This window comes from Leptospira tipperaryensis, assembly GCF_001729245.1.
GTDB classification, from domain to species: Bacteria; Spirochaetota; Leptospiria; order Leptospirales; family Leptospiraceae; genus Leptospira; species Leptospira tipperaryensis.
Window position 1 is genome coordinate 1,324,044 of the sequence record NZ_CP015217.1, and the last position, 115,343, is coordinate 1,439,386.

General features: G+C 43.1%; 99 protein-coding genes and 1 pseudogene (2 of these 100 cut by a window edge). 62 read left to right on the plus strand and 38 right to left on the minus strand.

Going from position 1 to position 115,343, the window contains the following annotated elements:
• The 9 genes in view from pyrH to trpA are tightly spaced (at most 46 nt apart) and all read left to right on the plus strand, a layout consistent with a single transcriptional unit that may run on beyond the window.
• On the plus strand, positions 1-664 hold the 3' portion of the coding sequence (pyrH, locus tag A0128_RS06365; protein ID WP_069606740.1) for a UMP kinase. The gene continues 83 nt to the left of window position 1, outside the view; only the last 664 of its 747 coding nucleotides appear in the window; its start codon lies beyond the left edge, outside the window; it ends in the stop codon at positions 662-664.
• A complete protein-coding gene (gene frr, locus A0128_RS06370) occupies positions 654-1,208 on the plus strand; it encodes a ribosome recycling factor (protein ID WP_069606741.1) in 555 nt (184 codons plus the stop codon). The genes pyrH and frr overlap by 11 nt, the downstream gene beginning before the upstream one ends.
• A gap of 46 nt (positions 1,209-1,254) precedes the next feature.
• Entirely contained in the window at positions 1,255-1,935 is a 681-nt protein-coding gene (locus A0128_RS06375) for an isoprenyl transferase (protein WP_069609162.1), read from the plus strand.
• On the plus strand, positions 1,928-2,842 hold the full coding sequence (locus tag A0128_RS06380) for a phosphatidate cytidylyltransferase (protein WP_069606742.1): 915 nt from the start codon (positions 1,928-1,930) through the stop codon (positions 2,840-2,842). Before A0128_RS06375 ends, A0128_RS06380 begins: the two co-directional genes overlap by 8 nt.
• Positions 2,843-2,848: 6 nt before the next feature.
• Positions 2,849-4,018, plus strand: a complete 1,170-nt coding sequence (gene dxr, locus A0128_RS06385; protein ID WP_069609163.1) for a 1-deoxy-D-xylulose-5-phosphate reductoisomerase — start codon at positions 2,849-2,851, stop codon at positions 4,016-4,018.
• Positions 4,012-5,739: a site-2 protease family protein gene (locus tag A0128_RS06390; protein WP_069606743.1), complete on the plus strand. Its 1,728-nt coding sequence runs from the start codon at positions 4,012-4,014 to the stop codon at positions 5,737-5,739. Before dxr ends, A0128_RS06390 begins: the two co-directional genes overlap by 7 nt.
• A 5-nt stretch (positions 5,740-5,744) precedes the next feature.
• Positions 5,745-7,475, plus strand: a complete 1,731-nt coding sequence (locus A0128_RS06395; RefSeq protein ID WP_069606744.1) for a proline--tRNA ligase — start codon at positions 5,745-5,747, stop codon at positions 7,473-7,475.
• 2 nt (positions 7,476-7,477) lie between these two features.
• Entirely contained in the window at positions 7,478-8,683 is a 1,206-nt protein-coding gene (gene trpB, locus A0128_RS06400) for a tryptophan synthase subunit beta (protein WP_069606745.1), read from the plus strand.
• Entirely contained in the window at positions 8,680-9,474 is a 795-nt protein-coding gene (gene trpA / locus A0128_RS06405; RefSeq protein WP_069606746.1) for a tryptophan synthase subunit alpha, read from the plus strand. Before trpB ends, trpA begins: the two co-directional genes overlap by 4 nt.
• Before the next feature lie 68 nt (positions 9,475-9,542).
• Here trpA and A0128_RS06410 read toward each other — a convergent pair whose 3' ends face one another.
• On the minus strand, positions 9,543-10,019 hold the full coding sequence (locus A0128_RS06410) for a DUF1564 family protein (protein WP_069609164.1): 477 nt from the start codon (positions 10,017-10,019) through the stop codon (positions 9,543-9,545).
• A gap of 204 nt (positions 10,020-10,223) precedes the next feature.
• On the opposite strand from A0128_RS06410, the gene A0128_RS06415 reads away from it, so the two are divergent.
• From A0128_RS06415 to A0128_RS06435, 4 genes are all read left to right on the plus strand, one after another.
• The gene (locus tag A0128_RS06415) at positions 10,224-12,536 is read left to right on the plus strand and encodes an adenylate/guanylate cyclase domain-containing protein (RefSeq protein ID WP_069606747.1); all 2,313 of its coding nucleotides are present in this window, start codon (positions 10,224-10,226) and stop codon (positions 12,534-12,536) included.
• Between the two features lie 31 nt (positions 12,537-12,567).
• Positions 12,568-14,472: a 1-deoxy-D-xylulose-5-phosphate synthase gene (dxs, locus tag A0128_RS06420; RefSeq protein ID WP_069606748.1), complete on the plus strand. Its 1,905-nt coding sequence runs from the start codon at positions 12,568-12,570 to the stop codon at positions 14,470-14,472.
• Between the two features lie 35 nt (positions 14,473-14,507).
• Positions 14,508-14,984 carry a tetratricopeptide repeat protein gene (locus tag A0128_RS06425; RefSeq protein ID WP_069606749.1) on the plus strand — a complete coding sequence of 159 codons (477 nt, stop codon included), beginning with the start codon at positions 14,508-14,510 and terminating at the stop codon, positions 14,982-14,984.
• 464 nt (positions 14,985-15,448) lie between these two features.
• Entirely contained in the window at positions 15,449-16,015 is a 567-nt protein-coding gene (locus A0128_RS06435; RefSeq protein ID WP_069606751.1) for a dihydrofolate reductase family protein, read from the plus strand.
• Positions 16,016-17,307: 1,292 nt separating this feature from the next.
• On the opposite strand, the gene A0128_RS06440 is transcribed toward A0128_RS06435, so the two are convergent.
• Both A0128_RS06440 and A0128_RS06445 read right to left on the minus strand, forming a co-directional pair.
• Positions 17,308-17,832: a hypothetical protein gene (locus A0128_RS06440; protein ID WP_069606752.1), complete on the minus strand. Its 525-nt coding sequence runs from the start codon at positions 17,830-17,832 to the stop codon at positions 17,308-17,310.
• Positions 17,833-17,840: 8 nt separating this feature from the next.
• A complete protein-coding gene (locus A0128_RS06445) occupies positions 17,841-18,308 on the minus strand; it encodes a hypothetical protein (protein WP_069606753.1) in 468 nt (155 codons plus the stop codon).
• 164 nt (positions 18,309-18,472) lie between these two features.
• Here A0128_RS06445 and A0128_RS06450 point away from each other — a divergent pair, with 164 nt between their 5' ends.
• The gene (locus tag A0128_RS06450; RefSeq protein ID WP_069606754.1) at positions 18,473-19,159 is read left to right on the plus strand and encodes a hypothetical protein; all 687 of its coding nucleotides are present in this window, start codon (positions 18,473-18,475) and stop codon (positions 19,157-19,159) included.
• A gap of 1,453 nt (positions 19,160-20,612) precedes the next feature.
• Here the strand turns inward: A0128_RS06450 and A0128_RS06455 are convergent.
• Positions 20,613-23,138, minus strand: coding sequence for a cyclic nucleotide-binding domain-containing protein (locus A0128_RS06455; RefSeq protein ID WP_069606755.1), 2,526 nt, complete (start codon positions 23,136-23,138; stop codon positions 20,613-20,615).
• 161 nt (positions 23,139-23,299) lie between these two features.
• On the opposite strand from A0128_RS06455, the gene A0128_RS06460 reads away from it, so the two are divergent.
• Positions 23,300-24,448 (plus strand): DUF1343 domain-containing protein, encoded by a 1,149-nt coding sequence (locus A0128_RS06460; protein WP_069606756.1) that lies wholly within the window; start codon positions 23,300-23,302, stop codon positions 24,446-24,448.
• Positions 24,449-24,915: 467 nt separating this feature from the next.
• Here the strand turns inward: A0128_RS06460 and A0128_RS06470 are convergent, their stop codons facing one another.
• The 6 genes from A0128_RS06470 to A0128_RS06500 form a co-directional block, all read right to left on the minus strand.
• The gene (locus A0128_RS06470) at positions 24,916-25,188 is read right to left on the minus strand and encodes an antitoxin (RefSeq protein ID WP_069606758.1); all 273 of its coding nucleotides are present in this window, start codon (positions 25,186-25,188) and stop codon (positions 24,916-24,918) included.
• An 884-nt stretch (positions 25,189-26,072) separates the two neighbouring features.
• On the minus strand, positions 26,073-26,456 hold the full coding sequence (locus tag A0128_RS06480) for a VOC family protein (protein WP_069606760.1): 384 nt from the start codon (positions 26,454-26,456) through the stop codon (positions 26,073-26,075).
• Between the two features lie 470 nt (positions 26,457-26,926).
• Positions 26,927-27,520 (minus strand): dihydrofolate reductase family protein, encoded by a 594-nt coding sequence (locus tag A0128_RS06485; RefSeq protein WP_069606761.1) that lies wholly within the window; start codon positions 27,518-27,520, stop codon positions 26,927-26,929.
• 699 nt (positions 27,521-28,219) lie between these two features.
• Positions 28,220-28,828, minus strand: a complete 609-nt coding sequence (locus A0128_RS06490; protein WP_069606762.1) for a hypothetical protein — start codon at positions 28,826-28,828, stop codon at positions 28,220-28,222.
• Positions 28,829-28,831: 3 nt separating this feature from the next.
• Positions 28,832-30,316, minus strand: a complete 1,485-nt coding sequence (locus A0128_RS06495; protein ID WP_069606763.1) for a bifunctional ADP-dependent NAD(P)H-hydrate dehydratase/NAD(P)H-hydrate epimerase — start codon at positions 30,314-30,316, stop codon at positions 28,832-28,834.
• A complete protein-coding gene (locus A0128_RS06500; protein ID WP_069606764.1) occupies positions 30,307-31,473 on the minus strand; it encodes an LIC_12708 family protein in 1,167 nt (388 codons plus the stop codon). The genes A0128_RS06495 and A0128_RS06500 overlap by 10 nt, the downstream gene beginning before the upstream one ends.
• A 199-nt stretch (positions 31,474-31,672) precedes the next feature.
• Between A0128_RS06500 and rimP the strand changes: the two genes are divergently transcribed.
• The 13 genes from rimP (at position 31,673) to A0128_RS06570 (ending at position 46,096) form a co-directional block, all read left to right on the plus strand.
• Positions 31,673-32,161 carry a ribosome maturation factor RimP gene (gene rimP / locus A0128_RS06505; RefSeq protein WP_083244074.1) on the plus strand — a complete coding sequence of 163 codons (489 nt, stop codon included), beginning with the start codon at positions 31,673-31,675 and terminating at the stop codon, positions 32,159-32,161.
• Position 32,162: 1 nt separating this feature from the next.
• The gene (nusA, locus tag A0128_RS06510) at positions 32,163-33,557 is read left to right on the plus strand and encodes a transcription termination factor NusA (RefSeq protein ID WP_069606766.1); all 1,395 of its coding nucleotides are present in this window, start codon (positions 32,163-32,165) and stop codon (positions 33,555-33,557) included.
• A 66-nt stretch (positions 33,558-33,623) separates the two neighbouring features.
• On the plus strand, positions 33,624-36,359 hold the full coding sequence (infB, locus tag A0128_RS06515) for a translation initiation factor IF-2 (RefSeq protein ID WP_069606767.1): 2,736 nt from the start codon (positions 33,624-33,626) through the stop codon (positions 36,357-36,359).
• A gap of 15 nt (positions 36,360-36,374) precedes the next feature.
• Positions 36,375-36,728 (plus strand): 30S ribosome-binding factor RbfA, encoded by a 354-nt coding sequence (rbfA, locus tag A0128_RS06520; protein ID WP_069606768.1) that lies wholly within the window; start codon positions 36,375-36,377, stop codon positions 36,726-36,728.
• Complete coding sequence (gene truB, locus A0128_RS06525; protein WP_069606769.1) at positions 36,685-37,614, plus strand: tRNA pseudouridine(55) synthase TruB; 930 nt, start codon at positions 36,685-36,687, stop codon at positions 37,612-37,614. Before rbfA ends, truB begins: the two co-directional genes overlap by 44 nt.
• Before the next feature lie 52 nt (positions 37,615-37,666).
• Complete coding sequence (rpsO, locus tag A0128_RS06530; RefSeq protein WP_069609165.1) at positions 37,667-37,933, plus strand: 30S ribosomal protein S15; 267 nt, start codon at positions 37,667-37,669, stop codon at positions 37,931-37,933.
• An 11-nt stretch (positions 37,934-37,944) separates the two neighbouring features.
• Positions 37,945-40,041: a polyribonucleotide nucleotidyltransferase gene (gene pnp, locus A0128_RS06535; RefSeq protein WP_069606770.1), complete on the plus strand. Its 2,097-nt coding sequence runs from the start codon at positions 37,945-37,947 to the stop codon at positions 40,039-40,041.
• Positions 40,042-40,057: 16 nt separating this feature from the next.
• Positions 40,058-41,344: a M16 family metallopeptidase gene (locus A0128_RS06540; RefSeq protein ID WP_069606771.1), complete on the plus strand. Its 1,287-nt coding sequence runs from the start codon at positions 40,058-40,060 to the stop codon at positions 41,342-41,344.
• Between the two features lie 609 nt (positions 41,345-41,953).
• Positions 41,954-42,391 (plus strand): dUTP diphosphatase, encoded by a 438-nt coding sequence (gene dut / locus A0128_RS06545; RefSeq protein WP_069606772.1) that lies wholly within the window; start codon positions 41,954-41,956, stop codon positions 42,389-42,391.
• A gap of 548 nt (positions 42,392-42,939) precedes the next feature.
• On the plus strand, positions 42,940-43,437 hold the full coding sequence (locus A0128_RS06555; RefSeq protein ID WP_069606774.1) for a hypothetical protein: 498 nt from the start codon (positions 42,940-42,942) through the stop codon (positions 43,435-43,437).
• A 132-nt stretch (positions 43,438-43,569) separates the two neighbouring features.
• Positions 43,570-44,364, plus strand: a complete 795-nt coding sequence (locus A0128_RS06560; protein ID WP_069606775.1) for an SDR family NAD(P)-dependent oxidoreductase — start codon at positions 43,570-43,572, stop codon at positions 44,362-44,364.
• 2 nt (positions 44,365-44,366) lie between these two features.
• Positions 44,367-45,380: an LLM class flavin-dependent oxidoreductase gene (locus A0128_RS06565; RefSeq protein WP_069606776.1), complete on the plus strand. Its 1,014-nt coding sequence runs from the start codon at positions 44,367-44,369 to the stop codon at positions 45,378-45,380.
• 128 nt (positions 45,381-45,508) lie between these two features.
• Positions 45,509-46,096 carry a DUF1349 domain-containing protein gene (locus tag A0128_RS06570; protein WP_069606777.1) on the plus strand — a complete coding sequence of 196 codons (588 nt, stop codon included), beginning with the start codon at positions 45,509-45,511 and terminating at the stop codon, positions 46,094-46,096.
• Between the two features lie 753 nt (positions 46,097-46,849).
• Here A0128_RS06570 and A0128_RS06580 read toward each other — a convergent pair.
• Positions 46,850-49,603 carry an FtsK/SpoIIIE family DNA translocase gene (locus A0128_RS06580; RefSeq protein WP_069606779.1) on the minus strand — a complete coding sequence of 918 codons (2,754 nt, stop codon included), beginning with the start codon at positions 49,601-49,603 and terminating at the stop codon, positions 46,850-46,852.
• Positions 49,604-49,882: 279 nt separating this feature from the next.
• Complete coding sequence (locus tag A0128_RS06590) at positions 49,883-50,404, minus strand: DUF1564 domain-containing protein (RefSeq protein ID WP_069606781.1); 522 nt, start codon at positions 50,402-50,404, stop codon at positions 49,883-49,885.
• A 346-nt stretch (positions 50,405-50,750) separates the two neighbouring features.
• Between A0128_RS06590 and A0128_RS06595 the strand changes: the two genes are divergently transcribed.
• The 12 genes from A0128_RS06595 to A0128_RS06650 all read left to right on the plus strand — a co-directional run bounded on the left by A0128_RS06595 (position 50,751) and on the right by A0128_RS06650 (position 62,874).
• Positions 50,751-51,461 carry a LolA family protein gene (locus tag A0128_RS06595; protein ID WP_245667206.1) on the plus strand — a complete coding sequence of 237 codons (711 nt, stop codon included), beginning with the start codon at positions 50,751-50,753 and terminating at the stop codon, positions 51,459-51,461.
• A gap of 27 nt (positions 51,462-51,488) precedes the next feature.
• Positions 51,489-52,598, plus strand: coding sequence for a helix-turn-helix domain-containing protein (locus A0128_RS06600; protein ID WP_069606782.1), 1,110 nt, complete (start codon positions 51,489-51,491; stop codon positions 52,596-52,598).
• 6 nt (positions 52,599-52,604) lie between these two features.
• On the plus strand, positions 52,605-53,921 hold the full coding sequence (gene rimO / locus A0128_RS06605) for a 30S ribosomal protein S12 methylthiotransferase RimO (RefSeq protein ID WP_069606783.1): 1,317 nt from the start codon (positions 52,605-52,607) through the stop codon (positions 53,919-53,921).
• Positions 53,922-54,668: a CDP-diacylglycerol--glycerol-3-phosphate 3-phosphatidyltransferase gene (gene pgsA, locus A0128_RS06610; protein WP_069606784.1), complete on the plus strand. Its 747-nt coding sequence runs from the start codon at positions 53,922-53,924 to the stop codon at positions 54,666-54,668.
• Positions 54,643-55,653 carry an anthranilate phosphoribosyltransferase gene (trpD, locus tag A0128_RS06615; RefSeq protein ID WP_069606785.1) on the plus strand — a complete coding sequence of 337 codons (1,011 nt, stop codon included), beginning with the start codon at positions 54,643-54,645 and terminating at the stop codon, positions 55,651-55,653. The genes pgsA and trpD overlap by 26 nt, the downstream gene beginning before the upstream one ends.
• A gap of 59 nt (positions 55,654-55,712) precedes the next feature.
• Complete coding sequence (gene yajC, locus A0128_RS06620; protein WP_173662785.1) at positions 55,713-56,036, plus strand: preprotein translocase subunit YajC; 324 nt, start codon at positions 55,713-55,715, stop codon at positions 56,034-56,036.
• Positions 56,033-56,815: an SRP-less Sec system protein gene (locus A0128_RS06625; protein WP_069606787.1), complete on the plus strand. Its 783-nt coding sequence runs from the start codon at positions 56,033-56,035 to the stop codon at positions 56,813-56,815. Before yajC ends, A0128_RS06625 begins: the two co-directional genes overlap by 4 nt.
• 10 nt (positions 56,816-56,825) lie before the next feature.
• The gene (secD, locus tag A0128_RS06630; protein WP_069606788.1) at positions 56,826-58,754 is read left to right on the plus strand and encodes a protein translocase subunit SecD; all 1,929 of its coding nucleotides are present in this window, start codon (positions 56,826-56,828) and stop codon (positions 58,752-58,754) included.
• 2 nt (positions 58,755-58,756) lie between these two features.
• Positions 58,757-59,695, plus strand: a complete 939-nt coding sequence (secF, locus tag A0128_RS06635) for a protein translocase subunit SecF (RefSeq protein ID WP_069606789.1) — start codon at positions 58,757-58,759, stop codon at positions 59,693-59,695.
• The gene (locus tag A0128_RS06640) at positions 59,695-60,981 is read left to right on the plus strand and encodes a bifunctional diaminohydroxyphosphoribosylaminopyrimidine deaminase/5-amino-6-(5-phosphoribosylamino)uracil reductase RibD (RefSeq protein WP_069606790.1); all 1,287 of its coding nucleotides are present in this window, start codon (positions 59,695-59,697) and stop codon (positions 60,979-60,981) included. The genes secF and A0128_RS06640 overlap by 1 nt, the downstream gene beginning before the upstream one ends.
• Entirely contained in the window at positions 60,963-61,565 is a 603-nt protein-coding gene (locus tag A0128_RS06645) for a riboflavin synthase (RefSeq protein ID WP_069606791.1), read from the plus strand. Before A0128_RS06640 ends, A0128_RS06645 begins: the two co-directional genes overlap by 19 nt.
• A gap of 103 nt (positions 61,566-61,668) precedes the next feature.
• A complete protein-coding gene (locus tag A0128_RS06650) occupies positions 61,669-62,874 on the plus strand; it encodes a bifunctional 3,4-dihydroxy-2-butanone-4-phosphate synthase/GTP cyclohydrolase II (RefSeq protein WP_069606792.1) in 1,206 nt (401 codons plus the stop codon).
• 511 nt (positions 62,875-63,385) lie between these two features.
• Here A0128_RS06650 and A0128_RS22035 read toward each other — a convergent pair.
• Entirely contained in the window at positions 63,386-63,544 is a 159-nt protein-coding gene (locus A0128_RS22035; RefSeq protein WP_175578016.1) for a hypothetical protein, read from the minus strand.
• A gap of 215 nt (positions 63,545-63,759) precedes the next feature.
• Here A0128_RS22035 and A0128_RS06655 point away from each other — a divergent pair, with 215 nt between their 5' ends.
• Positions 63,760-64,320 (plus strand): ankyrin repeat domain-containing protein, encoded by a 561-nt coding sequence (locus tag A0128_RS06655; protein WP_069606793.1) that lies wholly within the window; start codon positions 63,760-63,762, stop codon positions 64,318-64,320.
• 68 nt (positions 64,321-64,388) lie between these two features.
• Here A0128_RS06655 and A0128_RS06660 read toward each other — a convergent pair whose 3' ends face one another.
• The 5 genes from A0128_RS06660 to A0128_RS06680 form a co-directional block, all read right to left on the minus strand.
• Complete coding sequence (locus A0128_RS06660; RefSeq protein ID WP_069606794.1) at positions 64,389-65,312, minus strand: DUF4349 domain-containing protein; 924 nt, start codon at positions 65,310-65,312, stop codon at positions 64,389-64,391.
• Positions 65,313-65,478: 166 nt separating this feature from the next.
• Positions 65,479-66,123, minus strand: a complete 645-nt coding sequence (gene pdxH, locus A0128_RS06665) for a pyridoxamine 5'-phosphate oxidase (protein WP_069606795.1) — start codon at positions 66,121-66,123, stop codon at positions 65,479-65,481.
• 169 nt (positions 66,124-66,292) lie between these two features.
• Positions 66,293-71,584, minus strand: a complete 5,292-nt coding sequence (locus A0128_RS06670; RefSeq protein WP_069606796.1) for a trifunctional serine/threonine-protein kinase/ATP-binding protein/SpoIIE family protein phosphatase — start codon at positions 71,582-71,584, stop codon at positions 66,293-66,295.
• Between the two features lie 3 nt (positions 71,585-71,587).
• Positions 71,588-72,253, minus strand: coding sequence for a transmembrane-type terpene cyclase (locus A0128_RS06675; RefSeq protein ID WP_069606797.1), 666 nt, complete (start codon positions 72,251-72,253; stop codon positions 71,588-71,590).
• Positions 72,254-72,258: 5 nt separating this feature from the next.
• On the minus strand, positions 72,259-73,377 hold the full coding sequence (locus A0128_RS06680; protein WP_069606798.1) for an oxygenase MpaB family protein: 1,119 nt from the start codon (positions 73,375-73,377) through the stop codon (positions 72,259-72,261).
• Between the two features lie 97 nt (positions 73,378-73,474).
• Here A0128_RS06680 and A0128_RS06685 point away from each other — a divergent pair, with 97 nt between their 5' ends.
• From A0128_RS06685 to A0128_RS06700, 4 genes are all read left to right on the plus strand, one after another.
• Positions 73,475-74,884 (plus strand): OmpP1/FadL family transporter, encoded by a 1,410-nt coding sequence (locus tag A0128_RS06685; RefSeq protein ID WP_069606799.1) that lies wholly within the window; start codon positions 73,475-73,477, stop codon positions 74,882-74,884.
• A gap of 66 nt (positions 74,885-74,950) precedes the next feature.
• Positions 74,951-75,631, plus strand: coding sequence for a molybdate ABC transporter permease subunit (gene modB / locus A0128_RS06690; RefSeq protein WP_069606800.1), 681 nt, complete (start codon positions 74,951-74,953; stop codon positions 75,629-75,631).
• Between the two features lie 17 nt (positions 75,632-75,648).
• The gene (modA, locus tag A0128_RS06695) at positions 75,649-76,419 is read left to right on the plus strand and encodes a molybdate ABC transporter substrate-binding protein (RefSeq protein WP_069606801.1); all 771 of its coding nucleotides are present in this window, start codon (positions 75,649-75,651) and stop codon (positions 76,417-76,419) included.
• Between the two features lie 76 nt (positions 76,420-76,495).
• Positions 76,496-77,203, plus strand: coding sequence for an ATP-binding cassette domain-containing protein (locus A0128_RS06700; protein ID WP_069606802.1), 708 nt, complete (start codon positions 76,496-76,498; stop codon positions 77,201-77,203).
• Between the two features lie 191 nt (positions 77,204-77,394).
• Here A0128_RS06700 and A0128_RS06705 read toward each other — a convergent pair whose 3' ends face one another.
• The 6 genes from A0128_RS06705 to A0128_RS06730 all read right to left on the minus strand — a co-directional run bounded on the left by A0128_RS06705 (position 77,395) and on the right by A0128_RS06730 (position 84,267).
• On the minus strand, positions 77,395-78,465 hold the full coding sequence (locus A0128_RS06705; RefSeq protein ID WP_069606803.1) for a sulfate/molybdate ABC transporter ATP-binding protein: 1,071 nt from the start codon (positions 78,463-78,465) through the stop codon (positions 77,395-77,397).
• 2 nt (positions 78,466-78,467) lie between these two features.
• Positions 78,468-79,307, minus strand: coding sequence for a sulfate ABC transporter permease subunit CysW (gene cysW, locus A0128_RS06710; protein WP_069606804.1), 840 nt, complete (start codon positions 79,305-79,307; stop codon positions 78,468-78,470).
• Positions 79,304-80,140, minus strand: coding sequence for a sulfate ABC transporter permease subunit CysT (gene cysT / locus A0128_RS06715; RefSeq protein WP_069606805.1), 837 nt, complete (start codon positions 80,138-80,140; stop codon positions 79,304-79,306). Before cysT ends, cysW begins: the two co-directional genes overlap by 4 nt.
• 25 nt (positions 80,141-80,165) lie before the next feature.
• Positions 80,166-81,176: a sulfate ABC transporter substrate-binding protein gene (locus A0128_RS06720; RefSeq protein ID WP_069606806.1), complete on the minus strand. Its 1,011-nt coding sequence runs from the start codon at positions 81,174-81,176 to the stop codon at positions 80,166-80,168.
• Between the two features lie 240 nt (positions 81,177-81,416).
• Positions 81,417-82,421 (minus strand): sulfate ABC transporter substrate-binding protein, encoded by a 1,005-nt coding sequence (locus A0128_RS06725; protein WP_069606807.1) that lies wholly within the window; start codon positions 82,419-82,421, stop codon positions 81,417-81,419.
• A gap of 28 nt (positions 82,422-82,449) precedes the next feature.
• Entirely contained in the window at positions 82,450-84,267 is a 1,818-nt protein-coding gene (locus A0128_RS06730; protein WP_156781783.1) for an alginate export family protein, read from the minus strand.
• A gap of 640 nt (positions 84,268-84,907) precedes the next feature.
• Between A0128_RS06730 and A0128_RS06740 the strand changes: the two genes are divergently transcribed.
• The 6 genes from A0128_RS06740 to A0128_RS06760 all read left to right on the plus strand — a co-directional run bounded on the left by A0128_RS06740 (position 84,908) and on the right by A0128_RS06760 (position 90,450).
• A complete protein-coding gene (locus A0128_RS06740; RefSeq protein ID WP_069606810.1) occupies positions 84,908-85,129 on the plus strand; it encodes a hypothetical protein in 222 nt (73 codons plus the stop codon).
• Positions 85,110-85,751, plus strand: a complete 642-nt coding sequence (locus A0128_RS06745; protein ID WP_069606811.1) for a PP2C family protein-serine/threonine phosphatase — start codon at positions 85,110-85,112, stop codon at positions 85,749-85,751. Before A0128_RS06740 ends, A0128_RS06745 begins: the two co-directional genes overlap by 20 nt.
• 80 nt (positions 85,752-85,831) lie before the next feature.
• Positions 85,832-85,966: a hypothetical protein gene (locus A0128_RS22445; protein ID WP_118970409.1), complete on the plus strand. Its 135-nt coding sequence runs from the start codon at positions 85,832-85,834 to the stop codon at positions 85,964-85,966.
• A 93-nt stretch (positions 85,967-86,059) separates the two neighbouring features.
• Positions 86,060-88,414 (plus strand): hypothetical protein, encoded by a 2,355-nt coding sequence (locus A0128_RS06750; RefSeq protein WP_069606812.1) that lies wholly within the window; start codon positions 86,060-86,062, stop codon positions 88,412-88,414.
• Positions 88,414-89,559, plus strand: coding sequence for a DUF445 family protein (locus A0128_RS06755; RefSeq protein ID WP_427854344.1), 1,146 nt, complete (start codon positions 88,414-88,416; stop codon positions 89,557-89,559). Before A0128_RS06750 ends, A0128_RS06755 begins: the two co-directional genes overlap by 1 nt.
• A gap of 183 nt (positions 89,560-89,742) precedes the next feature.
• Positions 89,743-90,450, plus strand: a complete 708-nt coding sequence (locus tag A0128_RS06760) for a pirin family protein (RefSeq protein ID WP_069606814.1) — start codon at positions 89,743-89,745, stop codon at positions 90,448-90,450.
• 596 nt (positions 90,451-91,046) lie between these two features.
• On the opposite strand, the gene A0128_RS06765 is transcribed toward A0128_RS06760, so the two are convergent.
• Positions 91,047-92,036 carry a S1C family serine protease gene (locus A0128_RS06765; protein WP_069606815.1) on the minus strand — a complete coding sequence of 330 codons (990 nt, stop codon included), beginning with the start codon at positions 92,034-92,036 and terminating at the stop codon, positions 91,047-91,049.
• A gap of 94 nt (positions 92,037-92,130) precedes the next feature.
• Complete coding sequence (locus tag A0128_RS06770; protein ID WP_069606816.1) at positions 92,131-92,550, minus strand: Rrf2 family transcriptional regulator; 420 nt, start codon at positions 92,548-92,550, stop codon at positions 92,131-92,133.
• Positions 92,551-92,659: 109 nt separating this feature from the next.
• Here A0128_RS06770 and A0128_RS06775 point away from each other — a divergent pair.
• Positions 92,660-94,008 (plus strand): annotated as a pseudogene (locus tag A0128_RS06775) (adenylate/guanylate cyclase domain-containing protein).
• Here the strand turns inward: A0128_RS06775 and A0128_RS06780 are convergent.
• The gene (locus A0128_RS06780) at positions 93,917-94,222 is read right to left on the minus strand and encodes a putative quinol monooxygenase (RefSeq protein WP_069609167.1); all 306 of its coding nucleotides are present in this window, start codon (positions 94,220-94,222) and stop codon (positions 93,917-93,919) included. The pseudogene A0128_RS06775 and the gene A0128_RS06780 overlap by 92 nt on opposite strands.
• A gap of 83 nt (positions 94,223-94,305) precedes the next feature.
• Here A0128_RS06780 and A0128_RS06785 point away from each other — a divergent pair, with 83 nt between their 5' ends.
• Both A0128_RS06785 and A0128_RS06790 read left to right on the plus strand, forming a co-directional pair.
• A complete protein-coding gene (locus A0128_RS06785; protein WP_427854332.1) occupies positions 94,306-95,217 on the plus strand; it encodes an NAD(P)H-dependent flavin oxidoreductase in 912 nt (303 codons plus the stop codon).
• 73 nt (positions 95,218-95,290) lie between these two features.
• The gene (locus A0128_RS06790; RefSeq protein ID WP_069606818.1) at positions 95,291-97,150 is read left to right on the plus strand and encodes a hypothetical protein; all 1,860 of its coding nucleotides are present in this window, start codon (positions 95,291-95,293) and stop codon (positions 97,148-97,150) included.
• Positions 97,151-97,524: 374 nt separating this feature from the next.
• Here the strand turns inward: A0128_RS06790 and A0128_RS06800 are convergent, their stop codons facing one another.
• A complete protein-coding gene (locus A0128_RS06800) occupies positions 97,525-97,794 on the minus strand; it encodes a DUF1145 domain-containing protein (RefSeq protein WP_069606820.1) in 270 nt (89 codons plus the stop codon).
• A gap of 104 nt (positions 97,795-97,898) precedes the next feature.
• Here A0128_RS06800 and A0128_RS06805 point away from each other — a divergent pair, with 104 nt between their 5' ends.
• A complete protein-coding gene (locus A0128_RS06805) occupies positions 97,899-98,864 on the plus strand; it encodes an amidohydrolase family protein (RefSeq protein ID WP_069606821.1) in 966 nt (321 codons plus the stop codon).
• 102 nt (positions 98,865-98,966) lie between these two features.
• Positions 98,967-99,398 (plus strand): LA_2478/LA_2722/LA_4182 family protein, encoded by a 432-nt coding sequence (locus A0128_RS06810; protein WP_069606822.1) that lies wholly within the window; start codon positions 98,967-98,969, stop codon positions 99,396-99,398.
• A gap of 2 nt (positions 99,399-99,400) precedes the next feature.
• On the opposite strand, the gene A0128_RS06815 is transcribed toward A0128_RS06810, so the two are convergent.
• From A0128_RS06815 to A0128_RS06835, 5 genes are all read right to left on the minus strand, one after another.
• Positions 99,401-99,979 carry an MXAN_6521/LA_1396 family lipoprotein gene (locus tag A0128_RS06815; protein WP_069606823.1) on the minus strand — a complete coding sequence of 193 codons (579 nt, stop codon included), beginning with the start codon at positions 99,977-99,979 and terminating at the stop codon, positions 99,401-99,403.
• Between the two features lie 7 nt (positions 99,980-99,986).
• On the minus strand, positions 99,987-102,905 hold the full coding sequence (locus A0128_RS06820) for an efflux RND transporter permease subunit (protein ID WP_069606824.1): 2,919 nt from the start codon (positions 102,903-102,905) through the stop codon (positions 99,987-99,989).
• Between the two features lie 7 nt (positions 102,906-102,912).
• Positions 102,913-103,527 carry an ABC transporter substrate-binding protein gene (locus A0128_RS06825; RefSeq protein WP_069606825.1) on the minus strand — a complete coding sequence of 205 codons (615 nt, stop codon included), beginning with the start codon at positions 103,525-103,527 and terminating at the stop codon, positions 102,913-102,915.
• A 165-nt stretch (positions 103,528-103,692) separates the two neighbouring features.
• Positions 103,693-104,655, minus strand: coding sequence for a hypothetical protein (locus tag A0128_RS06830; protein WP_156781784.1), 963 nt, complete (start codon positions 104,653-104,655; stop codon positions 103,693-103,695).
• An 82-nt stretch (positions 104,656-104,737) separates the two neighbouring features.
• Positions 104,738-105,349 carry a TIGR04282 family arsenosugar biosynthesis glycosyltransferase gene (locus A0128_RS06835; RefSeq protein WP_069609168.1) on the minus strand — a complete coding sequence of 204 codons (612 nt, stop codon included), beginning with the start codon at positions 105,347-105,349 and terminating at the stop codon, positions 104,738-104,740.
• A gap of 182 nt (positions 105,350-105,531) precedes the next feature.
• Between A0128_RS06835 and A0128_RS06840 the strand changes: the two genes are divergently transcribed.
• From A0128_RS06840 to A0128_RS06850, 3 genes are all read left to right on the plus strand, one after another.
• Positions 105,532-105,732 (plus strand): LIC12338 family lipoprotein, encoded by a 201-nt coding sequence (locus A0128_RS06840; protein WP_069606827.1) that lies wholly within the window; start codon positions 105,532-105,534, stop codon positions 105,730-105,732.
• A 10-nt stretch (positions 105,733-105,742) separates the two neighbouring features.
• Positions 105,743-106,921 carry an LIC_12337 family protein gene (locus A0128_RS06845; protein ID WP_069606828.1) on the plus strand — a complete coding sequence of 393 codons (1,179 nt, stop codon included), beginning with the start codon at positions 105,743-105,745 and terminating at the stop codon, positions 106,919-106,921.
• 102 nt (positions 106,922-107,023) lie between these two features.
• Positions 107,024-107,782, plus strand: a complete 759-nt coding sequence (locus A0128_RS06850) for a hypothetical protein (protein ID WP_156781785.1) — start codon at positions 107,024-107,026, stop codon at positions 107,780-107,782.
• On the opposite strand, the gene A0128_RS06855 is transcribed toward A0128_RS06850, so the two are convergent.
• Together A0128_RS06855 and A0128_RS06865 are read right to left on the minus strand one after the other, a co-directional pair.
• Entirely contained in the window at positions 107,779-109,107 is a 1,329-nt protein-coding gene (locus A0128_RS06855) for a sterol desaturase family protein (protein ID WP_069606830.1), read from the minus strand. The two genes, A0128_RS06850 and A0128_RS06855, sit on opposite strands and share 4 nt — an antisense overlap.
• Before the next feature lie 318 nt (positions 109,108-109,425).
• Positions 109,426-109,986: a GNAT family N-acetyltransferase gene (locus A0128_RS06865; RefSeq protein WP_083244076.1), complete on the minus strand. Its 561-nt coding sequence runs from the start codon at positions 109,984-109,986 to the stop codon at positions 109,426-109,428.
• Positions 109,987-110,090: 104 nt separating this feature from the next.
• Between A0128_RS06865 and A0128_RS06870 the strand changes: the two genes are divergently transcribed.
• Complete coding sequence (locus A0128_RS06870; protein WP_069606832.1) at positions 110,091-111,152, plus strand: saccharopine dehydrogenase family protein; 1,062 nt, start codon at positions 110,091-110,093, stop codon at positions 111,150-111,152.
• A gap of 150 nt (positions 111,153-111,302) precedes the next feature.
• Here the strand turns inward: A0128_RS06870 and A0128_RS06875 are convergent, their stop codons facing one another.
• The 3 genes from A0128_RS06875 to A0128_RS06885 all read right to left on the minus strand — a co-directional run bounded on the left by A0128_RS06875 (position 111,303) and on the right by A0128_RS06885 (position 113,386).
• Positions 111,303-111,569 (minus strand): hypothetical protein, encoded by a 267-nt coding sequence (locus tag A0128_RS06875; RefSeq protein WP_069606833.1) that lies wholly within the window; start codon positions 111,567-111,569, stop codon positions 111,303-111,305.
• Positions 111,545-112,180, minus strand: coding sequence for a helix-turn-helix domain-containing protein (locus A0128_RS06880; protein WP_069606834.1), 636 nt, complete (start codon positions 112,178-112,180; stop codon positions 111,545-111,547). Before A0128_RS06880 ends, A0128_RS06875 begins: the two co-directional genes overlap by 25 nt.
• A 111-nt stretch (positions 112,181-112,291) precedes the next feature.
• Positions 112,292-113,386 carry a helix-turn-helix domain-containing protein gene (locus A0128_RS06885; protein ID WP_069606835.1) on the minus strand — a complete coding sequence of 365 codons (1,095 nt, stop codon included), beginning with the start codon at positions 113,384-113,386 and terminating at the stop codon, positions 112,292-112,294.
• A 296-nt stretch (positions 113,387-113,682) separates the two neighbouring features.
• On the opposite strand from A0128_RS06885, the gene A0128_RS06890 reads away from it, so the two are divergent.
• Positions 113,683-114,906, plus strand: coding sequence for an MFS transporter (locus A0128_RS06890; RefSeq protein ID WP_069609170.1), 1,224 nt, complete (start codon positions 113,683-113,685; stop codon positions 114,904-114,906).
• On the plus strand, positions 114,903-115,343 hold the 5' portion of the coding sequence (locus A0128_RS06895) for a hypothetical protein (protein WP_069606836.1). Its footprint extends 90 nt past the window's final position; only the first 441 of its 531 coding nucleotides appear in the window; it begins with the start codon at positions 114,903-114,905; its stop codon lies beyond the right edge, outside the window. Before A0128_RS06890 ends, A0128_RS06895 begins: the two co-directional genes overlap by 4 nt.

Genomic DNA, 115,343 nt, shown 5'->3' on the forward strand with positions numbered 1-115,343 from the left:
TACCAATAAGGCCCATTCTCTCGCAGAAGAAATCAAAGAAGTTCACGATCTCGGCGTCGAGATCGCTCTGGTTGTCGGCGGTGGAAACATCATCCGAGGAACCAATCTTGCCAAAGCGGGAATCGACCGAGCTACCGCGGATTATATGGGAATGCTCGCGACCATCCAGAACGCGCTCGCACTTCAAGACGCTTGTGAAAAAAAAGGACTCTATACAAGAGTTCAGTCCGCGATCGAAATCAATTCCATTGCAGAAAGTTATATTCGCCGTCGCGCGGTTCGTCACTTGGAAAAGTCAAGAATCGTAATCTTTGCGGGTGGAACCGGAAATCCTTATTTCACCACGGATACGACCGCGAGTCTTCGCGCTGTGGAAGTAGGCTGCGACGTGATTCTCAAGGCCACAAAAGTGGACGGAGTTTACACCGCGGATCCGAAAAAAGACAACACTGCAAAACGTTATTCTCAAATTTCCTTTATGGAATCGATCAATCGCCGATTGAAGGTGATGGATTCGACCGCTCTCAGTTTGTGTATGGAAAACAATATGTCCATTATCGTTTTCGATATTTTCAAAAGAGGGAATCTAAAAGACCTCGTCGTCGGATCGAACATCGGAACCCTGATCTCTAATTCGGAGGACATAAAAATCGATGGCCAGTGAAGAAATTATCGCAGGTATGAAAACGAAGATGGATAAAACCATAGACCTCGTAAAAAAGGACTTTGGTACCATCCGCACCGGAAGAGCGAACCCTTCTCTTGTGGAAGACATTCGAGTGGATTATTACGGAACTCAAACTCCGATCAATCAGCTCGGAAACATTTCAGTTCCGGAGCCGAGAACTCTCACGATCTCCCCTTACGATAAGGGAATCATGAAGGACATCGAAAAGGCGATTCAGACTTCAGGTCTGGGCTTACAACCTTCGAACGACGGAGTTGTGATTCGTATCATCATTCCCGAGTTGACCGGAGAAAGACGGAAAGAACTTGCAAAAGTTGTAAAGTCTAAGTCCGAAGAAAAAAAAGTCGCGATCCGCAATATCCGAAGAGATGCGATGGAAGATCTGAAAAAACATACCGAAGGCATGTCCCAGGACGAAGTCAAAACAGTTCAGGATCAGATTCAAAAAATCACCGATTCTTATATCGAAAAAATTTCCGCTCTGACCGTAGAGAAGGAAAAGGAAATCACGACGATCTAACGTGGGCTTCCTCAAGTCCAATCTCCCGAAACATATCGCCGTCATCATGGACGGCAACGGTCGCTGGGCCACGGCTCGGGGAAAGTCGAGGTCCGACGGTCATCGAGAAGGCGCTCAAGCGATCGATCGTCTTATGGACGCAAGTCTCGAACTCGGTCTTCAGAATATTTCTCTCTATGCGTTTTCCACTGAGAATTGGAAACGTCCGATCACGGAGATTCGTTCCATCTTCAATCTTCTCATCGAATTTATAGAAACCCGTCTGGATACAATCCACGCGCGAGGAATTCGGATCCATCATTCCGGGAGCAGAAAACGTCTGACTCGAGGGGTTTTGGACAAGATCGACTTCGCGATTGATAAAACAAAAAAGAATAAGAATCTCACAGTTAACTTTTGTTTGAATTACGGATCAAGGGATGAACTTTTAAGAGCTGCTCAAGAGGTTTTTTTAGAAAGAAAACGTTCGAAAGTCTCTTTTGAAAAGCCGTTGAAAGAAAAAGAACTCGAAAAATTTTTATATACGTCCACCCTTCCTCCCGTAGATTTACTGATCAGAACGGCCGGAGAACAAAGACTCTCTAATTTTCTACTTTGGCAGTCCGCCTATGCGGAACTGTATTTTACCGATACTCTCTGGCCCGACTTTGACAAAAATTCTCTGGTGGATTCCTTAAAATGGTATGAAACCAGAACCCGGAAATTCGGAGGACTGGAGAATGGGTGAAACTTCCAAAAGGATCGCGTCTGCCGCGGTATTAGTAGTATTTTATCTTTTTATGATATTCTATGCGGATTTTTATTATCTGCAGTCTTATTTGATTCTTCTTTTGGGCGGTTTTATAGGGATCAAAGAATTCTATAATTTGGCGGATCGAGGCGACGAGGGAAGGCCGTTTCGCGGAACGGGAACATTCTTTATGTTCGTCATTCTTACGTTTTATTATTTCCGTTTTATCGCTTCTCAGAACAAGTTCGATCCTCCTTTATTCTTTCTTCAATACATCAAATATTTTGTGCCTCCGTTTGATCCGGTTCCGGTCGCGTTTCTTCTTTTATTTATCATCATCTTTACTCTTCAGATCACCAGACGCCCGTTAGACGGAGCGATCTTTTCGGTTTCGTCCACGTTTCTCGGCGTGTTTTATACGGCAGTTCCTCTCGGACATCTTCTTCTTCTTTTGGGAATGGGGCAGGGGATCTACTACATCATCCTCGTTTCCGTCATCACGTTCTTGACCGATGCGGGAGCCTATTTCGGGGGAAGATGGTTTGGAAGACATCCGGCGGGCCTCGCGATCTCTCCTAAAAAAACTTGGGAAGGTTACGCGACTGGGATCGTTACCGCGATCGTTTCCGTTTTTATCTTCAACGCGATCTGGGAGAATTCCACCGGAACCCGATCCGCTATTAGCGGTGTGGAAGTGTTTTTGATTTCCGTGATCATTTCTCTCGTGAGCGTGATCGGGGACTTACTCGAGTCCGCGATGAAACGCGACGCGAAGATCAAGGATTCGGGTTCTTTGATTCCAGGGCACGGAGGAGTTTTGGATTTGGCAGACGCTCTTTTGATCACGATTCCGGTGTTATATTATTATCTCCAGATCAAGGGGAATCTTGGTTTCCAAGTCTAATTGGATATGGCAACCTCCGTCTGTCTTCTGGGCGCTTCGGGTTCGGTAGGAGAATCCACTCTCAAGGTTCTACGCACCTTTCCGGAAGAATTTAGACTTCATTCTTTCAGCGTTCATTCCAATCTCCAGAAAGCTCTGGAGATTCAGAAAGAATTTTCTCCTTCGTTTATCTGCGTAAGCTCGGAAAGCGCGGATCGATCCGTTCTTGGAAACAAAATCGGCAAGACTGAAATTCTGTATGGAGAATCCGCTCTCACCGATCTTGTCAAAGATTCTTCCATCGAAATCGTAATCACGGCCATCGTCGGTTCCGTTGGTTTGCGTCCTACGATCGCGGCGATCACATCCGGTAAAAGATTAGGAATCGCTAATAAAGAAACGTTAGTCACATCCGGTCCCCTGATCAATTCCCTGATTCGTAAACACAATACAAAAGTGGTTCCTGTAGATTCGGAACACAACGCACTCTTTCAGCTCCTCGAATCTCTAAAAACCGACGCAGTGGAAAAAATTATTCTTACCGCTTCGGGAGGATCGTTTCGGGATTTGCCCGTTGATCAGTTGCCCTTTGTTACAAAAGAACAGGCGCTTCATCATCCGACCTGGAGCATGGGCCCTAAGATTACGATCGATTCCAACGGGATGATCAACAAGGGACTCGAGGTCATAGAAGCTCATTTTCTTTTCGGATTTCCTTATGAAAAGATCGGGGTCGTCATTCATCCTCAGAGTATCGCCCACGGACTCGTTGAATTGAAAGACGGAGCTTCCTTTGTTTACGCTTCTTATCCCGATATGATCTTTCCGATCGCACATTCTCTCTTTCATCCGGAACCAGTGCCTAAGATTTTACGGTCTCATCCTGCGAAAGATTGGGGAAAACTGGAATTTAGGGAACCGGATCTGAAACGTTATCCAGGTTTGGCCCTCGCGTTCGAAGCCGGAAAGACAGGCGGAACGGCTCCTTCTATTTTTAACGCGGCCAACGAGGCGGCGGTAGAATTGTTTTTAAAAGACGAGATTCGTTTTGTGGATATTCCCCAATACATCTCCGCCGCGTTAGACGAAATTCCAATCACGTATCCTGACACCCTGGAAGGTTACGAAGACGCAGATCGTGTTGCCAGGGAGACCGTCAGAAATCTGAAATCAAGGAAGGCTTTATCCGCATGTTGATCATGGTATTAGGCGCCGTATTTATGTTGGCTATTTCTATTTTTATCCACGAGCTGGGACACCTTCTCTGTGGAATGCTCGTCGGTGTGAAGGCGAGAATCTTTTCGATCGGATATGGAAGAGGAATCTGGAAGAAGAAGATCGGAGAAACCACTTATCAGATCACCGCGATCCCGGTCGGAGGTTACGTTCTTTTTAAAGGCGACGACTACGGCGGAGAAATCAAAGGAGAACCCGGAGAACTATTATCCACTCCGCCTCTCAAAAGAATGATTCCCGTGCTCGGCGGTCCTCTTTTCAATTTGTTTCTCGGTTTTGGTTTATTACTGATTTTGAATTTTCTCGGACACAATCCTCCGGGAAACAGAATCTTTATCGATCCCGCAGATCAGGAATTCTCAGCCGCGTATCAATCCGGACTTAGGACGGGGGACCGGATTCTTAGCATCAATGGAAACAAAACCGAAAAGTTTGAAGACATCGTAACGGGCGTCGGACTTTCTTCGGGAGCTGCGTTGAAACTCGAAGGAGAAAGAGAAGGAAATAAGTTGGAATGGATCGTGACTCCTCGTATCGTCTACAATCCAAAACGAGCTTCCGGAATTCCCACGATCGGAGTCGAACCCTTCGGAGACAGAAGGGTCGTCGCGACATTCAGTTATTCCGAACAATTTCAACACTGGCTTACTTCCAAATTGGATAAAACCCACGAAGCGGAGAACTACTACCAAGAGCGTCTGAAAAAAGCGGTGGAAGGAAGAGACATTCCCGCCGAAGTTCTTTTGGAAAAGGAGAAAGAAGAAAAAGAAAGTCTTCTTCGTTCTCGCGCTTTGACGTATTTAAACGACGGCGACGTGATCCAGACTATCAACGGAAGAACCGTTTCTACCGTAGGCGAACTCCAGAAAATTCTGGGAGAATATCAGAATCAAACCGTAAAGATCGTAGTCGATCGTAAGACCTATCCGTTGGTCAATCCTTGGTCCACCGAAATTGCAAACGTGGACGTTCCCGTGCTCGGAGCAAACATATTAGAATTTAAGAATCTAAGAGATAAAAAATTTCCTGAACTCGGACTCGAATCGTATCAATTCGCGAGTTATGATCCCGAGCTCGGACAAAAACTTCTCAACTTGGCCGTGGATGGAAAAACCTTTCCGAGTTTTGAAGAACTTCTCGCATACGTTAAAGGTAAAAATGGAGAATCCGTAACCGTTGACATGGGAAATCTGAGACTCGAAGCCGAGCCGAAGGTGAGACCGATCGGACTTCTCGGATTCAGACCGAACATGAAATTCAATCCGGAACCGATGGCGAGAGAACTCGGATTTTTAGAATCCTTTGTCGTCGCGGGAACTGACGTCTATGAGAATGTGGAAACCACTCTCAAAGGAATCGGTATGTTGTTTTCCGGAATTCTTTCCGTTAAGGACAGTCTTTCCGGCCCCGTTGGAATCGTATCTTACGCCGGAATCAGTTTGGAAATCGGTTGGCAGACTTACTTGGAGTTTGTTGCGAGGATCTCGATCGCTCTGATGATAATGAATTTACTTCCCATTCCGATGGCTGACGGTGGACATATCGTATTGTACGCGTATGAAGCGATCACCGGAAGACCTCTTCCGGGTAAAGTGATCGAGTCGATTTTTAGAATTGGATTTTTATTCTTACTCGGACTCGGACTCTACGTCACCTTCAACGATGTAACGCGATTTTTCTAAAACGCATGAAAGCATCGAAATATATTTTACCCACAGAAAAAGAAAATCCTGCGGACGCGGTTGTCGCGTCCCACCGACTGATGATCCGCGCCGGCCTGGTTCGTAAATCCTCAGCCGGTCTTTACTTCTATCTCCCGCTTGGTGTGAGAATTCTTCAAAAGATCAAACAGATCGTAAGAGAAGAAATGAACTCAACCGGGGCCCTGGAATTCGATCTTCCCATTCTAACTCCTTCTGAACTCTGGGAACAGAGCGGAAGATGGAACGCGATGGGAAAAGAAATGTTTCGAATCCAAGATCGACACGATCTCAAATACGCGCTCGGACCCACTCACGAAGAATCTTTTAGTTATCTCGTAAAGCCGCTTTTGAAATCTTATAAGGATCTTCCGATCAACGTCTATCAGATCCAGACTAAGTTTCGGGATGAGATTCGTCCTCGATTCGGAGTGATTCGTTCGAGAGAGTTTATTATGAAAGATGCATATTCTTTTCATATTGACGACGCTTCTCTGGACGAAACCTATCAGGCTATGAGAGTCGCTTATAGAAAGATGTTTGATCGTTGCGGTCTAAAAACCATTCCCGTTCTTGCGGATTCCGGAAGTATGGGCGGTTCGACTTCCGAAGAATTTATGGTAGTATCTCCGATCGGAGAAGAAACCCTGCTTCTTTGCGCTCAATGCGATTATAGTTCGAACAGCGAAAAAACTCCTCTTGTATTAGAAAAAGAGAATATTCCTTCTGCGCTTCCCGGAAAAAAAGAAGTTTCGACTCCGGGCAAAAAGACCATCGAAGAAGTGAGTCAGTTTCTCGGAATTTCCGCGAAGGAAACGATCAAAGCAGTAGCTTTGAAATCGGAGAAGAAAAAAATTCTCGTGTATCTCCGCGGCGATCTGGAACTCAATCTTCACAAACTACATTCTCTTTTGAGAATTGCGGATACGGAACCGATGAGCGATTTGGAAATCGGAGAACTCGGACTCGTTCCCGGTTTTATTCAGCCGATCGCGCCGAATGAAAAAGTAAAGGTTTTATACGATCGTTCCCTGCAGAAAAATCTTCCTTATGTCGTCGGCGGAGGAAAGGACGATCTTCACATTCAAGGTTTTATCTTGGAAAAGGAAATCTCCAATCTTCCCGAATTTGCGGATGTCGCATTAGCAAGAGAAGGGGATCTTTGTCCGAATTGTAATTCTCCCTTAAAAGCTGAAAAAGGAATCGAGGTTGGACATATCTTCAAACTCGGCGACAAATATACAAAGGCCTTCGGGATTCAAGTCCTGGATCAAAGCGGGAAGGCGAGAACTCTTACGATGGGCTGTTACGGAATCGGGGTCAACAGAACTCTCGCGACCGTGATCGAACAATGCAACGACGATAAGGGGATTTTTTGGCCGATCAGCATCGCTCCTTTCGAAGTGACTCTTGTAAGCATTACGAAAGGTGAAGAACAATACGCTAAAGCAGAAGAATTTTATAATGTTCTAAAGAATGAAGGTGTCGAAGTTTTCTGGGACGACCGCGATCTTGGTCCCGGATTTAAACTAAAAGATTCCGAACTGATCGGATTTCCGATTCGAATTACGATCGGGAAAAAATTCTTCGAAAACGGAGAGCTTTCGATCTACAATCGCAAAAAAGATCAGGAAGAATCCTTTGTATTCACGGATTTCGAGGATTTTACGAGCCGAGTGGAATCGCTTCGTCAAGAACTCTTCGCAGAGTTGGAGTAGATATGGGTAAAGAATCAAAACATTCCGAGAAGGAAGGATACTTTGGAGAATTCGGAGGACGTTATTCTCCCGAAATTCTTCACGACGCTCTCGTGGAACTCGAAGCCACGTATAAGAAGTTGAAGAAAAACAAACACTTCAAGAAAGAACTCGAATACTATCGTAAAAATTATATAGGAAGACCTTCTCCGCTGACTTATGCGGAACGTCTGACAAAGGCATGGGGTGGCGCGAGAATCTGGCTCAAGAGAGAAGATCTCAATCATACCGGAGCGCATAAGATCAACAATACGATCGGTCAGGTTCTGATCGCAAAAGCGATGGGAAAAACAAGAATCATCGCCGAAACCGGAGCGGGTCAGCACGGAGTTGCGACCGCGACCGTGGGAGCGATGTTCCAGTTGGAAACCGTCGTTTACATGGGCGACGAGGATTTGCGTCGCCAAGAACTCAACGCGATTCGGATGAGAATGATGGGCGCGAAGGTCGTCGGAGTCTCCGCGGGAACCGCCACTCTCAAAGACGCAACGAGCGAAGCGATGAGGGACTGGGCATTAAATGTTTCTAATACACATTATATCGTGGGTTCTTCCATCGGACCACATCCGTTTCCGACGATCGTAAGAGACTTTCAATCCGTGATCGGAATCGAATCCAGAAAACAATTCAAAAAAGAAAATGGAAAACTTCCGAATGCGGTCGTTGCCTGCGTCGGAGGCGGTTCCAACGCGATCGGGATGTTTTCTGGTTTTATCAAAGATAAAAAAGTAAAACTCTACGGTGTCGAGGCCGGAGGTTATTCTTCTACACCTGGTTCTCACTCTGCAACTATGGCGTTTGGAAGAACCGGATTCTTACACGGAACCAAAACTCTCGTGATTCAGGACGAATTTGGTCAGATCGTTCCGGCTCATTCCGTTTCCGCCGGTCTTGATTATCCAGGCGTTGGTCCGGAGCACGCGCACTTGCACAAGAGCGGAAGAGTGACATACGCGAACGTAAACGACGAAGGTGCGTTAGACGCCTTTTTAGAAGTTTGCCGCATCGAAGGAATCATTCCCGCACTAGAGACAGCTCACGCGTTTCAATACGCAAAAAGTCTCGCAAAAGAGATGGGAAAGAAAGAGGACATTCTAATTTGTTTGTCCGGAAGAGGGGACAAGGACGTAGCCGAAGTGGCGAGACTGAGAAAAGGAGAATTTTCTTGAGCACGATATCTGCCGTATTCTCGGATGAGAAAAGTGTTTTTATCCCCTACATCTCGTTAGGCGATCCCGATTACGATTCTTCAGTGGTTTGGGCGGATGCGCTCATAAGAGGTGGAGCCGGTATCTTAGAATTGGGGATTCCGTTTACCGATCCCGTCGCGGATGGTCCCGTGATTCAGAAGGCTTTTAAAAGAGCCTTAGCTCATCCGTTTTCGATGAAGAAAATTTTGGAAGTGACCGCCGCAATTCATAAGTTGCACCCGGAAACTCCTCTGGTTTATCTGACCTATTTTAATCCTCTGTATTCTATGGGTTTGGAAGTTTTCACGGAGATGGCTAAGAATTCAGGGATTCAAGGTTTGATCATTCCTGATCTTCCATACGATACCCCGGAAGCGGAAGAATTCTTTACTCAACTCGAAAAGAGAAAGATCGATTTTATTCACCTTGTGACTCCAGCCACTACGGAAGAGAGAATTCGTTCCATGAAGTCGCTTGCTTCCGGTTTTATCTACTACGTGACTTCTTACGGTGTTACCGGAGAAAGAAGAGCTCTCTCAGAAGGTTTGGAAGAAAGAATCAAGTTTGTAAAGAAAGTGGTCTCTCTTCCTGTTTGCGCCGGTTTTGGAATTTCCACTTCGGATCAGTCCAAGGAAATCTCGAGATACGCCGACGGTGTAATCATCGGTTCTGCCGTTCAGAGGATCATTGAAGAAAACGGGAGTAACAGGGAAGGTTGTGTGGAAAAGTTATTTTCCTATGCTTCTGAGATTCGTTCTTCTATGAGATGATGAGGACTCCAGCTTCCATTTTTTGGAGCGTTCATTTTGTTGGCGGTGGAGAGGGAAGAAGGCTTTTTTTAGGACGGGTGGGCCCGTGATTTACGGATTTGACTGTGGACCTCTCTTTTTATGAAGATTAACTTTCTAGTAATAGAAAGAATGGTTGGAACTCCATTCGATTTTATTTCACGGTTAACTTTTGGATCACAATCCAATTCTAACAAAATAGAAAAAAGAAGACAACGCGAAATACCCAAACCCCACGCAAGAATCCCTAACTTTACCCAGTCCTCCTCAAAAGGACGAAAATTCATTTTCTTCAGATTCAGATTTTCCTCCTGGTATTTCGCATAAACCAATCTCTTCCCTAAAAACCTTTTCCGAATCAAAACCTCGTCAAATCGTAACAAAAGAACGCTCAAAGACGACCTCAAAAACCTCGCCTTCACCCCCTTTCTCCTCACAAAATACTCCGGAATCAAAAGGGAGCAAAGATGCCCCTTTCTTCGAATCTCGCAAGATGCAACTCCCGACCACAAAGCAGAAACCCTCATACAAAGGACGGTTCCGCGGGAAAAACCTTCGGAGACAAAAACCGTCAAAAAATTGACAAAACCGAAACGGAGAACCGAAAAGAAACCCAAAAAACGAAACAAAAATCAAAAACAACCCCGAAGAGGGAACCAACGAAACCGGAAAATATTGACGAATCCCAGACCGATAGGATACTGATCCCCGATCTCTTCCCGGAGGAAGCTATGAGCGAAGCCAAATTTAAAATCACTCCCTTACAGATTGTCTTTATCATTTTAGGAATCTTAGGAATCCTTCTCATCAGCTTTACTGCATTTTTCCCGAACTTTTCCCAGAATACGGAATTTCTCTTGGGCGGGTTCGCGGCACTCATTCTCGCAGCCTATCCGATCTACAAATTCATAGCCGAGAACACGCCGGACAAACAGAGATCCGGAAGTATCTGGCTCGCGGTGGTAGTCTCCTTAGTCATGTTTTTTCTCTATCAAATCTTCACGCCACTCTCGGAGTTGGAAGAATCTTCCGTTTCTTGGAGATTCACACTCTTAAGAGCGGGAGTGAACAAGAGTGAGAAAGAATCCGAAGAGGGAACGATCGAATACACGCGTTACAATCCGCCACCTGGAGCGAGACAGGATATTCAGATCATCGGGATCACAACTACATCTCTCGAGAAACTGCAAGGAAGATGGCCGCTTCCTTGGAAGTATTACGCAAACATAGTGGACATTTTTAAGAATACTTCGAATCAGCTCATGTTCGATATTTTCTTCGTGGATTATAAGCCGGGACAAACGGAAGAGATGGCGGAAGCGTTGGCCAAAAATCCGCAGGTCATGTTTGACTACCCGATGGAAACGAGTTTAGAATCCAAGAGTTCGATTCTCAATTTGGAGAATCGAATCGACGTTTTGAGAAAATTCAAACTGGAGAATGTGGAAGATCCGGGTGACCTTGGAAGATCTTGGTTGAAATTTCCACAACCTCCGATCGAGCCCGTCGCTGAAAAAGCATCTGGATTAGGGTTTGCGAATATTAAAAAAGATGAAAGTGGACTCAACAGAAGGATGCCTCTGGTCGCGAAACTATTAAACGCGGGCCCTTTGAGAGAGACTGAATACTATCCTTCGATCGACTTGATGATCGCTTGTAATTATCTCGGAGTCGACGTAAAAAGAGACGTGGAAGTCGTGATGGGAAAGTATGTGAAGATCAAGAACATACCTCAGAAGACGCTCACGAGTTTCAATCGAAAGTCCTTAAAGATGGAAACCAAGGACATTATGAATCGTCCGAACGACAAGAGGGAGATCAAGATTCCGATCGACGAGGACGGACAGATGCAGATCAACTTTCCGGGCGGACTCTATTCTTTCCGAGCGCATGAGATTTTTGAGGCAGCGACAGAATGGAATGAAGAAACGGCTTCTCAGTTTCAAAACACGATCTTTCTCGTAGCGATGTATTATGCGACCGGAGCGGGAGCCGCGAAAGATACGCACTTATCACCTTTCGGAGACATGTCTGGGATCGAACACCACGCCGCGGCGATCAATACCATACTCAATCAAGACTTTCTCTTTGAATTACCGCTTTGGGGAGAATTTTTAATTCTAATCATCGTCGGGATCTTGGCGGGGATTATTCAACCACGACTTAAGACGTGGCTCGCGTTTATCTTTTTCTTAGCGACGGCGTTTCTTTATTCCGTAGTAACTTTGGTAAACTTTTCGGAATTCAATTTAGTACATCTCTATCCATCCGTGATCTTGGAGCAGTTGTTTATTTTCATCGGGCTTATCGGATTTAGAATCTTAACGGAAGAAGAGAACGTAAAATACATCCGAAGCACGTTCTCGAAATTCGTATCGAAAGACGTCGTGGACGAACTTCTTAAAAATCCGGAGAACCTCAACTTAGGAGGATCGAAACGAGACATTACGATCTTCTTCTCGGATATTCGCGGATTTACGACGATGTCCGAAAAAATGGGACCGGAAGAACTCGTTCAATTCTTGAACCAATATCTCTCTGAGATGACCGAGATCATCATTGAATTCAAGGGAACGATTGATAAATACATGGGGGATGCGATCATGGCATTTTGGGGGGCGCCCGTGCCTCTGGAAGACCACGCTTACTACGGATGTGCGGCGGGACTGGCTCAGATGAGAAGACTCGCGACACTCAAGGAAGAATGGAAGGCCCGGGATCTACCCCAAATGGATATAGGAATCGGACTCAATTCGGGACCTGCAGTCGTCGGAAACATGGGGAGTTCCCACAGGATGGATTACACCTGTATGGGAGACACCATCAACCTTGGATCCAGATTGGAAGGAACCAACAAGGAATACGGAACCCATATCATTATCTCTGAGTACACCTACGAAAAGGTAAAGGACAGGATCATCGCAAGAGAACTGGACTTGATTAAAGTAAAGGGAAAGACTCAGCCGGTTCGGATCTATGAACTTCTGGATTTGGTGAACGAGGAAGACCTAAAACTATTAAGAAAACCTTTGCAGGCGAGCTGAGAATTTTATAAAATTAGAATAGAAAGTTTTCATGCAACAGGAACCATCTCTGCTGGATAGGATCAACTATCCGGCCGATCTCAGAAGCGTTCCACTGGAAAAACTTCCGGTGGTTTGCGAAGAGGTTCGGAATTATATCATCGACACTCTTTCTGGAGTGGGCGGGCATTTCGCAAGCAATCTGGGAGTCGTAGAACTCACGGTAGCTCTTCACTATGTGTTTGATACGCCTAAGGATCGATTGGTCTGGGACGTAGGACATCAAACTTATCCTCATAAAATCTTAACCGGAAGAAAGGACCGACTCAATACGGTTCGCAAATTCAACGGACTTTCCGGATTCCCAAAACGGGAAGAATCTCCATACGATCTCTACAATACGGGACACGCCGGAACTTCGATTTCTCAGGCCCTCGGTGAAGCCGCAGCCAGAGATTTGACTGGAGGAGATTACAACGTAGTTGCGATCATAGGAGACGCGTCGATCGCGACTGGAATGGCGTTAGAGGCGATGAATCACGCAGGACATTTGAAAAAAGACATGATCGTGATTCTAAACGATAACTACATGTCGATCTCCAAAAACGTCGGGTCCATCTCCAACTATCTCAACAACATCATCACATCTCATTTTTACAACCACTGGAAGAGAATCTTTTATACATTCTTAAAATGGCTTCCGATCATAGGACCGGCGACGGAGCGATTTTTTAAAAAGGTAGAAAAAGGATTCAAGGACGTTTTAACACCGGGCGGACTTTTCGAAGATTTAGGATTTGGATACATAGGCCCGGAAGACGGACACGACGTGATCCGACTTGTAAGGATGCTCGAGAAGGTAAAGAAGATGAAGGGTCCGATTCTTCTTCACTTGATCACACAAAAAGGAAAAGGATACGACCCCGCAGAAAGGGATCCGATCAAGTATCACGGTGTTACCCCGTTTCGAAAAGAAGACGGCGCGATGGAAAGCGGAGATTCTTCCAAAATCGCTTATAGCAAGATAGTAGGAAAGATGCTCACGATTCTCACCGATCAAAATCCGAAGATAGCGGCGGTTACACCCGCGATGATCGAGGGAAGCGGGCTCAAAGAATACGCGGAAAAATATCCGGAACATCTTTTCGACGTGGGAATCGCGGAGCAACATTCGGTCGCATTCGCGGGAGCGATGACAAACGGAAATGTGATTCCGTATATGTGTATTTATTCAACGTTTTTGACCCGAGGAATGGATCAACTCGTGGAAGACGTCTCACTGATGAATCTTCCGGTTCGTTTTGTGATCGATCGTGCGGGATGTGTGGGCCCGGACGGAGAAACTCATCAAGGTTTATTTGATCTGAGCTATCTTCTGGGATTACCTCACATGGACGTCTTTGTTCCTTCGAACGGACAAGATCTGATCGATTCCTTGAGGCTAATGGAACACTACGATCAGGAACCGATCGCGATTCGATTTCCAAAAGCGAGTGTGGATATCAAAAGTTTGGATTTTTACAAAAAACCGGAATTGGTTCCCGGGACGTTCCGAGTTCTCAAGAAAGGAAGCGATGTCGCATTATTATCGATCGGTTCCATGTTGGACGAAGCAAAAAAAGCGGCAGAAATATTAGAATCCTCCGGATTGAGTGTGACTTTGATCGATCTCGTCTGGTTGAGACCGCTCGGCGCGGAAGCCTTGAACGAAGAACTATCGAATGTGAGACATTTTGCAATCTTAGACGAGAGTTATGTCGACGCGGGAGCTTCCGGATATCTTCTCAATCGGATTGCACCGGAACAATTGTCGAAATACATCAAAACATTCGGATTTCCGCCGGAACCGATTCATCACGGAGAGAGAAAGGAAATCTTCCAGGCATACAAATTGGATGGCCCATCGATCGCGGAAACCGTCGCCGAGGCTTTGAAAAAAAACTTAATCAAGCCTTAGTGGTTCCAAACCGAAAATCAAAGTAAAAACGGGTTATGGAATTGGAAAACTTTACTCCCTCTGATTTTCTGGAAGCGGCAAAATATTTTTACAAAACGGGCGACTCTGACAGAGCCGAATACCTGTTCAAACTTACACTGGAAGAAGAGGACCACCACGAGGCATATTTCTTTTTGGGTCTTATGGAGAATCAAAAAGGCAATCACGAGAGAAGTCTGCTTCATTTCTACAAATCCGTCGAAGTCAATCAGAACTACGGAAACCCATGCAACGAAATCGGAATTATACTCTTAAGAGCGGGAAAAGAAACCGAAGCAGTGTATTGGTTGAAAAAATCTCTACGTTGTGATCTTAACGACGCGCCGCACATTTCCCTCTACAATTTGGCAACACTTTATAAAATCTGGAATCGTCCGGAACGCTCTCTGCAATACTTGCACCGAGCGATACAAATCAAACCCGACTTCGAAGAAGCAAGAAAACTCAAAGAAGAATTGGGATCAGCAATATAAACTTCTTTTGGGCGTGCCTCTGCTTCGCAGAGTCGCGCTCTCGCTTCAATCTGCAAAGCGCCATCGAGAGTTTCTATTAAAATCGAAATCCAATTTTCGAGATGGCGCATTGCAGTATTTACGCTTCGATCGCTCACGCATCGAAGAAAGAAGACTCGCATCTTCAAAAAAACAATCCCAGAAAGCGATTTATCTCTTTGTCATTCCCCATTAAAGAATGCAAAACGAAGAAGAAAATTTTGAAAAAGAATCTTACTCTCAATCGATTGAAAGGAGGATACGATTTTCCTTTTGCTCACGTGTAAATTCTGCGAAGTTCGTATAAACGCGCATTATGGAGCATAACCCCTAATGCATTTGACAATTATTCACTTCGCACAAGATTTAATTTACATTTTATTAACTATTCGAATAAGTCATTTAAAAAGAACAAAAAGTCTCCGACGACTCGGAAAAGGATCCAAATGCGAAAGTTAATTGCAGCAATAAACATGACCATTGATGGGTTTTGTGACCATACTTTAGGTATCCCAGACGAGGAAATACATCAACATTACGCCGACCTTTTGAGAAGCGCTGATATCGCCTTGTATGGCAGAACCACTTACCAACTCATGGAATATTGGCGCACAGTGCTGGATAATCCAACGGGGGATAAAACGAAGGATGACTTTGCAGTTGCAATTGACAATACACAGAAAATTGTTTTTTCTCGAACTTTGAAAAGTGTAGATTGGAAATCTGCTAAATTGGCAAATCAAGATCTTGAAAAAGAGGTATTAGATCTTAAACTAAAATCAGGAAAAGACATACTTGCTTGCAGTCCAAGTTTGATCGTTTCTTTGACGAAACTTAAATTAATAGACGAGTATCAACTATGCGTTCATCCCATTATTGCAGGTAATGGATTGCCTTTATTTAAAGACATTAATGAACAAATTACATTGAAACTCATAAGGACAAAAACGTTTAGCAGTGGTGCAATTCTTCTTTACTATCAACCAATATTAAAATTAATCATGGAACACTAGGAGTTACAGCGGCTAATTACGGTTGTTAGAATTTTACGCTTGTCGTAACTCCAACATTAGTTTAGAAGAACTGATTGCCGGTTGCACACCCACCTCCGAAATATATAAAGTTTGCCTAAACACATCGCAACCAACAACCCGTGTCGGTGTTCCTACAACCTCGATTTAAAGTAGAAGCAATTGTATTCACGCAAATCGCTACAAATTATTTCAAGTTCGTATGTTTTTCAATTGTTAGCATTCAGCATCCTTTACTTGTCGTAGTTCCGACAAACGAATCGAAGAGCTAATTTCCATTTTATACAGACCCAAATTATGCGAAGTTCGCCTAAACGCGCAATGAACGAGTCTTCTCTTCGGCGTAGTTCTAAGAAACGAGTTATGAAGATCTATTTAACTCTGTTGGCTACACGACGTTCGTATAAACGCTCGATGTAAGAATTCACCATTTGTTGTAGCTCCGACAAACAATTTGGAAGAGCAGATTTCTTTTCCTGATAGGCACTCGAAATATATGAAGTTCGTATAAAGGCATCGCAACCGATTCATGCGGGCTCAGATTGTATGAAGTTCATCTAAATGCGCTACAGAACTGATTCCTCGAAGCATTTACGACGAACTTAAGAACAAAATAAGGTTTTGTTTAATCTTTAGCTCGAAATATACGAAGTTCGTATAAACACAAAAAATCAGAAATTATCATTCCTCATTCTAACGATGTTTGCATAAGAATAAATTAAAATTCTGGACGGACACAAATTGCACGAAGTTCGCCTAAGTGAAAACGTGCGGCTTCTTGCCAAGTGATTCTTCCGCGTAGTATTTAGGACGATCTTAACAACAAAGTAAGATTTCGCTCAAACTTCAGTTCGAAATATACGAAGTTCGTATAAACACAAAGATATCAGAAATTATCATTCTTCATTCTGACAATGTTTGCATAAGGATAAATTTAAATTCTGGATGGACACAAATTGCACGAAGTTCGCCCAAACGTAAACGCGCCGCATCTTGCCGAGTGTTTCTCCCTCCTAGTTCACGAAAAACTCGACGAACCAATAAGAATCCGTTTCACTTCCGTCGAAATATGCGAAGTTCGTATAAACGCGAGAAATTACTCAGGGTAAACTCGGTGGAAAGAAAATTTATTTCACCGGGCCGTATTTTCTAAGAATTCTTTTTAAACCGATCTCTTTGCGGAAAAAATTGAAAGCGGAAAAGAGAGAGAAGTATTCAGAGTTTTAAAGAGGGTGGAAAAGGAAGAACGTTTGAGCGATGCGAAATTTCTTCTTTTAAGAGATAGGGGAACTGAATTCGATTGGAACGGATACGCGAGGGGATTCTCCGGATTCAGGAATCGAGATTCGTTCGCCTTGAAATCGAATTTCTATTCCATTCTCTGTTTCCTCCAAAAAGGGACTGAGATCGGAAAGGCAATTCCGATCTGGTCTAAATTTTAGTTTTTGATTTTTCGAAGTTCTTGCAAAAAGACAACCATCGACGTCTAAAGCGAAGACTAATTCCCTCAGAGAAAAAGTGATCTCGGATTCGGAAAGGAAGACTAACGTGCTTCCGGATTCTTTACAAGAAGTAAGATGAATCGGATATCCGTCCAGTTCTACGTAGCCGTTTTCAGAAAGTTCGCCGAAACGATTGTCTATAAAAATTCCGAATTCGTCCTCACGGAGATTTTTACGAAAGTATGTGAGCACTTCTTTCTGGATGATTCGATTCCCGTTGAAAACCCAACGATCTTCTGAGTCGACGTAGATCTCACTATTGAATCTACGAGGTGAGTTTTGTTTTTTTTCGATCATGATTTCGTTTACCTTCGATCTTCCTTGTATCGATAGGCAACTCCTTCGATTACTCCCATTTCGTTATTCACGTAGCCGATAGCTACGGTATTACCGTCTCCGTTTCCGGATTGAACAAGAGTGGGGGGAACGTTTACAATTCCCTTTCCCGTAAAAATGACGCCGTCCATATGATTCTCAAAAAGTTCTTTTTTGAGAGAAGTAATCAGATAATCAGGGACCTTTCCATTTACGAATGTTCGAATTAGAATTTTGCCGTAAGTCCGATAGGGTTTCGGAGGAGAAGAATTTCGGATTTCGATTTCTTCCCAAGAGGATTTATGAGAATAACCGAATTCTTCTCTGAGAACGGTTTCCGGAATAAATTCTACGGACTCACAAGAAAAAAGAGTGGAAAGTAGAATCAGTACCGGAAGAATCTTCGCAATCCGTAAAAAGAAGCTAAATCGGGACAATTTTTCCGTTTCCGGATGCATGATTCCATTCAGAAAAAATGGAAATAAGGCGCAAGTGTTTTAATCTTGTTTCTCGTTTGGCGAGAAGTGAGTTGTTCAAAATAAATTAAATGTTATGATAAAATGGGATAAGGGTAACTAGTTCGGATCTCGAGTTTCGAGTCGTACCATCCCTAAAACTTCAAATGGAAGATACAGAGTTAGAGAAAAGGTCAAGAGAGAACGTACTGAAGATTGGTTATTGTTCTTTAGATGAGATCGAAGAAAAAGTAAAAGCGTTTCGAGTGATGAATCAAAACGCAGCAAAAAAGAGATATCTTATAACAAGAGAACCGATTCTTGATTCCAATGGAAAGGCCCTTCTTGCAAAGGCGGCTGAAATCGATATCTCCGCTGCGAAACTTCTCAGAAGACAGTTCAAAGGAAATCAGATGTTTAAGACCTTTCAACCGGATGAAGGGATCGTTATCATTTCCGATATGACTTCTGCGGAAGGTGTTTCCTTTACGATGGATATCGTAACTCAGATTATGAACCTCGGAGGAGGGGCTTATGAGGGTTTTATCGATCGTGTCGATAGTTTTGGGGAATTCATCAATCTTCTAAAAAAATCTCTTTTCCCAAAACTTATCATCATCGGTTATATTCCCCAGAGCCAGGTTCAGGCAGAACTTTTAAACTTTGTTCGTGTAAAACGCGTAGACAATTATCTTCGGGCAATCGAACTCTCTCACAGTCTTTTTAAACCGCAACCTTACTTCCCAAAGATCAAACAAATCGAAATTTCTCAGAACGATCCTAAAAGCTGGGGAAGATTTGTTGTAGAGATCATTCGAGAATACACGCGTCCCTATCTTTTGGAAGATATATAGAAAACTTTTTCTCTATTCTTGAGAAAGCAAAAACGATCGATTGTAGTAAGGGGAAGTCGCAGGGTTTTTCCTTACTACGAATCTAAAATCATTCCTAACTCCCGCCATAACTAAGCCTTAATCAATTCTTTTCGGATAAGATTCATTTCTACTTTTTTATCGAAATTCGTTTCTGGAAGAATTCAATAAGCTGAATATAGAAGAATTTTGTTCTCACAGAATGTGATAAGTTTGTATTGTTTGAATTTGATAAGCGCACCGAAATAACGTTTTGAGGACGTCTTATAAGATTTTGCTCGGGTTGTAATGGGTTACACTTTCGTTCTTCCTTTTCGGATTGTAACGATGACCGTTGAAAAGTAGGAACTCACACATTTTAGCACAAGATTTTGTGCGTTTAGGCGAAGTTCGTATAAACGCACAAAATTAAATTTTGAGAGAGGATAGGATCGCTCTCTTTGAAAATGAACGTAATACCAGATGCAAAAATCTACCTTAACTGAAGATGAGAAATTCTACGAAGTTCGTATAAACGCATCCGGGTGACAGCCGATTTAGAACGCGCTGGAGTTCCTACGACTTTGGTTTAAAGTGGAAGAGTTGTGTTCTTTTGAATCGTCGCGACTAGACGAAGTTTTCCTAAGTGTGCGAATCGCAGAGGTGGAAGGGAGAATGTGATCGTTTTCTTTAAAAAAAATTGGTTATCACTGAATCTAAAATCTTGCTTAACTGAAAATACAAAATTCTATGAAGTTGGTATAAACGCATCGGGATTGCGGTCGATCTTTGACGCGTCGGAGTTACTACGATTTTGGTTTAAAGTGGAAGAATTGTGTTCTTTGAATTGTCGCGACTAGACGAAGTTCGTATAAACGCATCCGGATGACAGCCGATCTATGACGCATTGGAGTTCCCACACTCTCGCTTTTAAAGTAGGGTCGTTTCCCTCAGATCGTCGCAAACTACGCGAAATTCGCCTAAACGCATCGGGATTGCTGTCGATCTTTGACATGTTGGAGTTCCGACGACTTTGGTTTAAAGTGGAAGAATTTTGTTCTTTGAATTGTCTCAAACTATGCGAAGTTCGTATAAATACAAGTCAGATGACTGCTGATGAACGTCGCGTTGGAGTTCCCGACCATCTTGCTTTAAAGTAGAACCTTATTCTCCACAAATCGTTCCCAAACTATGCGAAGTTCGCCTAAACGCAAGCCAGGCCCGGTTGCGACGTCCCGATATCCGATCGACAGAAAATCATTTGCTTATTCGAACACAACTTTTCTAGGCTTGCTGCAGTTCCAATAACGTTCTCAAAAAAAGAATCCTTAAGCGGGGGATTTATGTGAAGTTCGCCTAAACGCCGGGCGGGATTTTTAGTCTACACTTCTACCTGCCATTGTTGGTTCCTTCTAAAAGCAGGAACGTGGTCTTTGCTTTTAGAAAAGAGAGGCTCTTAGACTCGGTAGAATTCTAAATTTTCACGCAAAGGATCGGGAAGGGAGCCTAACGCGTTCAGATATTTTTTGTAGCGGTTTTCTAATTCGGTATATTTCCGATTTCGAATGTTGATAAAACGGTTATGAATTTCTCCAAAGGCCGGTGTTTTCGCAACTTTCTCACGGATCGGTCTGCTAAAAGGAATGTGACGGTAAAAAATACTTCTTACAACTTTATTGAGTCTCTGAACTCCGTCCGATTCGTATTTGATCCAGAGTTGATAGTCGTTTGCAAAGATATCCCTGTCGTTTCGAAAACGTTTAAAATCCCCCGCGAGTTTCTCTTTGATCTCGATCGAGAGATCCTTATTCTTCTTAAAGAATTGGATATAATCCGTATAATCCGCTGTGATCGAAGGATTCCCTACGTTGTTCCATTCCGCTCCGAGAATCGATTTTGTGAGCTCCCAACGGAAGGCGGCTAACGCATCGGAGATCATCGTTTTCAAATCTCCTTGAGAGAAGATAGGAACAACAATTCTTCCGGGACTTTCTTTGGAGCCGGCTCCCCTGTGGACCGAAAGATCCTGCCACATCATTACCTTAGTTCCGATGGATGGAACCAGGATAAAATCTGGAATCACGCATTTCTGAATAAATTCTTTTGTAATTCCTAACTCGTTGTTATTGTAGATGACTTCTCTATGAAAAACGGAGTAATCAATCGCCATCAGATCGTGAATTACGTCCGTAAGAATTTTCTTTGAGACGTAGGACTTATCGATAGCCATCTGGCTATGAAATTTCGTGAGAATCGGAAAGTGAGTCGCCGGACTTCCGGAAGTGAGTCTAACGTTGGCTTCGTAGAGAGAGGCAAACTCAAACTTTAACCTTGTATCCGGGTTATCCAGTTCCGGTGGAATATCGGATTCTTTTTTGATGTTGATGGTTCGATTTTCCATCTTCACTTTTTCGAAAAAGTTTTGTCCCATCTCATCCAGGGAAGTTGGAATTTCTCTCTTATAAACTCTCTCCAACCATTCGGTTCCTAAAGAAATCGGAATATCCGAAGTAAAGTTCATCGTATCTTTATGAGAATACATAAAGGCGATTTGAGAATCGTCCACCATCGTTTCATCGAAAAAGCCGTACTTCAACATGAGATCGACCGCTTTCGGAACGTTCCGATTCGAGTTCATGTATTTCATATAGCAGGCCTGATACATGTCCCAATAGTGTCTTCCTAAAGTTCTTCGAACCTTTCGAATGTCTCCTTCCGGATCGAGAGGGTTTTTCAGACTTTTTACTTTCACCATGAGTGCGGAGAATTCTTTGATTCTCTCCGCATCCAAGCCCGAGAATTGAATGATAACGGAAGCCGAGTTGTCGAGTTCTTTGCGAATCGCTTCCACATCCACTCCGGCAGTGATCGCCGAAGAAGTAGGTGCGGCCGTCTTTGGGGCGCTCTCTTCCATCTTTTTTGCGAGCGAACTAGCTTTGGTTTGAAAGGTTCCTGCGTTAGGCGAAATGCCAGCCACCGGAACTCCAAAGAGCGCTTGATGACCATTCTTATACTTTTCAATCTTTCCGGCGACGGCGCCCAAAACCGGAATTACATATTCTGCGGGAGCAGTTCCATAACCGGAAGAAGTGATGTCCAAGATCAGATAGAATTTTTCTACGAGGCTGTTTTCACCTACAAAGAAGAGCCGGAACGAATCATCTAAATCCGTAAGACAGGTTTTGAGAATTCCTGTGATTTGCTCGAGGACGTTCGCCAATTTTACGCAGACATAGGTGAGCATGGAAGGATCGGCGGTAAAGAGCGCGTTTAGAATCTTCGGATCCTGGAGAACGAGCTTGCGGATGAAATTGAATTCTCCGTCTTGAAAATCGATCTCTTCGGGGTAAAGTCTCGTGAGTTGCGATTCGTGCTCTTCTTCTAAAAACTGAGGACTGGGCCTATCGGGCAGAAGACCGCCGTTGTCAAAAAATAATTTCAGATTTTCTCGGCAGAGACGCATCACCGGATCGACCACGTCCGCGGAAACTTCCGGAATCGGAGTTCCCGGTTTGATATCGGGAAAGACGCTAGGATTGAATTGATAGTAGAGAATTGAAAGGTTGTCGTTTACCTTTTCGATTTCCGAGGTGATCTTTCGGATCTGATTCGCTTTTTTAAAAAGTTCAGTCACCTCTCGTAAGAGGGTTCTTGCGACCATCATTCCCAAAGAAACTCTGGATCCGATGCTCTTCCCGATCGATTGCGAATTCATTGCATACGTGGAAATTACGCAGGCTTCTTCGGCTTGAAGATGAAAGGGATATCTTCCGCTCGTAAAGAGCGCGACGGAACCGGGAGTGAGATTTGCGCCGTTGAGTTTGAAAAGTTCAAGTTTTCTTCCACCGGGGATTTCGGTTAGATATCGAACCGTTCCACTGTGAAGCACGTTCAGTGTATTTGCGGGAGAACCCTCCGGAAACAGGAGCGTTCCTGCGGGAGCCTGGGCTTGTTGTTGTGGAACTGAGGAATCAAATGCCATAGTTAGATTATCGAAGGTTAAATGAAAAAGAAACTATTCCTAATCCATACGGAAAACACTTTTTTTAAAGCCTCGAGAAAAAACCAGTTTTCAATACTAAGAATTGAGTTGGATTCTTGGAAAACTTGACTCCATATGCCTCCTGAAAACCATAAAGAACGATGAATAAAATCGAAAAACTTCTTCGTGTTTCCAGAATCGGAATGATTACAAATCAGAGCGCCTTCGGGCTCGATGGAGAATATCACTTTCAGACCATCCACAAACGTTATGATCTTAAAAAAATCTTCTTACCGGAGCACGGACTTTTTGCTGAACTTCAGGACCAAGTTTCCGGTTCCCATCTGAGATACAATTTAGAAGGAGTGGAATTTATCAATCTCTATGGAGATCAGGAATCCAGTCTTGTTCCGGATTCCGTATCTTTAGAAGGCTTGGATCTCGTGATCATCGATATTCGAGATACGGGCGCGAGATATTACACGTTCTTGACTACGGCCTATTATTTTTTGGAAGAGATCAGCAAATGGAATTCTCAAGGGAAAGAAGAAATTTCAGTTTTGGTTTTGGATTCTCCAAATCCCGCGGGAAGAAGAATCGAAGGAACTCCTCTTCAAGAAGAATACGAATCTTTCGTGGGAGTAAGAAGTGTCTTGCATCGGCACGGACTTACTCCTGGAGAATTGCTTACTTATTATAAGAAAGAATTCTCTCTCAACCTAAGGATGAAAGTTGTAAAGGATGGTTGGTATTCGAAAAAAGATTCAGAATTTTTATGGATTCCTCCTTCTCCGAATATTCCCTTTAGATCCACTTGTTACGTATATTCGGGACAATGTCTTTTAGAAGGAACGAATCTTTCCGAGGGAAGAGGAACTACGAAACCCTTTGAAACTTTCGGAGCTCCTTATATCCGAGAAGAAAACGAAAGAGTAAGAAAGGAATTGGAGAATTTTCAAAAGGAAAGTTTTGCGCTTCGACCCTTGAAATTCATTCCTACGTTTCATAAACATAAGGATGAAATTTGCGGCGGTTATCAGATCCTTCTAAAAAAACCGGAAAAGTTCCATAGTTTGTTTTTTTCTCTGAAGTTGATTCGATTATTGAGGGAAGAATATCCAAAAGAATTTGCTTATAGAGACGGCGCTTACGAGTTTCGATCCGATCTTCCGGCGATAGAATTGCTGGTCGGAGATGGATTTCTTTTAGATTACCTCAACGGAGAACATTCGGATTTGATTGTATTCGAATACTTGAAAGAAGAAGAAAAAGCCTGGAAGAAAAAATGTAAGATTCTTTTGGAATTTTGATAAGTAAAAAAAGTATCCAGGTAATGGATTAAAATGAATTTATTTCTTTGTGATCGAAGCGCTTGAAACGGTCCGGAGCCAATGGGAGAAATGGCCTAAGAGTTTTTATTTTGAAGGGCGTTTAGGCGAAGTTCGCATAAACACGGAAATTTGTTTTAGAATTTGGGATGTCGGAATTGCGTCGAGATCGAACAGGCGTTTATAAGAAGTTCGTATAAACGCGCTCACCTTCGAGACTCAAACGTTTTTCACCGTCGTATCTCCGACAAATTTTACTATCAACGAAAGAGGCTTCTCGACGTTGCGTCCGCAAGCGCCTGTGCGCGACGCGGTTGGAACGAGGTTCGAGCGACCTTAGTCGCGTCCCGCGAACCGAAGTGAAAAGCAATGTGGCTTTAGCCCGGAGTGAGCGCGAGCGGGAACCGTGAGTCGCGAACGCAGTGAGAAGCCGAAGTGTGGGAACTTTCTCACCGTTCTTTCAATTTTCCAGTTACATACTGATGTAATATACTTGAAACTAAAGTTTGATAAGGAATACCAATTTCCAAGGCTTTAGTTTTTAATAATTGAATATCCTTTCCAGCAATTCGAATATTCATTCTTTTGTCTTTTAATAATGTATTTTTTGCTGCAGATCTAAATTTTTTTAAGTACTGCGCTTTGTTATCAACCGGTTTCCATTCATTTTTCTCAATAGAAGATTCTAAACTCTTCTCTTCTTGACTAAGTTTATATTTCATAGATTTGTCTCCGGTAAATAGATATTAGTATATTTTCTTGAGGGATATGCAGTTTTTAAGAAATATGTATTTTTACTTTCAATTGCAGGAATTACCCACGCGTAATTATCTATTTCGATGATAATCAAAATTTGATTTTGATACTTTTCTTTTTTCGGATGTTTTAGAATTTCTAAGACAGATCCTGACTCAATTTCAATAACTATCCTCTCGAAACTAATATTTCGCTCCGCCTTTAAGGTTTCATTTTTAATATTATCCCAATCAAAAACCATACGTTTTAACTAGTAGACGTGTGCCTTATGTCAATACAATTATTTTAGCAAGATTTATATAGAAGAATCCTTAAAATGCTTCTGTATGAAATCCAAAAAGTGTATTTTGAAAACCATAAAGAAAACGGAAAATTTTCCCACATTTCGTCTAACGAAAGAAGCTCCTCGACGTCGCGTCCCCGAGCGCTTGTGCGCGACAAGGTTGGCGCGAGGCTTGAGCGACCTTAGTCGCGTCTCGCAAGCCGAAGTGACAAAGCAATGTGTCGAAGACCGTAGTGAGCCTGAGCGGGAACCGTGAATGGCGAACGAAGCGAGGAGCTGAAGTTATAGGAAGTTTGCGTGAACGCGGGTATTCAAGACTTGTCCGCTTTTTGTTATCGTAGCTCCGGCAGGTTTCCTACATCCACAATTTCACGAAGTTCGTATAAACGCGAAAGTTTGTTTTAGAATTTGGGATGTCGGAATTATGCTGAGATATCGAAGGGCGCTTATGCGAAGTTCGAATAGTCGCATCAAAAAGTAGATTTGTTTTGCATTATTCTTTCTTTCTCGGGTCCGGTTTGGGGTTTTTCGGAAAGATTGCGTTGTCATTTAAAAGCAAAACAGCAATTATTTCTCTTCGATAGGAAGCCATTCCAGAAATTCAAGACGGTTACCGAAAGGGTCGTCAAGATAGAACCGAAGCGCACCAGGTAGAGGGTCTTCGTCTCTTGGTAATACGCCTTGAGACTCTAAGTATTTTCGATATTCTAAAATATTACGAACATGGATTGCAGGATGTGCTTTTTGTGCCGGAATAAAGGAGTCGGTAATTCCGACATGTATTTGGTTTACTCCGCATTGAAACCAAGCGCCTCCTTTAACTTTCAGATTCGGAGGTTTTTCGACTTCGGTAAAAGAGAGAATATTTACGTAAAACGCACGGGCAATTTGTTCGCCCCCTTTTGGGATGGCCAATTGAACATGATCTAATCCAAGAATTTCGAAAGTCATGTCAAAGCTCCTTTTAAGATTCAATGCGTCTATTGAATTACTCTGAAATATTAAGGTTTTACGATTAGCTACTCTGGTATTTTTTTACTACGAGTTAGTCGAAGTTCGTATAAACGCCAATAAAACTCAAACCTTCTCGCAGTGGTATCTCCGACAGTTTTTCTCGCGATTGCAACTTTGCGAAGTTCGTATAAACGCCAATAAAACTCAAGCCTTCTCGCTGTAGTATCTCCTACAAGTTTTTTTGCTCACTGCGATTGCCTAAAGCAAAGCCTCCGAGAGTTGCAGAGATGGTGTAATGTCCATAACACTCTTAGAGGTTCATGCTTTTCGTTCTCAGGTTATTGCACGGTCTCATCTCCTTTTGTATCTATATCTCTTTCAGTAAAATCAGTAAACTTTTGGAATGCGATTTTGATTCGACCTCTATTCCTTTAATGAGAAGATTATATTACTCATTTTATTTCTCTTTAAACTCCAACAGTACCAGTGCGGATTTCTCCCGCTCGCTTGTAATTTGCTACGATCACTCCGCTCGGTGTAACAAGACTTTCTATCAATGTAAACGCCGCCGGGATGGTTCCATCACCAAATAAACGATTGCCCGAACCGAGTGTGAGGGGGAATATTTTAAGCCAGAGCTCATCCACTAAGTCATTCTTAAGTAGTAGCTGAATGAGTTTACCGCTACCCCAAATTTGAATATCAAGGCCTTCTGAGTTTTTAAGTTTTTCGATATCTGCCAAACTTTCGAGGAATACTGAGTTTTTCCAATCAGACTTTTTCATCGTCTTCGAAAGGACATATTTTGTACCATCATTGATGCCGGGCCAGAAGTCTGCATGTTTGGGCCAGTAATCGGCCCAAATCTCAAATGTTTTTCTGCCCAAAAGATAATCTGCAGGTTTCATTTGTTTTTCGATAACTTTAGCTGAAACTTCATCAAAATACGGTGCCGTCCAACCTCCATATTTGAAACCGCCCGAGGTATCTTCCTCAGGCCCGCCGGGGGCTTGCATGACTCCATCTAAAGTAATAAATGATAAAAAAATTATTTTCCTCATATCATTTCAGCTCTCCTAATAATTTATGAAAATTTTAATAAAGGTCAATGAATAACAAAATAAATCAATCACGGTTCGGCATAAAAAGAGAAGCATTAATATAGCCATTATTATAACTAACGACAATATTTTTCTCCATTCGGCGCTCTTAATAGATTTCGTTCGCCTATCTTGGTTCTGGAATGATCCGAGAATCCCGGCTAATCGTTGCAAGTTTACGAAGTTCGTATATACGGAGAAATTTGTTTTAAAATTGGAGGTGCAGGAATTACTGCGAAATTGAAGGGCACTTATACGAAGTTCGCATAAACGCGGGCTCAAGATTAAAACCATTCTTCACCATCGTATCTCCGACGATCCCTTATATCAGCCGCAACTTTACGAAGTTCGTATAAACGCGGAAATTTGTTTTAAAATTTAAGACGCAGGAATTACGGCGAAATTGAAGGGCACTTATAAGAAGTTCGCATAAACGCGGCCACCTTCGATACTCAAACGTTCTTCACCGTCGTATCTCCGACGATCCCTTATCACCCGCAACTTCACGAAGTTCGCATAAACGCGACCCGCTCAAAAAGGTTCTCTTATCCGAAGTATAATCACTTTTACAATTTTTCGTAAGGCGTCGTGATTTCAAATCGTCTTTCATACATCGAATTTTTTACAAATCGCAATTTCGTGGTAAAACTATGAAGGCGTTTAAAGATTCTGAATTGTAAGAATCTTTTCTCCTTCTTTTCCCGAAATCTTTAGATCCAATCTTAAACCGTTCTTCGTGGCGGTTTTTCGGAAAATCCTTTCAACAAAACTTCCCTCGGAGTAAATCTTACAATCTAAAGGAAGGGCCGCAAATTCCTTCTCGTCGAATTGAAATCTTGCAAACTCAATCTTTCCGGGATCTAAATTTCTTTCGATCACTTCCCAATCTTTTTCCAAGCAGTTTAAACCTTCCTGGTTACTTAAGGAAATTCTAAATTTTAAATTTTCTTCGGGAAAACGAAGTTCTTTCGAATCGCTTTCGTTCTTCATAAATAAAAAGAAAGTAGGAACTCCTTCTTTTCCTTCTCGGCTTGACTTTACGTAAACAAGTGCGGAGCCGATTTTTAATTTGGAGGAAGAGGACTGGACGGCGAACGCACCAGGAGTCATCGTTCTTACGACCATTCCGATCACCAAAACGATTAAGACTAAGTTGAGGACAAAGACGATCTTGACTCTTGAGAATTTTCCGGAGCTTGCTCTCTTGCGGCTTTCTTCTAAGAATTTTCTAAATTCTTCCGGAGAACGAGAATGATATCCACCACTCATTTTTTAGATTCCTCCTTTTTGTAAGAGCTTTCGAATCCCCGAAGCGGTTGGAAAACCTTTGGATCGTTTTGCCGCGTTCGTCAATAAGGAAAACGAAAGTTGTGTCGACTCCGGAATGGAAAAACCTCTTGAGAGAAAAAAGGCGAGAATACCCGCCAACAGATCTCCCGTTCCCATCACCGCCAACTTTGGTTCCGGTTTTTCCCAAAAAAATAAATTCCCTCTTGGATCTATTAGAAAAGAAGAATGTCTTTTCCATAAAATCTGAACTCGAAACGATTTCGCATAATCTTTTGCGAGAGATATTCCTTCCGAAACGGTTTTGATCTTTTGGTTGAGAAGCATTTCCAATTCACCGGTGTGAGGGGTCATGAGAACTTTCTCATGAAGAATTTTTTCTTTGTAGGCTGCGAGAGCGCCGGCATCTAAAATACAGAACTTGTCATTCGGAATTTCTAAAATCGGACATTCTTCCGTTTTTAATCCAGGCCCGAATAAAAAAACGGAAGCTTTTTTAACAAAGGGTCTTGAAAGAATCTCGGAAGAATCTTCAATTCGATCGATCATCAGGGAAGGATCTTTTTTAAGAACGGCCCGAACCGTTTTTTCGGAGGGGCTGAGGAGCAGAGAAATTCCACCGCCTAACTCGTGGAATGCGAGAACCGAAGAAAGGGCCGCGCCCGCCATCCCCTGAGAACCTCCGATCAAAAGAAGAGAACCGTTTTTATATTTATGAGAATCTTCTTTTCTTTTAAGGCATTCCTTTAAGTAAGAATCCGGAATTTTTTTCCAAAGAATTTTGCCGGTCCCTGATTCCGAATTCGGATCATCCTTTTTTTTAATCGGGAATCCGATTCTATGGAATGTTTTTTTGATCTCGTTCGGTAAAAACCGGTTTCTCCATTTTTTCATTCCGATTTCGGCTAACGCATCCGCTTCAAAAGGAGTCGGTAATTCTTCGGAAAAACCGGAAAGGACGTCTAAGCTCAGAATAAAAGTTCTCTTAGGACTTTTTCTTTTTTGTTTTTGAATCTTTTCCAGGACTTCTCCGTATGGTTCTCGTATCGGGGGCTGAAAACCCGTTCCCAAAAGTGCGTCGATGATACAAATGTTCTCGCCTTCAAAGAAAAGAGGATCGGATTCTAAGTTTAGAATCTTACCTCCGGCACGTAATAACAGATTTTTATAATATGTAGATTCTTCCGAAAGATTTCCTTCTTTTAAGAAAACCTTGGATTCTTTTCCTTCCTGGATCAAAAAGAAGGCGAGGGCAAGTCCGTCTCCTCCGTTGTTTCCGTTTCCACAAAGGATAAAAACGGAATCGGATCTTAGGATTTTTTTTCGATAGTGTTGATAGATGGAAAGGGCCGCAAAGCCCATTAGGTGAGAACCGGAAATTCCGGTTTCGAGAATTGTCTTCCGATCCAGATCTCTGCTTTCCTTATCGTCAAACAGAGGTTCTGAATATTCGGAAAACCTTATTTCCATTTATGAATTTCCAGATACCCGGATTTGATTCTTGCCGAATAGATCTCGTCGTTCAAATCCATCCAGGTTTCTCTCCAGAGTCCTCTTGGAGGGAGGTAGTTCAAACGAATGTTGTTTACGTGATTTCCTTCGTCGTCGTGAACTTGAAGACGGATCGAACTCTCTTCTTCTGTTTCCGTTTCCCAGAGAAAAAAGTTATTATCCTTTAAGATCCAATACAAAGATTCGGAAGGATCTTGGATTTCTTTGATGAGTGTAGCGGACTTTGTCTCGAAATCGTATTTGAAAATTTTTCTCGATTTGAAACGGGAATTCTTCTTATCAAAAATGCTAAACGAAGCGACCGCGTATTTTCCTTCCAGATGCGGAAGCAAGGTCTCTAAACGAACTTGAGTCGATTCCGAATCCGAGATTACGTCCGCGAAATTGGAAGCTCCGATCGATCGTAAGAGCGCGCCCTTGTCATAGACGGAAAGTTTCATCTCTCCGTTTGATTTGTGAAATACAAAAAGAAGGTCGTCTTCTCCCGTTTCCATTCTTTCTATATAACCGAAGGGAGTGTTTCCGTTGCTTCCTTCCACGTAGATCGTATTCAATAATTTTCCTGCGTCTGAAAAATGAAGAATGGCGGAAGGAGTCGCTTCTCTGTATTCCGTATCAAACGAACCGCTCTTCTTTAAAAAAATATCTTCCGTTGCAGGATCGACTTTGGGTTGTTCTTCTTTTCCGGTTCGGGATTGAAGATAGATTTCCTCGTCACCGTTCACTGCAACGAGTCCGATCTTCCCGATCTTCGCCGGGATCAATTTATATTTATCTCCGACTTTTTCCTTCAAAGTTCCTAATATGAATTTTAACTCACCATCGGTGGAGAATACTTTCAATAAAGATTGTTCGAAATCGGGAACATAGATCTTACCTCCGACCACGGACAACGTCTGTGGAAGATTGGTCGGAACTCCGTTCAAGATTTTTGCCTGAACGTCAGCGAGAGTATTGCCTAACTTGATTCTTCCGTAGAGAAAAGAATTGTAATTATCCACTTTGAATCGAGTGCAGTTTGCAATCGCAGCGACGATCAAAACAATTCCAAAGGAAAGAATAAAAATTCTTCTATGATGGGAGCGAATGCGGGAGATTGGATTGAGATTTCTCATGAAAACCTGGTTGGATCTGGGAATGTAACGATACCATTCCAATGGATCGATTGGAAAACAAGCAATAATCCAAGGAATTCAAAGCCTCGCGGAATCCGTGGCTTTTTTTACTTTACACTGTAGCCAAATTTGAATAGTTTGATTAGGATATCAGGAAAAATTCAATCATTTGTGAGTTTTCTCTCTATAAGGCCGGGGTTTGACAGTAAGCAAGGAAGAAATCGAGACGATTCTGGATGGCGCCTTGCATTTGCCTGTCAAGCTGTACTCATTAAAGGTCAACCAAAGGCCTAACCACTCGTTGATCGAGGTTGTCTTGGACAATCTGGAGCATTCGTATGGTTCAGTCAGCCTTCTGGAATGTGAGCAAGTTTCCAGAAAACTGAAAGAAGAGTTAGAACGGATCTCACCGGATCTGGATTATACTCTTAAAGTTTCCTCCGCTGGGGCGGAAAGGAAACTTGATCTCCCGGGGGACCTGGATCGATTCCGGGGCATACCGGTTCGTCTGGTTTTTCTATCCGGAGAATCAGAGAATCCTCAGGAAGGAATTTTTCGGATAATGGATCGAGTTGAGGATCAGGTGATTCTGGAAAAATTCCAGAAGGGTAAAAAATCTGCCGGAAAAAAGCAGACGACCCTGAACCTCAAGGATATACTGAAAGGGAATCTCTACGTAAGTATTTGATATGGCAGTTAAGAAGACACAATCGGAAGGAAATCTGTTGGAAGCAATCCAGCAATTTTGTGCGGACAAGTCCCTAGATAGGGAAGCCGTTATGGGAGTCATACGTGATTCTCTTATAACCGCCTATAAGAAAAAGTCCGGACTGGAAGGATTGGAAGAATCCGAAGAATCGGATATACCTTCTCCTGTCACAGTAGAGTTTGCATCCGGCAAAGACAGCGTCGTTATAGCAATAGCAAAAAAGGTAGTCGAAGGAAGTCCTTCCTCTCCTCTTGAAATCGGTTTAGAAGAAGCGAAAGTGATCGATGAATCCGCGGAAATTGGATCCGTCATTTCCTTTCGCGAGAAACCGGTTGAACTTTCTCGAATCATCTCCAGCCAAGCGAAGCAGATGGTTTTCCAAAGACTCAAAGATATGGAGAAGGAACTTCTCTATAACGAGTATAAGGCGAAGGAAGGAGAACTCACTCACGGATATTTCCAGAGATGGAAAAAAGACGCGATGAGTATCGACCTCGGGAAAGTAGAAGGTATCATGCCTCGCAGGGAACAAAATCCCGGTGAAAAGTATCACAGCGGGGACAGGCTCAAAGCAATCATTCAAAGAGTGGAACTTCGTCCGAGAGAGCCGATTCCAGTCATTACCCTTTCTAGAGCTTCCGCGGATTTCGTTCGGAAACTTTTTGAAATGGAGATTCCTGAAATTTATGACGGACTCGTTGAGATCATCAACGTTGCGAGACAACCTTCCATCAGAACGAAAGTTGTGGTGCGTGCGACTCGCGGAGACATCGATCCCGTCGGCGCTTGCGTCGGTATGAAAGGGGTTCGTATCCAATCGATCGTAAGAGAACTTGGAAACGAAAGAATCGATATCGTAGAAGCCTCCGATGATCCTTCTGAATTTATCGCAAACGCAATTTCTCCAGCAAAACCTGTGGAAGTCAAAGTGGACGGTTCCGGAAGAGAGGCGATGGTGGTCGTTCCTGATGATCAACTTTCTCTCGCGATCGGAATCAATGGATCCAATGTGAAGCTCGCTTCTCAGTTGGCCGGTTATAAAATCGATATCAAAACCGTAGCGCAGTACAATGCCGAGCTGGCTTCGCCGGAAGCGAGAGAAAGGTTGGAAAGACTTTTCTATTCTCCTTCGGAAGAATCCAAGGCTCAGGCGGAACAAGAAGAAGAGGATGAAGGCCTGACTCCTCTCGAAGATCTTCCCGGTCTCTCAGCCCGTATCGTGGGAATTCTGAAGAGCGAAGGAATCAAAGATCTGGAAACCCTGATCGAATACAGTCAAGACGATCTGGCAAAACTGCAAGGAATCGGACATACAACCGCCGGACAGATTCTCAAACTATTAAGGGAATCTGTAGAATGGGTGGAAGACAACTGAGAAAACCCGAAGGGGTTTTTCTCAGATCCGGAGCTTTTATGACTCCGGAAAGCCAGGGTATCAATTATGGAAGATAAAAATAAGACGATCAAGGAAACGCTCCAGGGCGCGGCGGATGCGGGAAAACGCAAGAAGCTGATCATTAAGAAGAAAGGGGACGAATCACCTTCGTCTCCTTCCGCCTCTGCATCTCCTAAGAAAGAATCGACGGCAGAATCCTCTGCACCGTCAAAACCGGTAACACCGCTTCCTCCGAGAGGGGATTCCGGTCAGTCGCCGATCGTTCGTCAGGCACCTTCCTCTCAGAGAGACGTGAAAAGCGAAGAACCTCCTCCGAGAAGACAAGATTCCGGTCCTCACGGTTCTCCGCAGAGACCTCCTCGCGAACCAGGAGGAGATTCTTCCTATCCTCCTTCCCCATCTCCTTTTCAAAAAGAAGATTCCAGCATTATCGTATCTAGACCGATCGCAAGACCTGCACCTCGTCCGAATACGGGCGGCGGCGGTTATCAAGGCAACCGTGGTCCCGGCCAGGGCGGCGGCTACCAAGGTGGCGGCGGTGGTTATCAAGGAAATCGCGGACCCGGCCAGGGCGGGGGCGGCTACCAAGGTGGCGGAACTGGTTACCAAGGAAATCGCGGACCTGGTCAAGGCGGGGGCGGTGGTTATCAAGGAAACCGTGGGCCGGGACAAGGTGGTGGAACTGGTTATCAGGGAAATCGCGGACCGGGACAAGGCGGCGGACCTGGTTATCAAGGAAACCGTGGACCGGGACAAGCTCCTGGACCGGGAAATCGTTTTGGCGGCAGTGGACCGGGAAATCGTTCCGGTGGTCCGGGCGGACGTCCGATGCCGATTACTTCCGCAGAAGTGGAACTTTCTCAAGCGAGAGGAGCCGCAGGCGCGAGTAAGAAAAAGGGACACGACAAAGAAAAATCAATCGGCGATAAGAGAGATTTTTCCGGCGCAGAGAATACAAAATTCTTCAAACAAAGATTCAAAAAATCTAAAGTTGTGGGAATTTCAGGAATCTCAGTTCCAAAAGAAATTACTATATTAGAAAATGTTCAAGTAGGCGAACTCGCCAAAAAGATGAACTTAAAACCGGGAGACGTCATCGGAAAACTCATGAAAATGGGAATGATGGTGACGATCAACAATATCATCGACGCGGAAACCGCGGGCCTTTTGGCGGATGAATACGGTTGTAAGGTAAAAGTGGTCTCTCTTTACGAAGAAACCATCATCGAAGAAGAAAAAGACAGTCCTGAAGATTATATCAATCGTCCTCCTGTCGTCACCATCATGGGTCACGTCGACCACGGTAAGACGAAGTTGTTGGATACGATTCGTACCAGTTCCGTGATCGACACCGAGTCCGGTGGAATCACTCAGCATATCGGTGCGTATCAGGTAAGAACCGCAAGAGGACTCATTACATTCTTAGATACCCCGGGTCACGAAGCTTTCACTTCGATGAGAGCCAGGGGAGCTAAGGTTACGGATATCGTGGTTCTTGTAGTTGCAGCGGACGACGGGGTTATGCCTCAGACTCTCGAAGCGATCAGCCACGCCAAAGCCGCAGAAGTTCCGATCATCGTTGCGATCAACAAGATCGATCTTCCGACCGCAAATCCGGATAAGATCATGCAAGAATTAGCAAACCACGGACTCCAAACGGAAGAATGGGGTGGTCAGACCATGTATGCCAAAATCTCCGCGAGAGAAAATATCGGCATTGATAAACTTTTAGAAATGATTCTTCTGCAAGCCGAAGTGATGGATCTCAAATCCAATCCGAAACGGAAAGCAAAAGGAACGATCATCGAAGCAAAACTCGATCCGGGTCGCGGTTCCGTTGCAACGGTTCTCATTCAGAACGGAACGTTGCGCGTAGGCGATCCGTTTGTCGCGGGAATTTTCTCCGGTCGTGTGCGGGCGATGTACAACGATTTGGGTCAGTCGGTCGAGGAAGCAGGACCTGCATTCCCGGCTCAGGTGACCGGTATCGACGGAGTGCCTGACGCAGGAGCTCCTTTCGACGCGATGGCGGATGAAAAAGAAGCCAGAAATATTTCTCAACATAGAATTGAATTCGAAAGAATCGGAAACGCGGGTGCCGCGGCCGGATCCGCTTCGAAAGTCACTCTTGAGAATATGAACGAGTTTATCAAACAAGGCGCTTTGAAAGAACTCAAGGTCATCATCAAGGCGGACGTTCGCGGATCTGCGGAAGCGATCAAAGAATCTTTGGAAAAACTTTCCACTCCGGAAGTAAAGCTGAACGTAATTCAATCCGGTGCCGGTGCGATCGTGGATATGGACGTGATGCTCGCATCCGCTTCGAACGCTCTGATCATCGGTTTCCACGTTCGTGCGAATCCGAAGACCATCGCTCTTGCGGAAAAAGAACAGGTTCAGATCAAGTATTACAATATCATCTATCAAGTTGTGGATGAGATCAAACTCGCGATGGAAGGACTTCTCGAACCCGAAAAGATCGAAGAAGTTATCGGAACCGCGGAGATCAGAGAAATTTTCAAAGTCTCCAAGGTCGGAAATATCGCGGGTTGTATGGTTACCTCCGGAAAAATCGCGAAATCCGCCAATGTGCGCGTGATCAGCGAAGGTGTGATCAAGTTCGACGGGAAACTCAAATCTCTCAAACGGGTCAAAGACGACGTCAGCGACGTGGTCTCCGGTTTCGAGTGCGGGATTCAAGTGGATGGATTTAACGATTTCAAATCCGGAGATATCATCGAAGCTTACAACGTTACCGTCATCAAGCGTAAGCTTGAGTAACAGGGTTAACGGACTGTGAATCCGATCCGAAGAAAAAAAATCGAAGCGGAAGCAGTTCGAACCGTAGCCATGATGATCCTTTCCGGCAAGATAAAGGATCCGAGGGTGCATATGATTTCCGTTCACAGAGCGGAAATCTCCGAAGACGGAAAGAATATGCGAATCTTTGTAACTGCGATTTGTACACCGAAAAAGCAGATCAAGGTTTTGGCCGGGCTCAATAGCGCCGCCGGCGTTTTTCAGACGACGTTATCGGGAAAGTTAAGCTTAAGAATCGCGCCAAGAATTCAATTCCTCTGGGATGAGGAATACATTCAGAGTTTGGATGAATCACTCAGACTTACCAGAAAACCTACCAATCCGGACTGAGTCCGGATTCTTAATCATTCACAAACCCGAGGGAATGACTTCTTCGGATCTTGTGGTGGTCGCGCGTAAAAAACTCCGTTTAAAAAAAGTCGGTCACACGGGGACTCTGGATCGGGCCGCGAGCGGACTCATGATTCTTCCCATAGGAAGTTGTACGAGTTTTTCCAGCGTATTCTTAGAAAAAGAAAAATCTTACGAGGCCTGGGTAAAACCCGGAGAATCCACCGATTCCGGAGACAAGGAAGGAGAAATTTTAGAATCCCTTCCCAAAGAACAAACCGCCGCGTGGTTCCAAGAAAATCAAAATCTCTTAAAGGAACTTTTTCTTGAGGTGCCAACCTGGGAAACCCAAGAAGCCCCGGACGTTTCCGCTCTCAAGGTGAATGGACGGAGAAGGTCCGATCTTTTTCGAGAAGGTGTGGCCTTGGTTCCTGCAATTCGAAAGATTCGCGTCTATCAGTACGAACTCGGAGATTTTAGCGCGGAATCGATTCAGTTTAAGATTCGAGTTTCTGCCGGAACTTATATCCGAAAGATCGTAATGGACATTTCCGATCGAGCGGGGTTTCCTCTTCGTCTCGAAAGACTGGTTCGCACGAGCATCGGAAAGATCCATCTGAACCAAGCGGATTCTTATGAGAATCTTTTGGAAGGAAAGGTCAAAATCCATCCTCCGGAGGCGATCTTAGAATTTCCAACCCTCGAGATTCCCGGGACGGAAGTCCGAAACGTTCTCAATGGAAGAAAGACCAAGTTGGAATGGATTCCTCCAACCGAATTCTTACTCGTTTCTCCGGAAGGGGAGATTCTCGCCTGGTGTAAGAAAGAAGAACATGGAATCCATGAGTTAGATTATAAATATTTAAGAGTCTTCCCTAAAAATTAGCTTTAAAGGGGGGCCTATGACCTGAAAAATGGTAAAAAGGTATATTCACGATATGATAGCTACTGAACAGAAAAAAACAATTATCAGTAATTTTGCCCGTAAAGCGGGAGACACTGGGTCCACAGAAGTGCAAGTCGCATTGATTGACGCAAGAATCAAAGAACTCAACGAACATTTTAAATCTCATAAAAAGGATTTTCATTCTAAAACAGGTCTTTTGAGACTTGTGAGCAAAAGAAAGAAACTTCTGGATTATCTTAAAAGAACCGAACTAGACCGTTATAAAAAACTGATCGAAACTCTCGGCCTTCGTAAGTAAGCGAGTCCGATATGACACATACAATTTCCGGTCAGTACGGCCGTGATTCTATCGTTTTAGAAACCGGTAACTGGGCGAAACAGGCTCATGGGTCCGTAGTTTATAAGTCTGGTAATCTGGTTTTATTAGCCACCGTTTGTGCGGCCGAGGATGCGAAAGAGGGACAAGATTTTTTCCCTCTTACTTGCGAATATACCGAGAAACTTTATTCCGTCGGTCGTTTTCCGGGCGGCTATTTCAAAAGAGAAGCCAAACCTCCTGAACACGAAGTTCTCACTTCAAGAATCATAGACAGACCGATCCGTCCCTTATTTCCGGAAGGATATTTCTGCGAAGTGCAATTGCAAGTGCAGGTTCTTTCTGCAGACGGAGACGTTACCGTCGCAGGACACGCGTTAAATGCCGCGAGCGCTGCATTAGCAGTTTCTGATATTCCATTCAATGGTCCTATCGGTGGCGCAAGAATCGGAAGAATTGACGGAGAACTCGTTCTCAATCCAACCAACAAAGAACTTTTAAATTCGGATTTGGATCTCGTTGTAGCCGGAACTAAAACTCATATCGTAATGATCGAAGGAGAAGCGAAGGAACTCAGCAATGAGGAAATGCTCGCGGCTCTTCGTTTTGCTCAAAAACACATCGCCGAATTCGTAGCGCTTCAGGAAGAATTCGCTAAAAAGATCGGCGTCGTCAAAAGAGAAGTAAAACTCAGAAAGAAAGACGAAGAACTTCTTACAAAAGTGAAAGATTACGCTTTTGAAAAATTAAAAGCGGCAAATCAAACTTCCGATAAAACTTCTCGTAACAAAGAAATCTCAAACGTAAACAAAGAAGTCGTAGAATTCTTTAAACAAACCGTAGAAGAATCCGAGAAGATCAAAGACATCAAATCCTATCTTCACGAATTGGAATATGAAATCGTTCGCGAACAAGTTTTAACACAAGGAACTCGTTTTGACGGAAGAAAGTTAGACGAAATTCGTCCGATTTCAGTTGAAATCAATCCTCTTCCGGGTCCTCACGGATCTTCCGTTTTTACAAGAGGTCAAACCCAGTCTCTGGGAGTTGTGACTCTTGGGACCGGATCCGACAATCAGAGATACGAAACCCTGGAAGGACAAAAAGAAAAGTCCTTTATGCTTCACTATAACTTCCCTGCGTTTTCAGTAGGTGAGGTTCGCAGATCTTCCGGTCCTGGAAGAAGAGAAATTGGTCACGGAAATTTGGCGGAAAGAGCGTTGAAACTTGTTCTTCCAAAACCGGACGAGTTCCCTTACGTTATCCGCGTTGTATCCGAAATTTTAGAATCCAATGGTTCCAGCTCTATGGCTTCCGTTTGTTCCGGTTCTCTCGCGCTGATGGCGGCGGGTGTTCCGATCAAGGGAAGTGTTTCCGGAATCGCGATGGGACTTTTCTCCGATACGTCCGGAAAGTTCGCAGTGCTTTCCGATATCGCAGGTTTGGAAGATCATTTCGGAGATATGGATTGTAAGATTGCGGGAACCAGAAAAGGGATCACCGCATTCCAGATGGACTTGAAAGTTACCGGAGTGAGTTTCGACGTTCTCGAAAGCGTTTTTACTCAGGCGCAAAAAGGTAGATTCCATATTCTTGATATTATGGAGAAACATATCGCCAAAGCCGCGGATCATCTTGCGGGAACAGCTCCTAGAATTATCGTGAGAAATATTCCTAAAGATAGAATCGGGGAATTGATCGGTCCCGGCGGTAAGAACGTTCGTGGTATCAGCGAACTCACAGGCGCCGAACTCTATATCGAAGACGATGGTCGTGTAACGATTTCCGGTGCGAACCAAGAGTCCGCGGAAAGAGCCGCGAAGATGGTCGATGGATTCTTTACTGAAGTGGAAGTTGGAAAGATCTACGAAGGAAAGGTGAAACGTATCGCCGACTTCGGAGCCTTTGTCGAAATTCTTCCCGGAAAAGAAGGTCTCTGTCATATCTCTAAGATCGATTTTAAGAGAGTCAATTCCGTTAAGGATATCGTTAAGGAAGGAGATATCATCCGTGTGAAAGTCCTCAACGTGGACAAAACCGGAAAGATCGATCTTTCCAGAAAAGACGCGCTCGAAGAAGAGCAAGTCTAAGATTTCAAAAGCGCCCTTGGAGCAAGAACCTTCACAGCAAGTCTATAGGAAAGTTCTTCCCGGGGGCATAACGGTCCTCTTTCAAAAAGCTCCTCATACAGTCAGTGTCTCCGCCGGCGTTTTTGTCCGAGTCGGATCCAGACATGAATCTCCGAAGAACGCAGGCTATTGTCACTTTTTAGAGCACATGCTCTTCAAAGACACGGCGAAACGCACCGCGAAAGAACAAGCAGAAGACATCGAAAGGGTCGGCGGTTTTACAAACGCGGCGACTTCCAGAGAATATACTTACTTTCACGTAACCGTAGCCGGTAAACACCTGGGTCTCGGATTAGAATTGTTATCCGAAATGATCTACGAGCCTCTGCTCAAACAATCGGATATCGAAAACGAGGCCGGAGTGATCTTGGAAGAACTTCAAGGTTACGAAGATTCCCCCGAAGATTATATCCACGACTTTTATTATCAGAATTTTTTTCCTAAGAATCCTTTAGGACGAGATATTATCGGAACGAGAGAATCCATCTCCAATGTGAGTCATAAGAGTTTATTAGAATTCTATGATACGTATTATCACACTGAAAATATGTTTCTTTCCGTTTCCGGAAATTTCGAACCGGATGAAATCTTTTCCATCGTTGGGAAACATTTTAACAAACCCAGAAATAAAAAGAAAGAAGGGAACGACCTGATTCTTCCCAAAAAGAAATGGGGATACTTTCCAAAAAAAAAGAAGCTGGAACAGGTTTATTTTATTTTGGGTGGAGAAGGTTTTCAGAGAGAGTTTCACAACGCTTCCAAAGCGAGTCTGTTTACTCATATCTTAGGCGGCGGAACTTCTTCCCGACTTTTTCAAAAGGTGCGAGAAGAGAAGGGGCTTTGTTATCAGATCACGGCGTATCCTTCTTCGTATGCGGATGTCGGGATCAACAGTATCGTATGTTCCACTTCTAAAGACAAATTCATTACTTGTATGGAAACTATCTCCGACGAACTCAAATCGATTTTGGATCGTGGAATTACGGAGAAGGAACTCAGAGACGCCCAGACAAATCACGAGGGAACTCTTTCCATCAGTTACGAACAGACGGAATCTCGGATGAATACGATCGCTCTGATGGAACTCTACTACGGAAGAAATTATACTTACGAAGAGAGGGTAAAGGAGATCTATTCCATTACTCTGGACGATCTCAACAACTTTGCAAAATCCGTTTTTGGAATTCCAAAGCTCCATCTTTCCGCTCTTGGTAATCTTGGCGCTAAAGAAGAAAAAGCGGTTCAGAAGTTGTTTTCCCTGTAAGTTTTTTCTTTCCTCTGATTTAAGCACAGCCTGTTGGAAGAATCGTTGTCATTGTGGGAACTCTTACGTTTACCGACGCGGTTTCTGCGAAGTTCGTATAACTGCACAGGGCTAACGTTGTGGGAACTCTTACAGGTTAGCGACTTCTCCGATTCTGCGAAGTTCGTATAATTTCACAGTGCTATCATTGTGGGAACTCTTACAGGTTAGCGACTTCTGCGATTCTACGAAGTTCGCCTAACTGCACAGTGCTATCATTGTGGGAACTCTTACAGGTTAGCGACTTCTGCGAAGTTCGTATAATTTCACCGTGAGGATCGCTGTGGGAACTCTCACAGGTTTGAACTTCTGCGATTCTACGAAGTTCGTCTAACTGCACAGTGCTGACGTTGTGGGAACTCTCACGGGTTTGCGACTTCTGCGATTCTGCGAAGTTCGTATAATTTCACTGTAAGGATCGCTGTGGGAACTCTCACAGGTTTGAACTTCTGCAATTCTACGAAGTTCGCCTAATTTCCTTCGATAAAAGATTGTTGTGGAGATTCTGATGAGAATCATGGAAATCTCTTTCTTGAGAAAAAAATCTTTAAGAGAGGAGATTCACAAAGAATGAAAATTTCAGTTAAAAAACTAAAACCAAACGCGGAACTTCCCGGATTACAAACGATTCATTCGGCGGGTTATGACGTGCACGCGTGCCTGGATTCCAATCTAATCCTCGAACCGGGAAAGGTTTTTTTGGTTCCGACGGGGCTCTCTTTTGCGATTCCTCCGGAATATCATTTTGAAATTCGTCCACGATCGGGCTTCTCGACTAAGAATCGAATTCTCATTCCGAATTCTCCCGGTACGATTGATAGTGATTATCGAGGAGAGTTGATGATTCCTCTTCTAAATTTAGGAGATTCTCCCTTTGTAGTCGAGCACGGAATGAGAATCGCGCAACTCCTCATTCGTAAAACCTGGTATGCGGAATGGTCCCTCGTCGAAGAATTCCCGGATCAAACCGAGAGAGGCGCGGGCGGATTCGGCTCAACGGGCGTATAACGTTCTCTCTTCTTTCCAGTTTTTTTTAGACCCGTCCTTGATAAAAGGTCGAAAATCTGAAAATAAGTTCTGTTGTTTATCATGAGAAATCTTGTTCTATTTTTTATACATCAGTAAGATATTAATTTCCGAATATTCTAAAAATAAAATGTTTCCTTCTGCATCCGGCGGAAGGATTCCCGATATCCCGAGGTTTATTCGCGTTCGTTGCTGCTATAAAGTTTTCGAAATCGTCTTTGGACAAAAAGCGTCGAGATCGATTGGAAACACCACCGATCTTTCAAAGCTTTCTCTTTTGAACATCTTTATCCTAAATCCAGATCGGAGAGCTTCGAGGGCACGGTAGATTCGAAAAACTCGAATCAAAAGAAAGCCTCTAATCTGCGAAAAAACAATCGATCCATGGAGAAACTCGAGAATAAAACGCATCCTTGGATTCCATTGCGATTCTGCTTCCCATCCTATAAAAGTGTGTTAAACATTGTTTAAAGAAGTCTTGCAAAGACCGCGTAGGAAACTTTAGTTCGTTCAAAACATGAGGTAAAAGAGTGAAGGATAAAAACCAATATCTATTGGATTGCTATCAGGCGGCGTTTGGGACAAACATGCCCGTTTCCTTGAGAGATATGATTCTCAGTGGCGAATTTATAAAATTTTCTAAAAAGGATTTTTTGCATAAGGAGTCGAATCAATTCTTTGAAGTTGAGTTGATCAAAGATATCGGAGATCGTATGGGCGGCCTGGTCGATCAGAGCACCCGGATTTCGATCGCGGAGGGTTTGGATCGGGATGAACCGATTGCCTTTGCGGATCTAAAGCCAAAATCCGGAGGGGATGATTTTATATATAACTTCGTTGTATTTCCTGCCTACGACGAAGAAGATCCGTGTGCGGTTTATCTTCTCAAACATAAGGGATATCCCGCCGACGAGTTTGAAGATGAGGACGAAGACGGGGATGAGGTGAGCGTTGAGAGTGATTTGGAATTCGAGCTGCAATCCGTTTTCGATTCTTTTAATGAACTCTTTTTAAGTCTTGAAAGATAAGCCGAGCCTATTTTACAGCCTCTTTTTTGGCGCCACTTAGAGTCTGCTCTAAGTCAAAAGAAAATTTCGTTTTCAGTTTTCATTCTTTCCAAAGCTGTCTAATCCATAAAGACTTCGGAGTTAAAGAATTTAATGGAAACGATGTTAAAAGGAAAGACCGCTCTGGTCACGGGCTCTACCGCGGGGATCGGTTTTGCGATCGCAAAACAGCTGCTAAACGAAGGTGCAAACGTATTTATCAACGGAAGAACTGAGTCCCGTGTGGATCAAGCGATCGCACAATTGAAGGATGAGATTCCGAACGGAAACGTAAAAGGATTGATCGCCGACTTTGGAAAAAAGCAAGAGATCGATTCGATTTTGAAAGAATTACCCGAGGTCGATATTCTTATCAACAACGTGGGAATTTTCGAACCGAAGGACTTTACGGAAATTCCGGACGAAGATTGGTTTCGTTTTTTGGAAATAAATCTCTTGAGCGGTGTAAGACTCTCCAGATTCTATCTTCCTAAAATGCTAAAGAAGAATTGGGGAAGAATCCTTTTTATCTCGAGCGAATCCGGAGTTCAAATTCCGGAAGAAATGATTCACTACGGAGTTACAAAGAGCGCGCAGATTTCTCTCGCAAGGGGACTTGCCGAACTGACAAAGGGGACTAACGTTACCGTGAATTCAGTTCTTCCCGGACCCACTCGTTCGGAAGGAGTCGGAGGATTTATTGAGAATCTCGCTGCCAATCAAAAGGTTTCCACCGAAACCGTTGAAAAAGAATTTTTTAAGAATGCGCGCCCGTCCTCTCTTCTTCAAAGATTTGAGAGTGTGGAAGAAATCGCAAATTTGGTGACTTATCTTTCGAGTTCTCTTTCCTCCGGAACAAACGGCGCAGCGGTGCGCGTGGACGGAGGAGTTGTGAAGTCGGCATTCTAAACATGAAATTAAGCGTACTCGATCAATCTCCTATTCGAAAGGGCGGTTCTGCAAGACAGGCCGTCTTAGAAACAATTGAACTCGCAAAGCTCGCGGACGAATTAGGTTACACTCGGTTTTGGGTATCAGAACATCATAATATTCAAGGACTTGCAGGTTCTACTCCCGAGGTTTTGATTTCGCATCTCGCAGGGATCACAAAAAATATTCGCGTCGGTGCGGGAGGTGTGATGCTTCCCAATCACAGTGCCTTAAAAGTCGCCGAGAATTTTAGAATGTTGGAAACCCTCTTTCCGGGAAGAATCGATTTAGGATTGGGAAGAGCTTCGGGAAGCGATCGATTGACCGCTTCGATTTTAAATCCGGGCTCACAATTCGTTCGAAACGATTTTGGTCAACAGCTCTTAGATCTTCAGTGTTATCTTACGGACCGAGCCGAGGAAGATTCGATTCAGATGAAAGTTAAGGCGATTCCGAAAGCGGATACGGTTCCGGAGTTGTGGATTCTTACATCGAGCGGGGAGAGCGGACTGCTCGCGGCTCATTTTGGTTTAGCGCTTTCTTTTGCTCATTTTATCAATCCTCTTGGCGGACCGAATGCAGTGAGGGCTTATAAGGATCGTTTTCGTCCTTCGGAATCTTTGGCTTTTCCACAAGCGAGTTTAGGAATATTTGTTCTCTGCGCGGAGAGCGAAGAAAAAGCGGAAGAGTTAAGGACTGTGATGGATCGGCAGTTGTTGAATATCGGAAAAGGGATCAGCGAAGGAGTATTGCCTTATGAAGAAGTGATCAAAAGTCAATATACCGAGTTTGAGAAAGCGGTGATCTTGCAAAATCGCGGGAGGATGGTCGCGGGAACTCCCGATAAAGTGAAAGAAGAGATTCTTCAATTAACAAAAGAATACGAAGTGGAAGAGGTTGTTGTGACGACGATTACCTATGATTTTGAAGATAGACTTCGTTCCTATCGTCTTCTTGCAAATGCGTTTGATCTAAAGCCGATTCTTTCGGTTTAAAAAAATGTCCGATCTTCGGACAAACAATTCTCTTTTCTATCAAATGACAAAATTAGAATCAAATTCTTTGTATCTGAAAAGTAAGAATTTTAGAATCAAGGAAAAAGACTGTATAAGGAGATTCTAAAATGTTTAAGGATGAAGAAGGACTTGATTCGGATTATTTTTGGAAGAATTCTCCGAAATTCGAGATTAAAAATCATCGATTGTTTTTTAAAACTTCTCCGGACACGGATTTTTGGCAGAAGACACATTACGGCTTTCGAAGAGACAACGGTCATTGTCTTTTGAAAAATATTACGGCCGATTTTTCACTTTCCGTAAGAACTGAATTTTATCCAAAGAAACAATATGATCAGTGCGGTCTGATCGTTAGAATCGATTCTGAAAATTGGATCAAAACTTCCATAGAATATGAAACCTCCGATCATTCGCGCCTTGGTTCCGTAGTTACAAACCTCGGCTATTCCGATTGGGCCACTCTCGATATCCACTCTAAGATCAATACGATGTGGTATCGAATTCAAAACAAAGAAAACGATTTTTTATTAGAATATTCTGAAAATGGAATGAACTGGAAACAACTTCGGATGGCTCATTTGCTTTTGAATAGTCGACCGTTAGCCGTCGGAATCTATGCTTGTAGTCCGATGGAAAGTTCCTTTGAATGTGTCTTTGATCATTTTGAATTGGGTGATTCCGAATGGCCGGTTTGATTTTTTATTTTGAACTTTGAGTTTCGTGTTGTTGATGTTTTGTAGAACGTGAAGTTTTGTGCGTTTATACGTAGTTCATATAATTTGCAGAGTCAAGATCGAACCTGTGTATAGTTTGAAATCTGTTCGGAAGGGGATTGTTGTTTGGGGATTTATACGAAGTTCGTCTAAGCACGCGGATATCTTTTTCGAAACTGATTGTAGGAACTCCGACTGCTTTACCTTTGCCGGTTATACGAAGTTCGCATAACCGCGCTGGTAAGAGTTTCGATTTATACCGCTTGAATGGAGGGGTTCCCTACAGCGTATTTTTCGGATAATTCTTCGAAGTTTGCAGAAACAGCATATCAAGTTGGATTTGATTTATCGATGTTTTTATACGAACTTCGCGTAAGCTCGCAAATTCATTTGTAATTCTCCGTTCGCATAACCGCGCGGATTTCTTTTCCAAGGGTTCAGCGCCGACTCCAACCTCGCGAATTTACAGAGTATTACAAAACAATCCGAGAGAATACTTTCTTCTCTTCTGATCATTGAAATTGATTTTATCGATTCTCTTACGAAGGGAATTTGAGAATTCAAAGTGGTAGTTCCTACACTTCTCTCTCAAAAAAACGGGGTCCGGGGTTCTTCCAGGAGAAATTCCCCGGAAAGGGGGTAGCGTAAGACGCGAAAGCGGCTGGAGCGAGGGGGACTTTTCCCCCTCATTGCGCCCACACAAACCGATTTGTGTGGGAACTCCCCAAACTTTCTTTACTTGAGAATCTCTCTTCCCTTCGAACCGATCTGAGCGCTCACATAACCTCGTTCTTCCATGAGTTCCATAAGACGAGCCGCCTTGTTATAACCGATCCTCATTCTTCTCTGAAGATAACTTGCGGAAGCCTTTCTATCAGAACGAACGATCTCCCAAGCTTGTTCAAAAAGTTCTTCGTCTTCTTCATCGATCGAAGAACTCTCGGGCTCTTCGTCCAAGTCAAAATCCACGTAAGAAGGTTTCCCAAACTTCCGAGCTTCCTCCACGATCTTCTCGATCTCTTCTTCCGAAACATAAGGAGATTGAATTCTCACGAGATCCGCCGCGGTCGGTGACTTGTAGAGAAAATCCCCTTTTCCAAGAAGTGACTCCGCGCCGTTTTGATCCAAGATGATTTTAGAATCCGTCTTCTGTGCTACGTGGAACGCCATTCTCGCAGGGCAGTTTGCTTTGATAAGACCCGTAATCACATCCACGGAAGGACGTTGTGTCGCCATGATTAGATGGATCCCGACCGCACGAGACTTCTGAGTGATTCTCGTGATCGCGTCTTCGAGATCTTTTCCGGAAACCATCATAAGATCCGCGAGCTCGTCTATAAAGATTACGATATAAGGCATCTTCTTATATCCGTCTCTATGCGCTCCCTGTTCCACTTTCTCATTATAAGTTTTAAAATCTCTACACTTGAGTTTTGAAACGGAATGATAACGAGCTTCCATCTCTTGAATCGCCCAAGCGAGAGCGCGCGTCGCTTTTTTCGGATCGGTGATCACGGGCATAAGAAGATGGGGAATGTCTTCATAGAGCGTAAGTTCCACCATCTTCGGATCGATCATGATAAAACGAACTTCTTCCGGAGAAAGATGCACCACGAGAGAAGAGATCATAGAATTCAGACAAACCGATTTTCCGGAACCGGTGGTCCCCGCAACAAGAAGATGCGGAAGTTTATTGAGATCAATGCTGACTAACTTTCCTGAAATATCTTTTCCAATCAGAATCGAAAGATCTTTCTTAGGTCTCAGGCTTAAGTTTTGATGGAGGATGTCTCCGAGAAAAACGTCTTCTCGAATCGTGTTCGGAACTTCGATCCCGATCGTTGACTTTCCGGGAATCGGAGCGACGATACGAATATTCTTCACCGCGAGATAAAGGCGAAGTTCGTCGGCAAGAGATGTAATTCTTCCCAACTTCACTCCGGGGGGAGGAGTGAGTTCGTAACGAGTGATAATCGGCCCTCTCTCCATAGAAACAACTTGAGATTCATATCCGTACTGACGAATGATCTCTTCGATCTTACGAGCGACCTTGTCGCTCTCGATTTTAAAGAGAGGATCTTGAATCTTTGTAGTCGTAGTCTTGAGACTCTTGAGAGGAACGTGATAAATAGAACGTTTCGACTTTACTTCCGGAATCAATGTGACCGGTGGAAATGGAAGCGCCTGTTCGAGTTTGGGTTCCTTTTTTTCAAAACTTGGAATTGCTTTTGGAACTGAAGAAAGCGGAACAAACGTTTTATCCACTGTGATTTCCGCAACTTCCTCAAAAGATTCTTCCGGAACGACTTCCGAAGATTCCTCTGATTCTTCTTCAACGACCGCGTCTTCATAAAATTCTTCTTCCATTTCTTCTGAAGAATCTTCGATCCATTCTTCCTCTTCTTCTTTCAAAGAATGGAATGTTTCTTCCTTAGGAGGTGAAACGATCGTGATCATATTTTCTTTTTTTGAAAACGAACTCGGAACATCCGAAGTTCTAAAGTCTACGATTTCCCAGCTCGAAGAGGATTCTTGAAAACTTTTTTCTTCTCTTATTTTTTCAGAGAGCGCGGAAGAAACCGATTGGAAACGAAAGACTTTTCCTTCTTCTTCGAAATTCCCGGAGAACACGCCTTGATTTTGAAAACGAATCCGCGAATTTTCCTGAGATACAAAGGATCCGGAATCTACTTTCGAGAGAAGATCGGAAAGCCTTCCCTCTTTTCCAAAAGTGGAATGAAGAGCCGTCTGCAAGGGGGAAGGTTCGATTCTCCCCGAACCTTTTTCACGAGAATGCATTTTTTGAAAGAGTTCTTCGGGAGAATGGTTTCCGCTCGAAAGAGAAGCGAACCAGGGTGGACTGGATTCTCGGTTCTGAATTTTTTCGACCGCCGATTGAAAGAGAGTTCCAAGACTGCTCCCCCCATTTCCAAATCCGGATTGAAATCCTTCCTTATATTTTGCCCCTGCCGTCCCGAGGATCCTTCCCAGAAAATGAAGCGGGGATTCGTTTAACAAAAGTATTAATCCGTAGAAGTAAAAAACAAGATGAATGAGAATTTTTCCGGTCGATCCGAAAATGAATTCCAATCCGGAAGAAAGGAGTTGTCCGACGAGACCTCCTTGAGATGCAAAGGGAATCGTTGAGACGTGCCCGGTCACTTGAAGGGTCACCGTAAAACAAAACAAAAAGACGGGAAGAGAAAAGAGTCGGTTCGTGAGATCAAATTCGTCTTTGACTAAACGAAGAGACCCAAGACCGATCGAGAAAAGTCCGGGGAGAAAAGACGCCGCACCGAACATAAAAAACATTCCATAGGAAAGATAGAATCCAAGTCTTCCAAAGAAATTGTGCTGTATTCCCTTCTCTCCCGCGTCGAAAGACCCCAGGGAAAGGGTCAGAATAATCCCCGAAAAAAGTAAGACATAGGGAAGAATCTTTTTCCCATTCTGCAGGTTCCAGGCTGGTTTGAGGTCTTTGGATTCCATGCTATTTGTATCGGAAACTGCCCAGAAAAAGAAAAGAGACTTAATTTTGGATTTTTTTCGCCTTTTAGAAAAGGGAATCGGTTTGCGTGAGTTCCTACTTTTGGGCCGCATGCGGGGGAAAAATCCCCCTCGCTCCAGCCGCTTCGCGTCTTACGCTACCCCCTTTCCGGGGAATTTCTCCTGGAAGAACCCCGGACCCCGTTTTTTTCGGGGAGAAGTGTAGGAACTACCACTTTGAATTCTCAAATTCCCTTCCTAAGAGAATCGATAAAATCAATTTCAATGATCAGAAAAAAAGAAAGTATCTCTCGGATTGCATTGTAATGCTCTTGAAATTCTCTTTTGGGATAGATCAAGATGAAGTATATATCTGTAATTCTTGTGGAACGTTGGAACTCCTTGGTTCATCGTGCTTACGATGGAATCCCCAACTTCCGACTCTTCCAGATACAAAAGGTAATTGAAAAGAAAGCAGCGAGAAACTCCGTGAGCCTGGGCTAAAACGCTCAATAAGGCCCAACTTTCAGCGCCAATCCTGGTGTTGATTTTCTTCATTTTTTTCTTACCCGGACTCAATTGATATAAGGTCGTGGCTGCTCTTTTTCCCAATCTTCGTGTCGAAGACAAAAACTTTCCGTATCGTTTCAAGAGAATCGGAATTCTTTTAGGAAGGATTCTTCTCTCTTTCTGAGGATACCGGAGAACGGTTTTTTCCGGTATAAGGAGGGTTACGACGATCGTCTGATTTTCCCTGAGGCGTGATTGAACGAGATGGTCCTGATTGAGCAGTAATATTCCCATACCTTCTACGGTTCCCTGAAGAAGTGGATCGGTGCCTTTGATTCGAAAAAAAATCGGAATGAGAAGAAAATTGTTCTTCTTCGGGTTTCACTTCGACCAGGGGCCGGTTGGAAATCTCGGTTCAACTGCGAACTGTGGGAACTCTCACAAACCCAGCTCCACAATTGCCCACAGTCGAATTAACCCCAACCCTCATTGTAGGAACTCCCCGAGAACCCAATCCAACGGCCAAACCCCCATCGCACCGAAATTCTCCCGAACCTGGTCCTCTCAAATTTTAGAAAGTGACAAGGTTCCTAATGCGTCCGAAGGTAGTAAAAAAATCCCGGGAGATCCGGTTTTTCTCATGAAAAAAACAATCATTCTCTCTTTTTGTTTCTTATTTCTAACCTTAGAATCCACTCTTTGGGCGCAACCCTCTCATAACTGGAATTCTCCTTCCGAAGTGGTCAAACAGGTGAAGAAGAAGTTTAGCGATCTGAGTTCCTACAAAGCCGATTTTCAGATCCAAACCGTATCCAATAAAAAAAGCAAAAACATGAGAGGAGTCTGTCTTTATAAAAAAGGCGGAAGAATCCGTTATCAATTCAGCGATCCTTCCGGAGATGAGATCGTATCCGATGGAAAAACTCTCTATATCTATATCGCTCGTCTGAATGCGGTTGGAAAACAAGACCTTACATTAAATAAATCGAATAAATCAGGACCTATCTTTTCCAGTTTTACGGACGAAGGTCTTTCTCGTATTTTTAGAAAGTATCACTACAAGTTTGATTCCATCGAACAACCTCAGGTTTCACCAAAAGACGGACGCAAATACTTCGTTCTCAATTTAGAACAAAGAGAAAAGGTCGGCGGGTTTGAAACGATGCTTCTTTACGTGGACGCCGAAAGTTATTTTATTCAAAAAGCGGTGGCGAGTGACGGAAGAGGAAAAGAAACTACAGTAGAATTTTCGAATATAGAAACAAATCCCGATTTGGAAGACGGTCAGTTCAATTTTCATATTAGCGGAAACGCAAAAATCGTAAACAACCCTCTTGTGTCGGAACAATAACCAAAGTCCGAGAAAGGAGCGAAAACATTGAATCAGAAAAGAGTAGGACAAATTCTCCGCGAAGCGAGAGAAGAAAAAAAGCTAAGCGTAAAAGACGTAGCGAAAGAAACAAACATTTCGGTGAAATATATCCTCGCACTGGAAACAGAGGACTATTCCCAATTTCCGGGTGAAACCTTCACCATGGGATTTTTAAAAAACTACGGAAGTTATCTCAAACTAGACACGGGACAGTTGATCAACTTGTATCGTGGTGAAAAAATCGAAGAGTCTCAGGCTCCTCTCGAAGAACTCACACGTCCCACAACTTCTTATTATTCTAAAATCAACGTGGATAAGAATAAGATCTTTACGATCGCGGCGGTTCTTGTCATTCTAATCTGCGCTTATATCATCATCGACGTAGCAACCGATTCTTCTTCCGGCGACGACGCGGTGGAAGAATCCGGTAAAAAACTGGACATCCCCGAAAACATCGACTTCTCCTCCAGATCAATCCCGGACAATAGAAGTGAATCTTTTATTCTTACACCGGACAAGGGAGTAAGTTTTTCCGTAAGCAACCAACAGTGTAAGCTCTTCATCGATTCCGTAGAAAAGGGCGGGGCTGTAAACACCGCGGTTCTTGCTTTTAATGTCTATCCGGAACTCACCGTATATAAATTCCGTCTGAGCGAAGGACAGGAAAAAGTTCTGAGTTATACGATTCCCGAAATCTCAAGCCTGAGACGCAACGTAAGAATCATCGCGCAAGCCGTGACTGAAAACTCGGCTAAGGTTCTTGTAACGCTCAGTGAAGAGGAGCAAAAACCGGAAAGCGCAGTCGACACCACAAAGACATTAGGCGACGTTCCAATCCAAGTGACTCTTTTCTTTAGCAAAGCCAGTTACGCCGAATTCATCATCGACGGACAGATGGGTTTTAGAGGTCTTGTGCAGGCCGGAGAAAACCGAAGCCTCGAAGCAAAGGATCGTCTCGAACTCAAAGTGGGAGACGGTTCCGCGGTGGAAATGATCCAGAACGGAAAACCTAAGATCACATTGGGACGTCCCGGAAAACTCGTAAAGAAGATCTTTGTCAAAACGCAAAACCCTTATGATAGTACACAATCCGTCATCAGGGAGTTGGGAGAATAGAATTTCTTGGAAAAGAAATTCTTCATCACCACACTAGGGTGTCCGAAGAACACGGCGGACTCCATGAGCATGCATCATTCTCTTCTGGAAGAGGGATTTGTTCCCGCTACACTTCCGGAAGAATCTGATTTTCATTTTATCAATACCTGCACCTTCATTCAGTCCGCGACCGAAGAAACGATTCAAACGATTCTTTCCGCGGCTCAGGTAAAAAAACAAAATCATCAAAAACTCGTAGTAGTGGGTTGTTTTGCGGAACGTTATCCGGATAATATCAGCGCCGAAATTCCGGAAGTGGATCTCTTTTTTGGAACGGGAAAATACAACCAAGCGGGAAAACTTCTCAGAGAAAAGTTCCCCGATCTTTCTCCTCCAAAATTAGAATTCAACGAAGACATATTAGAAAGACTCAAACTTTCCGCGGGTATCGAAAACTATTCCAAACCGTACGCGTATGTAAAAGTTTCAGACGGTTGCAACCGAGGATGTTCTTTTTGTATCATTCCTTCTTTTCGCGGGAAGTTTAAAGAATCTCCGGTGGAAGATATCGTCCGCGACGCGGATCGTGCGATTCGCGCGGGAGCCAAAGAGATCTGTCTTGTTTCCCAAGACACGGTTTATTACGGAAGGGATTCGGAAGTTCTTCTGGATATGGTTCGTAAAGTTTCCGAAATCGAAGCGCTCAAGATTCTAAGATTGTTGTATTTGTATCCGGATAAGAAGACTGAAAAACTCATTCGTCTTATGGGTCAAACCCCGAAGATCGCACCTTATCTTGAATCTCCTCTCCAACACGTTTCTTCTAAAATTTTAAAGAGCATGAACCGCGCCGGAGAAAGTTCCTACTTCAAGGATCTTTTTTCACTCGCGAGAGAAGTCAAACCGGGTCTGGAGATTCGCACTTCGTTTATCATCGGTTATCCGGGAGAAGAACCGGACGACGTGGATCAGATCCTTCGTTTTATCGAAGAGACAAGACCCGAAAAGGTGAACTTATTTTCTTATTCTCCGCAGGAAGGAACCAAAGGCGCCGAGGTCAAACAGACCGTATCCGAAAAAGAAAAATCGAAACGAATCAATCTTATCCGCGACGCGCACTTGGCGATCTTGGAAGAGATCCACGAATCAAGAATCGGTCAGACCTACGACGCGATCGTCGACAATATCGAAGACGGTCAAGCTGTGGTAAGAAGACTTCAAGACGCGCCGGAAATGGACGAGGTCGTTTATGTGGACGATCCTTCTTTGATTCCGGGAACTCTTGGAAAAGTCAGGATCGATTCTTTTTACGAATATGACATGAACGGAACCTGGTTTTTTTGAATGAACAAAGTTATTTTCAATATTCCTAATATTCTTACGATGCTCCGCGTAGCCGCGGTTCCCTTTTTTGTCTGGTTTTTATTCCAGAAAGAATGGGAATATCATATCGCAGCTCTGATTCTTTTCGTCGTCGCGTCCTTGACCGATCTCATCGACGGTTATCTCGCTCGTAAATGGAATCAGGAAACCGAGTTCGGAAAATTCTTAGATCCGCTCGCGGATAAGATCATCGTAACTGGTTGTTTTGTTACGTTTATCTTTTTGCAGGAACAGATCGAATTCTGGATGGTCTGTATGATCATCGGAAGAGACATGCTCATCACTTGTCTTCGTTATCTCGCGATTCGCCAGGGACAATCGATCCGAACCACGATGCTCGGCAAAGTAAAGACCGTCTTTCAGATGGGAGCGATCGTACTCATTCTTGTATTCTTTATTCTCGTATCGAGTAAGAAAAGAATTTTGATCAACGAGGCTTACGCTTCCGGAAAGGCTTCCGGTCTCACGGTATTCGAGATTGCAACCGGGAATGCGATTTACTTTTTTCAAAACTTAAACAAGAATACCACCTTGGGAGATATCATCTTCGGTCTCGGAGCCTTTGTTCCTTATTGGGGAATGCTCATCACGACCGCGATCACTGTATTCTCAGGGCTTCGTTATATGGTATCCAACAGCCAAGTTCTTTATCCCTCCAATATCAAAAGGATGTTTCAGAAACGTGGAACCAAGAGCAGCAATTCTTAAACTGATCGATCGAAAACACCTCACTTCCGAAGAAGCCGAGACTTTTCTAAATCACGTCATGAAAGGAGAAGTTTCCGAAATTCTTCTTTCCGCTTTTTTAAGCGCGATGAGAGCCAATGGAGAATCGGTCGACGAAGTCCTCGGTTGCACCTTGGCCCTTCGCAAAAACGCGCTCCGACCGAAGACAGTATTTCCTTTTGATCTTTTGGACACTTGTGGAACCGGAGGAGACGGACAGGGGACGATCAATATCAGCACCCTTTCCGCGATTACTCTTGCTTCTTTAGGAATCAAGGTCGCCAAACACGGAAACAGATCCGTGTCTTCTCATACGGGATCGAGCGATATTCTTACGAGACTCGGATACAAAACCGAAAAGACCCAAGAAGAAGTGGAACAGCATCTGATCTCTCAAGGGTTCACCTTTCTCTTTGCACCGATGTGGCATCCTTCTATGAAATACGCGGGACCGGTTCGCAAAGAATTGGGCTTTCGAACGGTCTTTAATATGATCGGTCCGCTTTCCAATCCGTTTTCTCCCCAGTATCAGATCATCGGGGTTTACGAACCGGAACTCATGGAACTCTTTATCAAGGTTTTACAAGCCCTTGGTTTAAAACGGGCTATGGTCTGCCATTCTCGGGACGGACTGGATGAATTTTCGATCTTTTCGATCACTGACTATTCTTTTCTGGAGAATGGGGTCATCAGTCGTCATTCTTTTGATCCTTCTATCCTAAAACTGCCGACACTAAAGAAAGAAGAAGTCTACGCATCCTCTTCCGATCACGCCGAAGCTCTTGCGAGAAGGGTTTTGAACGGAGAAGAGATCGCGGGTTCCTATGCGGTGGCCTTGAACGCGGGAGCGGGACTTTTTGTAATGGGAAAAGCTCCGAGTATCGAAGAAGGAAGCAAAATAGCCCTGGAAGCGATTCTTTCTGGAAAAACAAAGAAGTATTTCGAAGATTTAATTTCCAAAGGGTAAACGAGAAAAATACTGGTTAGAATCCTCTATCCAATCTAAACAGGGAATTAGAAATGACTTTGAATTCAATTATACTACTTCAATTGGCACAAGCCGCCGGCGACGGAGACAAGTCTCCTTTCTCCACGTTACTCTTGATTCCAATCATGCTCGTGATCATGTATTTTCTCGTGATTCGTCCTCAAAGAAGCGAAGAAAAAAAACGCAAAGAGATGATCGGTAGCCTCAAAAAAGGCGACGAGGTAATTACGTCTTCCGGGATTCACGGTAAGGTCGTAGAGATCAAGGACAACGACGAAGTTGTGGTTCTCAATATAGCAAAAGACACAAACGTATCTTTTACCGCGAGCACGGTAGTTAAAAAGAAACAAGCGGACAAATGAAAAAAGCGGCGGTCTCCATTCTACTCTTTCTTTTTCTTGGGAATACGGTTTTGTTTTCTCAGGACGGGGAAGAAATCGACTTCCTGGAAAAGGTTGCCGAACCCAAAAAGACCGCTAGCAAAAAATCATCTAGCTCGACTTCTTCCTCTACGAAATCTTCCAAAAAGAAAGAGAAGAAAAAGTCCAAAAAGAAAAAATCTAAAAAATCATCTACTTCTCCGCAGAATCCGGAAAATACAAAGAAGAATGTGGAGCCTTCCACAAACGCTGAAGATCCCTCGAAATCCGGGAACAACTCCCAGAACAACGGATCGAATTCGAATTCCGTCAATTCTTCCAATACGAACTCTCAGACAAAAGATCCTTCCACTCGCAGCGTAGAAGAAGAGCAACAACTCGCGAGCGCTTCCAAAGTGGACACAAGCGATTTACAAAAACCGTATTGGGTGAACGAAGAAGTAAAAATTAAACCGAACGGACTCCCAGGGATTACTGTCGTGGCCGAACCCGAAAAAGTCGAACCAGGTCCTTCTTTTCAATCCCGTCTTTCCGACATACTCAAGTTAGGCGAAGATAAGAAAAAAGAAGAAGAGAAAAAAAAGGTTCAGGAAGGACAGAAGTCCGGATCCTTTACGGGATTTATTTCCGATTATAAAAAACCCATCATCATTGTAGTATTTATTTTATTATTTGCTTTGTATCGATTGAAAGCGGGAAAATCGCGCGGAAGTTCCGGTCGCAGATCCCCGGTGACGATCAATAAAATGAGAAGAGACTAGGAGTTCCCCTTTGAAATCTGCGACATGGATTTTCCTGCCGCTCGCCATTATTTTAGCGGCCACCATTGTACTGTATCCCAACTTCGCTCAGAGAGAGTTGGAGCTTGCGGTAAGAAAAGAATTTGCGTCCATTCCGGAAGAGCAAAAAAAAGAAATCCTATCTAAGTTTGAAAAACGCTGGAATGCGGAATACAAACAATCCGATTGGGTGATCTCACCTTCTCCTTCCGATCTGAAAGACGAATCCTTTCTTTTGGTAAAAGGAAGATTTGTGACATCCGCAAAGATCAACCAGATCTCTCAGGAAAATCCCGAACTCATTCTCGAGGCAAAAAACAAACTTCGTCCTACGCTCGTGGAAGAATGGATCGCAAAGGGACGTCCTCTTACGATCAAACTCGGTCTCGATTTACAAGGCGGGATGAGGGTCGCCATGAAAGGGGACTTTGAAGACTACGCTTCGAAACTCAGAGAAAGTTATATTAAAGAAATTGAAAATTTAAAAAAGACGGTTGCCGATCCTTCCAACGACGAGAAGGAAAAGAAAAAAGCAAAGGATCGTCTGGAAGAGATCGAAAGTTATTTCGAACTTTCACCAAGTCGCAAACTTTTAGAACTCGAAAAAGCAAAACTCATCATCGACAATCGTCTTACGAGCCAGAACTTAACCGAACCTCAGGTACGGATTCAAAAAGATCAGGATTCGATCGAAGTTTCTCTTCCCGGTGTGACTAACTCTTCTCAGATTCTGGAAATCATTCAGAATACGGAAACAGTGGAATATCGCCTGGAAGAACCCGAGAATTCCGCAGGAAACGGAACTACTTACGCGGCTATCATTCAACAGGAAGAAAACAAACTTCTGGAAGCCGGTAAAAGGGAAGAAACCGATATCGTTAAATATCAGAATCTCGTAAAACAAAAGCTCGGAAAAGCGGAACAGGATCGATTCTTACAAGCCCTCGAAGAGAAGTATAAAATTCCAAAAGAGAAATATAGAATCTTCGCTTATTGGAAACGTGGAAACAGCCAGAATTCTCCTCAACTTCCTAGAAACTTTATCGTTCTTGAAAAAGCGATCGCTCTGGACGGAAGAGATATGAGAGACGCAAGACCTGCGTTTGAAAATAATTCTTTCGGATATATCGTTTCGTTTACTCTTACGAGCAGTGGAGCCGAGAAATTTTTCGAAATCACTTCTCAGAACAAGGGAAGAAACCTCGCGATCGTCTGGGGAGACAAGGTAGTTTCCGCTCCTACGATCCGAGGCGCGATCGCGGGCGGTATGGCTCAGATCGACGGCTCTTTTACAAAAGAAGAAGCAGTGGATCTCGCGAACGTGATCAGTGAAGGCGCGCTTCCGATTCCTCTTCGAGTTTTGGAGATGAGATTTATCGGACCGACCCTCGGGATCGAATCAATCGAAGTCGGTATCAAAGCCGTAGGGATCGGATTCATTCTTGTGATGCTTTATATGCTCTTGATCTATAGGCTTTCCGGAATTGTGGCGAACATCGCACTTTTTGCTAACATCATCATCTTGAGCGCTCTTCTTTCTTTGATGGGATTTACTCTCACTCTTCCTGGTTTTGCGGGGATTATCCTCACGGTCGGTATGGCGGTGGACGCTAACGTGATCATCTACGAAAGAATCAAAGAAGAATTGATGGCCGGTAAGTCAGCGTCCGTCGCGGTCGCCCAAGGTTTTGACAACGCCTTCTGGACGATCATCGATAGTAACGTGACTACTTTGATTTCAGGAATTCTCATGATCCGTCTCGGAAACGGACCGATCAAGGGTTTCGCGATCACGCTTTGTTGGGGTATCGTTACTTCACTTTTTACCTCTTTATTCCTGAGTCGTCTGATCATGGATCTTTTGGTCAATAAGCTGGGAGTTCAGAAACTCCAGATCGGCTTTAAAAAATTGGAGTCTTAAGAATGTTTGATTTTATAAAATATAAATACGTCTCTATCGGTGCTTCTCTCGCTCTGATTCTATTCGGATTCGGTTATACGTTTGTAGTTCACGGAGGGTTTGCGAACTCTCTCGACTTCAACGGCGGACTCAGAACCGTAATCGAATTTGATAAGAATGTGGATCGTAAGAAATTGGAAACCTACTTTGCCGACAACAAGATCGAAACCGTTCTTCTTCTTTTGGATAAAGAGAAGAATCACTTTCAGATCGATATCGGACTCGGTTCCGTGGATGCAATCCTTCAAAAATACAAAGAGAAGAACGTCGTAAAATCGGAAGACAAGGCAGATATCTCCGCGATCGACGCTCTGATTTCGATCTTGATCGCGGACTTCGGAATTAATAAGAGCCAAGTCTTAAGCGCCAATCAAGTAGGGGCCGTTGTCGGCGGAGAATTATCTTCGACCGGAGTTACACTTCTCGGACTTACGATGGTGATCATTCTCGCTTACATCAGTTTTCGATTTCAATTTAAGTTTGCCCTGGGAGCGATCGTCGCTCTTACCCACGACTTAGTTCTAACCATTGCGTTTATCGGATTTTTTCAGATCAAACCGAGCGTTCCGATCATCGCGGCGCTTCTGACCTTACTCGGTTATTCCATCAACGATACGATCGTGGTCTTTGATAGAATTCGCGAGAATGCAGCAGGAAATCTAAACGAAACCTTCGGACAGACGATCAACTCTTCTATCAACCAGACCTTGGGAAGAACGTTTAACACCTCTTTTGCGACCTTGATTTCGATCGTAGCGATCATCATCGGAGGGGCGACCGAACTTTTCGACTTCGCTTATGTATTAACCTTTGGAATCATCATCGGAACGTATTCTTCGATTTTTATCGCGGCTCCTCTGGTCGATATCTACGACCACCTTGCAAGAAGGATTCGTGCCTGATGTCTCTCCTCCCGGAATCTTTTCGGGAGGAATTGCGTAAACTTGCCTTTCTCTCCACGGGTGAAAGTTCTCCGAACCCACCCGTTTCTTGTCTTATCACAAACGTCGAAAACACGAAAATCTTCGCACAAGGAAGAACCTCTCCAACTGGCGGACCACACGCCGAAAGAAACGCATATTCAGAATTTCTAAAGAACGGATATTCCGACACGCCGCATAACGTTTGGGTCACTCTCGAACCCTGTAGTCATTACGGCAAAACCCCTCCTTGTCTCGACTTAATCTTAGAATACAGACCGAAGACTCTTTATTACGGATGGAAGGATCCGAATCCGTTGGTCCAAACCAAAGACGGTTTGGAAGAATGTCTACGACAGGGAATCAAAGTCGTCCAAGATCGGACCTTGGAAGAGATCGCGAAGGAAAGTCTTTTTGGATTTGCTTCTCGTTTAGAAACACAAACTCCTTCCATGATTTTTAAAACGGCAGTTTCCAAAGAAGGTTTTTATGCATCCTCCGATAAAAGAAGAACCCAACTTTCCGGAAAACTTACTTCGTATTACACGTCTTTGCTTCGCGCGAAATGCGACGCGGTTCTCGTAGGACCGGGAACTTTGTTTTACGATATTCCTGGATTGGATTTTCGATTTCCAAAAATGGAAACTTGGGAGCCTCGAAAAAATCTTACGAAAGAATTTTCGAAAACCGAAGGGATTCTACTTCAGGAGTTTCGTGAGAATTTTTTCGGAGCTCCCGCCTTACTTAAGAATATTCTAAAATTGGGAATGGATTCGGATATCCAGAGAATTCACGGAGTCTTTGAAAACGCATATCAGCCGTATCGAGTTTTTATTCTATTCGAAGAAAAGAATGTGACTGCAGAATTTTTAGAAAAACAAAGAGCGATCAACGAAAGACTCGGTTCGCAAAAATGCGTTTTCCTAGTCAAAAAAGACACGATTCTTAAAGAGGAAACAAAAGAAGAATTGAGATCTCTTTCCGAGAAGGAATTGTTTTTCGTGGATACTATGATGCTCGCGGAAGAAACCTTAAAAATTCTTTCCGAGATCGGAGTCAATATTCTCCTTGTGGAAGGTGGAAACCTTCTTTATGAAAAATTTCAATCTAAGATGAAAGCAGACGACGTAATTTTAAAAATACAAACTCCAACTTCCATTCAAGAAGGAATCAAACCGAAGTTAAGAATGAACGATTCCACTTTGCTCTGGAAGTCGAAATTGGAAGAAGATATCTGGGAGGTTCACACATGTTTACGGGACTTGTAGAAACGACGGGAAAAATTTTAGAAATCAAAGATACTTCCGATGGAAGGGACTTCCTCGTAGAAACAACTTGGATACAGCCCGACTTAAAACTTGGAGATTCGATTTCCGTAAACGGATGTTGTCAGACTGTCACCGAGTTTGCCGATCAAGGAAGCCGCTTTCGATTCTACTCTAGTTTCAAAACTCTCGAGCTTACAAACTTTGGAAAGCTCGAGATCGGAGAAGAAGTAAATTTAGAAAGAAGCGCTTTACCGACGACTCGTCTCGGAGGACATCTCGTGAGCGGACATATCGATGGGACCGGAAACATTCTCAGTAAAGAAGAGAGAGAAGGCGGAAGCGTTGTCTGTTATACGATCCAGACGGATTCTTCTTTTTCCAAATACATTGCTCCGAGAGGAAGTATCACCGTGGACGGAATTTCTCTTACGGTCGTGGATTCGAGACCGGAAGAATTTGATTTGATTCTTATCCCGGAAACTCTCAAAAAAACAAATGCTAAATCCTGGAAGCCCGGAACGATTCTGAATTTAGAAATTGATCTGGTGGCGCGTTACTTGGAACAACTCCTAAAATATAAATAGTTTAGAATTCGAACTATTTCTTGGGAAAGTTGGATTTGATTCCAAAGATTTAAGTTTCTGTAGCCAAATTTCAGTCCAATAGAAGAGATGGTAACTAAGAGCTATGATCAAACCCATTGAGAACGCAATCGAAGAAATCAAATCCGGAAGAATGATCATTCTTGTGGATTCGGAAGACAGAGAAAACGAGGGCGACCTCGTTGTCGCGGCCGAATTTGCGGATAAGGAAAAGATCAACTTTATGGCCACCTATGGTCGTGGGTTGATTTGTATGCCGATGGAAGGCGAGAGGCTAAAAAAACTCGGCCTCAATCGTATGGTGGATGATTATTCTCTGGGAGATAAACACGGAACCGCGTTTACGGTTTCTGTGGACGCTAAACACGGGACTTCGACTGGGATTTCGGCTCAGGATCGTGCGATCACTGTGCAAGCCCTTTTGGATGAAAAAACCGTTTCGGCGGATTTGATGAGACCGGGACATTTGTTTCCTCTTCAAGCGGTTCCGGGCGGGGTTTTGAGAAGGGCAGGTCATACGGAAGCCGCGGTCGATCTTTCCAAACTTTCCGATCTTTATCCTGCGGGTGTGATCTGCGAGATCATGAACGACGACGGAACCATGGCTCGTCTTCCGGACTTGGAAAAGTTTGCGGAAAAACACGGACTCAATATTTATACAATCGAAGATCTCATCCGCTACAGAAGGGCGAAAGAGAATCTGATCCGCTTGGAAGTGGAATCCAAACTCCCGACCGAATACGGTGAATTTACGATCAGAGCGTATTCCACTCTGATCGACGATAAGATTCACGTGGCCTTGATCAAGGGCGAGATCAAAAAAGAAGAAACCGCGATGGTTCGCGTTCATAGCGAGTGTTTGACGGGTGATATTTTTTCAAGCAATCGATGCGACTGCGGGCCTCAGCTTCACGCGGCTTTGGAGATGATCGCAAAAGAAGGTCAAGGTGTTCTTCTTTATATGAGACAGGAAGGACGCGGGATCGGTCTGATTAACAAATTAAAAGCTTATAATATTCAAGATAAAGGATATGATACGGTGGAAGCCAATGAAAAACTCGGCTTTGCACCTGACTTAAGAGACTACGGAATTGGAGCTCAGATTCTAAGAGATATCGGAATTGGAAAGATGAAAATTCTTACCAACAATCCAAGAAAGATTGTGGGTCTGGAAGGTTACGGTCTCGAAGTGGTCGAAAGAATCCCGATCGAAATTCAACCCGGCTCGGATAACCACGGTTATCTGATGACCAAAAAACTAAAACTCGGTCATATCTTAGGATTGGGTTGAACTCTTTTTAAAGAGTTTTGTCGGAGTTCCGACGAGACTGTGAGATTTAGATTCTTCTTGCTTAAATTAGAATTTTCTGATAGAGAGGAATTTGCGGAGTTTTTCCCGCCACCTCACCCCTCCACCCAAGTTCAGGGCGGGGCGCGCGACTTTCACGACAAAGATCTGTCGGAGTTCCGACGGGATTGTGTGATTTAGATTCTTCTTGCTTAAATTAGAATTTTCTGATAGAGAGGAATTTGCGGAGTTTTTCCCGCCACCTCACCCCTCCACCCAAGTTCAGGGCGGGGCGCGCGACTTTCACGACAAAGATCTGTCGGAGTTCCGACGGGATTGTGAGATTTAGATTCTTCTTGCTTAAATTAGAATTTTCTGATAGAGAGGAATTTGCGGAGTTTTTCCCGGCCACCTCACCCCTCCACCCAAAATCAGGGCGGGGCGCGCGACTTTCACGACAAAGTCGGAACTACGACAAAAGCTTCCGACTTCAATGTTTTCTGAAAATTCTTACTTACTTACCGAGTTTCTTTCTCAAATTCTGAACCAAAACACTTCCATAATATACTAAAACGGCTGCGATCGCGGCAAATGGAAGAATCCATAACAAATAATAACTCAGTTGTAAAAACGCGTTTAAGATTCCAACGAGCGCGTTTTTGTATTCGGACATTGAAGTCCCTCTTTGACCACTGGGTCTTAAGATAGAATCAATAAAAGTCCCTTTGCAGACCTTCTACAAAGGGACTTTTATTTGCAGGACTTTGAGTATGAGTTCCCACAAAATCGGAGATGGGAATTCTTCCGAATCAAATTAATTTATAATTCCGGTAGATCTTTCAAAAAAAAAACGATAAGATCTATTTCTCAAAGGGGGAGGTCAAATCCATGGATTTAACATTTGCAGCTTATGAGGGAAATTTGAATCAGGTTAAGGAAATGATTCGTTTGGGAGCATCCGTCAACGCAGTCGATGGATGCGGAGATTTCCCGTTATATAAGGCAAATCAAATTGAAATTTACAAAGTTCTTTTGGAAAACGGCGCAAATCCGAATCAGCAAAATCGTAGCGGTTTTACTGCACTTATGAATGCAAGGACGGCGGAGCAGATAGGTCTTCTTTTGGAAAACGGCGCAAATCCGAATCTTCGAAACGAAGACGGTTTTACGGCTTTAATGCTTCATTCTTATTCAGGAAATATTGATATGGTCAGGCTGCTTCTTGAGAACGAAGCGGACGTAACTCTGAGAACAAATCCACCCGGTAGCTTGAGCGCATTCTTGCAGGCGATGGAAGAAGACAATTTGGAAATTATGAAACTCTTAGTCGAATATGGAGTAAATCTCGAAGAAGAAGATCGAGCCTACGAATCCAATACCGGAGAAACTCTTCTCGAAGCAGCTATATCCGACGAAACTCGCTCTTTCATCGAAGCCTGTCTGAAATAGATGCAAAAAAAGCCTCCCGGTCGAAAGGCCTTTAATTTGCCGATTTTAAAAATTCTTCCTTAACTGAGCTAACCCTTGATCTTATTTCTGAATTTCTGATACACAATCCCACCAAAATAAACCAAAAAGCTTCCCAGAATCAGAAAGGGAGTCCACCATAACAGATAATAACTCAGTTGTAAAAACGCGTTTAAGATTCCAACGAGCGCGTTTTTATACTCGGGGACTTGAATCGCATCCGGTGGAGTCGGAGTTCCGAAACTTACCGCAATGGTAGCCCAACTCACTCGATCCTTGATCTTCCAGGTTTCCTGTTCTGCCAGGTCCAGTTCATCCTCGCTTCTTTCGATCGATTCTTCTATGACTTCCCAATTTTTGGATCCGGCCCCGATCTGTTGATTCGCGTTGTTCCTTCTGGAAAGACGAATCTTTTCACGAGTGGTTTTTCTTTTTTGCCAGACCATTCCTTCGGTGTGATCTGTCGTCGAGATATCTTCCGAAATCAAAACCCCGAGCTTGTCGAGTTCTAAGAGCGCCTCGTATAACTTAGCGGAACGAACGTGCATTCTCACGCTCATATAAGGAGTTCTTGAATTTACGGCGGAGCTGCTCTCCAAATATCCGTACTTTGCGATATAGTCTAAGAGTTCTTTTCTGGTTTTAACGAGGTCATTGCACTCATAGGAAAGTTGAATGTTATATTCGAGAAGTCTTTCGGTGGAAATCGGAACCGGTGCAAAAACTTTTCCAAGCTGGTTATCGGCCTTATCAAAAGAATCTTTGAAACCGCTTTCTTCCTTTTCACTCGCGACTTTTTTTGAATCATCGGAAGGAGGCATAGGAGAGCCAAGTTGGGTGGAAACTTCCGCGGTTCTCATCGCCGTTTTTTCAGCTTCTCCCGTGGCTCCTTCTGCGTTGGAATCTTTCTTTTTGCCGCAGGCAACGAGCACGACGAGACAAAGTGCAAGTAAGAATAAAATCGATTGTTTCAATGTATTTCTCCGGATCCGATATACTTTCGAATTCTTTAACATACGAAAAGACCGAAATTCTCTCGGAAAAGGTTTCAATTACAACTCTAAAAATAATTTATTTTAAGAACTCTTGAAACTCGTATCAAATATAAAAACAAAAGAAAACGAGAATGAACGACCAATCTTAAGGAGCGACTCTGAACTTCTTCCAAGAAGAATCCGAATTCTTCTCAAACACGATTCGATCGTGAAGTCTGCTGGATCTTCCTTGCCAGAATTCGATTCTATCAGGTTTCACCGCGTAACCTCCCCAGTGACTAGGGAGCTCCACTTCTTTACCTTCGAATTGAACGGAGAATTTTTGAAATCTCTCTTCTAAAAATTTTCTATCCGGAATGACTTGGCTCTGAGGAGAAGAGTGGGCTCCGATCTGAGATTCTCTCGGTCTGGAATGAAAGTATTCTTCCGATTCTTCTTTTGAAACTTTGGTTACGCTTCCTTCGATTCGAATTTGACGTTCCAGTTCGGACCAAAAGAAAACGAGACAGGCTCTCGGATTCTCCTCCAATTCTTTTCCCTTTCTACTTTCGTAATTTGTAAAGAATAGAAAAGAATCCTCGCTGATTCCTTTTAAGAGGACGGTCCTTGCGTCCGGCTTTCCATCCTTAGAGGCGGTGGCCAAGGTCATCGCATTGACTTCGAAAACTTCGGACAAGACAGCTTCTTGAAACCACTTTTGAAAGAATTGAATCGGATCGTCTCCCGTGTCCGCGATGTCCAAGGAAGAAAGGGTATAACTGTTTCTAATGTCTGCGATTTTTGAAGTCATAGGTCTTAATTTCAAAAAGCATTTTCAGCCGGAAAGTAAAAGTAAAAATTAGAATTCCGATTTTCATTTTTAAGAATTCAGAACTGTCTATTAAGGAATATTCCCGTTGAATCGGATACGAATTTGTCTTGGAAGGCAATGTAAGAATTCTTTAGATACTTTGAAAGTTCTAAAGGACTTCGATGATGATCAGAGTGAGATCGTCTTGAATCGGGGAACCTTGTAAGAATTCGTTGAGATCTTTTTGAATTCTTACAAGCTGGCTCTCGGTTGTGGAAAGATCGGAAGTGCGGATCGATTCCAAAAAGCGAGCTTCACCGTATTCGCTTTTGCTCGAGTTGAACTGCTCGTAGATCCCGTCCGTAAAAAGAAAAATTCTATCTCCAGTTCTTATTTTGATCTTCTCGGAATAGTATTCATAGTCTTTTTTCAATCCTAGGATCGCTCCGGTTTTGTGCATCCACTCGGCGTTTCTTTCCCTAAGAAGAATTTGAGCGGGATGGCCTGCTGATGAATATTCAAGAGTATGATTTTTCACGTTGATGTCCGCGACGATACAAGTAAGATACAAGGTTTTAAACTTTTCAAGAATCACAAAGTTCAATTCTTTCAAAAGATCCGCCGGAGATTTATGAACCTTCTTGAGGTGCTCGTATTCGCTTTTGATCGCCATCGTAATCAGCGCGGCTTGTACTCCGTGACCCGTCGCGTCCGCTACAAAGAAACGATACACTCCGGGTTTGAATTCGAAAAGATCGTAAAAGTCTCCGCCGACCTCGTCCATAGGTTGGTAAGAAACTGAGTATAAAATTCCAGCGAGGACCGGATGTTCCGGAAGAATACTTCTCTGAATTTTTTTGGAATAAAGAAGATCCTTTTGAATGATCTTCAAAGATTGCATCAATTCTTGAGTTCTGGATTCCACCTTCTTTTCCAATTCGAAGTTTAATCGGGTGATATCGTCATATAGTTTAGCATTTTCTAATGAAATAGCCGCTTGAGACGAAAGGATCTCCAAGATCTCAAGTCGGTGTTCGTCAAAAACGCCGTAGGTCAGACGGTTTTCCAAATAGAGAATACTCAAAATTTTCCCTTGTTTTGTAATCGGAAGACAGAGAAGGGATTTTGGTTGGTGGGTCGCGATATAAGAATTGAGCGAATACAAGGATTCTTTCGAAGCGTTGCCCAAAAGGATTCTTTGTCCCGATCGATAAGAGTAGTAAACGAGTTCGACCGGAAGGAGTTCTCCTGCCTCGTCCAAGAGTAAGGACTCAGGTAAAACGTTCTCCGATTCTTCAATGTCCTGGCCGGTTTCGACATAGAGTCCGTTTTGTCTGGGAAGAATCAAAAATCCTCTCGTGGCTCCCGCATTTTCCATGATGGTTCTCATCATCTTCTTTAGGAGTTCGTCTTGTTCGATAATTCCTGAAATGGACTGAGAAGATTTGAGCACGCTCCTCAAATCGAGATTGTCCGCTGATTTAAGAATCGTATCGAGCAGGGCTTCCTCTCTCGTATGGAGTAAAAAACCTGGTTCGTCTTCGAGATGTTCTCGATTCGCCTGAATGAGATCCGCCTTTCTCGAAGCTCCCCAGGAACGATATTGTTTCTGAGCGAGCTTTAAGAGATAATTTCCGTATTGTTTTCTCCCTCGGGAAACTTCCCAAGAGCCGGCGTGTTCGTTTACGATCGCCTTTCTCAGATTGGTTTCGGTTTTGGAAAGGGAGGAAAGCGCTTTTTCAAAACAGGATTCCGCCGTTTTTAAGTCCCGGATAAAATTAGAATATTCTGCTTTTAGAATATAGTAGTGGGTTAAAAAATTGATCGGGTAGACTTTGGACCAGGTTTTAAAAAGAGAAATCGAACCCCGGATAAAAAAGCGATCCAACCAGGAAAGTTTCGAGCCGCTCTGGGCAAAACGGATTAAGTGTAAGGATTTATAAAATCTATATTCGGAATAAAGAAATATGGTTCTGGATCTTTCCAGATCCTCTTTGAATCTTGCAAAGGTATTCAAACCTTCTTCCCATTCTCCGTGAAGATACGTTTCTTTTCCTCTTAAAACCGCGTACCAGGCGAACGCAGTTCCGTTTCCGCAGGGAATGAGAATTTTGTTCTCGAAGGTTTCCAAGGAAACTTCCTGATCCTTGTAGGCGACGTTCGGTTTGGCGGGTCCTTCCAGACTTTTGATAAAATAATCGGAACTCGCGAGAATCGCATACGTAATTTCATAGTTTAAATTTTCGGCACGTTTTGCGTCCTTGATCAAAACCTCTCGATAACTTTCGGAATTCTCCGAGTGATACAATTGATAGATCGAATGCGATATAATGGAGAATGCAGCCCAGAGATAATCTCCGTATTGAATGTTTTTTTGATAGGCTTCTTCGGCTAAGAGCACGAGTTTTGAAAACGGATTCTGGAAATAATCCAGAAGCATATTTTTTCCGAACAAAAATCTTCCTCTCAGACGATCGGAGTTAAAGATGCTCAGGGTGTGTTCGCCTAACTTCCAATAACGAAGAGAAGTTTGAAAGTTCCCGGTGATTGCAAAAACAAGGGAACCGAACCCTGCATAACCGAAAAAACTAACCTGAGAATTTCCTTCCTTGAGAGTGATATTCATCAGTTTCAAAAATAAGAATACAAACAACTTACTATCGAAGTGTTTTCCGTAATTCAACATGTTGGTAAGAATGTTGATCACCTCGATCTTGTAAGGATCCTGATTTCTTTTTGCCTTTTCTAAAGATTCCGGACTTCTTCCCCTTTGATAAAAGATAGTTTTTAAAAATTCGAAAAGAAGAATAAACACGCCGGGCCTTTCCGGAAAATCTTCGCCCATGGATTGAAGCGCTTTGATTCCCACTTTGTAAGCGCCTTCCAAATCGTTTTTAATGTTCATCACTTCCAATTGCATCAGACGAACGTCCGCGATCTCGATAGGATCGTTTAGGTGATCGAGTAAAACCTGAACTACGTTCTCAGCTTCGGAGGTCTTGGAAAGAAAGTAGGCCGATTCCGCGAGCGATTTGTAAATTTGAACGGTTTGTTCTTTTCTTTCGATCCAGGATTCTTCCGTGATTTTTCTTTTGAGAAGAGTAAAGAGCGAATAAGCGGTGTTAAACGCCGCTGAAAGTTTTGCTGCGTTCCCCGCGAGAAGAGTGTAGTGTATAAAAAGATCGATTTCTTCCTTTGAGTTAAGAATTTTTTGAGCGCGTATGAGATGATTTGCGATTTCAGGAATTCTTTCCTGTTTGGGAGAACTCCGATCCGTACGAATCAAAATCCAGCCCAAACTTTTGTGGATCTCCGCGCGGTCTTCCGCACCGATCGATTCGCTGATCACTTGATTGATCTTATCGTGAGAAAAACGAAACGTGATTCCGTCAAAGATAGAATTTTGATTAATATCTCTTTCGGTTTCATTTTTAAGAATTTGAAGAATCGGATAGAGACTCACTTGTGATTCTTGAAAGATGATGATTCCTCGTTTGATACATTCTCGGATTCCGGTTTCAATAATTTCGGGAGAATCTTGAAAATAACGAAAGAGTGTTCCGAGATCGAAAAGGCCTCCTATACACGCGGCGACTTTTAAAAATCTCAGGGTTTCTTCCGGAAGCCTTTTGATTTCTTCCGTAAGAAGATCGAGTACGTTTTCGGTAACAGTTTTCTTAATGATCTGATCCCAGTCAAGGCTCCAGATCCCCGAACTTTTCTGATATTGTATAAAGGATTCCGTATAAAGAGTATTAAAAAACTGATTTAGAAAAAAAGGATTTCCGTTTGTCTTTTGGTAGAGGATGTCTGTGAGTTTTTCAGTGTCTTCCGGCTTGAGATCCAAACTGTCCGAGACAAAATTTTGAATCATCGTTCGATCCAGAGGTTTTAAGGATATTTCCTGAAGAAGAATCTCCGAGCTTAATAATTTATTTCTAAACTGATTTAGAAAATCCGAATTCTCCTCTTCGTTTCTGCAGATAAATACGAAGAGCATTCCTTCCCAATCGGTCTGTCTCGATATGAATTCGATGAGCGCGATGGAAGCCGGGTCGGCCCATTGGATATCATCTAACACAAGTAAGGCGGGACTCCTTCGATTAAAACAGATCGAAAGAAATCGAAGAATGACGATAAACAAAAATTGGTCGTCTTTTTGACTCGGACTTTCCGTGGGTTCCGGAGAGATTCCGATCAAACTTCGGATTTCCGGTATGAGTTGAACGAGAAGTTGTATGTTTTCTCCGAGAGTTTCTCTCATCCCTCTTCTTAAACTCTGAATCTCATACTCGGATTGAGTTAGGAGGTGATTGGAAAGTTCCACCAGAATTTGTCTGAGTGCGTAGTAGGGGATTTCCTTTTTGTCCTCGTCAAACTTTCCTTTAAAGATTCGTAATGCGTTAAAATCGGTTGAAAATACTGAATCCATCACAAGAGAGGTTTTGCCGGTTCCGGATTTTCCCTTGATAAGAATCGAAGCTCGAACACCCGCGTAGATAGAAGCGATCGAATCTTCTATTATTTTTTTTTCACCGTCTCTTCCATATAATTTTTCGGTGATTCTAAACTTGTCTTTTTTCTCCGTGGAAGCTGGGATAAATTCTAAGATACTCTGGCTGGAACGGATCGAATCGTATAAAATTTTGAGATCGTTGGAAAGCGTTTCTAATGCGAAATATCTTTCTTCCGGCATCTTAGAAAGAAGTTTCATAACCAGATTTGAAATCGGAATTGGAACTTCTTTTTTTCTTTCGTGAACTGGAACCGGAACTCTTGCGATATGAGAATGAATGATTTCGAGCGGATCATTGGATTCGAACGGAGGTTTGCCAGTAAGAATCTGATAAAAGAGCGCTCCCAAGGAATAGCCGTCCGATCGAAAGTCTACGGTCCGATTCATTCTTCCCGTTCTTTCCGGAGAGCAATAGGCGAGTAACGTAGGTGATATCTGAAGAGGCGCGAGATTTCCTTTTTCCCCGATGAGGAGGGAAGAAGAGCCGAGCCACGCGAGAGTGGATTTCCCGGTATCGGAATTGTAAAAGAAAGAATTTGGACTGATTTGGTTGTGAAGGATTCCTTTGGAATGAAGCGCGATCAGATTGTCCGTGACCGATATCGCGATCTGTAAAAATTCCTGAATCGGCAGCGAATCCACTTTGTTCAGATGATCTCCAAGCAAAGAAGACTCGATGTTTTCGTAGACAAGACAATATTTATCTTGGATTCTTAAAAGCCTCTGAGGTTTTAGAATTTGATCGTTCTCAACCAGCTTTCCGATTTCGTACTCGTTTAAAAAATAAAACGAGTCTTCCTCTTTGATTTTATCCCTCTGGATCCGAAGAATTTTGGTTTCGGACTCTTCCTCTAAAACTCCTCTGCAAACGGTGGATACATGGTCTTCTAATAGTATTTCCCTGATTCGGAAGGAAGAAGACTTAGTTTCCGTTCGAAAGGACATCTTTTAGGTTCTACGTTTGGAAAAGATGTAAACGTAATATGCGTCCGCGATAAAAACCAAAACACCCAGACAAAGAACAAAGTATTCTTTCGGGAAATAGAGAAACAAGAACACGGTAAAAAACACGGTTCCTAAAAATTTGCACCATGCGATCGGGTATGAAAATAGTTTAGAATTCCCCATGCTCAAAAATAAAACCGGATACATTCCCGATATAAAGAGATTGAGAATATAAGCGGAATTGGAACCTGTAAAAAGATCGTATCGATTGATGTAATAGGTGTAGATCAAGGCTCCCCAGGAAATCAATAAGACTAACAGTAAAAGTCTATATTCTAAAATACTGATGGATGTTCTAAATTGTTTCTGTCCGTATCGAAATACGTTGATAAAGATAAAAATATCCAGAACAAACGCGATCTTATAACCCCAGTTTAATACGATTCCCATGTCCTCCTGGATCACAAACCCCCAGAGGAACTCCCAGATTATATTTCCACAGGCGATAAACACCGGCATTTCTATAAATTGTTTTCGATTGGAATCGGCGATTAAGGCGTAATAGACGTAAGCCCAAAGAATCACTCCCAAAAATAAAAAGAAGTTTTCGAGCGGAGTGAATTTTCCAAGGTAATAAGGGTCGGTTAGAATTTTTTGCCAGAATTCCATGGTCGTTATACTCCCCAGTTTCCTTTCAGAGAAGGAGGAATTTCAAATTTTGCTTTTTTACCTTTATAGTAAAAGTGATCCATCCCTAGGATAAGTTTGGATGAAAAATGAGAAACAAGTTTTTGAAAATGATCGTTTTTGCTCAGAGTTTTGTCGAAGTCCATTATGATTTTCTCAAGGATTTCTCCTAAGACTTCTTTTTCTTCCCAGGGTAACCCTAATACGAGACAGTTTTCTTTTCCTAAATAACTCTGAAGAAAGTAGAGCGGAACTCCATCCAATAAATTTCCAGGCAACATATATTCCATAAAATCCAAAAGGGATTTGGCAAGAATTTTCCCGGCTTCCGATGTCTTTCTCTGTTCTTGGAAGATCGCAAGTCCGATAGCATACGCGTCCTCGTATTTTTCGGGAGTGAGTTCCGGAAGAACACCCATGATATGTCCCACAACTCTCCAGAGATGAATAAACGCATTCTTTTCCTCTAAAGTAAGCACGATACCCGAGAAGGCGAGTCCGTCCAAGATCAAACTCGAAAAAGCTTGAAGAGTTCCGGCCATATCTTCTTGATTGATCGGCTCTCCCCATTCTAAATTCCATGGTCCTGATTGTTTTATAAAATGCCTGATGGACGCGTGCATGAGTCTTACCTTCTGTGCGACTCGGATCCCGTCTCCTTTTGCGGAAAGTCCGCCTTCTTGCAAAACAGAGACAACAAACTGAGTCGTTTCCATCAGTCTTCGATAAACTTTGTCCGTAGATCCGTTTTGTTCCACGAGTCTTCCGGTATGAATGAGCACCTCCGCTCCGTAAGCGCAGGTGTAACTCATCGGTAAGGACTTACAACAGAGAATCATTAGAATCTGAGGTCCAAAAGAAGTAAAAATCTTTTCAGCGATTGAGATCTGTTTCTGGTCGACCCACTCGGGTAACACGCTCGTCTTCTCGAAGTAATCTTTGAAATAGTCCGGAAGCTCCGAAGGAATCGGTGCGAAGTTCTTGGTAAGAGTATTGAACAGTATTAAGCTTTTTAGTTTATCCGGATCTCCAGATTGAAAGTAATCCTCTACGATCTGATCCGCGTAAGGATCGGTCACAGTTCTATATTTCGTAAAATTTTGCATTGAACTTTCCTTAATTGAGTCACAAAGTTTCCATATCCTGGATACGGTGAAAAGAAAAATAACTTTCCAAAATTCTAAAATTAGAAAGAGTTTGCCAATGCAAAAAACGAAAATTTATTTCCCTGAACATTCGAAAATTCTTCTTTTTGTATGTTTCGTTTTTCTGATGGGTTTTTCTTCTTTGTTCGGAGTTGGTCTTTTTCAGCCTTCGCATAATACGCGCTACGCGGGAATGGGAGGGGTGAACCTCGCCATCGGAGGTTCTCCCATGGACATCGCAACCAATCCGGCCAATCTTACAAAAAGTCAAAAGGGAGGGTTGGAGTTTGGTATCGGACTTCCTTATATTCGTTCCACTTATAAGGATCAGCTCGCGGACCCGAATCCGGACTTTGCATATACGAATTCTCAAAATTATAATATTCTTGCTCCTTTGCCTTATTTCGGTCTAAACGTTCCGATCACAAATCGATTAAACTACGGTGTCGGAGTCTACATTCCGGGCGGAGGCAATGGACAAGTGGATGGAATCCTTCGGGTGACGCCTAACGGACAATCCTTTCGAGATTGGTCCGGAATCGATATTCCGGGGCCGATCGGAGACAGTAAGAAAATTAAAGAGGATCTTCTTACAACCTTTTACGTGGTTAAGATGACTAACGCGTTGGCTTATAAATTCGGGAATCTTTCCGTCGGGCTCGGAATCGAAGCCATCTATTCAAGACAGATCGCCTATCAGCGATTTTACGATATCACTCACACTCTCGAAGTTCCGGGACAAGGTTTTGATTATCGAAGTAGAAACGCTTATTCTATGGGAGCTATCTTCGGTCTTACCTACGCTTTCACCGAGTGGTTCAAGGCTGCGTATTCATATCAGGCGAGAAACATTCTTCCCTTAGACGGCGGAATGCAGGTTGGAATCGGAGACGCCAACAATTATAGAAGGACAGGAGTTTCGGCGACATTCAATCTTCCCGAAAAACACGGAATCGGTTTTTCTTTTGGCAACGACAGTCTTCGTTTAGGAATCGATTTTCTCTATTATAATTACAACTCTTACGATCAAACCTTCAAACAAACTCTGGAAGATTCTTGGTTTCCGACCGCTTTTGGAAAAACGAATACGGTCTCACAAAATATTGCTTATCACGATTCATGGGCGGGTGCGTTAGGTTTAGAATATAAAACAGATTCTTTTGCGTTTCGTACGGGATATCGTTACAACACGGGAGTCGTTCGATCGGAAGGTATGAGCGCGTTGCAGGCGGGAATTATGGTTCAACAGTTGGCTACATTAGGACTTAGTTTTCTTTCGGGAAATTGGAGTTTTGATTTTGCGGTTAATTATCTCTTTTCGAGAAGGATCGTCGCGTCTCAAGGAAACGATTGGGCGGTATTACATTCCGTCTTTGGTCCGAACGATATCCGAGTGCTCAATTATTCTCAGTCCTTACAATCCGATGTTCCGGCGATTCTCTTCGGCGCTTCGTATCGATTTGAGTAGAAGTCCTTTCGTTTTTTGTCCTTCTCTTCTTGACCTTGTCGGCCTCAAGGTTTTATCTATCCGTCAATGACTTCGATGGATTGGGAAACGATTCGATATCCGGTCCTATTGACCTTGGGCGTAAGCGCGCTTTCCACTTTGATCGCGACCACCTTGGGAGTGTTAGGCGCCTATCTTCTATCCAAGTCTAAATTTTTTGGAAAAGAGTTGGTAGATTCGATTCTTACACTTCCTCTTGTTTTACCGCCTACGGTTCTCGGTTATTACTTATTGGTTCTTTTGGGAAGAAACGGATTTGTAGGATCTTTTTTGTCCGATCTCTTCCACTTCAGCGTTTTATTTCATTGGTCGGGAGCGGTCATTGCTTCGATCCTAGTTTCTTTCCCGTTGGTCTATCGAGCTGCGAGAGCTGCCTTAGAAGACGTGGATTCCGATTTGGAAGACACGGCGAGGACTTTGGGAAAAGGGAACTTTGTCATCTTTTGGGAAATTCTTCTTCCTCTTTCTTGGAGAGGAATTCTTGCCGGTGCGATGCTCGCGTATGCAAGAGGAATGGGAGAATTCGGCGCGACCCTTATGATCGCGGGTAATATTCCGAAAAGGACACAAACCCTTTCTCTTGCGATCTATGACGCGGTTCAAGCGGGGAATGAGTCCGTTGCGTTCTATCTTGTGGTGTTGACTTCGATTCTTTCCGTCGTCATCCTTACCGTCTCTACAAAACTTTTCAAAAAATCTCACTGGTAAAATTAGAAAAACAGAATATGCAAAAAATTAAGATTATCGTTTTGTTTTGGTTTCTCTCCTTTTTATCTCCGATTTTCGGAGAAACAAAAAAGCAAATTATAGTTTCGGCGGCTTCCAGTTTGACTCAGGCCTTTACGGAAATCGGAGAAGCCTTTGAAAAGAAACATTCGACAAAGGTTTTTTTTAACTTTGCGGCTTCCGGTGTTTTACTCCAGCAGATAGAAAACGGAGCTCCCGCAGACGTATTCGCTTCGGCGGATCAGGAAACCGTGGAAAAAGGATCTGAGAAAAAGCTCTTCGATCTGAAATCAAAAAAGAATTTTGTTGGGAATCGACTGATTCTCGTTGTGCCCGCGGACAGATCTTCGAAGATTCAATCGCTTTCCGATCTCAAAGAAGAGTTTGTTCAAAGGATTGCTCTTGGAAATGTCCTTACGGTTCCGGCGGGAAGATATGCGAAAGAGGTTCTGGAGAAGGAAGGAATCTATAAGATTCTGGAAGGCAAATTGATTCCCGGAGAAAACGTAAGACAGGTTTTGGATTATGTTGCGAGGGGAGAAGTGGAAGCGGGTTTTGTATATAAGACCGACGCGATGCTTATGAAGGAAAATGTAAAGATCGCCGTTGCAGATCTAAAAACCAGACCGATCCTCTATCCGGTTGTAATCGTATCAAAAACTTCTTTACCAAAAGAGTCCAAACTTTTTGTAGAATTTTTATTTTCTCCGGAAGCACAGAAAATTTTCCAAAAGTTTCATTTTGCAAAAGGAGAATCGAATTGGAAGTAGTTTTGAAACGATTGTTGATAACTGTTTTTGAAAAAGAGGCGATCCGCAGTTTGAAACCGGAGACGAGAAAACCAAAGTGTCGCTTGAAATAAAAATTCAAAAAACGTTACGTGATCAAGATCGAAAATTCTTTCTTGATCTTGATTTTTCATTTCAAAAAGATTTTTTACTGATCTACGGTCCTTCCGGAGCCGGTAAAACCCTGACTTTGAAAACGATTGCGGGTTTGATCCGTCCGGATGAGGGAATGATTTCGCTTAACAATAGAACGTTTTTTGACTCGAAAAAGAAGTTCGATCTTCCGGTTCAAAAACGAAACATCGGTTATCTCCCGCAAGGGTATTCTCTTTTTCCCCATCTTTCGGTGCGAAAGAATTTGGAATTTCCTCTAAAGGAAACGTTTTCTTGGAGATTAAAAGCGGACGATGCAAAAAAAATCGATGAAATATTAGAATTATTTGAAATAGAAAATCTCTCCGAAAGTTATCCAAAAAATCTTTCGGGTGGTCAGAAACAAAGAGTGGCACTCGCGAGAGCCCTCGTAAAACGGCCAGATCTTCTTCTTTTAGACGAGCCCTTTGCGGCCCTCAATATAGAACTAAAAAATCGGATGAGAGGGGAGTTGGAAAAAATACAAAAGCTCTATCGAATTCCGGTTCTAATCGTTTCTCACGATCAAAGCGATGTTTCCTTTTTTTCGGGAGAATCTCTTACGATCGAAAACGGAAGTATATTCCAAAAACTGAATTCTTCTAAAAAAAGAAAAATCAAAGGAAAAATTTAGGTTTCTTAGAATTTAGTTCGGGTAGTCGCTTTTCTCTTTTAAGATCAAAGTCGATTCCTATTTTACTCAAATCCGGACTTAAAGTCCGCTGTAAGTATTTTTTCGACCGTAAGCTTGTCATAAAAAATAATTCAAGCCGCGTAAACCGAAAGAATCGAAACGAATACGAACAAAACCGGTGAACCCTAATTCTAAATCGTATAATCCTCTACGTAAACTTTTACCTTTCTAAAACGAATGTGAACCGTTTCTCCCGGCAACAAGTTAAGGTTTTGGAACTCGGTGGAGTTTAGTTGTGATTCTAAGATCGCGCCCGTATCCAAACGTTTGAGATCCACCTTTACGATTCTTCCGGTCGAATGAATGTATTGAATTTCAGCAGGGATCGTTTGCGCAGGGATCGCCTCTCTTAAAATTTCAACGTCATAAGGACGAACATAACCGACCGCGTTTGCGTTTTCAATTTCAGCGTGTTCGGGTGCCTCAACTTTGATTTCTCCGAGTTGTGTTTGTCCTCCTTGAACCCTTCCATGAAAAAGATTTACGTCTCCCAAAAAATGAAATACAAAGGAATTTTTCGGATGATTGTAAACTTCGTCAGGAGTTCCTACTTGTTCGATCTTACCGGATCGTAAGATTACGACTCGATCCGAAACTTCCAAGGCTTCTTCCTGATCGTGAGTTACAAAGACACTCGTGATATGAATTTCATCGTGAAGACGTCGAAGCCAGTTTCTGAGTTCTTTTCTTACCTTTGCGTCAAGAGCCCCGAATGGTTCGTCTAACAGTAAAAAACGAGGCTCGATCGCGAGGGCTCTTGCGAGTGCGATCCTTTGTCTTTGTCCTCCGGAAAGTTCGTCGGGATACCGGTTGTGGAAATTTTCCAACTGAACGAGTTTCAAAAGACTCATCACCTTTTCTCGAATCGCTTCCTTACTCGGTCTTTCCGATTTCTTTCTAACTTCGAGGCCGAAGGCTATGTTTTCAAAGATGGTCATGTGACGAAAGAGGGCGTAGTGCTGGAATACAAAGCCGACTCCTCTGTCTTTTGCATTTTTCTTGCCGACTTCCTTTCCTTCAAAGATCACTTCTCCGGAATCCGCTTCTTCGAGTCCCGCGATGATTCTTAAGAGCGTTGTTTTTCCGGAACCGGAAGGACCAAGAAGTGCGACCAATTCTCCGGAAGGAACTTCCAGAGATAAGTTATCGATTGCGGTAAAGTTTCCGAATCGTTTTACAATATTCTTAACTTCGATTCCCATATTTATGCCTCCTCTTGGAGCATTGCTTCTTTTTTTGTGATCTTGATTTTTCTTTCCAAGATCTGTTTTGCAACGAGTGTGATTAAGGATAAGAATACAAGAAGTGAGGCCGCTGAAAACGCAGCCACCGAGTTGTATTCGTTGTAAAGGACTTCGATTTGTAGAGGTAAGGTATTCGTTTGTCCTCGGATATGTCCGGAAAGAACGGATACGGCTCCGAATTCTCCCATCGCCCTTGCGTTACAAAGAATGATTCCGTATAACAACCCGTATTTGATTCCGGGAACTACGATCTTAAAAAAGACTTTGAGAGTGGAAGCCCCGAGCAATAAACCGGCTTCTTCCTCTTCGATCCCTTGAGCTTCGAGGACGGGAATCAATTCTCTTGTGACAAAGGGAAGCGTGATAAAGATCGTCGCTAAGACAAGTCCAGGCGTGTTGAACACGATCTTGATATCCATCTCTTCCAGCAAAGGTCCGAACCAACCCTGTCTTCCAAAAAGAAGAATAAAGATAAGACCGGAGATCACGGGAGAAACTGAAAATGGAGAATCGATGATCGTCAAAAGCCAACTCTTTCCGGGAAAGTCAAATCTTGTGATCGCAAACGAGGAGATGACTCCGAAAACAGTGTTCAACGGAACGGCGATTGCAACGACGAGTAACGTGAGTTTGAAAGCGGAAATCGTATCCGGTTCTTGAATTCCTTCGAGATAGGCGCCGATTCCTTTGGAGAAGGCTTCGTGAAAAACGGTATAGATCGGAAGCAACAAGATCAAACCGGTAAATAAAAAGACCAATCCGATCAGAATACTACGAGCCAATAAGGATTCTTGTCTCATCCCTTTCTCCTTGCCGTTATCGTCTGAAAAATATTAATACCTAATAATATGCTAAAGGAGATTACGAGCATGATAAATGCGATTCCCGTCGCTTCCTCGTATTCGTATTGTTCGAGTTTGGTTACGATCAATAAGGGAAGAATTTCGGTTTTACCGGGAAGGTTTCCCGAGATAAATACGACGGACCCGTATTCTCCGATTCCCCGTGCAAACGCCATCGCCGCGCCCGTGATCAACGGAGGAAGTAGTTCCGGAAATATGATCTTTCTAAAAATTTGCCAACGATTGGCTCCGAGGCAATATGCGGATTCTTCCAGTTCTTTTGGAAATTCTTCCAGAACCGGTTGAACCGTTCTTACCACAAAAGGAAATCCGATAAAGACGAGCGCGATGATGATTCCTATCGGAGTATATGCGATTTTGATTCCGTAGGGATCCAATAGTTTTCCGATGATTCCGTTTTTTGCATAGATGGTGGTTAACGCGATCCCTGCGACCGCAGTGGGAAGTGTGAAAGGTAGATCGACTAACGAATCTAAAATCGACTTACCGGGAAACTCGTAACGGACCAACACCCATGCGAATAAGAATCCTATAAATAAGTTTAAGAACGCCGCGATTGCTCCCGCGCCGAAACTTAAGTAGAGCGCGGACAAAATTCTTTCGTTTGTGAGAAGTTTCCAAAAACCGCTCCATCCGATCCCGGTACTTTTGAGGAAGAGCGCGCCTAACGGAATGATGACCAACAAACTCAAGTAGGTTACGGTGAGGCCAAGGCTGATTCCGAAGGCCGACTTTCCGTAGGGTCTGGTTCTTACATTCAAAATGGACACTGGCTTTCTCTTTTTTATTTTCTATCTACTTCGAGTAGATTTGATCGAATATTCCGCCTTCGGCGAAATGTTTTTCTTGGGCTTTTTTCCAAGAACCCTCTACGTCTCTGATCGTAAACAGTTTCAAATTCTTGAATATACTTTTATACTTTGCTAAAACCTTGGAATCGGTGGGACGATAGTAATTTTTTGCGATCACTTCCTGTCCTTCGGGAGTATATAAATATTTCAGATAACTTTCGGCTACCTTGAGAGTTCCGTGTTTTTCGGCGTTCTTGGTTACGACTGCGACGGAAGGTTCAGCCAAAATGCTCACGCTTGGAAAGACAATTTCCACTTGGGAGTTCGGTTGGTTTGCGGTTTCTTTCAAGGCGAGGTGGGCTTCATTTTCCCAAGAGATCAGAACGTCTCCGATTCCTCTCTGAACAAATGTTGTCAAAGATCCTCTCGCCCCTGAATCCAAAACGAGAACGTTCTTATAGAGATTCTTAACAAACTCTTTTGCTTTTGCTTCGGAGCCGTATTCGCCTTTTGCAAAACCCCAGGCTGCGAGATAATTCCACCGTGCGCCTCCGCCGGTTTTAGGATTGGGAGTCACGACTCCGATTCCCGGTTTGATAAGATCGTCCCAGTCTTTGATTCCTTTCGGATTTCCCTTTCTTACCAAAAGAACGATCGCGGATGTATAAGGCGAACTCTGGTGTGGAAGAAGATTCTCCCAATCGGTGGAAAGTAATTTTGATTTCTCGGCGATGGCTTCGATGTCCTGGGCCAAAGCGAGAGTTACTACGTCCGCTTCCAATCCGTCGATCACGGCTCTTGCTTGTTTGCCGGAACCTCCGTGAGACTGATTGACGATTAAGTCTTCTCCGGTTTGTTTTTTCCAATGTGCAACGAAGAGTTTATTGATTTGAGAATAGAGTTCGCGAGTCGGATCGTAAGAAACGTTCAAGAGTTTTGTTTCCGAAAAAAGAACGGAAGAATCCGTGAGAAAGAAGATTGCGGTGAGTGTGAGTTTTGCTAGTTTTGAGTTCATATTGATCGTTCCTGGATTCTTTTCTACAACAAAGTGAACAAATATCTAATAAATTAGATATTTGGATCCAATAATTTTAAAGATCGCTTGAAAGTAAAGAATTTTGCGTTCCCTTCGGGCTTTTCACAGCCAGTTCGATTTCAAGAATTTCGATGGAGAAAACACCGTAAATGCGGAGAAAAAAATCACAAAGAGGAAGCTTTGGAAAAAATCAAAACCTCTTCTTTGTGATTGTTCGGGTTATTTTACGTAGAGTTGGTCGAAGGACGCTCCGTCCGCAAAATGATCCTTCTGCGCTTTATGCCATCCGCCAAAATGACCATCCACCGTGATCAGATCTAATTTTGGAAATTTGGATTCGTATTTTTTCAATACGGCCTGACTTCTCGGACGATATCCGTGTTTGGCAATAATTTCTTGAGCGGCTTCGGAGTAGAGGGACTTTAAATAAGCTTTTGCCGTTTCTAAGGTTCCGTGTTTCTCCGCGTTTTTTTCTACGATCGCAACCGGAGGTTCCGCGAGAATGCTCAGGGAAGGAAATACAACTTCATACTTGTCCTTTCCGAATTCTTCCAAGATGAGAAAGGATTCGTTTTCCCATGCGATCAAGACGTCGCCGATTCCGTTTTGTGCAAAGGTGTTACTCGAACCGCGAGCGCCGGAATCCAGAACCGGAACATTCTTAAATAATGTTTTTATAAAGTCCTGAACCTTAGAATTATCGTTGTTGAATTTTTTCTGTGCGAATGCCCAAGCTGCGAGATAGTTCCATCTCGCCCCGCCGCTCGTTTTCGGATTCGGAGTGATTACCCCGACTTTCGGTTTGATAAGATCGTCCCAGTCTTTGATATTCTTCGGGTTTCCTTTTCTTACAACGAATACGATCGTAGAAGTATAAGGAGTGCTGTTGTTGGGCAAACTTTTCAACCAATCTCTCGCGATCAAACCTTTCGACGCGATGATATCGATGTCGTAGGCGAGGGCGAGTGTAACGATGTCTGCTTCGAGTCCGTCGATTACGGATCTCGCTTGTTTCCCACTTCCACCGTGAGACTGATTGATCCTTACTTCATCTCCGGTTTTAGACTTCCAGTAGTTTGCAAAGAGTTTGTTATACTCCGCATACAATTCTCGAGTCGGATCGTAGGAGACGTTTAGAAGAGTCACGTCCTTTGCGGAAAGACTCATGTTTCCCATCGTCCAGAAGAACGTGATAGTTGCGATTTTGAATATTTTTGTTTTCATCATTTTATTCCTAACTTCTAATTTTGAATTACATTGCAAATTGGACAAAAAGAAAGAAGCTATACGACTTTCCGTCCAGTGTGTATCGATCGTTTACGTTAGTGGCCCATGGATTGACTCTCGCGTTTCTAACGGAATCTCCTGCGAGCAGATAAGAAGCTCCGGTCCAAATCGAAACGTAGTCTTTGAGATAATACTGATAGATCACGTCGAACTCGTAGAACAAACGTTTGCCGCCCCTTTCTCCCAGTTTGTATCCGCCGAATGCAGAACCGGATGCGTTCTCCGTCGTAAGCCCAGTGTTAGGAGCTCCACCGGAAGAATACCATGCGTCGTTTTCGGATGCTTTTTGTACGTCGTAAGCCACGAAGATAAATCTTCCGTAGTTTGCGGAGTTATACATCAAGTGAATCGATTTGGTTTTTGTGTTCGACCAGAACGTCGCGTTCACGATCCCGTTTCCGGAGTCGAAGTAGGGAAAACCGCCGGATCTTGTCGCAAAGGATGCGTCGTAGGTTGCTACCTTGTTATCGGTTCTATTCGGATCCCCGGAAGCGATCGAATATTGAATTCCGACTCGGAAGCGATCAAAAAAAGTATAACCCGTCTGAGCGATAAAATACTTCGCGTCATACTGAACGTTTTCGGTATAGATTCTCGCAGAAGTCGATTTTCCGTCCACGGTTTGTTTGAGTTGATCCCAGCCTGCGTTTACTCTTTGACCGTTAAAACCGTATTGCCAAGAACCTTCTAAGGTCCAGTCCCAGGATTTTGCTTTTGGAAGACGGTTTCCGTCTGTCCGGTTTGTTAAGCGAAATCCGACCGTATTCAAGTCGTCTCTTTGTCTGGTTCTATCCAAACTTGTGGTCGGAGTCGGACCTTGTTCCCATTTTTTATCGATATTGAAGTAGTAGAAATCCACGAGAAAGTCTTCGAATTTAAGGGTGTTGTATAAACCCGAAAGATACGTATCGTTTACAGTTCCTCGTTTTACTCCGTTCGCGGTATTGTTTCCGCTTCCCGCGTTCGAATCTTCCGCGATGATCGAAGTAAAAGCTTCCGAGTTGAAATATTTGGAATTGTATTTCACACGAGCTCCGTCGAAAGAGTTGCCGGTCTGACCGTCGTTTCTTCCTCCGATGTATCTGTTATCTCCGAAACCGAAGATCTGTCTTCCGATATAAACCTCGCATCCTTCCGCAAAGTTTTTCAGCTGAATGAAACCTTCTCTTAGGTCCGTGTTGTTCTTAACGCTCACAGAGTTGGTCGCGGTGGGAGCCGAGCTGAGTTCGACGCCGGCGGAGTTGGAAAGTCCGAGATAACCTAACTGACCGTCTTTTCTGGATTGTTCTCCTCCAAAAACGCGAACGTCTTGAATCGTAACCTTAGCGGCGACATAAGGACTCGGATCGATGATAAACGAGACTTGAGAGTTCTGAGTCGCATAATTTCGATCGTCCTGAGTTCGCTTATCAAAATCCGCGTTGTGACTGTAATCAAAACGAGGACGAACTTGGAAGCCGACACGAAAGATATCACCGAGCCAGAGTCGATCGACCTTTCTAACCGCGTCTTGATGTTCGGGGGAAAGAAGCATCGATTTCATAAACTCACCGGGAAGTTTGCCCTTGTAAGGACTTTTATAAGGTTCTTCCTTTGCGAGCTCTTGCTGAATTTCAGGAATCCCTTTTCCGTCGTTCGGTTGTTCTTCGTACTTTACATCCGTAGGAGGATCCAAGTTCAGAACAGGAGCGGGTTCAGAGCTTTTTGTTTTCTTTGTATCTTGAGAGAATAGGCCAAATGTAAGAGTACAGATGAAAAAAACTCCCGTAATTATCTTCGTCATAGTATGTTTCACTCAAATCCCTCCTTGAGAAATTTTTAACCAGGGAAGGTCGGCTTCCTGTTATAGTCAACAAATAATTCGTTATATTGGATATTTGGGACGAATTTGTCGAAGTATATTTAATTTTTTATAAAAATTTCTGGGAAAAAGGATGATTTCCCTTTGAAACGGGGGATCCGAGAGAGAAATTTCTCTTCGTGGGAACTCTTTTTGCGAACCGGTGGAACGATTTTGAGATCTATAGGGAAACTTATAAGTTAAGAATCGGGGCGCCCGTTTTCAGGATCCATTTCTCTCGAAAAGAGTGGAGGGAAGAACCAAAACGAACTTTGCATTTCTTCGGATTTGGATAAAAAGAATTTGAACAGTTTTGAATTCTTGGAAAGATCTTTCCTCTTGGTTCGGAAAGCCCCTTTCAGTCTGGTATACGTTTTACAAAAATTCAGGCGCTTCGTTTCCGAAAACTCGTTCGAGTTTTATTCTTCGTTTGGATTTTTCTTTTTTCATTCTGCTTTTGTTCTCGGACCCAAGCTCCTCTGGGAAAGTCCGGAATCTTGGACGCTTCCTCTTGGGATTTTCAAAAAGACGGAAGTCTCGTTCTTCGCGGGGAATGTATGTTTCGTTGGGAGGATGGAAATATTTGCCTTCGGAAAATTTGGAGCAGAATGAATTTCGATCCGGTGAAATCGTATATGTGCCATCGACTTGGAACGGAGGTCCGCGAACGGGAAAGGGTTTTGGAACCTACACACTCGAAGTAAAAATTCCGGATTCAATCCAAAGAATGGGTTTGATTTTTCCGGATCAGAGTTCTTCCTACTTTTTATCAACCGATCGCTACGGTGGGCGGGGATTTTTATAATATTCGAAAGATCGGAAAGCAACAAATCAGAATCTTTATCGCGGATGCGATCGGACACGGAATCCAAGCTTCTCTGATCACGATGGTGATTCAAAACGAATACAGTTCCATCTTTGATTTGAATCTTTCTCCGGGGGAACTTCTTACAAAACTTTCCAAAAAATTTGCTTCTCGGGTTGGAGACGTGAGTCCTTTCTTTTCCCGTCTTTTATTGGATTTAGATTTGGATAAAAATCGGATTCTTTTTGCGAGCTCCGGAAATCCAGCTTGTATCTTGACGGGAGGAGAAAAGTTGGAATCACTTCAACTCGTCGGACCTTACGCGGGAATACTTCCCGAGCACAATTATGCAGAATTATCTTACGACTTGCCCCAAGACTTTCGATTGATTCTTTTTACGGATGGATTGCCGGATCGTTTTTTATTTTCAGGAGATGAGAACGAGTTTTTTTCGATCGAGGATTGGATTCGAAATCGAACGGATGAACCTTTGAAAAACGTTTGTAAGAAATTGTCGAACTTAGCGAATTCTTTACCTTTGCCCGATTTTAAAAAGGACGACATTACCTTGCTCGGGATCGAAAGATCGAATTTGGAATCACCCCGGTTTTTCGATTTATAGAAATGGGATCTTAAAAATGATGACAATACGTGGATTCAATGAGAATCTTTCCAAGATCTTAGAATCACAAGGAGTCTTATATGGCTTATAAACTCGACGGGGCAAAATTCCCAACCTTGGAAGAATTGATCGCGGCTCTTTATCCTCTTTACGCAGATAAGATGTCGGAGGCTGATTTTAGAAAATACGTCCAGGAAAACGCAAAACAAGAATAATTTCTTTGAGTGTGTTCCCTGGAGACGGGATGAAAGACGTTCGCTTGGTTCCGTTTTGCTTGTCAGGAAATCGGGTTTCGTAAGAATCATCCCATGCAAATCATCCAGGGGAAATGGAAAATTCCTCACGCAGCAAGAAAGCCGCTCGTATTTTTCCTAGTCTTACTCTTCCTTTCCATTCAGTTTCGATTTTTATTTTCGGACTCGGTTCCCGATTCGGTCTCCTTACAGAATCAATATCTGATCGCTCAAGACTATCAGATTCTTTTTAAGAATTTTTTGTCCTCGGGATATGATCGTTCTCTTTACGGAGGAAGTCCTACATTCTACTTTCAATCTCCGTTTTTCTTTTTCCTCGTTTCTTTTTTACATACGTTTTTTCTTTTCTTTCTTCCGTTTAGTTTCGCATTCAATCTTGGAATTCTTCTGACTCTTTTTTTGTTCTCGTATTCCTTTTTAAAACTGGGTTTTCTTTTTCTGACGGAAACCAACCTCAGTCCGGGCAATGCGCTTCTCGCGATGACTGGTTTGATGTTTTACTTTTTATATCCCGGAGATCGAGTTGTCGGCGCGGGCGTTGTAGGAGTTTTTCAGAATTCGATTTCTTCCGTGCTCGGTCTCGGCTTTGCGATCCTTGCGATCTATTATTTGGAGAAGTTTCGATATACGGGAAAGATTTCTTCTTTTGCAAAGAATCTAATCACGGGTTCTCTTGTGTTTTACACACACTACGAGATGTCCCTTTTTTACGTGATCTCTCTTGGAATCTATTTTCTTTTTTACAAAGACGAGTTTGAATTTTTAGAAATCCTTCTTATCTTGCTTATGCCGATCTTGGTTGCGTTACCGGTTCTCTGGAATTATTTCGCTTACGTTCCGTTCCAACAAAATCCTCCGGTTTCTTTTCCGATCAACGGACTTCTTTCACTTTTAGGAGAAGAATTTTCGAGTGCCGTCGCAAGACCTGAAAAGTTTTTGGACGTGCTCAAACAGATTTTGATCGATCAGTATTGGATTCATCTTTTGTTCCCGATTCTTTTTGTGATCGGGATTCGATTGTTGTTTATTCGAAAACTATTGCCTCCGATATCTAGATTTCTCATTTTCGGAACGTTGCTCTTCTATTGGATGGCGACAGATTCTTCTCTTTCTTTGATTTTTCCCTGGTTGCACGTTAAGTGGTATACCGCTCTGAACGTTTCTCTTGTCTTTCTGACTTTTGCGGCTCTTGTAACCGCGAGATTCTTTCTAAAAAATCTTCCGCCGGGAAGATGGAAACTCTGGACCGGACTGATTCTTTTTGTCTTAGGAATGTATCGTTTTATCATCACGATTCCCGGTCCTTCCACGGGAATCGAAAACATCTCCAAAACTCCGTCTTCGATTTGGAGCCAGAAAGAAGAATGGACTCGGATCTTAAAAGAAACTCCTTATTCTTCTCTGATCGCTTCGGAAGAAATTGCGGGTGGAATCAGTTCCTTGGATTCGAGATGGGCTTCCGTGCTCGTGAGACAATCCGTTAGACGAAACGTCGTTTTGCAGAATCGTTTTGAAAATTCTCTTCCTTCTTCTCCCGAAGAAATCATTCAGCTCTTTCCGTCTCAAGGACCGAAAAGTTCCTTGGTTACATACGGGAAACGCGCCAATCTGCGTCCGGTTCAGGAACGCGACAAACTCTCCGATTTGTTTTTAAGTCTTTTGCAGGAAAGAGGTGTGACTCATTTACTTTTGAAATCGGAGGCGCTCAATCAGTTCGCATCGAATCTTCCTGTTTCTTTTATTCAGATTGCAAAAAGGGGAGAATGGATTCTCTGGAAGTTGAATATCACCAAACCGCCGTTAGAACTTTTATCCGCAAAACCCTGGGCTTTGGTCACGGACGACGCGGGACAGGAAAGAAGGACTTCGATTCGTTCCGAGGATCTTTCCGAGTCCGCCCTTCATTCTCTCTTTGAACTTTCCATAACCTTGGTTCCGATCACCGCTGCGGAATACAAAGCTGACGAAAATTCTTTTTCCGGAGCGTTTCCTTTTTCTCAATTGAAAGCCGAACTTCAAAAACTAGTTACGATCCAAGAAGAAGAAAAAGCCAAAAATAAACCGAAGGGAAAGTTCGATTCCGAGAAAGAAAAAAATCCAAGCGGAACTCAGATCCATCCGTTTTCTTGGGACGATTCCCGGATACTTTGGGAGCTTCCCGCGGTTCCAGGTGAGAATGTCTGTTCTCCCGTATTGATTCGCTCCGGTTATTTTCCACTTTGGAAATCGGAAAACGGAGAAAAGAGTTACCGAACCCTGGAAGGTCAGTTTTATTTTTGTTCTAAGCTTAAGAAGAATGAATTCGTATTTTATGATATTCGATCCTACTTGATTACGTTTCTTCAGTTGCTTTTGCCACTTTTGTTTTTCGGAGCGACCTTTTTAAATCGCAGGAAATTATCCAATTGATTTTTTTTGCCTCTTCTCAGTCCGTCAAATCACCGTTTCGAAAAAGACAGATCTTTTCCAATTCTCTTTTGATCGGTTTTTCAGTTGCGATTCTTGGAATTCTTTTTTTTGGAAATCCGGAAACTCCTTTTTCAAAGATCGTATTGTCCGCGTTAGAGGGAGGTCTGATCGGAGGGCTTTGTGACTGGTTCGCCGTTTGGAAAACATACAAGGCGATCGAAGAGGATAGTTTTACTCTCGCGGGTGAGATCGGAAACTGGGTGGCTGGAGATCTGTTACACCACGAAGTGATTCGCTCTCGGATTCGAATGGTTTTGGAAGACCCGACGACCAGAGACGACGTTCACGAAGTTCTTTTGGAAACCTTTGGAAACGAAGTTAAAACAAAGGAAGTCTTAAACCAACTCTTTGAAAGAGTGGAAGAGGACATCGTAGAATACATAGTTCATTATCAGTTCTCAGGAACGGATGTCGCTTTATTAAAAGAGTTAAACCGACAAAAAGAGATCATGGATACGATCAAACTTCTGATCGGAGAATCCATGATCCGAGTGGCCGATACGGATGAATTCAGATCTCTTTTGCAAGAAATATTAGGAAAAATGAATTTAGTCGCTCAGGTCGTTTTGAGTCTTGTCGTAGATTTCCCAAAAAAATTGAAAGAATACGGAAATCACGTCAAAGAAGGCCTCGTCATCGAATCCAAGGACGAAAAGACGATCGAAAAACTCGTCAACTTGATGGCGGCCTCCACGGAAACTTATATCTCTTCTTGGAACGAACTTCCTCTGGAACAAAGAGAAAAGGCGGTTCGTTCCCTGATGGGTTTTCTAAAAGATCAGGCGAGTCGTCTTTTGGGAACTCTCATCCAGACACACTTAAAAGAAATCGGCGAGATCAAAACCCTACAAGAATACGCGCCTCTTCGTTCCGTTTTGGAATTTGTAGAAAAACGCGTCGACGAAGGAGTTTCCGGTTATATCGGAAAACAGATCACTACCAGACTTCAAAGTCTGGACCCGAAAGATCTCAGAAAGAATTTAGAATGGAAAACTCGGAACGTTCTGGAAACGATTCGGATCAACGGAAGTATTCTCGGATTCTTTTTGGGTTGTGCGACCGGTTTGATTCGATTTTTCTTTTGAAGAAGTTTCATTTTATTAGGACGCCTTTCTTATCGAAGTAAGAAAGCCATTCTTCTTTTTCTTATTTGAAGGTCCGTTATTGGTGAAGATCGAAGGAAGTAAAAAGAATCCTACCTTGATTTCAAAAATTAAAAACCTCAACGCACGGATGATTCCTTTCGGAGTCTAATTCTTAGGAGATTTATGGAAGCAGTATACCACGCGCAAGAAACAAGAGGGAAGGCGGATTTTGGATGGCTGAAGAGCAGACATACTTTCAGTTTTAGTTCCTACTATGAACCGAACCGGATGCAATTCGGTAAACTCAGAGTTCTCAACGACGATATCGTAATAGGCGGAAAAGGGTTTCCTCCGCACCCGCACGAGAATATGGAAATTGTTTCTATTCCTCTTTCCGGAAGTTTGGAACACAAAGACAGCGAGGGAAACAGCTCCGTCATTCAAGCCGGTGAAGTGCAGATCATGTCGGCAGGAACCGGAATCGTACATTCCGAATACAACGCATCTCCCACGGAACAAGTTAATTTTTTACAGATCTGGATTCTTCCGGATAAGATGGGAATCGCCCCTCGTTACGAACAAAAAAAGTTTAACGTGGAGGATCGTCAGGGAAAATTTCAAACCGTGGTTTCGCCGGAAAAGGGGAACGGCGCGGTCTGGATCAATCAGGACGTTTCGTTTTCCCTCGCTCACGGGAAAAAAGAATTCAAGATTGATTATATTCTAAAAAATGAAAATAGAGGAGTTTATTTTTTTCTGATATCCGGTTCCGTGGAGATCGAAGGCAAGAAATTGTCGGCAAGAGACGGGCTTGGACTCTGGGCTCCTTCGAAAATGGAAATTCATTTTTTGGAAGAATCGGAAATTCTCGCGATCGATACTCCGAAGTAAGAGTTCGGGGAAAGAAGGAGTTCCTACAAAATCTCTATTTTGAACTTTTTCAGAGGAGTTTTTATTTTGAGGAACTCCTCTTTTCTTTCACGGGCTTAGCTCTGATTTTTTCAGAGTCTTTTTGTTCAAAGAAATGTAGGAACTCCAATGAGAATTTAGAGCGGGCCCAATACCTCGAAGGAAAAAAGAATCCCATTTTATAAAATTCTAATCTAACCGTGTGAGTTCCCACAAATTACGTCTCATCGATTTTTTTGTGAGATTTTAAATCGTTCTTTATTATCCAAAATACGTGAGAGTTCCCACATTTTTAAGTTTTTCCTGACAAGTTTTTATTTTGAGGAACTCCTCTTTTCTCTCACGGGCTTAGCTCCGATTTTTTCAGAGCCTCTTTGTTCATGAAAACGTGGGAACTCCTGCTTTTTCCTTAAAAAGATCCCTTTCATCTAAGAACTTTGTAGGATCTCCTGCAGATTCTTAGAATTATCGAAAAAACCAAAAGCTTCTACCGCTCGCCGACTGGAAGGGGCCACCGTCAAAAAAACGTCAGAGATCCTACAAAAACCTTTTCCAAAAAATCATTGCCGATTCCTCGATCAAATCTCCCCGCTTCGGATGGAAAAAGTTCTTAAGGAACCCTCCCTTAGAACGCGAATCGGAAGATCTTTTTGAATCGTAGATTCATCCAAGGTTCTGTGCATATCATCGATGGAACGAATGACTTGCTCGTTCAAAGAAAGAATCATATCACCTTTTCTTAATAGACTTCCGGCCGCGGGAGAAGAATTCTCCACCTCGATCACGAGAACTCCCGAAGTCTGTTCCAACTTATTGAAAATTTTCAAACGATTGGGGATGCTCTGATTTTGCCCGGCGATTCCGAGATAACCTCTTTTTACAAAGCCGTTTTTCATCAGACGTGTGATGACGTATTCGGCAGTTCCCGAGCCGACTGCAAAACAAATTCCTTGAGCCGAAGGAATGATCGCGGTATTGATTCCGATCAATTCTCCTCTTGAGTTCACCAAGGGACCGCCTGAGTTTCCTGGGTTAAGAGCCGCGTCGGTTTGGATCACGTCCTCGATCAGTCTTCCCGAACGGGAACGAAGACTTCTTCCCAAGGCGCTTACTACGCCCGCGGTCACAGTGGATTCATAACCGAGCGGGTTTCCGATTGCGATCGCGAGTTGACCGACTTTTACGGAGGTAGGTTTAGAAAAATGCAAATACGGAAACGGATCGCTCGTTACTTTTAGTACTGCGATATCGGTCATCGGATCTTCACCGATCTTCATCGCTTTGTGACTTCTTCCGTCCGGAAATTCCGCGTTGATCTCGGACGCGTTTTCTACTACGTGTTGATTGGTTACGATAAAACCGTCGGGCGATATTAAGAATCCGGAACCGGCTCCACCGCCGCGGTTTCCGCTAACTTTGAGATGGACGACCGCAGGACTTACGGTTTCCACCGCGTTTGTCACAGCCCTCGAATACGCGTCCATCAGATCTTCTTCACTTTCGGAAGAGGATGTTTTTGAAACTTTTGGAAAGGGATCTTTGGAATCCGATTGAACCCATTGAATCATAGAAAAAACCTCCGGGTGTTCTTTAGACCCGAAAGTTTTTATTTGTATTCAAAAAAGTTACAAAGTGAAAAGGGAAGTTTGAAATTTTTTGAGATCACTTCTTGGAGAAGGTAAGAATCTCTTTTGTAATCGAATCCAGATTTGTAGAACCCAATTCGTCTTCTAACACACGTTCGGCTTTTTCATAGACCTTTGTCAAAATCGGTTGAATAGAATGACCGCAGATACATTTCTTATTGGGAGTTTTCGAGTGCATCTGAAAGATCTTCTCGTCGATCGCTTCGTAGATTTCCTTCAGGCTGATCTCGGAAGAAGGTTTCGCAAGAATGTAACCGCCGTTCGGGCCCATCTGGTTTCGAACGATACCCTTGCTTTTTAGCAGGGAAAGAATCTTGCGAATTACAACCGGGTTCGTGTTGACGCTCTCCGCGAGTTCTTCGGACGTTCTGGTTTTACCTTCGCTTAACGAAAGCAGGGAAAGAATGTGGATCGCGACTGTAAACCGGCTAGTCATATCTGTAAAGCGTCTGGTTACAGAATATAAGATTCAAAATCCTTGTCAAGTCCAAAGCTCCGGTAGAAAAGATCTTGCGTCGTATTCTTTCCAAGTTAAGAATACGACGATGTTTCAAAGTTATATCCTTCGATTCTTAGATCCGAACTTGGAAAAAGAATTCCGATCCTTTCTCAGGGATCATATCGCATCCTTCGTTCGGATCGGAGCCGTTTCAGCCGTTATGGGATATGGGGCGATCTTTCTCCTTTTTTACGACGTCCTTCTCATACGAGATCAAATCGTTCTTTGGATCTTGATCGGAAGTTCGGTCTTTGGATCGGTTTTGATTCTTTCCACATTCAAAAGATTTCGAAAGACGATGGTTCCTATGTCGATGTTCAGCAACACACTCGGAGGATTTACCGCGGTCTACGTGGGTTATGCGTTTATCAGAGATCAACACGCGATTCTTCTTACAATTTTGATCATCATCGCTTATTACGCATTTTTGGTTTTAAGAATCCGAACTCTTCCAGCGTTCCTCATAACTTCTTTTTATTTGTCGGCTTATCAATACGCTCTTCTTACTGACGGAAATCTGACAAGTCAGGAAAAAACGGTTTATAGTTTTCTAATATGGTTTTCCGAGTTTTTCGCGGTAATCGCAGGTTATACTTTGGAGTTAACGACTCGGAAGTTGTTCTTACAGGCAAAGACGATCGAAACACAAACCAACGATCTGGAGAATGAAAAGGAAAAATCGGATCTTCTCCTTCGAAACATTCTTCCGGACGCGATTGCAAACAGACTCAAAAACGAAAATTCTCAGATCTCGGAATACTTTTCGGAGTGTTCGATTCTTTTTGCGGACATCGTGGGATTTACACTTCTTGCCGCGCGCAAAACTCCGGATGAACTCGCGGGACTTTTGGATCGTTTTTTTTCCAGACTCGATGAACTCGCCGAAAACAGAGGGGTGGAAAAAATCAAAACCATCGGAGACGCCTACATGGCAGCGGCGGGAATACCCATCGCCTGCGAGGATCATATCCAAAGGATCGGAAATCTCGCCTTGGATATATTACAAGAAGTGAATACGAACGAGGAACTCATTCGGGAAAATCTCAACATTCGGATCGGAATTCATTCGGGTCCGGTCGTCGCGGGCGTGATCGGAAGAAAGAAGTTCATCTATGATCTCTGGGGTGATTCCGTAAATCTCGCGTCGAGGATGGAATCTCACGGACTTCCCGGAAAGATTCACGTAACGGAAGAATATTTTTTGGCGGCTTCTTCTATCTTCCAATTGGAAAAAAGAGGAGAGGTCGATATCAAGGGAAAGGGAATGATTTCGACTTACTTTTTAGCGGGATAAAACAAACGTTCAGCTTGGAAGGTCGATGTGAATCGGAAGATATTGAATCGAAGTGCTTCCCTGGCTCAACCATTCCGGAACGGCTCTTCTCCAAGAAATGAACTGAGGAGTTTCGAGATGAGCCTTTCTCGCGGCCTCGCTTTTATACACTTCCATAAATAAGAATTTTCCGGGATCTCCGTCCGCTTGAAGAACGTCGAGTCTCAGCACACCGTCTTCGGTTTCGAGAGATTCTTTCGCCATGTCTTGACTGACTTTTTTAAAATCTTCAATTCTTTCTTCAAAAATTTTATAAGAGGACGCAACAACGATCATACGATCAGAATTTAGAAACGGTTTCATTTTGGGAAGAAAAATCCTCCTTGCTTAAAACAACTGTTATCGGAAGAATTCCCAGAATGAAATTGAATACTCGAATTACGGACATGCTCGGAATCGATTTACCGATTATCGGAGCTCCTATGTTTTTAGTCTCCTATCCCGATCTGGTAGTTGCGGTTTCCGAAGCCGGTGGTATCGGATGTTTTCCTTCTCTCAATTATCGTTCTCCCGAAGAGCTCAAAGACGCTCTGCAAGAGATTCGTTCCAAAACAAAAAAACCGATCGGTGTAAATTTGATTCTTCACAAATCGCATAATCCGAATTGGTCCAAGCAGTTAGAAGTCGTTCTCGACGCGAAGGTGGAGCTTTTGATTACGAGTTTGGGAAGTCCTCGGACCGTCGTGAGCGAAGCAAAAAGCGTAGGGTCCAAAGTGTTTTGTGACGTGACTACCTTGAAGCACGCGAATATTGTCGCAAAAGCGGGCGCAGACGCTCTGATCGCCGTGGCACAAGGTGCGGGTGGACACGCGGGGAATATTTCACCGTTTAGTCTTTACCCCTATTTAAAAAAAGAGACGGGACTTCCGATCGTTGCGGCGGGCGCGATTTCAAGCGGCGCACAGATGGTCGCGTCACTCGCGCTTGGTGCGGACGCGGTTTATGTGGGAACGAGATTGATCGCGACGCCGGAAGCGATGGCGTCCGAAGGTTACAAACAGATGTTGATCGACTCGGGTCCGGAAGAAATCGTTTATACGGAAAAGATTTCGGGGATTCCGGCGAACTGGCTTAAAAAATCGGTGGAGAAGGCGGGCGACCTTTCTCACAGCGGAGAGTCTCAGAATCTGGATCAGGAATACAAACGTTGGCGGGACATTTGGTCTGCGGGGCACGGAGTGGCGCAGATAGAAGGATTGATTCCGGCCAAAGACGTGGTTTTAGGCATGGCAAAAGAATATCTTGATATTCTAAATCGTTTGCCTCGTTAGAATTTTAAGAACCCGTCCTGATTTTTTTACCGTTAAGAGTGTTTGAATTTATTTTCAGGACGGGCATTTACCGATGGATTTGAAAAAAAAGATCTCTGATTTCCTAAATAAAAATCGATTCTTCTTCCCCATTTTTTCCGGGCTGACTACACTTCTCGTTTTTAAAATCGTACTCGGCTTTTTTCCCGAGGAACTCTATATCAATCGGGACGACGGAATTATCACTTTAAGTCACGCAAAGAATTGGATCGATTTCGGATTTATCGGAGTCAATCCCAGTGGAGAGCTGATCGAAGGTTATTCTTCTCCTTTGGAATTTTTTATCTTTGCGTTTGTCTATAAGATCGTTGCGATTCACTACTCGATATTTTTTACTTTGCAGTGGTGGTTGACTACCTTTCTGTTCGGAGCCGTTCTTTATAAACTTTTTGAAGAGATTCGTGAAACCTCCGAATGGGAGAATTTCGGTTTGACTCTGTTGACAACGGCTCTTCTTTCCGTTTCGTTTACGTTTCTCGCCTGGCACGCATCCGGAATGGAAAATCCATGGATGCATCTTCTCTACATCGTTTATCTTTTGATTCTTTTTCAAATCGCGAACGGTAAAGACGTATCTCTTGTAGGAGCTTCCTTGCTTCTTTTTGCGGGAACCTTGGTCCGAATCGAAAGTGTTTTTCATCTTTTCTTTATAAGTGTTGTTTTTCTTTTTATTTCATTTCGAAATCGGGTTCCTTGGAAAAAGACACTTCCCGTATGGATCGCAGGCGGACTCTGGATTCTTTTCTTTCTCATTCGGTTTTTTTATTTCGGAAAGATCTTTCCGAATACATCCACGGCTCAGGAACTTTCTCTGGGCGAGAACGCGCTCAATCTGATTCGTTTGAGTCCGGCGCTTTCTAAAAATTGGGAAATTTTTAAATTCGGTTTTAAACAGAATGGAATTCTACTGATTCCGATTTCCTTACTTCTTCTCTTTTTTAGAAGAATAAACGAGAAAGAAAAGTTGTTTGTGATTTTAGCATTCGCTCTCGCGGTTCCCGGTTTTTTACATCCTTTTATTTTTGGAAACTATAGATTGGATCCTGCGAGGCCGATGACCTGGCTCGCGGTGTTGGGCGCGGTTTTGTTTGTGATCAGATCGAGCGCAATCACTGAAAAAAAGAAATTCTTAATTCTTCCCTTGGTTCTTTTGGCCGGCTTTCTTTCCTATAAGAATTATAAGTTTAAGTCCTATGATCTCTGTTGCAGTTCTAAAATTTTTGAGGAAAGAAGGGCGCAGATTTCCGAAATCGCAAAAAAAGAAGAAATTACAAGACCACTCGTCGCCATTGCAGATTTGGGAGCCTTGAGCTTTTATAAGGAATTTAATATATTCGATCTTGGTTATTTGGGAAATCGATATCTCGCGGCGAATAAAAAGGACGCAGGAAGAGTGGCCTCTTATATCGATTTGAATCGGCCCGATATTTTAGAGGTTCATTTTCCTTGGAGTTGTGAATATTCTAAATTTCTAAATCGTTCCGAGTTTTCAAAAAATTACAAGCTGATCGTCGCAAACACGGAAAAAGTTCCGATTTCCGTTTGTCCCGATGGAGGGAAAATTTTTGCCGGGATCTATTTGAATTATGATATGGAGAAGAATTCTGGCTCCATCGATCGAGAAGTATATTCTAGTTTTGTAAAGGATTCTTCTTTGAAAAATTTGAAGTCCCAGGTTGCACTTTGTAATTCCAAAAAAGAACGTTGTCTCCCTCTGATTCGAAACTTTTATCGGTTTTTAAACGAGTGTAAAGAGAATATTAGAGATTCTGAATTTACCGAGGCTGTAAATGAAATTTCGAATTCCAATGTGCGCGAATATATGCAACTTATCTGGACTCGGAGTTCGCCCAGTGAAGCGCTTGTGGAAGGTCTGATCGTTTCTTTAAGATAAGATTCTAATCGATAAAAAGAATCTTGTGAAACGGGATTCTTTCCTGATTTTGTTTAGAGGAAAACTCCCGAAAAACTTTTTTAAACGTAGGTCGAGCCCTATTTTGAATAGGGCGGACTTTAAGTCCGTGTAAAGCCTTTTTCGGAAGGATCAATTTATCAGAACAATTACAAAGGTCCGGCGGGATTTGTTGGAACTCCGATCGGATTCTAAAACGTTCTACATGTTTTCTTAGGTTCAAAGCAAGAATAAGGAAAAACAGTATATTTGAATATTCTAAAGTATCTTGGAACTCGAAATCAAAAGAGGATCGATATTGTCTTCGCAATTCTTCTTCCTTGATTGGAAAAAGAACTGCACCGAGATGAAAATTTTTAGGCTTGTTTGTTTCGGAGAGGCATCATGTGAAAAACGCCAAAGACCAGGATCTGTAGGGCGTCTAAAATCGGATTGGAAGACTTGTGTTTTAAGGTAAACCAGAAGTAGGCGATTTCAAAAAGATGCACCACGAACGTTCCGATTCCTACCGCGCGGATCAGAAAGTCTAAAGGTTCACCGAAAAGAAACACACCCGAAAGACTGGATCCTACTAAGATCCAAAAAAATACAGTTCCTATCTTCAATGCTTGAAAAATTGGATTCATAAATCCCCCAGAAAATTTCCATTATTGAAACTCACTTCCAAGGTCCGTCAAGGAAAAAAGAGACAATCGATTGACTCAGGTTTGTGTTAGAAAAAACTCTTAGTATGCTTCCCTGTTGTCATCATATTCTTTCGTCGAATTCTCGCTCCGATCTTCCTTCTCCCTTTCCTTGGAAATATCCGGAGAATCGTCCTCCGCTTCGAGACGAGGAATCTCCGTCTCATCTTCCTCTTCTGAAAAAATACGAACTTCCGTTTATCATCGATATTCATACGCATTTTTTTCCCGAATACGTTATGAAACGAATTTGGAAATGGTTCGACGGAGTCAATTGGGAGATTGCTTACAGGGAATCGGAAACACAGCGTCTCGAATCCTTAGCTAAGAATCAGGTTCGTTTTTTTACGACCCTCAACTACGCTCATAAAGAAAGAATGGCCGAAGGTCTCAATCGTTGGGTGTTTGAAAATCATTCGAATACAAGAGGCGCCATTCTTTTTGGAACGTTCTTTCCGGAAGAGGGTTGTCTCGAATACGTAAAACGTGCAGTGGAAGATTACGGTTTTCGCGGCTTTAAACTTCACTGTGAAGTGGGGCGTTTGGACTTAACAAGATCCGAACTTTCCGATACGTTTTCTTATTTGGAAAAAAAGAAAATTCCTCTCGTCATTCATTCGGGTGACGCTCCTCTTCCCGGTCCTTATACGAACATTCGTTATTTTCGGTCGTTTATTCAACGTTATCCGGAACTCAAAGTGGTCGTCGCACACATGGGAGCGAGCGAGGTCTGGGAATACGTGGAGTTGATGTCGATTTATCCGGAACTTCGTTTGGACACAACGATGGTCTTCGTGGATTTTCTCGCGACCGGGGAACAAACGGATCCGTATCTTGCGATCTTAGAAAAATTTCCGGACCGAGTTCATTTCGGTTCCGATTTTCCGAGTATTCCTTACGCGCTCAGTCATCCGATTTCAAATCTCCTCAATTCTTCTTTGTCCGATGAAGTAAAACGAAAGGTCTTTTTGAAAAACAGCGCGAATCTTTTTGGGTTGGAAATCGAAAGCTGACGTTTACGCTCGGCGTTTCCTTACGGAAATTCTTCTTCTTGAATCCGATTCCCCAGTTAGGAAAAAACTTGCCAACGAGGGTTCTTTCTTTATCCTTTCGATATGCGCGCCCTTTTACCAAAAGTTTCCGGAATCGTCTTGATCGCAGTTTTTGCGATTCATTGCGAAAAAGGGGGAGCCGTCTCTCAAGCGGCTTCTGCGGAAGTCTATAAAAAGGTCGCCGACGCGTATTGTTTGCAGATGAGTCGTTGTAAGGAGCCTTATCTCACATCTCTCGAAGGTTCACATCGTAAAGAAGCGAGTTTAAATTATCCGGACAACGCGCAGTGTTACAGCGACTTCAATTATGATTTTGATAAATCGGAACCGATCGTTCTTAAAAAATTAAGCGACAATCTAAAACTGGATGCGGAACTCTGCATCAAGAGTGTGGAAAGAGCGGATTGTGGTTCCATCGTTACGTATCAGATTCCGGAATGTGTGGAATACAATACCTTTCTTGAAACTCTCTCCGCTCCTTCTTCTACAAAATAAGACTATCTGGCTTCCACTTCTATCTTTTCGTCTTTTTCATCTTCGGTAAGAATCGGGCTGTCCAATTTTTCCAAAAGTGTCTGGAGTAAAAAGAAGTAAGGATTTACCTTTCCCGCGATTTCCTTTCCGTAGAGTTGTGTGTAAGTGTTGATCAAGGATTGATTCTCTTCCGTATTCTTTGTATAAGAATTTTCAGCCAAACCTTCCCAGAGAATTTCCCCTTTTTTGCAGTGTATGACTTTTCCGAGCGCGGTCAAATTTACTTTTTCGGAAGTTTCTTTTTCGAGAATTTTCAGTTGAAAGATGCCTTGCACTTTTTTATCGGAACTTCCGCAGGTCGCGCTTCCGGCCTTGTAAGGATATATGATAAATTCCTTATGGTGAGAAAGATAATTTTCAGTGATCTTTGCGGCCAATTGTTTTTCGGATTCGCCGGCCTCGCTTTCAGTAGGAACCTGTATGGCAAGACGTTTGAACGTTCCAAGATCCTTTTCCCAGGTCGGTCCCGCCTTGATATACTTTACGGTACAATTGGCGGTAACAAGAACCAGGGTGATTAAGAAGATACTGTTTCTGATCATTCTCGAATTATCCTTTTTTCTTTTTAGCCGTCGCCTTTTTGGAGACGGGAGCTTTTTTCTTGGCAGCTTTCTTTTTTGAGGAAGAGGGGGCGTTTTCTTTTCCTGCGACGAAAGAAGCGGAGCCATTTTCGTCTTCTTCGCTAAAGCCCAGAGGTTTCGATTCTTTTTCTTCTTCTTTGCGAGAACGATATACCATTTCTAAAACGGCCGGAACGAGAGTAAGAGCGATGATAAGAGAAGAAGCGATTCCAATACTCGCGACTACCCCGATCGATTTAAGACCTTTCTGATCCGCGATCAGAAGAGAACTCCAACCGACAAGAGTGGTTAACGTGGACGCGATGATTGCAGGACCGACCATGGACATCGCGCGGACCACGTCGTGGTCTTCTCTAAATCGGTAGTAGATATAAATCCCGTTTTGAATTCCATAACCTACGATGACTGGAAAGACAAGGACGTTCATAAAGTTCAATTGAATTCGGAACAAAGCCATGATTCCCAGAGTCACAAAAATTCCAAGAACGAGAGGAATCAAAGAGATCAGGGCCGGAATGATTCCTCTGAAGAATAGAATCAAAACGATCACGACGAGGACCAAGGTGATGAGAAAAGCCGCGACTCCTTCTCTTTGAACGATCTTGATGAGGTTCGCAAAAAGAATCAAACTTCCAGCCGTGTTCGAAACATACTGATGCGACCTCGCGTCTTTTAACGTGTTAAACGGTCTCGTCTTTAAGATAAAGTCGATCGTTCCGTCCAAAAGACCCAGATTCTTAAATTGAGAAGCGGAATAAGAGTTGAGCGCCTTTACGATCAGACGTTCTTCCGTCGGAGTCCAGTTGTCTTTGACTTGATCCACGCTTACGTTTCCGTTGCCGTCATAAAGAAGCGTATTCAAAACTCTTCTGGAAAGTTTCGGGTAGTGCAACTCTCCGACCGCGTCGAAAAACTTCAGAAGTTTTTGTCCGTGCCAGAGGGCCACCTTTGGATAGATAAAGACGAGATGACCTTTTTCTTTGGAACCCTTTACTTCCTTAAACTGGGAACTGAAGTAAGTAGGAACGTCAGACAAAGAATATTCTTTTACGCTCAGATATTTTTTTACAACCGGAAGATACTTTCGTTGTTCCGGTTTGAGAAAGCCGGCTTTGACCGGTTTCATATCCGCTTGTAATTGTTTTAAAACTTTGAGGTTCGCCCTTTGTTGTCCCTTCGGAGGAACGAAGTTCCAAAGAGAAACTACTTGATCCACGGATCCCGCGATTTCATTCGGAACGGGAGTCATATAATCAAAGACGGCTTCCGATTCTTCCAGAGTGTCCACGACGATCACCTGAGGATCGGAACTGATATCAAATCTGTCTCCGATTTCGTCGTAGAGATTAACGGAATCCAAATTATCGACCATCAGATCGCGTCCGTTGTAATTAAAGTGAATCCCCGGACTAAAGCTAAAAAAGGAAATCGCACAAACGATCGCAATGACGATTAACGTCAAAAGTCCCGGCTTCTTATAAAAACGATAGAGAAGAGGAGACGTTGTCTGGTCTTTGACCGAAAGAATAAATTGTTTTTTCAGAGAAGGGAAAAGACGGAAAAGAAGAGTGATCTGAAGAGCCGTCACTCCATACATCGAAACCGCGATGATTAAAATTCCATAGGTCGCGATGATTCCGAATTCGCTGAATCCTCTAAACTCGGAGAAGGCGAGAACTACGAAAGCCGAAGTAGTCGTCAAAGCCGAGATAAAAGAAGCGATTCCAGTGTGATAGATCGTGTCTTTGATGGAACGAAGCATATCCTGTTTACGGGTGTATTCTTCTCGGAATCGATATAAGAATTGAATTCCGTAGTCGATCCCGAGTCCCATCAAAATCGAAGCGATGATGCTCGTAACCGAGTTGAGTTGTCCGATCACGATCGTAGTCAATCCAAAGGAGAATAAAATTCCCGAAAGAAGGGATACGATAAGAATGACGATAAACAAAGGATTTCTAAAAAAGAAAAGAAGAAGGACCGCGATTCCGATGAGGGAGGTTACGGCGATCGGCTTGAGAGCGGCCATGAGGGTTTCGTAGTCGTCCAAGTGAAGACGATAGGTTCCCGTATAACCGACGAGAATTCCTTTTTTGTCCAGGCCTGCGTTGGCTACGACTTCTTTGATCTTTTTGTCAAGGGCGATGTTAAATTCTATGTTTGTAAAAGATCCCGCGGGTTTGATTAAAAAGATAAGCATTCCCTTGTCCGGAGAAATATTATATTCGTCGAATATATCTCTTTTTGCAAGTTTCTGATATTTGGAAAGAATGTCGTTAAAATCGGGATTGTATTCTTCGTCCGTGAGTTTGATAAAAAACGGATTGGCTCTTTCCACTTCTTCGTCGATTTTTCTTTTGACGCGTTTGCGGACCTCTAAAAGATCTTCAGTTTTTAAAAAGAGAGGAAGACGATTCTGCAAAAAGGAAACGTTGTATCGATAGGAAATATACTGAACAAATTCCTTTTCTTTCAGAAGATTTTCGTTTAACAGATCGGAAGCGCTTTTGATCGCGAGTTCTCTTTCCTTGTAATAAGCCGCGTTTTTTTGTTTAACTTTATCGGCTTCTTTCAGTTCCTTTTCCCAAACCTCGTTCTGACCCTTTTTCTTTGCGGCGAAGGCCTTGGTCAGATGATCAGTCATTCCTTTCTCGTCTTTAAACTTGATGCTAAGAATGTAGAATCCGTTTCCACCGATCATCTCGATGACCTTCTGTGTTTTGATTACGGAAGGATTGTTTTTTGGAAGAAGATCGAGGTTGTTGCTGTTTACGGTGAGTTTCGAAGCCTGCCAAAGAGAAAGGAGAAGAAGAACGGCCAAGACGCTGCAAGAACGGATCGGATTGAGGAGGATGGAATCGGTAAGTCTGGAAAGAAGCTTTCTCATATTTGTTTTAGTTCTTTGCTTCTCTTTTGATCAGAGCGATGGTTTGTTTGATTCCGTTCTTTTTGATGGAAGGATCTACGGATTTAGTTCTATTTGTTTCGGAAGCGTATTTGCCTTCGCTTAAGAAGTCCGTAACATACCAGGTTCCTTCGATCTTGTTTAAGATCCAAGAGAAGGTGATTCTTTCCGAACCGTTCCAGATGATGGAAGAAGCAAGAGTCGCGTTATCTCCCTTGATCACCGGTTTTTCGTAGTTGATATCGATCTTATCAAAATATTTATGCGCGATGGGAAAACTGCGGTGAACGATAAATTCGGAAATCGCGTCTTCAAATTCTTTACGATCCGCATCCGCAATCTTACCGGAAGATTTCAGGAGTTGATTGCTGAACTGTTTTACGTGAATGATCGCGATCGCTTTTTCATTCTTCTTATAACGAATAAAGCCGATCAATTTTTTCACGGTAGAACTGATCTGTTCCGAGTCGGAAGGAGTTTCTTCCGAAGGAGTTGGAGTTGCGCCTTCTTGTGTGGACGGGTTTGGCTCTGCGGAATTTTGAGAAAAAAGCAGAGTTGGAAGGAACAGGGAAAAAAGGAAAAGAATGGAAATAAGTTTTTTCACAACACGTTACCTGTTGTTTATAGTTTGTGTAGATCCAGAAGCGATTCTGTAGGAATGGACTGGGGCTTCCTACAGCTTTCTCGAGCGGTCGGGGAAGTCAACGGAATAAAATGGAAAAGACCCGGCGGGTAACCGTCTTTCTATAACTCGCTTTTGATCTAAATTCTATTTTTTTAAATCTTCGTAATCGGGAAGAAACACTTTGAGTTCTCCCTTGGCGTTGAGATTAAGATTTCCCAGAGAAAGTTGAAAGAGAAGATTTTTCATGTGAAAGTCGAGCGGATCAGAAGGATCTTGATCGATCAAAAGAAGATTCGTATTCTTTAAAAAAACGGAACCGACTCGAATTTCCCCTCCCGACATCGCGATCTGATTGGGAACACCCGGAAGAAACACAAGTCTGGGAAGTGGAGGAATTTTTTTAGAATCAAACTGAACGAGAATTCGATCGTCAAGAAGTGTGATTTTACTGATCGTTCCTTGAATGCGAGGCGGAGGTAAGAGTAAAAAAGATTGAATGTGAAAACTCTTTTCTACGATTTCCAATCCGCGACCGTTCGGTATGGGAAGAAGTTTTTTTAGTCCGACTCCGACGTAGGAAAGAAGATCTCCGGCTCCCGGTATTCCCGCGGCGCTCATCGATTCCGATTTTAAAACGAGCATCGAACTGTCGGGGACCAATTCCAAATCGCAGATCATTTCCACGTCCACCCAAAAGACGAGTTTATATTCTCCTAAAATTCTGATCTTTTTTTTACCATCGATTTCGATCGTGGATAGTTTCAAATTTCGTAATGGAAAGTTCGGAAACGTTTTTATGTTTTCGTTGAATAAAAATTCTAAAACTGAAATTTCAAATTCTGTTTCTCCCTGAAAAAGATTGAGATAAAAAGAAGAAGGGTCGTTGAAGTTTACTGGAGAATCTTTTTGATTCGAGATCGCTTCGACCGTTAAGTTTTTTACGTTAAAGTAGATTCTGTCTTCGAGACGAAATTTTACGTTCTTGAGTTTGAGAAACGCTCCCGTCTCTCCTTCCGAATTTTTTGCGGAGATCGAAGTCGGAACGATCCAGGAGAGGAGAAAAAATAGAATCCAGAAAAATACCGGCAGGTTCCAGAAAAATCGCATGGACGTATTCTGAAGAATCAATTCCAAAAGAAAACCCTTTATTAAAATATCTCGGCTCCTTAAGGAATGAGTTTTAAAAATTTCAGACTTTCAGTTTTCCGGTTTGAAGATACGGATCTAAATCTTTGGCCTCGTCGATGTCGTTTAGTATCGGAAGAATCCAGACGTCCTTTCTTGCTAATTGCAATTTTTCTAATGTCATTGCAAAGACACGTTCGCTGCTCCAAGGAATCTCTCTAAAAATTTCGGGATAAACTGATTTTAAGGCGAGCAAATAATAACCGCCGTCTTTTGCGGGACCGATCGCCGCGTCTCTTGGATCCAAGGCCGAAAACGCTTCTCGAATATGTTTTGTTTCGAGATCGGGACAATCGCTTCCGATGATCACCGCTTTTTTCGCTCCGCATTGGAAGGTTTCTAAAAATGCGTTTTGCATCCTTTCCCCGAGGTCTTGTCCCGTTTGAAGATGGACGCTCGTTTGTGTTCCCCAATCCGAAAAAATAGAATCCGGAATGGAATCAAAGTAGAGTCGAACAGGGATGTCTAAATTCTGAATTTGTTTTTTTGTAATTTCTAAAAGTTGTTCGTAGACGTTGAGAGCGGTTTGTTCTCCCAGAGTTTTGGCGAGTCTTGTTTTCACACGTCCCAGCACGGGGTTTCTTAAAAATAGAATTAAGGATTCTTTGGATTGCATAAAATGGTTTTTCAAAGGGACAAAAAAAAGATACGGACTTAGAAAGACGTTCCCGTGAGAAATGGTTGACGATTGTCTTTCTTTGGATACTTTTAAAAGGATACAAATTCTTTCCATTTGAAAAATACCAAGACATGGATTGTTACTTTAATAAAGACCTCAGTTTGTGAGGGAGGATGTTTATGAAGAAATTTCGAACGTTTCTTTCTGCGGGAATTCTTTCCGCGGTGGTGCTGGGTTCTCTCTTTTTCGGAGCTTGTAAAAAAGAAGAAAAGAATGACGATCTCCAAATCGGAGCGCTTCTTTGGATAGCAACTCAACCTTACGTAGAACAAAGTAAAACCGGTTTTTTTATCATCGTTCCTAAGGGAATCGCTCAATAGGAGACCGACCATGAAAAAATCTTGGATCTACTTTTCTTTTGCCGCGGTTCTTTTTCTTGGAACCGGACTTACGTTTCGTTCCGATCGAGTTCCTTTTATCGTAAGAGAGGATTCTCCAAAACCGTTTCCGATTCGTCTGGAATTATTACAACCGCTCAAGGCAAACGCGGACACCTGGGGATTTGTGCGTCAGTCCGCGACTTGGGCCAGAGGGAATTCTCTTTTTATGGATGATCTGATTTTCGCGATCCGTAAAAATTTTCCTTTGGGAACTACCGTAAATCTCACACTTCCGAATCAGACGATGAACGGACAATCGTTTACGTTGCGCTTAAAGCTAAATTCGGGAGCGATCTCTTACAAACCTAGTACTTTGGGAGGCGCCGTTTCTTATACGAATTTTTTCGAGCTTCGTTCGACCGGGGACAACCAACCTGCGCTTCAATTCTTCTTTGATGACAATCCTCGAGACGCAACGGGTGACGGCGCGGTTCTTCTCTATCAGTTGAGTCGTTTGGATCCGGTTCGTTGGAGTGGAGCTACTGCGATCATCGAAAGTTACGTCGTACAACCGGTAGTTACCGGATTTGCGAATCAAGGTTTGATTCAGACGTATTCTTGGAAAGGATCTCTTGGGTCGGACGCGCTCGGACAAGACGTGGATACAGGCCGAGTGATCTTGGAAGAAATGGACAATCGTACGATCTTTTGTTTCAAATCGGTCGTGAGTTTTTTTGGAAATACGGACTTGGTTCCGATCAACGCGGGAACTACCGCGCTCGGTTACGCTCACAACCAAGGTCTTTGTCCCGGAGCCGGAAGAGAATACTACAAGCTTGCTTATAGTCAGAAGTTGGACGGAAATCTAAACGTCACCGCAAAGGGCGGTTTGGAACAAGCGGGAATTACTTCCGGACAAGCAATCACATGTACGCCGACCGTAAATTCGGTGATTCCGTTTACGCCGACTTATGGTCTGTTTAATTTTAACGGATTTGTTGCGGAAGGTGTGGCTGCCGCTGCGATTCCTTCCGATTACGTCCCTTCTACTCGAGTGGACACGTTGTATGATCGAGTTGGAACCGTTGGAAAGTCAGCCGCCACTACGAGCCCGGCCACTTCCAGTTGGGATACTCTCACACAAGCCTATGTGGATGCGATTACCGTAACCTTTGCAACGGTTCCTTAATATCTTCTCACTTTGAGCTGAGCGTTTTTAAAAAAGCCTCCGAAAAAATCGGAGGCTTTTTTGTTTTCAATTCTCGCTTTCGTTTCTTTTTGGAATTTAAGAATGGAATTTCAATTTATCACGTTTGCTCAAGCCTTCACCGAAGGTTTTTCGAAAGAAGAATTGGATCTCGACGTTTGGCCCTTATTCTTAAATCAAGATCCGATAGGAAAAGAATATTATACTTTGATTGTGAATAAATTTTCTTCCCTTCATTGTGTCGCACTTACAAAGGATCGTAAAATTGCCGGAACAGGAAAGATTCTCCCTTTTTTTTGGGATGAAAAGAATTCTACGCTTCCGAAAGGTTGGGGCGACGCGATCCTCCGGAGCGTTCGTGATTTTCAAGAGAAAAGGTTTTGTAATTCTGCGAGCGCCTGGTCCATAGAAATTCTTCCGGAATTCAGGGGTGGCGGATTGTCTCATTCTATCCTTTCAGAGCTTAAGAAGAATGCGGCTTCCCAGAATATTCTTCATTTGTTTGCCTGCGTAAGGCCGAATCAAAAAGAAAAATTTCCATTCTTATCCATGAGCGAATACTTGGAAAGAAAAAGGGACGACGGTTTTTCGGAGGATCCTTGGATTCGAGTCCACGAAAAGGCCGGTGGAAAACAAATCCGTATCGAAGAGAAATCTATGTATATCAAGGGAACGATCAAAGAATGGGAAGAATGGACAAAGTTGAAGTTTCCGAAATCGGGTGAGTTTGTGATTCCGGGCGGTCTCGTCCCGATCCGGATAGATCGAGACGCAGACTTAGGAGAATATTTGGAACCGAACGTCTGGTTCCATCATAGAACGGACACGCCTAATAACGATTAAGCGGTCCTCCTTAGGATGTCCTGAACCGGATCGATTTCCTTTCCTTCCACAAAGGAAGAACGATAACTCAAAAACCAAATTGCGGAGATCACACTGAGGGCAAGAGTTCCTACGGTAATGTTGAAAACTCCGGAAAGTAAGTAGGCTCCCGCCACAAGAATCGCGAGACGAATCGGCTCGATAAACAAGGCCCAACGTTTTCTTTCCAAGATTCCGCCTAACGCAAGAAGAGAAATCAACGTAAGTCCGCTGATCACTCCGATGTTAAACCAAGGAAGATTTTTGACCTTTACGAGCATTCCAAACGCAAGTGCAACGGAAAGAACAAACCAAACAAGAGAATAGATGCTGAGTCCCTTTGGAATTTCTATATCATATTTTCGGAATGTTTTTGGTGAAACCTCCGGAATCGGATATTGTCCTCCGAGTTCTTTCGGTCTCCAACCCGGAGCCGCGAAAAATGCTTTGATCTTATCGGACCAACGCGGAGATTTCCGAGCGAGTTCGATCATTTCTGCCCAATATTGAATGTTTGCCCAGATCGGATTGAAACTCTGAAGAGGTTTTACGGTTCCGTAGACCGGCTCTTCGATTTCGGGTTCGAAGGTTCCGAACATTTTATCAAATACGATCAGAATTCCAGCGTGGTTCTTATCGATGTATTTCGGATTGATTCCGTGGTGAACCCTGTGATGAGAAGGGGTGTTGAAGATTGCTTCAAACCAACGAGGAAGTTTATCGATCGCTTTTGTATGAATCCAGAATTGATAGATAAGACTGATTTGTCCGTTGAGGATCAGGACGATCGGAGAAAAACCGATGAGCGCGAGAGGTAAATAAAAAACCCAAGTAAAAATTCCGTGAAAGCTCGCTTGTCTCAGCGCGACAGTTAGGTTGTATTCTTCGCTTTGATGGTGCACAACGTGTCCGGCCCAAAGAAAGTTGATCTCGTGACTGAGTCTGTGGTTCCAGTAATACGCGAGATCGTAACCGATTCCGCAAAGAATCCAAACCCCAACTACGAGGATCCAAGCCCAGGTGGTGGAACTCAAACCTATGGCGCCGGCGGGAACGATGGACATCGCTTCTCCAGGCCAGGACGGAAGATTGAAAATTCTAAAGTTTTGATAGATGTAGATGTAGGCGGTCAAGGTCACCGTCTTCATAAAAACACCGACTACTTCGCTCGTTGTTCCCGCCGAGAGATCGTTGATCGAATCGTTCAATCGATAGAGTTTTCGTTTGTGATACGCAGAAAATCCCATTTCTATAAAAATGAGTAAAAAGAAGAATGGAATTGCGATCGTGACTAGATTGATTTCCATAAAGCCGCCCAAATTAGTTCTAGTTTGAGTTTATTCCTCGAATTCCGGATGAGTCAATTCAAAAAACAGAACACTGTTCAATCGACAATTTTTTAGGATTACGCTTGTTATAATTAAAGAAGCCTTTTTTCGAGGTTCCGCATAACGGAGCTTTTCGCGTCGGATCCTTTGATCTTTATTCTACCGAACTTGAGAAACAGAGGCACCGAATTGTTTTTTGGGTCGCTGACCGTTTTTATCAGTTGGAAAGATTCGGATTCTTTTAAAAACTTCGGGGTGTTTGCTTGTGTAGAAAATTTTGCGGTGCAAGGTTTTCGTTTACTTTTTAGAACGAAGACGGGCGTAGATCCATTGGTCCAGAAAGACCCCATTCTTAAAAATCGCATCCTTCTCCGTTCCTTCTAAAACAAAGCCGTTTTTTTCGAGAGCTCTTGCGGACGCGGGTCGATTGGAAAAAACTTCCGCGTAGACTCGGTGAAGTCCGTGCTCTGTATATGCTATATTTATAATATATTGGATCGCCTGAGTGATGATTCCTCGGTTCCAGTATTCTTCGCCGATCCAATAGCCGATCTCGGCGTTGAAACGATAGACGTCCTCCTTAAATAACAGATTGATGACGCCGATTGCTTTTTCGTCAAAGACGATGGCAAAGGTTCTGGATCTGGAATCGCGAAGACAGGAATGAATATAATCGAGTGCGTCTTGTAGAAGATATGGAAAGGGAAAGGCTCCTCTCAAACCGGAGAATACATTTTGAGAGTTCGCGTGGATCGCAATCGAGTCCGCGTGTCTTTCCGAAATGGGTTCTAAAAGAATGTTCATTTTAACTAAAATGGACGGAAGTAAGAATCCGATTCTTGCCCAAAGGATCCACAAAAAGTTTTGATCGTCAATTCTCTTAGTAATATTCCGTCTGATCGCAATTAGAAATTTCTCTCAAAACTTGACGGATTCATCGGCAAACGCAATATCTGGTCTTTATGGCGGCTAAGAAAAAGAACTGGCTTCTTTACGGAGCAAACGGTTATACGGGCGAGTTGATCGCAAGAAAAGCTGCGGAAAGGGGATTGAAACCCATTCTTGCGGGCAGATCCGAACTCAAGATTCGTCCGCTCGCGGAAGAACTCGGACTTTCGTATCGAATCTTTTCTCTGGATAACGAAGCGGAAGTTGGAACACAGATCTCCGATTGTTTTGCCGTTTTACACTGCGCGGGTCCGTTTGTTGAGACCGCGGTTCCTATGGCGAATGCTTGTATCGCCTCCGGTGTCCACTATTTGGATATCACGGGAGAAATTCCCGTCTATGAAAAACTCTACGCCCTTTCTTCGAAAGCAATTGCAAAAAAGGTAATGCTTCTTCCCGGAGTCGGCTTTGATATCGTTCCCACCGATTGTCTTGCTGTGATGCTCAAGGAAAAACTTCCTAAGGCTCATTTTTTAGAACTTGGATTTTCCGGTTTTACGGATATCTCCCGCGGGACTCTGAAAAGCGCACTCGCGCAACTTCCGTATGGAAGTAAGGTGAGAAGAAACGGAAAGATCGAAAACATTCCGCAACTAAGTTTGAAAAAGATCGTAGAGATTAGCGGGAGTTACGCCGAGTTTTTTGCGATTCCTTGGGGAGACGTCTTTACCGCTTTTATTTCTACGGGAATTCCCAATATTACGGTTTATTCTTCTTTGCCCGCTTCTCAGGCGAAACTTTTGAAATGGCTCCAGCCGACTACGGCGCTTCTCAAAAGTTCTCTCATTCTCAAAGGAATGCAAAAACTAGTGGAGCTTACTGTGAGCGGGCCCGGCGACGAAAAGAGAAAGAGCGGTTCGGTTCTTCTTTGGGGCGAGGCTTGGACGGAGGCGAGTTCCAAAAAGGTTTCGATTCGGATGCGTTGCGCGGAAGGTTACGAATTTACTATGGAATCTGCGTTAGCCGCCATTGCTAAGGTGGAAAAGGGCAATACACAATTCGGTTTTATGACCCCCGCAAAGGTTTTCGGCCCGAAATTCGTTTTGGAAATCCCTGGAACAAAAATTTTATCCTGATTTTTTGAATTGTTTGTCCGTTCCGAGGTGGGAACGGACCGGATCCGTTTTTGAAAGATCATTTCGATTTTAACAATCTTTCAAACGCGGATAATTTCTTTCCATAAAGGTAACAAGCGTCGGCCGGCACGAGTCCCGTTTCCTCTTGGATCATTTGCGGATAGTATTCGTCTCGCCGTCGTAATCCTCTCCGTCCGCGGTTCCAAGTCCCATAAGCACACAATCACAATCCCGTACAAGAGATTTCAAAAGTTTTTTTCGATTGGAATCGCTTACGGTCAAGAGTATGGATTCCGCGATTTCAAGCCGAACATGAAAATCGGATTCCTTTTCGAATCTTTTTAATAAATCATTTTCCATGTTTGGGTCGAGTTGGGAAACTCTTGTAAATCCTACTTTGGAAGTTTTGATCCGCATCTAAATTTTTTAGGCGTTTGCAATTCCGATTTCATAAAAGATCTCAAGAATGCGGAATAGGAATTGAATCCCACCGCAAGCCCGATGGAAAGAACGGAACGATCCTCTTCTTCCAGGAGCATCTTTTTGGCTTCTACAATTCGAAATTCGTTTACATACTCGTTAAAACTTTTGCCGATGAATTCGTTTAACAAAGCGGAAAGACAGTGTACGGAAAGTTTCATTTCCGAAGCCAAGGTCGGAAGACGAAGTTCTTCGTCCAAGAAAACGTGTTCTTGATTCATCAACCGTTCCAACTTTTGTTTTTCTTCTTCCAAATCCAAACCTTCCAAAAGAGAATATTTTTTCTCTTCTATCGCCGCATTTTTGAATACGAACGTTTCTTGTCCGATCGAAATCGTTTTGCTGTCTCGTTCCGATTTTTGCAAATCGCGAAGATAGGAATTCGGAGTTTCCAAAAAAGAAAAAATCCATTTCCAATCCGGAACCAGAAATAATCCCAGAACCAAAAAGAGAAGGGGTTCGGAGGAAAGAAGAATTCCGAAAGCTGAGATTAAAACAAGCGTTTGATTGGGATCGATTTGATAAGAAAGAGAATTGTTTTGTTTCATAGAAGACCTCGCTTTCGAAAGAGAAAAATTTTCTAACTAGTATTTTATCTTTCTTTTGAAGTCGATTCGGCCGGATCTATAAATGAATACGAAAAATGACGGAGGGATTTATCAACCCGATCTTTTTTTTCGATATTCCTTCGGAGTTTTTCCCGTAAAACGAAGAAAGGCTTGGTTGAAAGAAGACTTGGAATTGAAACCGACTTCGTATGCGATCGAAAGAATCGTACGTTTCGGTTCTTTGAGAAGAATTTTTCGTGCCTCTGCGATTCTATATTGATTGATAAAACTCGGAAAATTCATCTTTATCTTCTCGTTTAAAAATTCGGAAAGCTGATGGCTCGTAAGAGAAACGGAATCGGCGAGTTCCTTTAGAGTTAGGTCTTCCTGTTTGTAGAGTTGATGTTCTTCCATAAATTCATTCAATTTTTTTTGAATAAAGTCCATATCCACGCCGATCAAAAGAGAACGTTCGTAACGATTCTTTCTTACTTCTTGGATAAACAAGGCCAGAGATTCCGGATTCCCAACTGAAAAAAGATACAACTGAATCAGAAGAATGCTAATCAGAACAGCTCCGGTTTTTAAGAGAGTAAAATTTAAAGAATAGTGTCCGTAGATGAGAAGGAGGGTCGCGATCAAACGAAACGGAATCAAAAAAATTCCGAGACGAAACGCCGGTAAAATAGGAGCCGTTTTTGAATTTCGAAAGTAGATCCAAAAAAGATAAAGATTATAACCGGTAAGACAAAACGCCGAAAAATACACGAGAAAATTGATCGGATCCAATACGTTCCGATACCAGAGATCGGAAACGATTCTTCTTTGTTCTTCGTTCGTTTTTAGAAAGAAAGAAATTTCAAAAAGAAGAATTAGAATCAAAGGAAGCAGATGTAATCCTTCTTTCCATCCGAAAATAAATTTTTCCTTTAAGAGAGAGTTTGTGTAATAGTGTTCGATAGGACCGTAAACTGCGAGAGAGATCGGAAGAAGGAGGATTCCGATCGGAAATTGAAAAATCCAGCCGCTAAAAAAACCGGAGAGAATACACTGGGTGATTCCAATCGAAGTAAAAAGTGCGGAAACAAAAAATGTCTGAAGGTTTTTTTCTCTGAGCGCGGGGTAACGGCCGAGTCCCATGAGCAAACCGAGTCCGCCTCCGAATTGAATCAAGGCTTCCGCAAAAGAAGAATAAAATTCTAACATAGACGATGACGATAGAAAACCAATCGAATCAAACTTACAAGTGATTTTGGATATTTTAAAAAAAGTCAATTTCTTGCTTTTTATCCAAAGCCATCTTCCTTTTTATACGATTCAACGACCTGGACCGTTTAAAGAAGTATTCTTAGACTCGGATGAATAAAGGAGTCAAGAATATGAAAGATGAGATAGAACTTGTTCCCGCGACGGCGGGGAAAATGTTTCGATTCGGCGATTTACCAAAACAAGAAGGAGCGGGCTCCGGACCTAAGTCGCAATTTTATTTTAGAAAACTAAAAATGTTTTTATCTTCCGAAGGTTGTTTTGTTTTTCTTTTATCTTTGATTCAATTTACGCATATCCTTGATTTTATGATCATGATGCCTTTGGGAAGGAACTTTGAAAACCAGTTCCAAATCAGTCCGAAAGAATTTTCGATTTTGATTTCCTCCTATACATACAGCGCATTTTTTGCCGGAATTTTGAGTTCTTTGTTTATCGATCGATTCCATCGAAGGACTTCGGCCCTCTTTTTGTATTCCGGTTTTATACTGGGAACTCTTCTTTGTGGAATTGCAAATTCCTATTGGATCTTATTTGCGGGAAGAATTCTCGCGGGAGCCTTTGGAGGAATTATCAGCTCAGTTCTTTTTTCCTTTGTGGGAGATTTGATACCGGAAGAAAGAAGGGGAAGGGCGACCGGAGTGATCATGGCTGCGTTTTCGGCATCAGCGGTGATCGGAGTTCCCGTGAGTTTGAAAATTTCCAGTCTCTTTGGATGGAATGCGATTTTTCTTTCAATCGTTTGTATCAGTCTTTTGATTCTTCTCGCGATGTTTTTGATTCTCCCCAAGATCTCCATACAACGAGAGAAAGGAGAATCCAATCTTCGCGTTTTAAAAGAGATCGTTCGTTCGAAACGTTATCTGCCATCGTATCTTTTCATTGGTTCTGTGATTCTCGGCGGATTTACTGTGATTCCGTTTTTTGCCCCTTATCTGGAAAGAAACGTGGGCGTTTCCAAGGATCACCTTTCTCTCATCTATTTGATCGGAGGATCGATTACTTTTTTTTCTGCACGTCTGATCGGATCGCTTTCCGATCGTTACGGAAAAAAGAGAATGTTTTACATCTTAGTTCCGCTCGCTTGTATTCCGATTCTTTTTTTCACAAATTTGAAATCGGGTTCGATCGTGCTGATAATCATTTGTACGAGCGGTTTTTTCGCTCTGGTTTCCGCACGTTTGATTCCGGCGATGGCGCTCATCACTTCCAGCGCGGATCAGAAAGAAAGAGGGCGATTTATGACGATCGTTTCCGCGATACAAAACCTCGCTTCCGGAATCGGAGCTTCGATCGGAGGCGCGGTTCTTACCGTCAAGGACGTTCATTCTCCGTATCAAAATTTCGAATTGGTTGGGATTTTCGCCGTGGCGTTTAACGTTGCCGCTCTTTATTTTGCGTCCAAGGTCTACACTCCTTTAGAATATTCAAAATTTGGAATCAATGGTAAAAATCTATGAGAAAAGAATTTTTAGTAAGACTGGGCGCGTATTCCGCAGTCATGGCCGGAATTCTGCGTTGTTTCGCTTCGTTTGCCGGAGAATTTTTATCCGGTTTCTATTTAGAGATCCTCTATTCCGCTACTGATATTTGTATTCTCTTTGCGGTCCTGGGTTTCTACTTTCGATATTACGAAGGCTTAAAACGACTCGCGTGGATCGGGTTTGTGTTTTGTATGATCGGGATCGGACTTTTGATTGGACCGGATGAATCCGCCTCTGGTTGGAACGTCTATCCTTACGGAGCGGGAATCCTTTCTTTTGGTTTGATTCTGATCGGAATCGATTCATGGAAATGGAATATTCTTGCAAAATGGATTCCGAGTTTTTGGATGCTTTCGGTTCTTCTTGGTTCGGTCGGTTTTTTATTGAGTGGAGGTACTTGGTTGTTTGCGATC

Coding starts and splice junctions, on each gene's coding strand:
- A0128_RS06625 (WP_069606787.1), top strand. CDS start 56,033: ATGAAAAAAGCGGCGGTCTCCATTCTACTCTTTCTTTTTCTTGGGAAT.
- A0128_RS06725 (WP_069606807.1), bottom strand. CDS start 82,421: ATGAAAACAAAAATATTCAAAATCGCAACTATCACGTTCTTCTGGACG.
- cysW (WP_069606804.1), bottom strand. CDS start 79,307: ATGAGACAAGAATCCTTATTGGCTCGTAGTATTCTGATCGGATTGGTC.
- A0128_RS06410 (WP_069609164.1), bottom strand. CDS start 10,019: ATGAGGGTTTCTGCTTTGTGGTCGGGAGTTGCATCTTGCGAGATTCGA.
- A0128_RS06450 (WP_069606754.1), top strand. CDS start 18,473: ATGGAAGATACAGAGTTAGAGAAAAGGTCAAGAGAGAACGTACTGAAG.
- A0128_RS06395 (WP_069606744.1), top strand. CDS start 5,745: ATGAAAGCATCGAAATATATTTTACCCACAGAAAAAGAAAATCCTGCG.
- A0128_RS06800 (WP_069606820.1), bottom strand. CDS start 97,794: ATGAATCCAATTTTTCAAGCATTGAAGATAGGAACTGTATTTTTTTGG.
- A0128_RS06580 (WP_069606779.1), bottom strand. CDS start 49,603: ATGGAATCCAAAGACCTCAAACCAGCCTGGAACCTGCAGAATGGGAAA.
- A0128_RS06570 (WP_069606777.1), top strand. CDS start 45,509: ATGTTTAAGGATGAAGAAGGACTTGATTCGGATTATTTTTGGAAGAAT.
- A0128_RS06785 (WP_427854332.1), top strand. CDS start 94,306: ATGAAATTGAATACTCGAATTACGGACATGCTCGGAATCGATTTACCG.
- A0128_RS06720 (WP_069606806.1), bottom strand. CDS start 81,176: ATGAACTCAAAACTAGCAAAACTCACACTCACCGCAATCTTCTTTCTC.
- pgsA (WP_069606784.1), top strand. CDS start 53,922: ATGAACAAAGTTATTTTCAATATTCCTAATATTCTTACGATGCTCCGC.
- A0128_RS06685 (WP_069606799.1), top strand. CDS start 73,475: ATGCAAAAAACGAAAATTTATTTCCCTGAACATTCGAAAATTCTTCTT.
- A0128_RS06680 (WP_069606798.1), bottom strand. CDS start 73,377: ATGCAAAATTTTACGAAATATAGAACTGTGACCGATCCTTACGCGGAT.
- modA (WP_069606801.1), top strand. CDS start 75,649: ATGCAAAAAATTAAGATTATCGTTTTGTTTTGGTTTCTCTCCTTTTTA.
- A0128_RS06770 (WP_069606816.1), bottom strand. CDS start 92,550: ATGACTAGCCGGTTTACAGTCGCGATCCACATTCTTTCCCTGCTTTCG.
- A0128_RS06880 (WP_069606834.1), bottom strand. CDS start 112,180: ATGAAACAAAACAATTCTCTTTCTTATCAAATCGATCCCAATCAAACG.
- A0128_RS22445 (WP_118970409.1), top strand. CDS start 85,832: ATGGCTTATAAACTCGACGGGGCAAAATTCCCAACCTTGGAAGAATTG.
- A0128_RS06590 (WP_069606781.1), bottom strand. CDS start 50,404: ATGGGAATATTACTGCTCAATCAGGACCATCTCGTTCAATCACGCCTC.
- A0128_RS06445 (WP_069606753.1), bottom strand. CDS start 18,308: ATGCATCCGGAAACGGAAAAATTGTCCCGATTTAGCTTCTTTTTACGG.
- A0128_RS06830 (WP_156781784.1), bottom strand. CDS start 104,655: ATGCGATTTTTCTGGAACCTGCCGGTATTTTTCTGGATTCTATTTTTT.
- modB (WP_069606800.1), top strand. CDS start 74,951: ATGACTTCGATGGATTGGGAAACGATTCGATATCCGGTCCTATTGACC.
- A0128_RS06885 (WP_069606835.1), bottom strand. CDS start 113,386: ATGTTAGAATTTTATTCTTCTTTTGCGGAAGCCTTGATTCAATTCGGA.
- A0128_RS06455 (WP_069606755.1), bottom strand. CDS start 23,138: ATGGCATTTGATTCCTCAGTTCCACAACAACAAGCCCAGGCTCCCGCA.
- rpsO (WP_069609165.1), top strand. CDS start 37,667: ATGATAGCTACTGAACAGAAAAAAACAATTATCAGTAATTTTGCCCGT.
- secF (WP_069606789.1), top strand. CDS start 58,757: ATGTTTGATTTTATAAAATATAAATACGTCTCTATCGGTGCTTCTCTC.
- A0128_RS06560 (WP_069606775.1), top strand. CDS start 43,570: ATGGAAACGATGTTAAAAGGAAAGACCGCTCTGGTCACGGGCTCTACC.
- A0128_RS06850 (WP_156781785.1), top strand. CDS start 107,024: ATGGAATTTCAATTTATCACGTTTGCTCAAGCCTTCACCGAAGGTTTT.
- trpB (WP_069606745.1), top strand. CDS start 7,478: ATGGGTAAAGAATCAAAACATTCCGAGAAGGAAGGATACTTTGGAGAA.
- A0128_RS06490 (WP_069606762.1), bottom strand. CDS start 28,828: ATGAGTGGTGGATATCATTCTCGTTCTCCGGAAGAATTTAGAAAATTC.
- A0128_RS06425 (WP_069606749.1), top strand. CDS start 14,508: ATGGAATTGGAAAACTTTACTCCCTCTGATTTTCTGGAAGCGGCAAAA.
- A0128_RS06675 (WP_069606797.1), bottom strand. CDS start 72,253: ATGGAATTCTGGCAAAAAATTCTAACCGACCCTTATTACCTTGGAAAA.
- A0128_RS06810 (WP_069606822.1), top strand. CDS start 98,967: ATGCGCGCCCTTTTACCAAAAGTTTCCGGAATCGTCTTGATCGCAGTT.
- A0128_RS06480 (WP_069606760.1), bottom strand. CDS start 26,456: ATGACTTTCGAAATTCTTGGATTAGATCATGTTCAATTGGCCATCCCA.
- A0128_RS06390 (WP_069606743.1), top strand. CDS start 4,012: ATGTTGATCATGGTATTAGGCGCCGTATTTATGTTGGCTATTTCTATT.
- A0128_RS06640 (WP_069606790.1), top strand. CDS start 59,695: ATGTCTCTCCTCCCGGAATCTTTTCGGGAGGAATTGCGTAAACTTGCC.
- A0128_RS06375 (WP_069609162.1), top strand. CDS start 1,255: ATGGACGGCAACGGTCGCTGGGCCACGGCTCGGGGAAAGTCGAGGTCC.
- infB (WP_069606767.1), top strand. CDS start 33,624: ATGGAAGATAAAAATAAGACGATCAAGGAAACGCTCCAGGGCGCGGCG.
- pdxH (WP_069606795.1), bottom strand. CDS start 66,123: ATGACTTCAAAAATCGCAGACATTAGAAACAGTTATACCCTTTCTTCC.
- A0128_RS06415 (WP_069606747.1), top strand. CDS start 10,224: ATGAGCGAAGCCAAATTTAAAATCACTCCCTTACAGATTGTCTTTATC.
- A0128_RS06765 (WP_069606815.1), bottom strand. CDS start 92,036: ATGATTCAATGGGTTCAATCGGATTCCAAAGATCCCTTTCCAAAAGTT.
- A0128_RS06815 (WP_069606823.1), bottom strand. CDS start 99,979: ATGATCAGAAACAGTATCTTCTTAATCACCCTGGTTCTTGTTACCGCC.
- A0128_RS06595 (WP_245667206.1), top strand. CDS start 50,751: ATGAAAAAAACAATCATTCTCTCTTTTTGTTTCTTATTTCTAACCTTA.
- A0128_RS06845 (WP_069606828.1), top strand. CDS start 105,743: ATGAAAAAATCTTGGATCTACTTTTCTTTTGCCGCGGTTCTTTTTCTT.
- A0128_RS06470 (WP_069606758.1), bottom strand. CDS start 25,188: ATGAAATATAAACTTAGTCAAGAAGAGAAGAGTTTAGAATCTTCTATT.
- A0128_RS06840 (WP_069606827.1), top strand. CDS start 105,532: ATGAAGAAATTTCGAACGTTTCTTTCTGCGGGAATTCTTTCCGCGGTG.
- A0128_RS06705 (WP_069606803.1), bottom strand. CDS start 78,465: ATGGGAATCGAAGTTAAGAATATTGTAAAACGATTCGGAAACTTTACC.
- A0128_RS06730 (WP_156781783.1), bottom strand. CDS start 84,267: ATGACGAAGATAATTACGGGAGTTTTTTTCATCTGTACTCTTACATTT.
- A0128_RS06460 (WP_069606756.1), top strand. CDS start 23,300: ATGAATAAAATCGAAAAACTTCTTCGTGTTTCCAGAATCGGAATGATT.
- A0128_RS06875 (WP_069606833.1), bottom strand. CDS start 111,569: ATGCGGATCAAAACTTCCAAAGTAGGATTTACAAGAGTTTCCCAACTC.
- A0128_RS06780 (WP_069609167.1), bottom strand. CDS start 94,222: ATGATCGTTGTTGCGTCCTCTTATAAAATTTTTGAAGAAAGAATTGAA.
- A0128_RS06650 (WP_069606792.1), top strand. CDS start 61,669: ATGATCAAACCCATTGAGAACGCAATCGAAGAAATCAAATCCGGAAGA.
- A0128_RS06670 (WP_069606796.1), bottom strand. CDS start 71,584: ATGTCCTTTCGAACGGAAACTAAGTCTTCTTCCTTCCGAATCAGGGAA.
- A0128_RS06805 (WP_069606821.1), top strand. CDS start 97,899: ATGCTTCCCTGTTGTCATCATATTCTTTCGTCGAATTCTCGCTCCGAT.
- pnp (WP_069606770.1), top strand. CDS start 37,945: ATGACACATACAATTTCCGGTCAGTACGGCCGTGATTCTATCGTTTTA.
- truB (WP_069606769.1), top strand. CDS start 36,685: ATGAATCACTCAGACTTACCAGAAAACCTACCAATCCGGACTGAGTCC.
- dxr (WP_069609163.1), top strand. CDS start 2,849: ATGGCAACCTCCGTCTGTCTTCTGGGCGCTTCGGGTTCGGTAGGAGAA.
- A0128_RS06435 (WP_069606751.1), top strand. CDS start 15,449: ATGCGAAAGTTAATTGCAGCAATAAACATGACCATTGATGGGTTTTGT.
- A0128_RS06565 (WP_069606776.1), top strand. CDS start 44,367: ATGAAATTAAGCGTACTCGATCAATCTCCTATTCGAAAGGGCGGTTCT.
- A0128_RS06380 (WP_069606742.1), top strand. CDS start 1,928: ATGGGTGAAACTTCCAAAAGGATCGCGTCTGCCGCGGTATTAGTAGTA.
- A0128_RS06495 (WP_069606763.1), bottom strand. CDS start 30,316: ATGGAAATAAGGTTTTCCGAATATTCAGAACCTCTGTTTGACGATAAG.
- A0128_RS06645 (WP_069606791.1), top strand. CDS start 60,963: ATGTTTACGGGACTTGTAGAAACGACGGGAAAAATTTTAGAAATCAAA.
- A0128_RS06750 (WP_069606812.1), top strand. CDS start 86,060: ATGCAAATCATCCAGGGGAAATGGAAAATTCCTCACGCAGCAAGAAAG.
- dxs (WP_069606748.1), top strand. CDS start 12,568: ATGCAACAGGAACCATCTCTGCTGGATAGGATCAACTATCCGGCCGAT.
- A0128_RS06500 (WP_069606764.1), bottom strand. CDS start 31,473: ATGAGAAATCTCAATCCAATCTCCCGCATTCGCTCCCATCATAGAAGA.
- A0128_RS06790 (WP_069606818.1), top strand. CDS start 95,291: ATGGATTTGAAAAAAAAGATCTCTGATTTCCTAAATAAAAATCGATTC.
- A0128_RS06655 (WP_069606793.1), top strand. CDS start 63,760: ATGGATTTAACATTTGCAGCTTATGAGGGAAATTTGAATCAGGTTAAG.
- A0128_RS22035 (WP_175578016.1), bottom strand. CDS start 63,544: ATGTCCGAATACAAAAACGCGCTCGTTGGAATCTTAAACGCGTTTTTA.
- A0128_RS06890 (WP_069609170.1), top strand. CDS start 113,683: ATGTTTTTATCTTCCGAAGGTTGTTTTGTTTTTCTTTTATCTTTGATT.
- A0128_RS06485 (WP_069606761.1), bottom strand. CDS start 27,520: ATGAGGAAAATAATTTTTTTATCATTTATTACTTTAGATGGAGTCATG.
- A0128_RS06855 (WP_069606830.1), bottom strand. CDS start 109,107: ATGGAAATCAATCTAGTCACGATCGCAATTCCATTCTTCTTTTTACTC.
- A0128_RS06835 (WP_069609168.1), bottom strand. CDS start 105,349: ATGCAATCCAAAGAATCCTTAATTCTATTTTTAAGAAACCCCGTGCTG.
- A0128_RS06440 (WP_069606752.1), bottom strand. CDS start 17,832: ATGATCGAAAAAAAACAAAACTCACCTCGTAGATTCAATAGTGAGATC.
- dut (WP_069606772.1), top strand. CDS start 41,954: ATGAAAATTTCAGTTAAAAAACTAAAACCAAACGCGGAACTTCCCGGA.
- frr (WP_069606741.1), top strand. CDS start 654: ATGGCCAGTGAAGAAATTATCGCAGGTATGAAAACGAAGATGGATAAA.
- nusA (WP_069606766.1), top strand. CDS start 32,163: ATGGCAGTTAAGAAGACACAATCGGAAGGAAATCTGTTGGAAGCAATC.
- A0128_RS06820 (WP_069606824.1), bottom strand. CDS start 102,905: ATGAGAAAGCTTCTTTCCAGACTTACCGATTCCATCCTCCTCAATCCG.
- A0128_RS06760 (WP_069606814.1), top strand. CDS start 89,743: ATGGAAGCAGTATACCACGCGCAAGAAACAAGAGGGAAGGCGGATTTT.
- A0128_RS06870 (WP_069606832.1), top strand. CDS start 110,091: ATGGCGGCTAAGAAAAAGAACTGGCTTCTTTACGGAGCAAACGGTTAT.